Source organism: Streptomyces sp. NPDC048257, assembly GCF_043201855.1.
Classification (GTDB): domain Bacteria; phylum Actinomycetota; class Actinomycetes; order Streptomycetales; family Streptomycetaceae; genus Streptomyces.
Genome location: NZ_JBICZI010000012.1, coordinates 56,148 through 170,865, shown reverse-complemented (window position 1 = coordinate 170,865; position 114,718 = coordinate 56,148). Strand labels below are relative to the sequence as shown.

Annotated in this window: 99 protein-coding genes and 1 riboswitch (1 of these 100 running past the window's edge); of the genes, 30 read left to right on the top strand and 69 right to left on the bottom strand. The window is 71.8% G+C overall.

Annotated elements, in window-relative coordinates; all coding sequences use genetic code 11:
* The 4 genes from ACGFZK_RS23465 to eccD all read right to left on the bottom strand — a co-directional run.
* Positions 1-463 carry the 5' portion of a M16 family metallopeptidase gene (locus ACGFZK_RS23465; protein ID WP_393850803.1) on the bottom strand. Its footprint begins 917 nt before the window's first position, so 463 of the gene's 1,380 nt are visible here — the first part of the coding sequence; the start codon lies at positions 461-463; the stop codon falls past the left edge of the window.
* The gene (locus ACGFZK_RS23460; RefSeq protein WP_393850819.1) at positions 460-2,682 is read right to left on the bottom strand and encodes a polyribonucleotide nucleotidyltransferase; all 2,223 of its coding nucleotides are present in this window, start codon (positions 2,680-2,682) and stop codon (positions 460-462) included. Before ACGFZK_RS23460 ends, ACGFZK_RS23465 begins: the two co-directional genes overlap by 4 nt.
* Before the next feature lie 303 nt (positions 2,683-2,985).
* Complete coding sequence (rpsO, locus tag ACGFZK_RS23455) at positions 2,986-3,273, bottom strand: 30S ribosomal protein S15 (protein WP_030011220.1); 288 nt, start codon at positions 3,271-3,273, stop codon at positions 2,986-2,988.
* Between the two features lie 185 nt (positions 3,274-3,458).
* Positions 3,459-4,979: a type VII secretion integral membrane protein EccD gene (gene eccD / locus ACGFZK_RS23450; RefSeq protein ID WP_393850802.1), complete on the bottom strand. Its 1,521-nt coding sequence runs from the start codon at positions 4,977-4,979 to the stop codon at positions 3,459-3,461.
* A gap of 196 nt (positions 4,980-5,175) precedes the next feature.
* Between eccD and eccCa the strand changes: the two genes are divergently transcribed.
* On the top strand, positions 5,176-9,132 hold the full coding sequence (gene eccCa, locus ACGFZK_RS23445) for a type VII secretion protein EccCa (RefSeq protein WP_393850801.1): 3,957 nt from the start codon (positions 5,176-5,178) through the stop codon (positions 9,130-9,132).
* A 125-nt stretch (positions 9,133-9,257) separates the two neighbouring features.
* Positions 9,258-9,503 (top strand): DUF397 domain-containing protein, encoded by a 246-nt coding sequence (locus ACGFZK_RS23440; protein ID WP_393850800.1) that lies wholly within the window; start codon positions 9,258-9,260, stop codon positions 9,501-9,503.
* Positions 9,504-9,587: 84 nt separating this feature from the next.
* Here ACGFZK_RS23440 and ACGFZK_RS23435 read toward each other — a convergent pair whose 3' ends face one another.
* The 4 genes from ACGFZK_RS23435 to eccB form a co-directional block, all read right to left on the bottom strand.
* Positions 9,588-9,896, bottom strand: coding sequence for a WXG100 family type VII secretion target (locus ACGFZK_RS23435; RefSeq protein ID WP_393850799.1), 309 nt, complete (start codon positions 9,894-9,896; stop codon positions 9,588-9,590).
* A gap of 49 nt (positions 9,897-9,945) precedes the next feature.
* Entirely contained in the window at positions 9,946-10,293 is a 348-nt protein-coding gene (locus tag ACGFZK_RS23430) for a hypothetical protein (RefSeq protein ID WP_393850798.1), read from the bottom strand.
* A gap of 213 nt (positions 10,294-10,506) precedes the next feature.
* On the bottom strand, positions 10,507-11,784 hold the full coding sequence (gene mycP / locus ACGFZK_RS23425) for a type VII secretion-associated serine protease mycosin (protein WP_393850797.1): 1,278 nt from the start codon (positions 11,782-11,784) through the stop codon (positions 10,507-10,509).
* 11 nt (positions 11,785-11,795) lie between these two features.
* Positions 11,796-13,373, bottom strand: a complete 1,578-nt coding sequence (eccB, locus tag ACGFZK_RS23420) for a type VII secretion protein EccB (RefSeq protein WP_393850796.1) — start codon at positions 13,371-13,373, stop codon at positions 11,796-11,798.
* Positions 13,374-13,631: 258 nt separating this feature from the next.
* Between eccB and eccE the strand changes: the two genes are divergently transcribed.
* The 3 genes from eccE (at position 13,632) to ACGFZK_RS23405 (ending at position 18,044) form a co-directional block, all read left to right on the top strand.
* Positions 13,632-14,909, top strand: a complete 1,278-nt coding sequence (gene eccE / locus ACGFZK_RS23415; RefSeq protein WP_393850795.1) for a type VII secretion protein EccE — start codon at positions 13,632-13,634, stop codon at positions 14,907-14,909.
* Positions 14,906-15,604, top strand: coding sequence for a hypothetical protein (locus ACGFZK_RS23410; RefSeq protein WP_393850794.1), 699 nt, complete (start codon positions 14,906-14,908; stop codon positions 15,602-15,604). Before eccE ends, ACGFZK_RS23410 begins: the two co-directional genes overlap by 4 nt.
* A 106-nt stretch (positions 15,605-15,710) precedes the next feature.
* Entirely contained in the window at positions 15,711-18,044 is a 2,334-nt protein-coding gene (locus tag ACGFZK_RS23405; protein WP_393850793.1) for an SCO5717 family growth-regulating ATPase, read from the top strand.
* Positions 18,045-18,108: 64 nt separating this feature from the next.
* Here the strand turns inward: ACGFZK_RS23405 and ACGFZK_RS23400 are convergent, their stop codons facing one another.
* From ACGFZK_RS23400 to rimP, 9 genes are all read right to left on the bottom strand, one after another.
* Entirely contained in the window at positions 18,109-19,065 is a 957-nt protein-coding gene (locus ACGFZK_RS23400) for a bifunctional riboflavin kinase/FAD synthetase (protein ID WP_393850792.1), read from the bottom strand.
* Positions 19,066-19,191: 126 nt separating this feature from the next.
* Complete coding sequence (locus ACGFZK_RS23395) at positions 19,192-23,226, bottom strand: hypothetical protein (protein ID WP_393850791.1); 4,035 nt, start codon at positions 23,224-23,226, stop codon at positions 19,192-19,194.
* 303 nt (positions 23,227-23,529) lie between these two features.
* Positions 23,530-24,465, bottom strand: a complete 936-nt coding sequence (gene truB / locus ACGFZK_RS23390) for a tRNA pseudouridine(55) synthase TruB (protein WP_393850790.1) — start codon at positions 24,463-24,465, stop codon at positions 23,530-23,532.
* Entirely contained in the window at positions 24,462-24,914 is a 453-nt protein-coding gene (gene rbfA / locus ACGFZK_RS23385) for a 30S ribosome-binding factor RbfA (protein WP_215012874.1), read from the bottom strand. The genes truB and rbfA overlap by 4 nt, the downstream gene beginning before the upstream one ends.
* Before the next feature lie 40 nt (positions 24,915-24,954).
* Positions 24,955-25,248, bottom strand: a complete 294-nt coding sequence (locus ACGFZK_RS23380) for a DUF503 domain-containing protein (protein WP_393850789.1) — start codon at positions 25,246-25,248, stop codon at positions 24,955-24,957.
* Between the two features lie 184 nt (positions 25,249-25,432).
* Positions 25,433-28,558, bottom strand: coding sequence for a translation initiation factor IF-2 (gene infB / locus ACGFZK_RS23375; protein ID WP_393850788.1), 3,126 nt, complete (start codon positions 28,556-28,558; stop codon positions 25,433-25,435).
* 149 nt (positions 28,559-28,707) lie between these two features.
* Positions 28,708-28,995, bottom strand: coding sequence for a YlxR family protein (locus ACGFZK_RS23370; RefSeq protein WP_393850787.1), 288 nt, complete (start codon positions 28,993-28,995; stop codon positions 28,708-28,710).
* A 146-nt stretch (positions 28,996-29,141) separates the two neighbouring features.
* Positions 29,142-30,152, bottom strand: a complete 1,011-nt coding sequence (nusA, locus tag ACGFZK_RS23365; protein ID WP_393850786.1) for a transcription termination factor NusA — start codon at positions 30,150-30,152, stop codon at positions 29,142-29,144.
* Between the two features lie 2 nt (positions 30,153-30,154).
* Entirely contained in the window at positions 30,155-30,652 is a 498-nt protein-coding gene (gene rimP / locus ACGFZK_RS23360; RefSeq protein ID WP_030718678.1) for a ribosome maturation factor RimP, read from the bottom strand.
* Positions 30,653-30,807: 155 nt separating this feature from the next.
* On the opposite strand from rimP, the gene ACGFZK_RS23355 reads away from it, so the two are divergent.
* From ACGFZK_RS23355 to ACGFZK_RS23340, 4 genes are read left to right on the top strand one after another with little or no spacing between them, the layout of a single operon-like run.
* Positions 30,808-31,341 (top strand): hypothetical protein, encoded by a 534-nt coding sequence (locus tag ACGFZK_RS23355; protein WP_393850785.1) that lies wholly within the window; start codon positions 30,808-30,810, stop codon positions 31,339-31,341.
* Positions 31,338-31,805, top strand: a complete 468-nt coding sequence (locus ACGFZK_RS23350) for a ferritin-like domain-containing protein (RefSeq protein WP_393850784.1) — start codon at positions 31,338-31,340, stop codon at positions 31,803-31,805. Before ACGFZK_RS23355 ends, ACGFZK_RS23350 begins: the two co-directional genes overlap by 4 nt.
* A 16-nt stretch (positions 31,806-31,821) precedes the next feature.
* Complete coding sequence (locus ACGFZK_RS23345; protein WP_393850783.1) at positions 31,822-32,724, top strand: aminoglycoside phosphotransferase family protein; 903 nt, start codon at positions 31,822-31,824, stop codon at positions 32,722-32,724.
* 42 nt (positions 32,725-32,766) lie between these two features.
* Complete coding sequence (locus ACGFZK_RS23340) at positions 32,767-33,744, top strand: slipin family protein (protein ID WP_393850782.1); 978 nt, start codon at positions 32,767-32,769, stop codon at positions 33,742-33,744.
* Positions 33,745-33,945: 201 nt separating this feature from the next.
* On the opposite strand, the gene ACGFZK_RS23335 is transcribed toward ACGFZK_RS23340, so the two are convergent.
* The 11 genes from ACGFZK_RS23335 to ACGFZK_RS23285 all read right to left on the bottom strand — a co-directional run bounded on the left by ACGFZK_RS23335 (position 33,946) and on the right by ACGFZK_RS23285 (position 50,539).
* Complete coding sequence (locus ACGFZK_RS23335; protein WP_393850781.1) at positions 33,946-35,643, bottom strand: proline--tRNA ligase; 1,698 nt, start codon at positions 35,641-35,643, stop codon at positions 33,946-33,948.
* A gap of 42 nt (positions 35,644-35,685) precedes the next feature.
* Positions 35,686-36,231, bottom strand: a complete 546-nt coding sequence (locus ACGFZK_RS23330; protein WP_393850780.1) for a GNAT family N-acetyltransferase — start codon at positions 36,229-36,231, stop codon at positions 35,686-35,688.
* Positions 36,232-36,333: 102 nt separating this feature from the next.
* Positions 36,334-37,179: a GNAT family N-acetyltransferase gene (locus ACGFZK_RS23325; protein ID WP_393850779.1), complete on the bottom strand. Its 846-nt coding sequence runs from the start codon at positions 37,177-37,179 to the stop codon at positions 36,334-36,336.
* A 166-nt stretch (positions 37,180-37,345) separates the two neighbouring features.
* The gene (ispG, locus tag ACGFZK_RS23320; protein ID WP_393850778.1) at positions 37,346-38,503 is read right to left on the bottom strand and encodes a flavodoxin-dependent (E)-4-hydroxy-3-methylbut-2-enyl-diphosphate synthase; all 1,158 of its coding nucleotides are present in this window, start codon (positions 38,501-38,503) and stop codon (positions 37,346-37,348) included.
* Between the two features lie 174 nt (positions 38,504-38,677).
* On the bottom strand, positions 38,678-39,979 hold the full coding sequence (locus tag ACGFZK_RS23315) for a M50 family metallopeptidase (RefSeq protein WP_393850777.1): 1,302 nt from the start codon (positions 39,977-39,979) through the stop codon (positions 38,678-38,680).
* Complete coding sequence (dxr, locus tag ACGFZK_RS23310) at positions 39,976-41,229, bottom strand: 1-deoxy-D-xylulose-5-phosphate reductoisomerase (RefSeq protein WP_393850776.1); 1,254 nt, start codon at positions 41,227-41,229, stop codon at positions 39,976-39,978. The genes ACGFZK_RS23315 and dxr overlap by 4 nt, the downstream gene beginning before the upstream one ends.
* A 21-nt stretch (positions 41,230-41,250) precedes the next feature.
* Positions 41,251-42,582: a hypothetical protein gene (locus tag ACGFZK_RS23305; RefSeq protein ID WP_393850775.1), complete on the bottom strand. Its 1,332-nt coding sequence runs from the start codon at positions 42,580-42,582 to the stop codon at positions 41,251-41,253.
* 91 nt (positions 42,583-42,673) lie between these two features.
* On the bottom strand, positions 42,674-44,608 hold the full coding sequence (locus tag ACGFZK_RS23300; RefSeq protein ID WP_393850774.1) for an acyl-CoA dehydrogenase family protein: 1,935 nt from the start codon (positions 44,606-44,608) through the stop codon (positions 42,674-42,676).
* 432 nt (positions 44,609-45,040) lie between these two features.
* Positions 45,041-46,486 (bottom strand): aldehyde dehydrogenase family protein, encoded by a 1,446-nt coding sequence (locus ACGFZK_RS23295; RefSeq protein WP_393850773.1) that lies wholly within the window; start codon positions 46,484-46,486, stop codon positions 45,041-45,043.
* A gap of 234 nt (positions 46,487-46,720) precedes the next feature.
* Complete coding sequence (locus ACGFZK_RS23290; protein WP_393850772.1) at positions 46,721-48,301, bottom strand: PucR family transcriptional regulator; 1,581 nt, start codon at positions 48,299-48,301, stop codon at positions 46,721-46,723.
* Positions 48,302-48,433: 132 nt separating this feature from the next.
* Complete coding sequence (locus ACGFZK_RS23285; RefSeq protein ID WP_393850771.1) at positions 48,434-50,539, bottom strand: ATP-binding protein; 2,106 nt, start codon at positions 50,537-50,539, stop codon at positions 48,434-48,436.
* A gap of 251 nt (positions 50,540-50,790) precedes the next feature.
* Between ACGFZK_RS23285 and gabT the strand changes: the two genes are divergently transcribed.
* Both gabT and ACGFZK_RS23275 read left to right on the top strand, forming a co-directional pair.
* Positions 50,791-52,137: a 4-aminobutyrate--2-oxoglutarate transaminase gene (gabT, locus tag ACGFZK_RS23280; protein WP_393850770.1), complete on the top strand. Its 1,347-nt coding sequence runs from the start codon at positions 50,791-50,793 to the stop codon at positions 52,135-52,137.
* A gap of 394 nt (positions 52,138-52,531) precedes the next feature.
* The gene (locus ACGFZK_RS23275) at positions 52,532-53,077 is read left to right on the top strand and encodes a phosphatase PAP2 family protein (RefSeq protein ID WP_393850769.1); all 546 of its coding nucleotides are present in this window, start codon (positions 52,532-52,534) and stop codon (positions 53,075-53,077) included.
* Here the strand turns inward: ACGFZK_RS23275 and ACGFZK_RS23270 are convergent.
* From ACGFZK_RS23270 to ACGFZK_RS23235, 8 genes are all read right to left on the bottom strand, one after another.
* Positions 53,043-54,806, bottom strand: coding sequence for a chitinase (locus ACGFZK_RS23270; RefSeq protein ID WP_393850818.1), 1,764 nt, complete (start codon positions 54,804-54,806; stop codon positions 53,043-53,045). The genes ACGFZK_RS23275 and ACGFZK_RS23270 overlap by 35 nt on opposite strands.
* Positions 54,807-54,918: 112 nt before the next feature.
* Entirely contained in the window at positions 54,919-55,383 is a 465-nt protein-coding gene (locus tag ACGFZK_RS23265; RefSeq protein WP_393850768.1) for a hypothetical protein, read from the bottom strand.
* Positions 55,384-55,580: 197 nt separating this feature from the next.
* A complete protein-coding gene (locus tag ACGFZK_RS23260; protein ID WP_393850767.1) occupies positions 55,581-56,999 on the bottom strand; it encodes an NAD(P)/FAD-dependent oxidoreductase in 1,419 nt (472 codons plus the stop codon).
* Positions 57,000-57,041: 42 nt separating this feature from the next.
* Complete coding sequence (locus ACGFZK_RS23255; protein WP_393850766.1) at positions 57,042-57,848, bottom strand: ABC transporter permease; 807 nt, start codon at positions 57,846-57,848, stop codon at positions 57,042-57,044.
* Positions 57,848-58,786, bottom strand: coding sequence for an ABC transporter permease (locus tag ACGFZK_RS23250; RefSeq protein ID WP_393850765.1), 939 nt, complete (start codon positions 58,784-58,786; stop codon positions 57,848-57,850). Before ACGFZK_RS23250 ends, ACGFZK_RS23255 begins: the two co-directional genes overlap by 1 nt.
* On the bottom strand, positions 58,783-59,955 hold the full coding sequence (locus ACGFZK_RS23245) for an ABC transporter ATP-binding protein (RefSeq protein ID WP_393850764.1): 1,173 nt from the start codon (positions 59,953-59,955) through the stop codon (positions 58,783-58,785). The genes ACGFZK_RS23250 and ACGFZK_RS23245 overlap by 4 nt, the downstream gene beginning before the upstream one ends.
* A 124-nt stretch (positions 59,956-60,079) precedes the next feature.
* Entirely contained in the window at positions 60,080-61,330 is a 1,251-nt protein-coding gene (locus tag ACGFZK_RS23240) for a spermidine/putrescine ABC transporter substrate-binding protein (RefSeq protein ID WP_393850763.1), read from the bottom strand.
* A gap of 70 nt (positions 61,331-61,400) precedes the next feature.
* A complete protein-coding gene (locus ACGFZK_RS23235; RefSeq protein WP_393850817.1) occupies positions 61,401-62,918 on the bottom strand; it encodes a gamma-aminobutyraldehyde dehydrogenase in 1,518 nt (505 codons plus the stop codon).
* 194 nt (positions 62,919-63,112) lie between these two features.
* Here ACGFZK_RS23235 and ACGFZK_RS23230 point away from each other — a divergent pair, with 194 nt between their 5' ends.
* Both ACGFZK_RS23230 and ACGFZK_RS23225 read left to right on the top strand, forming a co-directional pair.
* Positions 63,113-63,667 carry an NADAR family protein gene (locus tag ACGFZK_RS23230; protein ID WP_393850762.1) on the top strand — a complete coding sequence of 185 codons (555 nt, stop codon included), beginning with the start codon at positions 63,113-63,115 and terminating at the stop codon, positions 63,665-63,667.
* Positions 63,668-64,233: 566 nt separating this feature from the next.
* Positions 64,234-65,823 (top strand): TROVE domain-containing protein, encoded by a 1,590-nt coding sequence (locus ACGFZK_RS23225; protein ID WP_393850761.1) that lies wholly within the window; start codon positions 64,234-64,236, stop codon positions 65,821-65,823.
* Between the two features lie 10 nt (positions 65,824-65,833).
* On the opposite strand, the gene ACGFZK_RS23220 is transcribed toward ACGFZK_RS23225, so the two are convergent.
* Entirely contained in the window at positions 65,834-66,508 is a 675-nt protein-coding gene (locus ACGFZK_RS23220; RefSeq protein ID WP_393850760.1) for a DUF4190 domain-containing protein, read from the bottom strand.
* Between the two features lie 110 nt (positions 66,509-66,618).
* Here ACGFZK_RS23220 and ACGFZK_RS23215 point away from each other — a divergent pair, with 110 nt between their 5' ends.
* The 5 genes from ACGFZK_RS23215 to ACGFZK_RS23195 all read left to right on the top strand — a co-directional run bounded on the left by ACGFZK_RS23215 (position 66,619) and on the right by ACGFZK_RS23195 (position 71,587).
* Positions 66,619-67,644: an adenosine deaminase gene (locus ACGFZK_RS23215; RefSeq protein WP_393850759.1), complete on the top strand. Its 1,026-nt coding sequence runs from the start codon at positions 66,619-66,621 to the stop codon at positions 67,642-67,644.
* A 36-nt stretch (positions 67,645-67,680) separates the two neighbouring features.
* A complete protein-coding gene (locus tag ACGFZK_RS23210; RefSeq protein ID WP_393850758.1) occupies positions 67,681-68,370 on the top strand; it encodes a glycerophosphodiester phosphodiesterase in 690 nt (229 codons plus the stop codon).
* Positions 68,371-68,429: 59 nt separating this feature from the next.
* A complete protein-coding gene (locus ACGFZK_RS23205; protein WP_393850757.1) occupies positions 68,430-69,551 on the top strand; it encodes a sensor histidine kinase in 1,122 nt (373 codons plus the stop codon).
* The gene (locus ACGFZK_RS23200) at positions 69,548-70,225 is read left to right on the top strand and encodes a response regulator (RefSeq protein WP_393850756.1); all 678 of its coding nucleotides are present in this window, start codon (positions 69,548-69,550) and stop codon (positions 70,223-70,225) included. The genes ACGFZK_RS23205 and ACGFZK_RS23200 overlap by 4 nt, the downstream gene beginning before the upstream one ends.
* A gap of 150 nt (positions 70,226-70,375) precedes the next feature.
* Positions 70,376-71,587: a serine hydrolase domain-containing protein gene (locus ACGFZK_RS23195; protein WP_393850755.1), complete on the top strand. Its 1,212-nt coding sequence runs from the start codon at positions 70,376-70,378 to the stop codon at positions 71,585-71,587.
* On the opposite strand, the gene ACGFZK_RS23190 is transcribed toward ACGFZK_RS23195, so the two are convergent.
* The 3 genes from ACGFZK_RS23190 to ACGFZK_RS23180 form a co-directional block, all read right to left on the bottom strand.
* The gene (locus tag ACGFZK_RS23190; RefSeq protein ID WP_393850754.1) at positions 71,577-72,089 is read right to left on the bottom strand and encodes a hypothetical protein; all 513 of its coding nucleotides are present in this window, start codon (positions 72,087-72,089) and stop codon (positions 71,577-71,579) included. The two genes, ACGFZK_RS23195 and ACGFZK_RS23190, sit on opposite strands and share 11 nt — an antisense overlap.
* Positions 72,090-72,166: 77 nt before the next feature.
* A complete protein-coding gene (locus ACGFZK_RS23185) occupies positions 72,167-73,345 on the bottom strand; it encodes a spermidine/putrescine ABC transporter substrate-binding protein (protein ID WP_393850753.1) in 1,179 nt (392 codons plus the stop codon).
* 92 nt (positions 73,346-73,437) lie between these two features.
* Positions 73,438-74,877, bottom strand: coding sequence for a gamma-aminobutyraldehyde dehydrogenase (locus tag ACGFZK_RS23180; RefSeq protein ID WP_393850752.1), 1,440 nt, complete (start codon positions 74,875-74,877; stop codon positions 73,438-73,440).
* A 168-nt stretch (positions 74,878-75,045) separates the two neighbouring features.
* Between ACGFZK_RS23180 and ACGFZK_RS23175 the strand changes: the two genes are divergently transcribed.
* The 10 genes from ACGFZK_RS23175 (at position 75,046) to ACGFZK_RS23130 (ending at position 84,876) form a co-directional block, all read left to right on the top strand.
* Positions 75,046-75,549: an Lrp/AsnC family transcriptional regulator gene (locus ACGFZK_RS23175; protein ID WP_007266859.1), complete on the top strand. Its 504-nt coding sequence runs from the start codon at positions 75,046-75,048 to the stop codon at positions 75,547-75,549.
* On the top strand, positions 75,534-76,913 hold the full coding sequence (locus ACGFZK_RS23170) for an aspartate aminotransferase family protein (RefSeq protein WP_393850751.1): 1,380 nt from the start codon (positions 75,534-75,536) through the stop codon (positions 76,911-76,913). The genes ACGFZK_RS23175 and ACGFZK_RS23170 overlap by 16 nt, the downstream gene beginning before the upstream one ends.
* Positions 76,914-77,098: 185 nt before the next feature.
* Positions 77,099-77,857 carry an ABC transporter ATP-binding protein gene (locus ACGFZK_RS23165; RefSeq protein ID WP_393850750.1) on the top strand — a complete coding sequence of 253 codons (759 nt, stop codon included), beginning with the start codon at positions 77,099-77,101 and terminating at the stop codon, positions 77,855-77,857.
* On the top strand, positions 77,839-78,912 hold the full coding sequence (locus tag ACGFZK_RS23160) for a hypothetical protein (RefSeq protein ID WP_393850749.1): 1,074 nt from the start codon (positions 77,839-77,841) through the stop codon (positions 78,910-78,912). The genes ACGFZK_RS23165 and ACGFZK_RS23160 overlap by 19 nt, the downstream gene beginning before the upstream one ends.
* Positions 78,913-78,938: 26 nt before the next feature.
* A complete protein-coding gene (locus tag ACGFZK_RS23155; RefSeq protein ID WP_393850748.1) occupies positions 78,939-80,030 on the top strand; it encodes an LOG family protein in 1,092 nt (363 codons plus the stop codon).
* An 81-nt stretch (positions 80,031-80,111) separates the two neighbouring features.
* Positions 80,112-81,029, top strand: a complete 918-nt coding sequence (locus ACGFZK_RS23150) for a hypothetical protein (protein ID WP_393850747.1) — start codon at positions 80,112-80,114, stop codon at positions 81,027-81,029.
* A gap of 99 nt (positions 81,030-81,128) precedes the next feature.
* Complete coding sequence (locus ACGFZK_RS23145; protein ID WP_393850746.1) at positions 81,129-81,773, top strand: hypothetical protein; 645 nt, start codon at positions 81,129-81,131, stop codon at positions 81,771-81,773.
* A gap of 121 nt (positions 81,774-81,894) precedes the next feature.
* Complete coding sequence (locus ACGFZK_RS23140) at positions 81,895-82,158, top strand: ferredoxin (protein ID WP_393850745.1); 264 nt, start codon at positions 81,895-81,897, stop codon at positions 82,156-82,158.
* On the top strand, positions 82,155-83,558 hold the full coding sequence (locus ACGFZK_RS23135; protein WP_393850744.1) for an NAD(P)/FAD-dependent oxidoreductase: 1,404 nt from the start codon (positions 82,155-82,157) through the stop codon (positions 83,556-83,558). Before ACGFZK_RS23140 ends, ACGFZK_RS23135 begins: the two co-directional genes overlap by 4 nt.
* A 73-nt stretch (positions 83,559-83,631) precedes the next feature.
* Positions 83,632-84,876, top strand: coding sequence for a cytochrome P450 (locus tag ACGFZK_RS23130; RefSeq protein WP_393850743.1), 1,245 nt, complete (start codon positions 83,632-83,634; stop codon positions 84,874-84,876).
* Between the two features lie 72 nt (positions 84,877-84,948).
* Here the strand turns inward: ACGFZK_RS23130 and ACGFZK_RS23125 are convergent, their stop codons facing one another.
* The 9 genes from ACGFZK_RS23125 to rpsB all read right to left on the bottom strand — a co-directional run bounded on the left by ACGFZK_RS23125 (position 84,949) and on the right by rpsB (position 94,813).
* A complete protein-coding gene (locus ACGFZK_RS23125; RefSeq protein ID WP_393850742.1) occupies positions 84,949-85,983 on the bottom strand; it encodes an ABC transporter ATP-binding protein in 1,035 nt (344 codons plus the stop codon).
* Positions 85,983-87,599, bottom strand: coding sequence for an ABC transporter permease (locus ACGFZK_RS23120; RefSeq protein ID WP_393850816.1), 1,617 nt, complete (start codon positions 87,597-87,599; stop codon positions 85,983-85,985). The genes ACGFZK_RS23125 and ACGFZK_RS23120 overlap by 1 nt, the downstream gene beginning before the upstream one ends.
* Before the next feature lie 95 nt (positions 87,600-87,694).
* On the bottom strand, positions 87,695-88,792 hold the full coding sequence (locus ACGFZK_RS23115; RefSeq protein WP_393850741.1) for a thiamine ABC transporter substrate binding subunit: 1,098 nt from the start codon (positions 88,790-88,792) through the stop codon (positions 87,695-87,697).
* An 85-nt stretch (positions 88,793-88,877) separates the two neighbouring features.
* A riboswitch (TPP riboswitch) is annotated at positions 88,878-88,987 on the bottom strand.
* Between the two features lie 58 nt (positions 88,988-89,045).
* Positions 89,046-90,158 carry a 23S rRNA (adenine(2503)-C(2))-methyltransferase RlmN gene (gene rlmN / locus ACGFZK_RS23110; RefSeq protein ID WP_073911009.1) on the bottom strand — a complete coding sequence of 371 codons (1,113 nt, stop codon included), beginning with the start codon at positions 90,156-90,158 and terminating at the stop codon, positions 89,046-89,048.
* A gap of 93 nt (positions 90,159-90,251) precedes the next feature.
* Positions 90,252-91,328 carry a phosphatidate cytidylyltransferase gene (locus tag ACGFZK_RS23105; RefSeq protein WP_393850740.1) on the bottom strand — a complete coding sequence of 359 codons (1,077 nt, stop codon included), beginning with the start codon at positions 91,326-91,328 and terminating at the stop codon, positions 90,252-90,254.
* Positions 91,328-91,885 (bottom strand): ribosome recycling factor, encoded by a 558-nt coding sequence (gene frr, locus ACGFZK_RS23100; RefSeq protein WP_030016386.1) that lies wholly within the window; start codon positions 91,883-91,885, stop codon positions 91,328-91,330. The genes ACGFZK_RS23105 and frr overlap by 1 nt, the downstream gene beginning before the upstream one ends.
* A gap of 93 nt (positions 91,886-91,978) precedes the next feature.
* Entirely contained in the window at positions 91,979-92,758 is a 780-nt protein-coding gene (gene pyrH / locus ACGFZK_RS23095; protein ID WP_393850739.1) for a UMP kinase, read from the bottom strand.
* Between the two features lie 162 nt (positions 92,759-92,920).
* Positions 92,921-93,757, bottom strand: a complete 837-nt coding sequence (gene tsf, locus ACGFZK_RS23090) for a translation elongation factor Ts (RefSeq protein WP_030767128.1) — start codon at positions 93,755-93,757, stop codon at positions 92,921-92,923.
* A 135-nt stretch (positions 93,758-93,892) separates the two neighbouring features.
* Positions 93,893-94,813, bottom strand: coding sequence for a 30S ribosomal protein S2 (gene rpsB, locus ACGFZK_RS23085; RefSeq protein ID WP_393850738.1), 921 nt, complete (start codon positions 94,811-94,813; stop codon positions 93,893-93,895).
* Positions 94,814-95,063: 250 nt separating this feature from the next.
* Here rpsB and ACGFZK_RS23080 point away from each other — a divergent pair, with 250 nt between their 5' ends.
* The gene (locus ACGFZK_RS23080) at positions 95,064-95,534 is read left to right on the top strand and encodes a M23 family metallopeptidase (protein WP_393850737.1); all 471 of its coding nucleotides are present in this window, start codon (positions 95,064-95,066) and stop codon (positions 95,532-95,534) included.
* 30 nt (positions 95,535-95,564) lie between these two features.
* On the opposite strand, the gene ACGFZK_RS23075 is transcribed toward ACGFZK_RS23080, so the two are convergent.
* The 18 genes from ACGFZK_RS23075 to proS form a co-directional block, all read right to left on the bottom strand.
* Positions 95,565-96,122: a TetR/AcrR family transcriptional regulator gene (locus ACGFZK_RS23075; protein ID WP_393850815.1), complete on the bottom strand. Its 558-nt coding sequence runs from the start codon at positions 96,120-96,122 to the stop codon at positions 95,565-95,567.
* 52 nt (positions 96,123-96,174) lie between these two features.
* Positions 96,175-97,011 carry an RNA polymerase sigma factor WhiG gene (gene whiG, locus ACGFZK_RS23070; RefSeq protein ID WP_030386395.1) on the bottom strand — a complete coding sequence of 279 codons (837 nt, stop codon included), beginning with the start codon at positions 97,009-97,011 and terminating at the stop codon, positions 96,175-96,177.
* A gap of 209 nt (positions 97,012-97,220) precedes the next feature.
* Positions 97,221-98,396 (bottom strand): DNA-processing protein DprA, encoded by a 1,176-nt coding sequence (gene dprA, locus ACGFZK_RS23065; protein ID WP_393850736.1) that lies wholly within the window; start codon positions 98,394-98,396, stop codon positions 97,221-97,223.
* Positions 98,393-100,027 carry a YifB family Mg chelatase-like AAA ATPase gene (locus ACGFZK_RS23060; RefSeq protein ID WP_393850735.1) on the bottom strand — a complete coding sequence of 545 codons (1,635 nt, stop codon included), beginning with the start codon at positions 100,025-100,027 and terminating at the stop codon, positions 98,393-98,395. The genes dprA and ACGFZK_RS23060 overlap by 4 nt, the downstream gene beginning before the upstream one ends.
* Positions 100,027-100,398 carry a YraN family protein gene (locus tag ACGFZK_RS23055; protein ID WP_393850734.1) on the bottom strand — a complete coding sequence of 124 codons (372 nt, stop codon included), beginning with the start codon at positions 100,396-100,398 and terminating at the stop codon, positions 100,027-100,029. The genes ACGFZK_RS23060 and ACGFZK_RS23055 overlap by 1 nt, the downstream gene beginning before the upstream one ends.
* Positions 100,399-100,507: 109 nt before the next feature.
* Entirely contained in the window at positions 100,508-100,816 is a 309-nt protein-coding gene (locus ACGFZK_RS23050) for a DUF2469 domain-containing protein (protein ID WP_005311352.1), read from the bottom strand.
* A gap of 55 nt (positions 100,817-100,871) precedes the next feature.
* A complete protein-coding gene (locus tag ACGFZK_RS23045) occupies positions 100,872-101,378 on the bottom strand; it encodes an NUDIX hydrolase (RefSeq protein WP_393850733.1) in 507 nt (168 codons plus the stop codon).
* Positions 101,368-102,150, bottom strand: a complete 783-nt coding sequence (gene lepB, locus ACGFZK_RS23040) for a signal peptidase I (RefSeq protein ID WP_393850732.1) — start codon at positions 102,148-102,150, stop codon at positions 101,368-101,370. Before lepB (ACGFZK_RS23040) ends, ACGFZK_RS23045 begins: the two co-directional genes overlap by 11 nt.
* A gap of 45 nt (positions 102,151-102,195) precedes the next feature.
* On the bottom strand, positions 102,196-103,098 hold the full coding sequence (lepB, locus tag ACGFZK_RS23035; RefSeq protein WP_393850731.1) for a signal peptidase I: 903 nt from the start codon (positions 103,096-103,098) through the stop codon (positions 102,196-102,198).
* Positions 103,099-103,210: 112 nt separating this feature from the next.
* Positions 103,211-104,101 carry a signal peptidase I gene (gene lepB, locus ACGFZK_RS23030; protein ID WP_393850814.1) on the bottom strand — a complete coding sequence of 297 codons (891 nt, stop codon included), beginning with the start codon at positions 104,099-104,101 and terminating at the stop codon, positions 103,211-103,213.
* Positions 104,094-104,831 carry a signal peptidase I gene (lepB, locus tag ACGFZK_RS23025; protein WP_393850730.1) on the bottom strand — a complete coding sequence of 246 codons (738 nt, stop codon included), beginning with the start codon at positions 104,829-104,831 and terminating at the stop codon, positions 104,094-104,096. The genes lepB (ACGFZK_RS23030) and lepB (ACGFZK_RS23025) overlap by 8 nt, the downstream gene beginning before the upstream one ends.
* Before the next feature lie 44 nt (positions 104,832-104,875).
* On the bottom strand, positions 104,876-105,226 hold the full coding sequence (rplS, locus tag ACGFZK_RS23020) for a 50S ribosomal protein L19 (protein ID WP_030386403.1): 351 nt from the start codon (positions 105,224-105,226) through the stop codon (positions 104,876-104,878).
* A gap of 133 nt (positions 105,227-105,359) precedes the next feature.
* Positions 105,360-106,181 carry a tRNA (guanosine(37)-N1)-methyltransferase TrmD gene (gene trmD / locus ACGFZK_RS23015; protein ID WP_393850729.1) on the bottom strand — a complete coding sequence of 274 codons (822 nt, stop codon included), beginning with the start codon at positions 106,179-106,181 and terminating at the stop codon, positions 105,360-105,362.
* Entirely contained in the window at positions 106,181-106,786 is a 606-nt protein-coding gene (gene rimM, locus ACGFZK_RS23010) for a ribosome maturation factor RimM (RefSeq protein WP_393850728.1), read from the bottom strand. The genes trmD and rimM overlap by 1 nt, the downstream gene beginning before the upstream one ends.
* Positions 106,787-106,923: 137 nt before the next feature.
* Positions 106,924-107,163 (bottom strand): RNA-binding protein, encoded by a 240-nt coding sequence (locus tag ACGFZK_RS23005; RefSeq protein WP_007266827.1) that lies wholly within the window; start codon positions 107,161-107,163, stop codon positions 106,924-106,926.
* Positions 107,164-107,165: 2 nt separating this feature from the next.
* Positions 107,166-107,606, bottom strand: coding sequence for a 30S ribosomal protein S16 (gene rpsP / locus ACGFZK_RS23000; protein ID WP_030386406.1), 441 nt, complete (start codon positions 107,604-107,606; stop codon positions 107,166-107,168).
* A gap of 302 nt (positions 107,607-107,908) precedes the next feature.
* Entirely contained in the window at positions 107,909-108,505 is a 597-nt protein-coding gene (locus ACGFZK_RS22995; RefSeq protein WP_030012572.1) for a hypothetical protein, read from the bottom strand.
* A gap of 214 nt (positions 108,506-108,719) precedes the next feature.
* A complete protein-coding gene (proS, locus tag ACGFZK_RS22990) occupies positions 108,720-110,132 on the bottom strand; it encodes a proline--tRNA ligase (RefSeq protein ID WP_393850727.1) in 1,413 nt (470 codons plus the stop codon).
* 131 nt (positions 110,133-110,263) lie between these two features.
* Here proS and ACGFZK_RS22985 point away from each other — a divergent pair, with 131 nt between their 5' ends.
* Positions 110,264-110,950: a class I SAM-dependent methyltransferase gene (locus ACGFZK_RS22985; protein WP_393850726.1), complete on the top strand. Its 687-nt coding sequence runs from the start codon at positions 110,264-110,266 to the stop codon at positions 110,948-110,950.
* A gap of 10 nt (positions 110,951-110,960) precedes the next feature.
* On the opposite strand, the gene ftsH is transcribed toward ACGFZK_RS22985, so the two are convergent.
* Both ftsH and ffh read right to left on the bottom strand, forming a co-directional pair.
* The gene (ftsH, locus tag ACGFZK_RS22980) at positions 110,961-112,898 is read right to left on the bottom strand and encodes an ATP-dependent zinc metalloprotease FtsH (RefSeq protein WP_393850725.1); all 1,938 of its coding nucleotides are present in this window, start codon (positions 112,896-112,898) and stop codon (positions 110,961-110,963) included.
* Positions 112,899-113,027: 129 nt separating this feature from the next.
* On the bottom strand, positions 113,028-114,599 hold the full coding sequence (ffh, locus tag ACGFZK_RS22975; protein WP_393850724.1) for a signal recognition particle protein: 1,572 nt from the start codon (positions 114,597-114,599) through the stop codon (positions 113,028-113,030).
* Positions 114,600-114,718 lie beyond the last annotated feature (119 nt).

Below are 114,718 nucleotides of genomic sequence, written 5' to 3'. Positions count from 1 at the left end.
CCCCGCGCTCGGCGTCGACGTCCTCCTCGCGGATCAGCGAGCCGGTGAGCATGTCGCAGACCACGTCGATGGCCAGCGGCAGGTCGGTGTCGAGCACCCGGGCGTAGTAGCAGGTGTACTCCTTCGCCGTGAAGGCGTTCATCTCGCCGCCGACCGCGTCGATCGCGGAGGAGATGTCGAGGGCGCTGCGCTTGTGCGTGCCCTTGAAGAGGAGGTGCTCCAGGTAGTGCGTGGCGCCGTTGAGCGTGGGCGTCTCGTCACGGGAGCCGACGTGCGCCCAGATGCCGAAGGTGGCGGAGCGGACGGAGGGCAGCGTCTCGGTGACGATGCGCAGTCCGCCGGGCAGGACCGTGCGCCGGACGGTGCCGATGCCGTTGCTGCCCTTGAGGAGGGTTTGGGTACGGGCGACGGCCCGCCCCTCCGAAGAGGGGCGGGCCGTCACACGGGAACTACGCGACATCACTTGTCGGAGTCGTCCTTGTCAGCGTCGTCACCGGCGGCCTCGCCGTCGATCACGGGGATCAGGGAGAGCTTGCCGCGCTGGTCGATCTCGGCGATCTCCACCTGGACCTTGGTGCCGACCGCGAGCACGTCCTCGACGTTCTCCACGCGCTTGCCACCGGCGAGCTTGCGGATCTGCGAGATGTGCAGCAGGCCGTCCTTGCCGGGCATGAGGGAGACGAAGGCACCGAAGGTGGTGGTCTTGACGACCGTACCCAGGTACCGCTCGCCGACCTCCGGCATGGTCGGGTTGGCGATGGCGTTGATCGTGGCGCGGGCGGCCTCGGCGGCCGGACCGTCGGAGGCACCGATGTAGATGGTGCCGTCGTCCTCGATCGTGATCTCGGCGCCGGTGTCCTCCTGGATCTGGTTGATCATCTTGCCCTTGGGCCCGATGACCTCACCGATCTTGTCCACCGGGATCTTGACGGTGATGATCCGGGGGGCGAACGGGGACATGGCGTCCGGCGTGTCGATCGCTTCCATCATCACGTCGAGGATGTGGAGGCGGGCGTCGCGGGCCTGCTTGAGGGCGGCGGCCAGGACGGAGGCCGGGATGCCGTCGAGCTTGGTGTCCAGCTGGAGCGCGGTGACGAACTCCTTGGTGCCGGCGACCTTGAAGTCCATGTCGCCGAAGGCGTCCTCCGCACCGAGGATGTCGGTGAGGGCGACGTAGTGGGTCTTGCCGTCGATCTCCTGGGAGATCAGGCCCATGGCGATGCCGGCGACGGGGGCCTTGAGGGGCACACCGGCGTTCAGCAGCGACATGGTGGAGGCGCAGACCGAGCCCATGGACGTCGAACCGTTGGAGCCGAGGGCCTCGGACACCTGACGGATCGCGTAGGGGAACTCCTCGCGGGTCGGGAGGACCGGCACGATCGCACGCTCGGCGAGCGCGCCGTGGCCGATCTCGCGGCGCTTCGGCGAACCGACGCGGCCGGTCTCGCCGACGGAGTACGGCGGGAAGTTGTAGTTGTGCATGTAGCGCTTGCGGGTCACCGGGGAGAGGGTGTCCAGCTGCTGCTCCATGCGGAGCATGTTGAGGGTGGTGACGCCCAGGATCTGGGTCTCGCCACGCTCGAACAGCGCCGAGCCGTGCACGCGCGGGATGGCCTCGACCTCGGCGGCGAGGGTACGGATGTCCGTGATCCCGCGGCCGTCGATGCGGACCTTGTCCTTGATGACGCGCTCGCGGACCAGGGCCTTGGTCAGGCTGCGGTACGCGGCGGAGATCTCCTTCTCGCGGCCTTCGAAGGCCGGGAGGAGCTTCTCGGCGGCGATCTCCTTGACGCGGTCCAGCTCGGCCTCGCGGTCCTGCTTGCCCGCGATGGTCAGCGCCTGGGAGAGCTCGCCCTTGACGGCGGCCGAGAGGGCCTCGTACACGTCGTCCTGGTAGTCCAGGAAGACCGGGAACTCGCCCTCGGGCTTGGCGGCCTTGGCGGCCAGGTCGGCCTGGGCCTTGCAGAGGACCTTGATGAACGGCTTCGCGGCGTCGAGACCCGCGGCGACGATCTCCTCGGTCGGCGCCTCGGCGCCGCCCTTGACGAGGGCGATGGTCTTCTCGGTGGCCTCGGCCTCGACCATCATGATCGCGACGTCGCCGTCCTCCAGGGCGCGGCCCGCGACGACCATGTCGAAGACGGCGTCCTCGAGCTCGGTGTGCGTCGGGAAGGCCACCCACTGGCCGCGGATCAGCGCGACGCGGACGCCGCCGATCGGGCCGGAGAAGGGCAGGCCGGCCAGCTGGGTGGACGCGGACGCGGCGTTGATCGCGATGACGTCGTACAGGTGGTCCGGGTTGAGCGCCATGATCGTGGCGACGACCTGGATCTCGTTGCGCAGGCCCTTCTTGAAGGACGGGCGCAGCGGGCGGTCGATCAGGCGGCAGGTGAGGATCGCGTCCTCGGAGGGGCGGCCCTCACGGCGGAAGAAGGAGCCGGGGATCTTGCCGGCCGCGTACTGCCGCTCCTCGACGTCCACCGTCAGGGGGAAGAAGTCGAGCTGGTCCTTGGGCTTCTTCGACGCGGTGGTGGCGGACAGCACCATCGTGTCGTCGTCCAGGTAGGCAACGGCGGAGCCGGCGGCCTGGCGGGCCAGACGGCCCGTCTCGAAGCGGATGGTGCGGGTGCCGAAGGAGCCGTTGTCAATGACGGCCTCGGCGTAGTGGGTCTCGTTCTCCACTAGTGTCTTCTCCATTTTCGTCGTCTCCGTCCGCTGCCCGTGTGGCGGCGGACGGTGCGGAGAAGCGCGCCTGGCCTGGGGGCCGGTCTTCGATCGAAGCATCCGGTTCGGTGCCCGCTGGGGCATTCCGGGTGCCACTACCGAGGACCGGCGGCGTAGGGAGGGCGCTCCTCCTCTTCAGTTGTGCCCGTCTCGTCGGACGGGCGCGTGCGTCGATTCCAGACTACAAAGGGTCCGGTCCGTCCCGCACGTACAGCAAAGGGAGCGGCCCCCGGATGTGGGAACCGCTCCCTTCACGGCGTCTTACTTGGCGCCGGCCGCACCGCGGCGGATGCCGAGGCGCTCGACCAGCGTACGGAAGCGCTGGATGTCCTTCTTGGCCAGGTACTGCAGCAGGCGGCGACGCTGGCCGACCAGGATCAGCAGACCACGACGGGAGTGGTGGTCGTGCTTGTGCGTCTTGAGGTGCTCGGTCAGGTCCGAGATGCGGCGGGAGAGCATCGCAACCTGGACCTCGGGGGAGCCGGTGTCGCCCTCCTTGGCACCGAACTCGGTGATGATCTGCTTCTTCGTAGCGGCGTCGAGCGGCACGCGTACTCCTCGTTATAGGTCTTCGTTGCCACCGAGTGCCCCAGGTCTGAGTCTCTGGGGAGCTTCCGTTACTCGGGAGGCGGGGTCCGCTGAGCGCAGTCCACAGATCCTCTTGCCGAGGAGTCCGGGGGACGCGTACACAAACGGCCGTCACACAGCGTACCAGGCTGCCGGGCCCCGGCGTCTCAGCTGGTGAGAGCGCGGGCCCGGGAGTAAACGTCCAGCACGGCCAGGGTCAGGGGGACCAGGCTGAGCAGGACCGCCGCCTCGGTGAGGTCGAGCAGCCTTCCCCAGAAGGGTGACAGACCCTTGCGCGGGATGACAAGCGCAATTCCGGCGAGGAGGGCCGCGCCGGCCGCGACGGCGGCGGTCAGCCAGATCGTACGGAGGTCCAGGCCGCTGCTGTCGTGCTCCAGGACGAGGGCCTCGAGCAGATCGGTCGGCGGGTGCAGGGCCATGCCCAGGATCAGCAGCGCGATGGCGGCGAGGCCCGCGGTCAGGGCGCAGACCACCTGGGAGGTGTAACGGAAGAGGCGGGCGCGCAGCAGCATGGCGAGGCCGGTGGCCAGGGCCAGCAGGCGGCCCCAGGTGTTGTCGGAGAAACCGAGGACGGCGGAGGCTCCGACGGCGACCGCGGCGCAGCCGCCGACCAGGCCGAGGAGCATCTCGTGGCCGCGGCGGGCCTGGGCGGCGATGGCCTCGGCGTCGAGCGGGGTGCTGCCCGGCTCGTGCTGGTCGGAGCCGGGCTGCTCACCGTACGGCTCGGTCTCGTAGCGGTCCGGGGTCTCCGCATAGTCGGTGTACTCGTCCGTGGCGCTCTGCGGGGCGGCGTAGCCGATGGGCAGCCGGGCGAAGCGGGCGGAGAGGCCGGGGAGGAAGGCGACGAGGCCGATGGCCACGGGGGCGCAGACGGCGGCGGTGTAGGTGGCGGAGGCCTCCGTGACGATGGCCGCGAAGGTGGCGAGGGTTCCGGTGACGGCCACGAACGTGGCCGCGACGAAGGGGGCGTCGCCGCTGGGGGTGAGTGCGACCAGGGCGACGGAGGCGATCAGGGCGCAGACGCAGCCGAGCAGGAACTGGAGGCGGCCGGGGCCCTGGCCGACGGCCGGGGCGATGATCCCGGAGCCGGCGATCATCAGGTGCGGGAGGGCGCCGAGGCCGAGCGCGACGGCGGAGAGGCGGTCGCGGTAGACGCGGGCGCGCACTCCGGCCACGGCGGTGAGCAGCACGCCGACGGCGCCCGCGATGATCCCGGGCAGGCCGTGCATGTCGTGGCGCAGCGGATCGGCGTACCAGAGGACGAAGCCCAGCATCACGATCAGCAGGGCGGCGCCGGCCAGGCCCGCGCCGCGCAGCATGTCGTCGCTCCAGCGGTGCCGGTCGCGGACGACGGCGGAGGCGACGGCGTCGGACACGTCGTCGAACACCGCGGGCGGCAGGGACTCGGCGAAGGGGCGCAGGCTCAGCACTTCGCCGTCGAGGACCTGCTGGGCGGCGAGCGTGCGGGCGCCGTCGAGGACGGTGCCGGAACGGCGGACGAGGTGGAAGCCGGTCGGGGCGCCGACGGGCTGCGTCTGGCCGGTGAGGCGCAGCAGCTCGGGGTAGACGTCGGCGACGGCGATGTCCTCGGGGAGGGCGACGTCGATACGACTGTCGGGGGCCACGACGGTGACCCTGCAGAAACCCGTCGTCCCGGCCGTACTCACCTGTGTGACCCCCCTGGTTGGTGCCCGCACCGGCGGACGATTCGCGGATGCGCATGCTGCGCGCGCCACCCTACCGGGCTTATGACCGACTGTCGGCAAGTAGGATCACCGTCGCGTGGGGGAGACCCCCTTCGCGCCCGGGACTTGGGGGCGCCGGTTGCGACGTCCCGTCCGTTTTCGAGGGATTGATGCTCCGGTGAGCCAGATCGTCGTCAAACGCCCGCCGCGGTCCCTGCCGCCCGAGGTTCCCGCGGAGGAGCTGCGGCTGGAAGCTCCGCCCGAACTCCCGCGCGGGCAGCAGGAGGGCATGCTGATGCAGCTCCTGCCGATGCTCGGCATGGGCTCTTCCGTCGTGTTCTTCTTCATGCCGGGTGCGGCTCCGTTCATGCGCATCATGGGTGTGCTGATGCTGGTGTCGACGGTGGCCATGGTCGTCGCGCAGCTGGTGCGCCACCGGCGCGGTGCGCAGGGGCAAATGGCCGATGTGCGCCGGGACTACCTCAAATATCTTGCGCAGACGCGCCGCCAGGTACGCCGGACCGCACGTGCGCAGCGCGACGCGCAGCTGTATCTGCACCCGGCCCCGGAGCAGTTGTGGTCGGTGGTGGCGGAGGGTTCGCGGCTGTGGGAGCGGCGGGTCGGCGACCAGGACTTCGGGCAGGCCCGGCTCGGGCTGGGTGCGCAGCGCCTGGCGACGCCGCTGGTGGCGCCGGAGACCGCGCCGGTGGACGAGCTGGAGCCGCTGACCGCGGGGGCGATGCAGCGGTTCCTGAAGGTGCACTCCTCGCTGGACGGGCTGCCGATGGCGCTGTCGATCCGCGCCTTCTACCACGTGACGGTGTCCGGGGAGCCGGAGGCGGCGCGCAGTACCGCGCGGGCGATGGTGGCGCAGCTGGCGACGCTGCACTCCCCCGAGGACCTGATGGTGGCCGTGGTGGCCGCGCCGGGCGCCGTGCGCTCGTGGGACTGGACGAAGTGGCTGCCGCACACGCAGGTCCCGGGCCAGGTCGACGGGGCCGGTACGAAGCGGCTGTTCGGCGACGACCTCGCCGAGCTGGAGGGGCTGCTGGCGAACCGGCTGGAGGGCCGGCCCCGGTTCAGCCGGGAGGTGTCCCCCGTACTGGACCAGCCGCACCTGGTGGTCGTGCTGGACGGCGGGATGGTGCCGCCGGACTCGGTGTTCGCGGCGGCCGAGGGGCTGCAGGGCGTGACCATCGTCGAGGTGGTCGCGGGCGAGCTGGACGAGCCGCGCGGCGGGCTGTCGGTCGTGGTGCGGCCGGGCCGGCTGCGCCTGGAGTCGGGCGCCGGGGTCGCGTACGAGGGCGTCCCGGACACGCTGTCGCTGCCCGCGGCGGAGGCGCTGGCCCGGCAGTTGGCGCCGATGCGCACGGGCGGCGGGGACGACGACGAGCCGCTGCTGGCGAACCTGGACTTCACGGACCTGCTGAACCTGGGCGACGCGGCGGCGGTCGACGTCGCGCGCACCTGGCGGCCGAGGTCGGCCGGCGAGCGGCTGCGGGTGCCGATCGGCGTCGGCGAGGACGGCGCGCCGGTCATGCTGGACCTGAAGGAGGCCGCGCAGGAGGGCATGGGCCCGCACGGTCTGTGCGTGGGCGCGACCGGTTCCGGCAAGTCGGAGCTGCTGCGCACGCTGGTGCTGGGTCTGGCCGTCACGCACACCTCGGAGACCCTGAACTTCGTACTCGCCGACTTCAAGGGCGGTGCGACCTTCACCGGGATGGGGCAGATGCCGCACGTCGCGGCGGTCATCACCAACCTGGCGGACGACCTCACGCTCGTGGACCGCATGGGCGACTCGATCCGCGGTGAGCTGCAGCGCCGGCAGGAGCTGCTGCGCTCGGCGGGCAACTACGCCAACATCCACGACTACGAGAAGGCCCGTGCGGCCGGCGCCCCGCTGGAGCCGCTGGCCTCGCTGGTGCTGGTCATCGACGAGTTCAGCGAACTGCTGACGGCGAAGCCGGACTTCATCGACATGTTCATCCAGATCGGCCGCATCGGCCGTTCGCTGGGTGTGCACCTGCTGCTGGCCTCGCAGCGTCTGGAGGAGGGCAAGCTGCGCGGCCTGGACACGTACCTGTCGTACCGGATCGGTCTGCGGACCTTCTCGGCGGCGGAGTCGCGGACGGCGATCGGCGTCCCGGACGCCTACCACCTGCCGTCGGTGCCCGGTTCGGGCTATCTGAAGTTCGGTACGGACGAGATGACCCGCTTCAAGGCGGCGTACGTCTCGGGTACCTACCGCTCGGGCGGCCCGGACCTGTCGGTGGGGCAGTTCCCGGTGGAGCGGCGGCCCGCGCTGTTCACGGCGACCCCGGTGCCGGTGGTGTACGCGGCTCCGGACCCGGCGTACCTGGCGTCGCAGCCGGTGCGCGAGGACGACGCGCTCGCGGACACCGTGCTGGACGTGATCGTCAGCCGGCTGGAGGGGCAGGGGGTCCCGGCGCACCAGGTGTGGCTGCCGCCGCTCGACCAGGCGCCGCCGCTCGACCAGCTGCTGCCGGCGCTGGCGCCGAGCGCGGAGCGCGGGCTGCACGCCGACGGGTACACGCGGCCCGGCGGGCTCGTCGTGCCGCTCGGCCTCATCGACAAGCCGTTCGAGCAGCGGCGCGAGGTGCTGTACCGGGACTTCTCGGGTGCGGCGGGCCACATGATGGTGGTCGGCGGTCCGCAGTCGGGCAAGTCGACGCTGATGAGGACGCTGATCTCCTCCTTCGCGCTCACGCACACCCCGCGCGAGGTGCAGTTCTACGGGCTGGACTTCGGTGGTGGCAGCCTGTCGTCGGTCTCCGAGCTGCCGCACGTGGGCGGGATCGCCTCGCGCCTGGACCCGGAGCGGGTCCGGCGTACGGTCGCGGAGGTGGGGGGCATCCTCAACCGCCGCGAGGAGTTCTTCCGCTCGAACAACATCGACTCGATCGGCACCTACCGGCGCCGTCGCGCGGCCGGTGACCTGCCCCACGAGCCGTGGGGCGACGTGTTCCTGGTCATCGACGGCTGGGGCAACTTCCGGGGCGAGTACGAGGGCCTGGAGCAGATCGTCACCGACATCGCCTCGCGCGGTCTGGGCTACGGCATCCACGTGGTGATCACCGCGGCCCGGTACATGGAGGTACGGGCCGCGCTCAAGGACCAGATGCTCAGCCGCCTCGAGCTGCGGCTCGGCGACACCATGGACTCCGAGTTCGACCGGAAGGTCGCGGCGAACGTCCCCACGGGGATGCCCGGCCGCGGTCAGGTCGCGGAGAAGCTGCACTTCCTGGGCGCGCTGCCGCGGATCGACGGCTCGCACGAGGCGGGAGACCTGTCGGAGGCCACGGCGGCCTTCGTGGAAGCGGTGAAGCAGAACTGGGCGGGGCAGGCGGCTCCCGGGGTACGGCTGCTGCCGCGGCTGCTCCACTCCGACCAGCTGCCCAAGGGCGGGGAGCACCCCGGCCGCGGGATCGCGATCGGCATCGACGAGACCGATCTGGAGCCGGTGTTCGTCGACTTCGAGTCCGACCCCTTCCTCCTCGTCTTCGGCGAGAGCGAGTCGGGCAAGACGAACCTGCTGCGGCTCATCGCCAAGCAGATCTCGGAGCGCTACACACCGGACCAGGCACGTCTGGTCGTGGGCGACTACCGGCGGAGCTTGCTCGGGGCGCTGCCGGAGGAGCACCTGCTGGAGTACGCGCCGATGGCGAGCTCCCTGCAGATGCACATGGAGGCGCTGGGCGGGGTGTTCTCGCGCCGGCAGCCGCCGACCGACGTCACTCCGCAGCAGCTGCGCGACCGCAGCTGGTGGACGGGCCCGGACGTGTTCATCATCATCGACGACTTCGACCTGGTCTCCACGAGCCAGGGCAATCCGCTGGCACCGCTGGTGGAGTTCCTGCCCTTCGCCCGGGACACGGGCGTCCGCTTCATCATCGCGCGCAACTCGGCGGGTGCCTCGCGTTCGCTGTACGAGCCGTTCATGCAGCGGATCAAGGAGCTCGGCGCGCAGGGCGTCGTCCTGTCCGGTGACCCGTCCGAGGGCGACCTGGTCGGTACGGTGCGGCCGCGTCCGATGCCGCCGGGCCGGGCCAGCTTCGCCTCGCGCAGGCGCGGTACGTCGCTGATCCAGATCGGTCGGATGCCGGCCCGCATGTGAGCCCCTCCCCCGGTGGCCGGCATCGACGCCGGCCACCGGGGCGATCGGCCGGAAACCTGTCCCGGCCGGTGGCGCAGCACCGATAATCGGCGGTGAAGACCGCGCCACCGAGGGAAAGGCCACCCATGGGCACCCAGCAGGAGAAGGACGAGCTGTACGCGCTCGACATCAGCGGTGTGGAGTGGGAGGGGCCGCCCGGGACCAGCCCGGACGAGGAGCGGGTCGAGATCGCCCGGCTCCCCGAGGGCGCGGTGGCCATGCGGTCCTCGCTGGACCGGGACACGGTGCTGCGCTACACGGCCGCCGAGTGGGAGGCCTTCGTACTCGGGGCCCGGGACGGCGAGTTCGACCTCGAACGCCACCAGCCCTGAGGGGGGCGTAAGCGTACGCGCCGAAGGGGCGCGCCCGGTGCGGGCGCGCCCCTTCGGCGCGTTCGGACTGACGTGGTCCCGGGCTCAGTAGGCCTCGGTGAACAGGCGCGAGGCCCTCACGTCGGTGGCGCGGTAGTCGCCCTTGCCCTGCTCGATGAGGCGGGCGACCTGCTCCAGCGTCTTGTTCATGTGGTCGGCCTTGCCCTTGTACTTCGCCTGGAGCTGGACGTACTGGCCGTGCGCCTCGCCGTCCCAGGTGTCGGTGACGACCTTCACGGCCGCCTCCATCTCGTTCAGGTCCTTGATGATGTTCCCGGAAACGACCCGGATGCGGTCCGCCATCTGCTGGACCGTCTCATACCTGACCTTGGTGTGCCCGTCGGAACCCGACATGCTCTACTCCTTCTCGCTGCGCTGCGGTGACTGGTGAACGACGCTTGCGTCAGATGCCGTTGAGGCCGGAGTTGTTGCCCCCGCCACCAGCGCTCGACTGGACGGCCTTGAACGCGGCACGCACGTCGTCGTCCTGCGCGTTGCTGAGGTTCTTGGTCTGCGCCACCGCGTTGTGCAGGACGCCGAGCAGACGACGGATCTCGTCGTGGTCGTCGTTCACCGTGCTCTGTGCGGAGATGAACCCCGAGGCACCCACACCGGTCCAGCCGGCGCTCACGGTGGCGAGGATGTCGGCGAGCTCGCGGGCCTGCCTGGTGACGGCGTTGGCCGTCTCCTCGATCTTGTTCTTCGCCTGGACGACCGGATCGTCTGCAAGTCCGAAGGTGTTCGTGCTCATCGAAGCTCCTCACTTCTCAATTCGCCGGCAGAACCGGCGGATTGCGCAGCGGAGCGGACGCGCCTGGCGCGGTTGTGAGCCACGCGCCCCGGCTTGTCCCCCTCCGCTTCACGCGATCCCCCGATCACACTCGTGAAGCCTGGTGTCACTCTAGCCAGTTCATCGGCTTGTCCCAACACCGGTAGGGCGCTTCCGTTGATGAACTGTGACTGTTCACTGCAAACGACGTCGGCGGCTGCGGGAGTCCCGGACGACCGTCGCGGTACCCGCGATGACGGCGATCAGGACCGCGCCGATGCCCAGAGCGTACGTGCCGAACCGCTCCTCGCGCTCCTGGGCGGTCTCGGTCAGCTGCAGCGCCGCCGCCTCCGGAGCGGCCGCCGGGGGCGGGCCGGGGTCCGGGACCGGGGCCTTGGGGGCCTGCTGGTCGTGGGCGAGTGCGCGCACCGGGTCGATGACGCCCCAACCGACGTAGTCGTCACGGCCCTTGACCGTGCGTTCGGCGGTGTTCTGGATCTGCCAGACGATCTGCTGCGCCGACCAGTCCCCGTGCTTGGCGCGGAGCAGGGCGGCGACGCCGGCGACGTACGGCGCGGAGAAGCTGGTGCCGTTGTCGATGCACTGGCCGAAGCCGGGGACGGTGGAGACCATGTCGACGCCGGGCGCCGCCACGCCGATGAAGTCGCCGGGCTGGGAGAACGCGGCCCGCTCGTTGTTGCGGTCCGAGGCTCCCACGGCGAGCACGCCGGGGAAGGCGGCCGGGTAGGTCTTGCGCTTCTGGCCGCTCATGCCGTCGTTGCCCGCCGAGGCCACCACCACGACGTTGGCGGCGACGGCCTTCTGGACGGCCTTGCCGAGTTCGGAGTCGGCGGACAGCTGTGCGTCGGTGTCCTGGGAGACGTTGATCACTTGGGCGCCCTTGGCCACCGCGTGGTCGATGGCCTGGGCCAGGGACAGGGCATTGCCCTTGCCCTGCCCGTCGTTCTGCCGGATCGGGATGATCGTGGCTTCCGGGGCCAGGCCGACGAAGCCGGTGCCGTCCTGGGGGCGTGCCGCGATCAGCCCGGCGACCTTGGTGCCGTGGCCGACGGGGTCGACCGTGCCGTCGCCGCCCTTGGGGTCGACGAAGTCCTTGCCCGCGCCGGTGTCGAGGGCCGCGCTGAGCTGCGGGTTCGCCCGGTCCACACCGGTGTCGATGACCGCGACGCGGACACCGTTGCCGTTCTTGTCCTTGCCCTTGGTCTGCGCCCACAGCTCGTCGAGCAGGAGCCGCTGGAGGGCCCAGGGGCGGTCCGCGATCTGCTTCTTCATGGGGAAGGTGCACTCGCCGGCGCCGTCGAGGCGCAACGCGTACGGGGCTCCCTCGTACGGGGCCTGCGGCGCGGCTGCTGTTTCCGCCGCGGCGGCCGTTCCCGCGCCGCCGCCGGCCAGGGTGAGGGCGAAGGCGGCGGCCACAAGCGCCCGCCGGGCCGCGTGGGTGGTCTGGGTCATCGGCGGCTTCCTCACGAACCTTGGGGCTGGCGGGCGGAGTTGGTGTCCAGGCGCGGCCCCTTGGAAAGGAACTCCGACCAGGCGATGGGCACCATGGCCGGGGTGACGCTGCCGTAGCCGAGCCGGACCTGCGCCTGGCTGGCCTCGGGGCGGCCGTCCGTCCCCGTCTTCGACTGGTCGGGCGCGCCGATCTTCGACTGCTCGGCGTCGCTGTCGCCGTTCGCCTGGACGGCGTACCGCAGACCGGTGTCGGTGACCAGGAAGAGGGAGCCGCCGGCGGTGGTCTGCTTGCCCTGGACCTGGGTGTAGAGCAGGCCGGAGCCGGGGGTGACGTACGCGCTGGTGCCGCTGGCGGTGATGTCGATGGGGAAACCGGTGCCGGCCCACGTGCTCAGGGTCTGGTTGCCCTGGCCGTCGACCGAGCGCAGGACGCTGCAGACGGTGTCGCGGTTGTTGGCTCCTCCGGTCTGGGTGCCGGCCGCCGGGGTCGTCTGGTTGATGCGGTCGGTCTTCTTCTGCGGCCACTTGACGTCACCGGCGAACGGGGCGGCGTCCGGGCTGAGCGACTGGAGGTCGACCTCGCGTGGCTTGCCGTGCATGTTGAGGCCGTCCGTCGCGGGAGCCGAGATCAGCAGCCAGGCGACGAAGTCGGAGACCGGCGCGACCTTTCCTGGCAGCACCACGTAGTGCTGGGCGCCGGAGCCGGTCTGCGCCTTGAGCACCATGCCGACCTTGTTGTCGGCGGTGGACAGGCCCTTGACCCCGGCGTCGGAGGCCGCCTTGCCCGGGAGCGCCGGGAAGGTCAGGTCGTCGCCGGAGTTGAGGGTCCCCAGCCATTCCGGGCTGACCTGCTGCGGGGTGGCGCCCGTGCCGACCAGCGCGTTCGTCATCGTTCCGGCGGCCGGGGTGCCCTCCGGGAACTTGTACTTCGTCCCCGACGCGTCGACCAGGTAGCGCTCCTGGCCCGTGCCGGTGCTCTGCACGTACAGCGACTGGGTGTCGGTGAGCCTGCGGGCGTCGTCCGTCTTGGCCGCCTCGCGGTCGGCGAGGACGAAGGTGGCGGTCTGCACGCCGCGGCCGTTGCCGCCCGGCTGCTGGCAGACGGCCCAGCGCTTGGCCTTGCCCGCGTCGTCCTTGGAGGGAAGCCGGTCGGGGGCGTACGGGATGCCGATGATCGGGCCGCGCGGCGGCTTGCCCGCGTCGAGGACCTTGTCCTCGACCTGGATCACCTTGAATTTCGAGGGATCCAGCAGGAGTCGCGCGGAGGCGAGGTTCAGCACCGGGTGCAGCCGGGTCTGGTCCTTGCCGTTGACCTTCGTCGTCAGGACCACGTACCGGGTGGTCGAGTCCTTGCCGACGATGACCCTGGTTCCCGGTTCCGACCAGCCCTTGGGCGCCGTCGGCTTGAACATGCCCCAGGCGCCGAATCCGGCGAGCACGAGCGCGCCGACGATCAGCCCCGGAAGGACCGCGCGCAGCGGGCGCGGAGCGCCCTCCTCGGTCCCCGTGGCGGATGGCTGGAGGAACGCGGCCACCGTGCGCCGCTTCGCAAAGGTGTACGCGTTGAGCTCATCACGTCGTGATGCCATGACCGCCTGCTTCTCCCCGCACGGCCCGGCCGGTGAGTACGGTCCCCGGGCCTCGATTGTCGGACCGGGCACCTACTATGCCTCTTGACGGACGGTATGCAGGGGCCGGGTAGGGTGAGGCTGCCGCTCAGCCCCTTCCGCACCGGGTCAATCAGGGCTTGTTGGGGTGGATTGGGGAGATTCCGGGGGCGTGCGGCAGGTGTCGCACGGCGCCCGGACTCACGGGGTCTGGCCCCGGAAAGGGGAAGTGCGCGAGTGATGGCCACCGCGACGGAGCAGCAGACCGGCGCGCCCGCACCGGCGCGTGGCGGGGTGACGCCGCATCCGAAGTCGAGCCCCGGCCGCTTCGGTCCGTTCCGACTGCAACAGCTCGTGCTGGTTCAAGTTGCGGCAGCCGCCCTGCTGGTGGCGTGGGTGGTCGAACCGCTCCTGCTGGTTCCCACCGGCGTGCTGGCGCTCGTCCTGGTGTTGCTCGCGGTCGTGCGCCGCCACCAGCGCTCCCTGCCGGAGTGGATCGGCGGTGCGCTCGCACTGCGTACCCGTCGGCGCCGGTCCGCGTCCTTCGCCGTGCCAGCGGGCACGGAGCCCGGGCTCGCCCCGCTGGTCGAGGCCGATCCGGCGCTGCGCACCCTCACCTTCGGCGACCGCGACCGGCGTCCGGTCGGGATGATCGGCGACGGGACCTTCCTGACCGCGGTCGTCCAGGTGGACACGGACGCGACGGCGCTGCGGCCCGACCGGGCGGCGCGGCCACTGCCGCTGGCCGTCGTACGGGACATCCTCGAAGTGGACGGCATCCGGCTGGAGTCCGCGCAGCTCGTGCAGCACACCCAGCCGGCGCCCGCCCCGCACCTGCCGGCCCAGTCGATGGCGACGCGCAACTACGCGCCGCTGCAGGCGCGGACGGGTACGCCGGCGGTCCGGCTGACCTGGATCGCGCTCAAACTCGACCCGGAGCTGTGCCCGGAGGCGGTCACCGCACGCGGCGGCGGACTGGCCGGCGCGCAGCGGTGCCTGGTGCGCGCGGCGGACCAGTTGGCGAGCCGGCTGGCCGGGGCCGGGTTCACGGCCACCGTGCTGACCGAGCAGGAGCTGACGGCGGCGCTGGCCACGTCCTCGTGCGCGAACCCGATGGCGATCACCCAGGCCGGGCGGTCGAGCAGCACGGGGCGGCGGACCGAGGAGACCTCGCGGACCTGGCGCTGCGACGACCGGCGGCATACGACGTACTGGATAGGCCGCTGGCCGCAGCTCGGCGGCGGCGCAGGTTCGGCGGCACTGCCGCAGCTCGTGGCGCTGCTGACCTCGCTGCCCGCGCTCGCGACGAACTTCAGCCTGACGATGGCCCCGGCGGAGCGACAGGGCGTCACCCTGACCGGACACGTACGGGTGACGGGGCGGAGCGACGAAGAACTCGTCGCGGCGCGCCGGGAGTTGGAGAGGACGGCGCGGGGCGTGAAGACCGGGCTGGTCCGGCTCGACCGTGAACAGGTGCCGGGGCTGCTGGCTTCGCTGCCGCTGGGAGGGGCGCGATGAAGGGCGGTTTCGGGCTGGTCGGCCCGCGTCGGGAGCGGCACGTGGTGCCCGCTGCGGACCTGGATCTGCTGGCGCTGCCCGTCGGTGACGACGGGGTCGTCATCGGCGTGGACGCCGAGGGGCGGTCGGCGGTGCTCGGGATCAACCGGCCGACGCCGTACGAGGTGACGCTCATCGGCGGTCTGTGGACGGCGCAGGTGCTGGCGCTGCGCGCGGCGGCCACGGGTGCGCGCGTGGCGGTGGAGACCGGACGCGGGCAGGTGTGGTCCGGGCTGGCCCAGGCGGCCGGGGGCGGGCAGCAGTGCGTAACCCTGCACGAGGTGGGCAGGATCCCGCCGCAGGGCGCTTCGGCGGGCAGCCCGGTGCTGGTGATCCGGGACTGCGGGATGCGGCCGCCGCGCGGGCGCGTGGTGGCCGGGCCGTGGCAGTCGGTGCTGACCCTGCTGCCGTACCTGAGCCCGACGGCGCCGCGGCTGTTGCAGCAGTCGTCCCTGGTGGGCGTGCAGCGGGTGTCCCCGGACGAGGCGCAGCAGATCGGCCGCCTGATGAGACTTCCGCGGCAGGCGGTGGATTCGCTGCCGACGCTGGGCGACGGGGTGACCCTGTGGTGCACTCCGCGGGACCGGCAGTTCGTGATGACCCAGGGGACGGACGCGGAGACCGGGCTGCTGGGCGGGGCCCGGCGCATCGACTGACCCGGCCCGCTGAGGGGGGCGGACAGTGACATCGGGCCGCGATTAGGCTGGGTCCGGGCGCGGCGAGGTGGGCGCCGGACCAGTGTTCGACAGACCAGGAGGACCAGTGAGCGGCGATCGGAACGAGAGGCGCGGCGGGACGTGGGACGTCCCGACGGACGATCAGTCCGACGCGGAGCCCGAGGTGACGGGCGAGTTCACCATCGACTACACCCCGCCGGCCTGGTACATGCAGGGCGGGACCCCGGCCGCGCAAGTACCGGGACTCCCCGAGGGCAGCGGTTTCGAGCCGCACCGCCCGTCAGACCTGGAATCGCCGTCGACGATGCGGATCGCTCCGCCCGCTCCGCGGACGCCGTCCGACGGCGCGGGCCTGCCGGCCCCGTTCCCGCCCGCTCCGGCGGCGCCGGTGGACGCGGCCCCGGCGTACCCGGCTCCGGCGCTCCCGTACGTGACTCCGGCTCCGGCGCCGGTCGAGGCGCCGGCTCCGATCGCGCCGCCGGCTCCGGCTCCTGCTCCGGCCGAGTCGGCCCCGCCGTACGTGGTCCCGGCTGCGGCAGAGGCTCCGGCTCCGGTCGAGGCCCCGGCTCCGGCACCGTTCGACGCGGCCCCCTCGTACCCGGCTCCCGCTCCGGCCGCGATCGAGGCTCCGGCTCCGGCCGAGGACGTCCCGCCCGCACTCGAAGCCCCGGCCCCGGTCCCGCCGTTCACGGCCCCGGAGCCGGCCGCCGACGCGCTCGTACCCCTGCCCGCGGCCCCGGCCGAGGAGGTCGCCCCGGAGCCGGCTCCGGAGCCGGCTCCCCTCGACGCCCCGCGCGCGACGGCGTTCCCGCCCCTGCCGCCCGTCGACGAGGTCACGCCGTACCCGGCCCTGCCCCCGGCGCCCGTCGCGGAGGCTCCGCACGCACCCTGGCCCGGACCGCAGGACACTCCCGTCGAGGGAACGCCCGTGCTGCCGCCCGCCGAGCAGGCAGCGGCACCGGCACCGGCACCGGTCAGCCCCGCGGACGCGCCGCCGGCCGTCGGCGAAGTGCCCTCGCCGCCGCCCGCGTTCGGGACCCCGGACGCGTACCCGTTCGCGCCACCGGCGCCCGCGCAGCCGCAGCACCCGCAGCCGCCGCAGCCGCAGCCGCAGCCGCAGCACTACGACCCCCACGCCGCCGGGCAGTGGTCCGCCGGGCCCGGTCAGCAGCAGCCCCCGCAGCAGCACCAGCCGCAACCGCAGCCGCACGACCCGCGCTATTCGGCCGGCCAGACCGGCGGCGGCGCGCCCCTCGGCTACACGGCCGCCGTCGAGCTGTCGTCCGACCGCCTGCTGCGCAACAAGCAGAAGCCCAGGAACAACAACAACGGTGGCGGCGGCCTGTTCCGCTTCGGCGGCAAGGCGGCCGAAGCGGAGCGCCAGCGCAAGCTGGAGCTGATCCGCACCCCGGTCATGTCCTGCTACCGCATCGCCGTCATCAGCCTCAAGGGCGGCGTCGGCAAGACCACGACCACCACCGCCCTCGGCGCCACCCTCGCCACCGAGCGCCAGGACAAGATCCTGGCCATCGACGCGAACCCCGACGCCGGTACCCTCGGGCGCCGGGTCCGCCGTGAGACCGGTGCCACCATCCGGGACCTGGTCCAGGCGATCCCGTACCTGCACTCGTACATGGACATCCGCAGGTTCACCTCCCAGGCGCCCTCCGGTCTGGAGATCATCGCCAACGACGTGGACCCGGCCGTCTCCACGACCTTCAACGACGAGGACTACCGCCGCGTCATCGAGACGCTGGGCCGCCAGTACCCGATCATCCTCACCGACTCGGGTACCGGCCTCCTCTACTCCGCCATGCGCGGCGTCCTGGACCTGGCCGATCAGCTGATCATCATCTCGACCCCGTCCGTGGACGGAGCCAGCAGCGCCAGCACCACTCTCGACTGGCTCTCCGCGCACGGGTACGCCGACCTCGTATCGCGCTCCCTCACCGTCATCTCCGGGGTCCGCGAGACCAGCAAGATGATCAAGATCGAGGACATCGTGCAGCACTTCGAGACCCGTTGCCGGGGTGTCGTCGTGGTGCCCTTCGACGAGCACCTCGCGGCCGGCGCCGAGGTCGATCTCGACATGATGCGGCCCAAGACGCGCGAGGCGTACTTCAACCTCTCCGCGCTCGTGGCCGAGGACTTCCTGCGGGCCCAGCAGCAGGCCCCGCAGGGACACTGGGGCGCGCCGCAGCAGCCCCAGGCCCCTCAGCCGCCCTACCAGCAGCAGCCCCCGCAGCAGCCGCAGCCGCAGCCGTACGGTCAGCCCCCGGGCCAGCCCCCGTACCAGCAGCCGCCGCAGCCCTACGGCCAGCCGTACCCGCAGCCCGGCCAGCCCTGGCAGCAGCCCCAGGCCCCGCACCAGCAGCCGCCCCAGCCCCAGCAGCCCCCGCGCGACCCGCGCCTGGGCTGACCACGGCCAAGAGGAAAGGGCCCGTACCACCCCGGGGTGGTACGGGCCCTTCCTGTTCGTTCGTCTAGCGCTTCACGTCGTACGCGTCCGTCAGCACCCGCGCCCGCTTCACGTCGTCCGCGATCGCTTCCAGCAGCCCGTCCAGCGACTCGAACTTCGCCATCCCCCGCACGTACGCGAGGAAGTCGACGGCCACGTGCATCCCGTACAGGTCCAGCCCCACGCGGTCGATCGCGTACGCCTCCACGGTCCGCTCGGTGGCGTCGAACTGCACGTTCGTCCCCACCGAGATCGCCGCGGGCATCCGCTCTCCGTCGGCCGTCAGCCAGCCCGCGTAGACCCCGTCCGCCGGGATCGCGGTGTGCGGCTGCGTCTCGACGTTCGCCGTCGGGTAGCCGAGTTCGCGCCCGCGCTGCGCACCGCGCACCACCACGCCCTCGACCCGGTGCGGACGCCCCAGGATCTCCGCCGCGCCGTCCATGTCCCCCTCGGCGACCAGCCTGCGCGCCAGCGTCGAGGAGAAGGGCACCCCGCCGCCCGCCTCGCCGCGCTCGACCAGGTCCACGACGTCGACCTCGTAGTCGTACGTGGAGCCCAGCTCGCGCAGGAAGTCGACGTTCCCGGCGGCCCGGTGGCCGAAGCGGAAGTTCGGGCCCTCGATGACGGCCCGCGCGTGCAGCTTGTCGACGAGGACCTTCACGATGAAGTCGGCCGGGGACAGCTGGGAGAACTCGGCCGTGAACGGCAGGATCAGCAGCGCGTCCACGCCCAGCCCGGACATCAGCTCGGCGCGCCGGTCGTAGGGGGCCAGGATCGGCGGGTGGCTGCCGGGGCGGACCACCTCGCTCGGGTGCGGGTCGAAGGTGACGACGACGGACGGGACGCCGAGCTCACGTGCCGTGGCGACCGCCCGTCCGATGATCAGCTGATGTCCCCGGTGCACGCCGTCGTAGGAGCCGATGGTGACGACGCTGCGTCCCCAGTCCTGGGGGATGTCCTCCAAGCCACGCCAGCGCTGCACTGTGACCGCTCCTCGCCCGAACCCGTTTAGTCCTTGAACTGATTGCCGATTGCAGGTCTAAGACTGCCATGCCGGTGGCCGGGGCCCCGCATCGGCATCTGACTGGATCGGCCGCCGTGTCTGTCGTCACGTCACATCCGGCGCCGCCCTGCCGAGGGTCTCCACCGTGCGCCGGGCGCTCGGCCCCAGCAGGGCCGCGGCCTCGGCCGCCGCCGTCGCCAGCCAGCGGGCCACCAGGGCCCCGAAGGCCGGTTCGGCCCGGGCCAGCTCCACCGTCCGGCGTTCGAAGACCGCCGGACCGCCGGGGGTCCGCAGCAGCTGCCGTCCGGTGCGCCGCAGCAGCTCTCGCGTACGGTCCTCCGGGCGCCCGGCGGCCTTCGCCGCGAGGGTCCCGAGGAAGGCGTCGAGCACGTTCGGATCGGCCTCCTCGCGCAGCAGGGTGTCGGCCAGATCCCCGCGCAGCGGGTACGAGGTCTCCCCGCCGGGCGCGGCCAGTACGGCGGCCAGCTCGGCCCGTACCCCGGCGGGGGCGCTGCGCAGCAGGTCCAGCACCAGCGGCCGCACCACCGAGGCGGCGGCCGGGCCCTGGTCGAGCCGCCGGTCCACGAAGAAGGCGGCGTGCGGAGCGTCCGCGGGGCACCGCGCGAGGTGTTCCCGTACGAGGTCGGCCGCGCGCCGGGCCAGCCCCGGTGTGGTCAGCGTGGCCAGGGCCCGGACCACCTCCCCGTCGGCCCGGGCGCGCAGTGCGGCGAACACCTCGTCCGGGTCGGGCAGTACGGGCAGCGCCGCGACCAGCGCCGCCGCGGGCAGCCGGGAGCCGAGCTCGGGATCGCGGAAGCAGGTGAGGGCGTCGGGCAGGTAGCGGCCGCGCACCTGCGGGTCGCGGAGCAGGATCGCGAGGGCGCTGCCGTGCAGGGTGGAGTCGGCGGGGCGGGCGAGCAGCGCCTGGGCGGCGTAGCGCAGCAGCTCGCGGTCGGCGGGGGTGCGCGCGTGCGGGGCGGTGGCGAGCCCGTAGGCGGCGGCCGCGACCCGGCGCCCGGGCCGTTCGTCGTGCGCCCAGCGGTCGACGGCGCGGCACAGGGCGGAGGGCTCCTCCTCGGCGAGTACGGCGAGCAGCTCGTCGGCGCGCGGGTGCGCGGCGGTGACGAGCGCCTCGGTGAGGTCGTCCACGGCGAGGCTGCGGTGGGTGTGCAGCAGGGCCTGGGCGGCGGTGGCGACGGTCGCCCCGGGGCGGCCGCGCAGCCGGCGGCCGTCGCCGAACCAGGCGCAGAGCAGCGGCTGCGCGCGCTGCGGGTCCCGGGCGAGGCGGCGGGCCGCGGCGTCGAGGTAGCGGTCGCCGGGGACCGCCTCGGCGGGGTCGGCGGGCAGCAGGCGGCGCAGCAGGTCGAGGCGGTCGGGCTCGGGCAGCCGGAGCCGGGTCCAGAACCAGCCGCCGAACTCCCCCGGTCCGGCCCGGGTCACGTGCTCGGCGAGGGCGTGCAGGACGGGGAGGTGGGGCCGCGCGTCGGGGGCCCGGAGCAGGGTCTCGCGCAGCAGCCGGGCGGCCCACCAGGCGCTGTCCCGGGTGGCTCGCTCCGGTTCCTCGGCCAGGCGGTTGAGGCGGTGGACGAGCCCGGTGAGCTCCGTGCGCAGCTGGTCGGGGGCGAGTCTGCGCAGGGCCTCCAGGACGGGCCCGATCCGGTGCCGGGGCACGGGCAGTCCGGGCCCGGCGGGGCCGTGGACGAGGAGGCCGAGGGCCGTCGGCACGTCGAGGTGACCGGCCTGGATCCAGTCGGACAGCTCCTCGTGGGCGAAGCGGTAGCCGGGCCCGGCGGGTACCAGCAGTCCCTCGGTGAGCACGGCGGAGGCCCAGCCGGTGCGCCACGGGAAGAGTTCCTCGAAGGAGGCCCGGTCCACCTGCCCCTGCCCGGGGCCCAGGCAGCGGCGTGCGGCCTCGTGCACCCGGCCGGCCACGCGCGCCGCGAGCCGCCGGACGCCGGGGCCGTGCACCTTCACGCCCCCAGCGTCGGCGCAGGCGGCGGCGATGCGGACGGCGGCGCGCAGGCAGAGCAGGTCCAGGTGCGCGGCGAAGACCTCGTCGCGGCCGGGGCGACCGGCGGTGACCTCGGCGGCACGGATCCCGGCGAGCAGGCGCAGGGTCAGCGGGTGCCGGGCGTCGGCCTCGCGGACGGCGTCGGCGGGGATGCCGAGGCGGGCCCGGGCGGCCTCGGCCTCGGCGGCGGTGAGGTCCGCGAGCGGGAGGGCGGGCGGCAGCCGCCGGGCCGGGCGGGCCGGGGAGTGCAGTGCCCCGGGCGGGTAGAGGGCGCCGGCCCGCTCCCAGTACTCGGGCCGGGCGGCGACGACCAGCCGGGCCCCGGTCGCCCGCAGCCACCCGGCGGTGGCTTCGGTCCAGGGGCCGAGCCGGTGGGTGAGTTCCGGCGGCATCTCCTCGGGAGCGTCGAGCACGACGAGCAACCCCCGCCCGGCCCCCGCGGCCAACCGCGCGACCTGCTCGGCGATCCCGTCGGCGTGGATGCCGATGCCGAAGCCCGGACCGGTGCCGTGAGTGCCGGCGGCCGGGCCGGCACCCGAGCCGGTGCCCGTACCGTGGCCCGGCTCGGCGCCGTGGCCCAAGCCGGTGCCGCCGCCCGGCCCCGGGACGATACCCACACCGGGGCCGTGGTGGGGGCCAGTGCCGTGGCCGGTCCACGCGCCCGGCGCCGTGCTCTGGGGGCGGACCCCGCTGCCCCCGATACCGGAGCCCCGGTCGTTGCCCGCGTCCGGGTCCCGGCCCGTGCCGGGCTGCTGCTCGCTGTCCCCGGCCGCTGCGCCCGCCCCGCGACCGCCGGTCCACGTGCCCGGCGCCGTGCCCTGGGGGTGGACCTCGCTGCCCCCGATACCGGTGTCCCGGTCGGTGGCCGCATCCAGGTCCCGGCCCGTGCCGGGCTGCTGCTCGCTGTCCCCGGCCGCTGCGCCCGCCCGGGGGCCGGCAGGCCCCCGGTCCGGCCCCGTCCGCTGGGAGTCGATCGCGCTGGCCCCGATGCCGGTGTCCCGGTCGGTGCCCGCGTCCGGGTCCCGGGCCGTGCCGGGTTGGCGCCCCTCGCCCGCCGCCTCCGTACCCGCCCTGCGGCCGCCGGCCCCTGCGCCCGGCACCCCCCGCTGGTCGTCGATCCCGCAGTCCCCGACACCCGTACCCCGGTCGGTGGCCGCTGCCGTACCCGCCCCGAGGCCGTCGGGCCACGGGCCCGGCGGCGTCGGGGCGGTGGACGTGGAGACGATTCGGGCCGCCGTCACCAGTGCCCGCGTCGCCGCGTCGGCCAGGGAGGTGTCCCCTGCGCGCAGGTCCGCGCCGCGCAGCCAGAGCGTCGGCGCCGGGCGGGCGCCCCGTGCGCGGCGTACGGCCAGGGCCGCGAGCGCCGTCGTGCGGCCCGTGCCCGGCTCCCCCACGAGGCCGAGCACCGGGCGGTCCCCCTCGGTGAAGGCGGCCAATTCGGCGGCGGTGCCCGGGCGTTCCACGGGTTGCGGCCCCTCCGGCGGGATGGAGGCTCCGAGCGTGGTCGCGGTCAGCTCCAGTGCCCCGGCGAGGTTCAGGTCGGCGCCGTGGCCGGGGACGGTCGCGGCGTTGCGTTCCAGCAGCGCGGCCAGCGGGCCGTCCGGGTCGGCCCCGGCCGCCGCCCGCAGTGCGGTGCCCAGTACCGCGAGCACCGCTCCGGTTCCGGCGTCCAGGACCGGGCCCCCGCAGGCCTCCCCGCCCCAGCGCAGCGCGTCCCGCCCGTCCGTGCCGATCGCCAGCTCGACGGCCACGCCCGCGGGCACCGGGTGGAACCGGTCCGTCGCCGGGTACGTGACCTCCGCGCCACCCAGCACCCGCGCCTGCCGCCATCCCCGCGCGGGCAGCCGTACGTACGTCCCGGGTTCGATCACCTCGCGCAGTGCCACCGGCAGCGGCCGCATCCCGAGCCCGTCGGTCCGTACGAGCGCCAGCGCGAGCCCCGGCAGGGCGGTCACGTCCGCCGCCTCGGCCAGCCAGGTCCGCCCGGCCGGTCCCGGCGCGTGCAGCACCACCCGGGTCAGCCCCTCGACGGCCTCGTGGCTGGTGACCACCGTCCCGCGGTCGTCGGCGACGAATCCGCTGCCGCGCGCCCGACCGGCGGGATCGCAGATTTTGACGAGCTCCGCCATGGCCGCACCACTCCCCGCACCGCTCCCCCGCAACGCCCCCGTGCTCACGACGGTAGGCAGGTGAAGATCAGCAGGAAAAGCACGCGAGGCGAAAGCGCCCCCTTACGCTCCCTCCATTCACTCCGAGCGCCTGCTCGGACGGGTGAATACAGGGGTCCGGGTGGATAGAGACCTACCCGAGGGGGGTCGTGGAGCGGTGAGCGGCAGACCATGTGCGCTCACCGCTCCACGTCAACACCACACCCGGTGACCGGGTGGAGGGGTCCGGACCCCTGAAGGATCCGGACCGGTGGAAGATCCGGGTCAGACGAAGACCGCGAGGGACTTCGCCTTTCCGTTCTTGTTCTCGACGAGCCCGAGCAGGTGCCCCTGCGGCCCGAAGACCGCGATCGTGCGGCCGGCCTCGTACTCCTGCGGCATGTCGATCCGCACGCCGTTGGCGAGCAGCGAGGCCCGTCGGGCGTCCAGGTCCCAGCGCGGGAAGGCCGCGGCGGCCGCCTCGCCGATGGGCATGACGGTGAGCTCCTCCTGGAGCTGGTCCAGGGTGCGCGCCTTGTCGAGCTTGTACGGGCCCACCCGCGTGCGGCGCAGCGCGGTGAGGTGCCCGCCGACGCCGAGGTCGGCGCCCAGGTCACGGGCGAGGGCCCGGATGTACGTACCGCTGGAGCAGACGACGGAGACGACGAGGTCGACGACCTTGGTGCCGTCCTCGGCCTCCGCCTCGCGCATGTCGTACACCTGGAACGACGAGATGGTCACCGGACGGGCCGGGATCTCGAAGTCCTCGCCGTCACGGGCGCGCTTGTAGGAGCGCACGCCCTTGATCTTGATGGCGCTGACCTTGGACGGGACCTGCATGATCTCGCCGGACAGCTTGGCGATGCCCGCGTCCACGGCCTCCCCGGTGACCCCGGTGGCGTCCGTGGAGGAGGTGATCTCGCCCTCGGCGTCGTCGGTCAGGGTGTTCTGGCCCAGCCGGATCGTGCCGAGGTACTCCTTCTCCGTGAGCGCGAGGTGGCCGAGGAGCTTCGTGGCCTTCTCCACGCCCAGGACCAGCACGCCGGTCGCCATCGGGTCGAGCGTGCCGGCGTGGCCGACGCGGCGGGTCTTGGCGATCCCGCGCATCTTGGCGACCACGTCGTGCGAGGTGAAGCCGGACGGCTTGTCGACGATGACAAGACCGTCCAGGGGGCCCCTCCCGGCGTGAGCCGGGGGGGTCTGACCTGCGTTGGTGCTCATTCCGCGGCTGCGTCCTCGTCGTCGTCCTCGCCCGGCTTCTTGTACGGGTCGGCCTCGCCGGCGTACTGCGCACCGGAGGAGACCTCGCGCACCTGGGCGTCGGAGGAACGCGCCTTGTCGAGGAGGTCCTCGATGGTCTTGGCGTTCTCCGGGAGGGCGTCCGCCACGAAGGTCAGGGTGGGCGTGAACTTGGTTCCCGCCGCCCGGCCGACCGCGGAACGCAGGACGCCCTTGGCGCTCTCCAGGCCCGCTGCCGCGCTGGCCCGGTCCTCGTCGTCGCCGTAGACCGTGTAGAAGACCGTGGCCTCCCGCAGGTCGCCGGTGACGCGGGTGTCCGTGATGGTCACGTGCGTACCGAGGCGGGGGTCCTTGACTCCGCGCAGCAGCTTCTCGGCCACCACCTCCCGGATGAGGTCCGCCAGCTTCTTCGCCCGCGCATTGTCGGCCACTGGTCCGTCTCCTTCTTCTGTCTTGCAGACAAGCTATAAGTCAGTCTTCATCACCGTGGAAGCGCCGTCGTACGGACAGCAGCTCCACTTCCGGACGCGCCGCGACCAGCCGCTCGCAGCGGTCCAGTACGTCCGAGAGGAACCCCGCGTCCCCGCTGACCAGAGCGACTCCGACCCGCGCCCGGCGGTGGAGGTCCTGGTCGCCCACCTCGGCCGCGCTCACGGAGAACTTCCTCTGGAGCTCGGCGACGATGGGTCGGACGACGGAGCGTTTCTCCTTCAGCGAGTGGACGTCGCCGAGGAGCAGGTCGAAGGACAGAGTCCCCACGTACATGCAGTTCCGGATATCCCGCCGGTGCGGGTTCGGTGGCCTGCCGGGCCGTCGCCCGGCAGGTTCACCCGGCGCTCGCGCGGCCGGGTCACCAGAACCGTACACGCAACGGCCGGGGCCGATCGACGGATATTCCGCCGACCGGCCCCGGTGCTACGAGCTACGACACGTGCGATGTGCTTCGCGCTTACGCGCGGGGCTTCTCGCGCATCTCGTACGTCGCGATGACGTCGTCGATCTTGATGTCGTTGAAGGAACCGAGGTTGATACCACCCTCGAAGCCCTCGCGGATCTCGGTGACGTCGTCCTTGAAGCGGCGCAGACCGGAGATGGTGAGGTTCTCGGCGACGACCTTGCCGTCGCGCAGGAGCCGCGCCTTGGTGTTGCGCTTGACCTCGCCGGACCGGATGAGAACACCGGCGATGTTGCCCAGCTTGGACGAGCGGAAGATCTCGCGGACCTCCGCCGTACCGAGCTCGACCTCTTCGTACTCCGGCTTGAGGAGACCCTTCAGGGCCGCCTCGATCTCCTCGATGGCCTGGTAGATCACCGAGTAGTAGCGGACGTCGACGCCCTCGCGGTCCGCCATCTGCGCGGCACGGCCGGCCGCACGGACGTTGTAACCGATGACGATGGCGTCGGAGCCCATCGCCAGCGAGATGTCGGACTCGGTGACCGCACCCACACCGCGGTGCAGGACCCGGATGTCGACCTCTTCACCGACGTCGAGCTGGAGCAGCGAGGACTCGAGAGCCTCGACCGCACCGGACGCGTCGCCCTTGATGATGAGGTTGAGTTCCTGGACCAGACCGGCCTTGAGCACGGAGTCGAGGTCCTCGAGGGACACACGACGGACGCGCTTGGCGAAGTTGGCGTTGCGCTCACGCGCAGCACGCTTCTCGGCGATCTGACGGGCCGTACGGTCCTCGTCGACGACGAGGAAGTTGTCGCCGGCGCCGGGGACGTTGGTGAGACCCAGGACCAGGACGGGGGTCGACGGACCCGCTTCCTCGACGTTGTTGCCCTTGTCGTCGAGCATGGCGCGCACGCGGCCGTAGGCGTCGCCCACGACCATCGTGTCGCCGACGCGGAGGGTACCGCGCTGGACGAGGACGGTGGCGACGGCACCGCGGCCGCGGTCGAGGTGGGACTCGATCGCAATACCCTGAGCGTCCTGCTCCGGGTTGGCCCGCAGGTCGAGCGAGGCGTCGGCGGTGAGGACGACGGCCTCGAGCAGGGAGTCGATGTGCAGACCCTGCTTGGCGGAGATGTCGACGAACATCGTGTCGCCGCCGTACTCCTCGGCGACCAGACCGAACTCGGTGAGCTGACCGCGCACCTTGACCGGGTCGGCACCTTCGACGTCGATCTTGTTGACCGCGACGACGATCGGGACGCCGGCGGCCTTGGCGTGGTTGAGCGCCTCGATCGTCTGCGGCATGACGCCGTCGTTGGCCGCGACCACGAGGATCGCGATGTCGGTCGACTTGGCACCACGGGCACGCATGGCGGTGAACGCCTCGTGACCCGGGGTGTCGATGAAGGTGATCTTGCGCTCTTCACCGTTGACCTCGGTACCGACCTGGTACGCACCGATGTGCTGCGTGATGCCACCGGCCTCGCCCGCAACGACGTTCGTCTTGCGGATGGCGTCGAGCAGTCGGGTCTTACCGTGGTCGACGTGACCCATGACGGTCACGACCGGCGGACGCGGCATGAGGTATTCCTCGCCGCCCTCGTCCTCGCCGAACTCGATGTCGAAGCCCTCGAGGAGCTCGCGGTCCTCTTCCTCCGGGCTGACGATCTGGACGACGTAGTTCATCTCGCCGGCCAGCATCTCGAGCGTCTCGTCGGAGACGGACTGCGTGGCAGTGACCATCTCGCCGAGGTTCATCATCACGGCGACGAGCGACGCCGGGTTGGCGTTGATCTTCTCCGCGAAGTCGGTGAGGGAGGCACCGCGCGACAGGCGAACGGTCTCGCCGCCACCGCGCGGCAGCATCACGCCGCCGACGGACGGGGCCTGCATGGCCTCGTACTCCTGGCGCCTCTGACGCTTGGACTTGCGACCACGACGGGCCGGACCACCGGGACGGCCGAAGGCGCCCTGCGTGCCACCACGGGCACCGGGACCACCGGGACGACCACCGAAGCCGGGACGACCGCCGCCACCGGCACCGGCCGGACCGCCGCCGAAGCCGCCACCACCGGGACGGGGGCCACCGAAGCCGCCACCGCCGCCGGGACGCGAGCCCGGACCGGCCGGACGACCGGCGAAGCCGCCGCCCGCGGGACGACCGGCACCGCCGGGACGACCTGCGCCACCCGCACCGGGGCCACGGCCACCAGGGCCGCCACCGGGACGCGGACCGGGACCACCGGCAGCGGGACGCTGCGGCATCATGCCCGGGTTCGGACGGTTACCACCGGGAGCACCACCGGGACGCGGGGCGCCGCCCTGCGGACGCGGCATGCCGCCCGGGGTCGGACGACCGGCACCGGCGCCCTGCGGACGCGGAGCGCCACCGGGACCACCCTGCGGGCGCGGAGCACCCTGGCCGCCACCGGCGCCGGGGGCACCGGGACGGGGCGCACCGGCCGGACGGGGCGCCTGCGGGCGCGCCATGCCGGTGGAGCCGCCGGAGGTGAAGGGGTTGTTGCCCGGACGGGGACCCGCCGGACGAGCGCCCTGGGGACGCGGGGCCGAGGAGCCGGGGCCCGCGGGCCGCTGCGCCTGGGCGCCGGGAGCGGCGCCGGCCGGACGCGGGGCGCCGGGACGGGCACCGCCCTGGCCACCCTGGCCCTGGGCCGGACGCTGCTGCGCCGGACGGGGGCCGGGAGCCGCGGCGGGACGCTCGGTGCGCGCCGGGGCGGCCGGAGCCGCCGGAGGCGCGGAGAACTCGGTCGCCACGGGCGCCGCCGGAGCGGGCTTCGGGGCGGCCGGAGCCTTCGGGCCGGGACGCGGGCCGGAGGCGGCCGGAGTCACCGGGGTGCTGGCGGCCGGAGCCTCGGCGACGACCGGCTTGGGGGCCGGCGCTCCGGGCTTCGGGGCAGCAGGACGTGCCGCAGCGGCCGGGGAGGGCGCTGCGGGCTTGGCGGGCGCGGCCTTGCGGGGCGCGCCGGGCTTTGCAGCGGACTTGCCGGCGTTGCCGCCGGGCCCCTGCAGTGCGTCAGTCAACTTGCGTACAACCGGCGCCTCGATCGTCGAGGACGCCGAACGGACGAATTCACCGAGTTCTTGGAGCTTGGCCATGACGACCTTGCTCTCCACCCCGAACTCCTTGGCGAGTTCGTATACCCGGACCTTAGCCACTTCGCTCCTTTTAGGTCCGGGTTACGCCGGACCGTCGCTACTTCATGGGCGTACTCATCGCGTACTCATCGAGTGCTCATCGCAATCTCGACCTACTTCCAACTCGCGAGGTACCTGACCGCACGGGGTATCCGTGCCGTACTACTTCTTTACGGTGTGGCCTCGGCCTCACCGGCCACGGCTTTGCGCAGGTTCTCCGTGTCGAGCGCTCCGGCGGACCGAAGGGCCCGGGGAAACGCACGACGGCGAATCGCCTGGTCGAGGCAGACCACGGCGGGGTGCACGTAAGCACCCCGGCCCGGCCGCGTACCGCGTGGATCGGGGACGCATGCGTCTCCGTCCGCCACGACGCGCAGCAGTTCGTTCTTGGCCGCTCGCTCCCGACACCCCACACAGGTGCGTTCGGGGCATGCGCGGGCTTGCGTCCGGCCAGACACGCCTAAGTCTACCTCCCCGCACCGACCTCTCTCCCGACAAGTGGCGGAGGAAAGATCGAACGGCTGTCGTGTTGTCTTGATATCCGCTGCCGGAACAGCGGACCTGCACCCTGTCTACCGTCCCGGGAAGCCCGGACGGTACCGGTTTATTCCCCGTCCCGGTCCCGGTCGGCGTCCGGGGACGCCTCGGTGTCGGGACGGATGTCGATGCGCCAGCCGGTGAGCCGCGCGGCGAGGCGGGCGTTCTGGCCCTCCTTGCCGATGGCCAGCGACAGCTGGTAGTCCGGCACGGTCACCCGCGCGGACCGGGAGTCCCAGTCGACGACCTCGACCTCGCTCACCCGGGCGGGTGACAGTGCGTTCGCGACCATCTCCGCCGGGTCGTCCGACCAGTCGACGATGTCGATCTTCTCGCCGTGCAGTTCGGCCATCACGTTGCGCACGCGGCTGCCCATCGGGCCGATGCAGGCGCCCTTCGGGTTGAGGCCCGAACGGGTGGACCGGACGGCGATCTTGGTGCGGTGACCGGCCTCACGGGCGATCGCCGAGATCTCGACGCTGCCGTCGGCGATCTCCGGGACCTCCAGCGAGAAGAGCTTCTTCACGAGGTTGGGGTGGGTGCGCGAGAGGGTCACGGACGGACCCCGGACACCCTTCGCGACGCGCACGACGTACGCCTTCAGGCGCAGCCCGTGCGTGTAGTCCTCACCGGGGACCTGCTCCTGCACCGGCAGGATGGCCTCCAGCTTGCCGATGTCGACGAGGACGTTCTTCGGGTCCTTGCCCTGCTGGACGACGCCGGTGATGACGTCGCCCTCACGGCCGGCGAACTCGCCGAAGGTCAGGTCGTCCTCGGCGTCGCGCAGACGCTGCAGGATCACCTGCTTGGCGGTCGTCGCGGCGATCCGGCCGAAGTCCGACGGGGTGTCGTCGAACTCCTTGGGCTCCTGGCCCTCTTCGAGATCCCTCGGGTCTTCCGTCGCCCACACGACCACGTGACCGTTGGTGCGGTCCAGCACGACGCGAGCGCGGCGGAAGCTCCCCTCGGTCCGGTGGTACGCGATGAGGAGGGCCGACTCGATCGCCTCGACGAGCAGGTCGAAGGAGATCTCCTTCTCCCGGACCAGACCCCGCAGGGCACTCATGTCGATGTCCACGGCTACGCCTCCTCTTCCTTCTTGTCCTTGCGGTTGAACTCGATCTCGACACGCGCCTTGGCGATGTCGGTGAATGCGATGCGGCGGGCGGTCGCCTTGCGGCCCTTCACGCCCGGGACTTCGAGGTCCAGGCCCTCGTCGTCGGCTTCGAGAATGCGGGCGATCAGTTCCCCGCCCTCTGCCAGCTGGAACTTCACGAGACGGCCGATCGCCCGTACGTAGTGACGGTGCTCGGTCAGCGGGCGGTCGGCGCCCGGCGAGCTCACTTCGAGGACGTACTCGTCCTCACCCATCACATCGGTTTCGTCGAGCTTGTCGGAGACCTCGCGACTCAGCTCGGCACACGCGTCCAGCTCCACGCCCTCGTCGGAGTCCACGATGATCCGCAGCATCCGGCGCTTGCCCGCCCGGGACATCTCGATCTCCTCGAGGTCCAGGCCCTTGGCGGCGACGAGCGGCTCCAGCAGTCCGCGCAGCCTGTCGCTCTGGGTGGTGCTCATCCGGGTGACTCCTCGGCCGCGTGTGCTGTTGTGATTTCCGTCGTGTGTCAGGTCAAAGGGTATCCGGTGTCAGGGGGTGTTGCCGTCCGCCCTGTGGACAGGGCCCCGGGTACCGTGATCACACCCTGCCCCGCCATCACCCGGAGGACGTCGCCGTGCCCTGGACTCTGCCTTCGAGACCCTCGCGCAGGACCGTGCTCGCCGGTGCGGCCGGCGCCGTGCTGCTGACCGGGTGCTCCGACGACCGCCCCACCGACGCCGACGTCACGATTCCACTCGAACGGCGGATGCGGGAGGCAGCCTTCCGTGACAGTACGCGACTGCTGGAACGTTACGACGCCACCTCGGCGGCCCACCCGGCCCTGGCCGGGCGGCTCGCGCCCCTGCGTGCCGCCGTCGCCGCGCACGCCGCGGCCCTCTCGCTCACCCCTTCGGCCTCGCCGTCCCCCGCCCCGTCCCGGTCCGGCGGTACGGGTGCCGCCGCGCCCTCGGCGAGCGGTGAGCCGGTGCCGCCGAAGCCCGCCGAGGCCCTGACCGAGCTCGCGGACGCCGAGCGCAGCCTGTCCGAGTCCCGGACCATCGACCTGGCCGGGGCCCCCGGGGAGCTGGCCCGGCTGCTGGCCTCGGTGGCCGCCTGCGGCGCCGTACACGCGTACCTGCTGACCTCGACCCCCGGAGCCACGTCGTGAAGCCCGAACCCTCCCCCGCCGGCCGGGCCCTGGAGGCGGCCCAGGCCGCACTCGCCGCCGAGCACGCGGCCGCCTACGGCTACGGGGTGATCGGCGCCCGGTCCTCCGGCGCCCGCGCGACGCAGGCCCGGGAATCCTACGGCGGCCACCTCGCGCGGCGTGACGCGCTCGCCCGGACGGTACGGCAGCTGGGCGGCTCGCCGCGGCCCGCGGAGGCCGCGTACGCCCTGCCGTTCCAGGTCCGCAGCCCGGCCGACGCCGAGCGGCTGGCCGCCGAGATCGAGGACCGGGTGGCCGGCGCGTACTCCGATCTGGTGCGCGCGGCGGCGGGCCCGCTGCGCCGCGAGGCGGCCGACGCGCTGAGCGCGGCGGCAGTGCGCGCGGCACGCTGGCGCGGTGTCGGCGTAGCCTTCCCTGGGCTCTCGGAACGCGCTGACGAGGCGCAACGGGCCCAGCACAGCTGAAAGGGACCACGCACGCATGGCTTTCGAACCGCCGCAGCGGCTTGTACGGGCGCTCGGCGAGATGCCGGAAACGGCGCAGGACACGGACTGGCTGGGGCAGTTGCCCCGACTCACCGAGGCCGCGCTGTCCCGGCGCGGGGTTGAGGCCCGGCGGGTGCAGGCCCCGGGCGGCCGCAGCAGCCTGGTGGTCCTCGTGGCGTACGCCGACGGGACGCCGGCCGCACTGAAGCTGGCGCCCCCGCACGCCCGGCCCGACCGGGAGTTGGCCGCGCTGGCCCACTGGGGCGGCTTCGGGGCCGTACGGGTCCTCGACACCCGGCATCACGAGGACGACGGGGCGCTGCTGCTGGAGCGGCTGCACCCGGAGGTGTCGCTGCGGTCGCTGCCGGAGGCGAAGGCCCTGCTGGAGGCCAGCGGCACGCTGCGCAGGCTGTGGGTGGCGCCGCCGGCCGGGCACGGGTGGGAGACGGTGGCGCAGCGCACGGAGCAGCAGTCGGCGGCCCTGCGGGACGCCCCGGCCGAGACCCGGGCCCTGGCCGACACGGCGCTGGCGATGCGCGGGGAAATGGTGGCGGCCCCTCCGGAGGAACTGCTGCTGCACGGGAACTTCCGGCAGGGCAAGGTGCTGGCGGGCGAGCGGGCTCCGTGGCTGACGGTGGGACCCGATCCGCTGGTCGGCGAGCGGGCGTACGACCTGGCGCGGCTGGTCCGGGACCGGCTGGAGGACCAGGTGGCCTCCTCGGCGGGGGCGGCGGGCGCCCGGCGCCGGGTGAACAAGCTGGCCGACGCGCTGGAGGTGGACCGGGAGCGGCTGCGGGGCTGGACCCTGTTCCGGGCGGTGGAGTCGGGCAACCGCGCGCTGGCCGCCGGGCGGCGCCGGGACGCGGAGCTGCTGCTGGAGTTCGCGACCTGGCTGTAGGGCATACCGTAGGTAGGAAGGTATGTCCGGCAGGGGGCCGTCATGGTCGAAGAACTGCTGACAGCGGTGATCGCCGCGGGTGTGGGCGTCGTGGTCTACATGGGCGCCGCGGCCCGGGTGGTGAAACAGTACGAGCGGGGCCTGGTCTTTCGCTTCGGCAGGCTGCGGGAGGAGATCCGCAACCCCGGATTCACGGTGATCGTTCCCGTGGTCGAACGGCTCCACAAGGTGAACATGCAGATCGTGACGCTGCCGGTGCCCGCGCAGGAGGGCATCACCCGGGACAACGTCACGGTGCGGGTGGACGCGGTCGTGTACTTCAAGGTCGTCGACCCGGCGAACGCGATCGTGGCGGTGGAGGACTACCGCTTCGCCGTCTCGCAGATGGCGCAGACCTCGCTCAGGTCGATCATCGGAAAGTCCGACCTGGACGATCTGCTGTCCAACCGGGAGATGCTCAACCAGGGCCTGGAGCTGATGATCGACAGCCCGGCGGTGGGCTGGGGCGTGCAGATCGACCGGGTCGAGATCAAGGACGTCTCGCTGCCGGAGACGATGAAGCGGTCGATGGCACGGCAGGCGGAGGCGGACCGTGAGCGGCGGGCGCGGGTGATCAACGCGGACGCGGAGCTGCAGGCCTCGCACAAGCTCGCCGAGGCGGCGGAGGTCATGTCGGAACAGCCGGCGGCGTTGCAGCTGAGGCTGCTGCACACGATCGTGGCGGTCGCCGCCGAGAAGAACTCCACGCTGGTGCTGCCGTTCCCGGTGGAGCTGCTGCGCTTCCTCGAGCGCTCGGCCCCTCCGCCGGCGGCGGCGCCCGTGCGGGAGAAAACGGCCCCGGCCGGCCCGGCTTCCGAAGGCCCCGGGCCGGCCGAGGTCACGGACGCGGATGCGGACGCTGACGCTGACGCTGGTGCGCTCGACGGAGCTCCGGTTCCGGACGCGCTCGGCGGGCCGGTGGACGGGCTGATGCTGGACGCGCCCCCGCCGGAGGAGGAGCGGGAGGGGCTGCGCGAGTAGCGGCTGCGCGGAGCCTTCTCCCCGCCCCTTCTCCGTTTCCCGGGCGCTGCCCGGACCCGCGCCTCGCCGGCGAGGCTGAAATTGCGCTCCGCGCAATCCGGTCGGCCGGCTCCGCGCCAGTCCGGCCGGACACATCCAGCCTCGCCGGCGATTGAGGCGCGGGGTCGGGGCGGAGCCCCGGGAGCCCGGCCGCGGCCGGCGTTACGACGTCAGGCGGGCCAGGGCCTCGGCCAGGGGGAGTTCCTCGCGGGTGCCGGACGCACGGTCCTGGAGTTCGACCACCGCGTCGGCGGAGCGGCGGCCCGCGACCAGGATCCAGGGCACGCCGATGAGTTCCGCGTCCGTGAGCTTCACGCCGGGCGACAGCCCGGGGCGGTCGTCCAGCAGGACCCGCAGGCCCGCCGCGGCCAGCGCCGTCGCCGCCTCCTCCGCCAGCGCGAGCGGCACCGCCTTGCCCGCCGCCACCACGTGGACGTCGGCCGGGGCCACCGCCGCCGGCCAGCACAGGCCGCGCTCGTCCGCCGTCTGCTCGGCCAGCGCCGCCACCGCGCGGGAGACGCCGATGCCGTACGAGCCCATCGTGACCCGCACCGGCTTGCCCTCGCGGCCCAGGACGTCCAGCCCGAAGGCGTCCGCGTACTTGCGGCCCAGCTGGAAGATGTGCCCGATCTCGATCGCCCGGTCGAGCTTGAGCCCCGCCCCGCAGGACGGGCAGGGGTCGCCCGGCTCCACGACCACCACGTCGAGGTACCGGTCCACCTCGAAGTCGCGCCCGCAGACCACGTTACGGGCGTGCGTGTCCGCCCGGTTGGCGCCCGTCACCCACGAAGTGCCGGGCGCGACACGGGGGTCGGCCAGGTAGCGGACCTTCTCCAGGCCCTGCGGGCCCACGTAGCCGCGTACCAGGTCCGGGCGGCCCGTGAAGTCCTCGGCCGTCACCAACTCCACGACGGCCGGGGCCAGGTGCTCGCCGAGCTTGCCGAGGTCCACCTCGCGGTCCCCCGGCACGCCCACGGCCACGATCTCGCCGTCGACCTTGACCAGGAGGTTCTTCAGCGTCGCCGAGGCGGGTACCCCCAGGTGCGCGGCCAGGGTCTCGATCGTCGGGGTGTCCGGGGTGTCCACCTCCTCCAGCGCGAGGTGCTCGGCCGGCACCGGAGCGAGGGCGAAGGTCACGGCCTCCGTGTTCGCCGCGTAGTCGCACGACGGGCAGTCCACGAAGGTGTCCTCGCCCGCCCCGGCCGGGGCCAGGAACTCCTCGGACGCCGAGCCGCCCATCGCGCCCGACACCGCGGACACGATCCGGTGGTCCAGGCCGAGCCGCTCGAAGATGCGCACGTACGCCTCGCGGTGGAGCCGGTAGGACTCCGCCAGCCCCTCGTCGGAGACGTCGAAGGAGTACGAGTCCTTCATCTGGAACTCGCGCCCGCGCAGCACGCCGGAGCGGGGCCGTGCCTCGTCGCGGTACTTGGTCTGGATCTGGTACAGCATGACCGGCAGGTCCTTGTACGAGGTGCACTGGTCCTTCACCAGCAGGGTGAAGATCTCCTCGTGCGTGGGGCCGAGCAGGTAGTCCGCGCCCTTGCGGTCCTTGAGCCGGAACAGCAGGTCCCCGTACTCCGACCAGCGGCCGCTTACCTCGTACGGCTCCTTCGGCAGCAGGGCCGGCAGCAGCACCTCCTGGGCCCCGATGGCGTCCATCTCCTCGCGGACGATGCGCGAGACGTTGTCCAGGACCCGCTTGCCGAGCGGCAGCCACGTCCACACCCCGGCCGAGCTGCGGCGGACGTAGCCGGCGCGGACCAGGAGCCGGTGGCTGAGGGTTTCGGCGTCGGCCGGGTCCTCGCGGAGGGTCTTGGCCATGAGGCGGGACATGCGCTGCACGTGTTGCGTAGACATGCCGGGAGGTTACCGGGGCCGTCGCCGCCCGTGGTAACCGTTTCAGGGCCTGGTCAGCGGCAGGGCGGCGCCCATGACGGCGTACGGGAGGCTCGCGCTCGGGAAGTGGACCTGGCGGGCGAGGTCGGTGTAGCCGAGGGCCCGGTAGAGGCCGCGGGCGGGGCTCTCGGTGTCGATGGCGGAGAGGATCGAGCACGGCTCGTCGGCGTCGTCGGTGATGCCGGTGATGAGCGCGCGGCCGATGCCGTGGCCCTGGAAGCCGGGGTGGACGTGCAGCTCGGTGATCACGAAGGAGCCGTCGAGCCAGTGCTCGTGTCCGCCGGCCCGCAGGTACGGCTCGACGATGGTGGACCACCAGTGGCTGCGGTCGTTCGGCATCCCGTACACGAATCCGCTGAGCGCCCCGTCCTCGGCGAACGCTCCGAGGGCGCGGGCGCCTGGGCAGGTCATGTGGCGCTGCACGATGTAGCGCCGGATGCCGACCTCCTCCTCGCTGAGGCCGAAGGCGACGGCCTGCACGCGCAGGGCCTCGTCCACGCGGGCGGCGAGGTCGAGGGGACCGATTCGGACTCCGGAAGGCAGCGACATGCGGCGACCTTACTTCGCGGTACCGGGGCGCCGGAATGCCATGGCCGGGGTCGGTGGCCCGCCTTGTGGATCAGCCCCGGCCGGGCCGGGCAGAGCGGGCGGTCAGAACAGCACGCTCATGAACGCGCCGACCTCACGGAAGCCCACGCGCCGGTACGCCGCCCGCGCGGCGGTGTTGAAATCGTTCACGTAGAGGCTGACCACGGGGGCCACGTCCCGCAGCGCGTACGCGACGACGGCGGCCATCCCGGTCTCCGAGTGGCCGAGGCCGCGGAACTCGGGGTCCACCCACACGCCCTGGATCTGGCAGGCGCGGGTGGTGGCGGCGCCGATCTCGGCCTTGAAGACGACCTTGCCGTCCGCGACGTGGCCGAAGGACCGGCCGCCGGCGACGAGTTCGGCGACGCGGGCCTGGTAGAGCAGTCCGCCATCACCGGCCATCGGCGAGATGCCGACCTCCTCGGTGAACATGGCCACGCAGGCGGGCATGATCAGGTCCATCTCGTCCTTGCGGATCCTGCGGACCTGCGGGTCGGCCTCGACCGTGGTGGACGGGCGCTCGATGACCATGAGCGGCTGGTGGGCGCGGACGTCGCGGGCGGGGCCCCAGCTGGGCTCCAGGAGCTGCCACAGCAGCCGGGTGGCCTCGGCGGGGCCGACGATGGAGGAGCAGCGGCGTCCGGTGCGGCGGGCACGGTCGGCGAAGGCGCGGACGGCGTCGGGTCCTGCGCAGACGGGGACCAGGTTGGCGCCGGCGTAGCAGAGGGACCGGAGCTCGCCGTCGGCGTACCAGCCCCACATCTCGCCGCCCAGGCGCCAAGGGTCGAGTCCGGCGACCTGGACCCGGGAGGTGACGAAAGCGTTCTCGACCGGCTCGCGTCCGAGGATTTCGAGCGCGGCGTCGAGATCACTGGGTTCAAGGACCCGGGTGGTGGTCTGCGTCAACACTGGGGCCTCACCATGCAAGTCTGCTGATCTCCGCACTGTACCCGGCGGCACCCGGGGATGCCTCGTCCGAGGTAGCGAAACAGCCCCGGACCGCCCCCGAGCTGCGGGAACGGTGCCGGGGCCGGGTGCGGGGCCGGCTGGGGGCGAGCTCGCCCCCGAAGAGATGTCAGACGCCGATGGCGACGGTCGGCTCGCCGCTCATGACGCCGTCCTTCTCCATCTGCTCGGCGATCTTCATCGCCTCTTCGATGAGGGTCTCCACGATCTTCGACTCGGGGACGGTCTTGATGACCTCGCCCTTCACGAAGATCTGGCCCTTGCCGTTGCCGGAGGCGACGCCGAGGTCGGCCTCGCGGGCCTCGCCCGGGCCGTTGACGACGCAGCCCATGACCGCGACGCGCAGCGGGACCTCCATGCCCTCCAGGCCCGCCGTGACCTCCTCGGCCAGCTTGTAGACGTCGACCTGGGCGCGGCCGCAGGAGGGGCAGGAGACGATCTCCAGGCGGCGGGGCTTGAGGTTCAGCGACTCCAGGATCTGGTTGCCGACCTTGACCTCCTCGACCGGCGGCGCGGACAGGGAGACGCGGATGGTGTCGCCGATGCCCTCGGACAGCAGCGCGCCGAAGGCCACGGCGGACTTGATGGTGCCCTGGAAGGCGGGGCCGGCCTCGGTGACGCCGAGGTGCAGCGGGTAGTCGCAGGCTGCGGCGAGCTGGCGGTAGGCGTTGACCATGACGACGGGGTCGTTGTGCTTGACCGAGATCTTGATGTCGCCGAAGCCGTGCTCCTCGAAGAGGGAGGCCTCCCACAGCGCGGACTCGACCAGCGCCTCGGGGGTGGCCTTGCCGTACTTCTTCAGCAGGCGCGCGTCGAGGGAGCCGGCGTTGACGCCGATGCGGATCGGGGTGCCGGTGTCCTTGGCGGCCCGCGCGATCTCCTTGACCTTGTCGTCGAACTGCTTGATGTTGCCGGGGTTCACGCGGACGGCGGCGCAGCCGGCGTCGATCGCGGCGAACACGTACTTCGGCTGGAAGTGGATGTCGGCGATGACCGGGATCTGCGACTTCTTCGCGATGACGGCCAGTGCGTCGGCGTCGTCCTGGGTCGGGCAGGCGACGCGGACGATGTTGCAGCCGGCGGCGGTCAGCTCGGCGATCTGCTGGAGCGTGGCGCCGATGTCGGAGGTCCGGGTGGTGGTCATCGACTGCACGGAGATCTGTGCGTCGCCACCGACGGCCACGGAGCCGACCTGGATCTTGCGGCTGACCCTGCGGTCGGCAAGCTTCGTCGGCACGGACGGCATTCCGAGAGAGATGGCAGTCATCTGCTGTGCAACCCCAAGGTGTGGATCAAGGTCCCGAGATCGGCGGGCTCCAGGCTTCGAGATTACGCCAACCAAGGAGCGGCCCGTGCATCCGCGGGGGTGCGCCACCCGAACGTAGGGAGCCGGGCACGATCCGTGCCCGGCTCCCGTACGGCTGGGGTAGACCCCCGTACATCAGGTGATCTTGATCGGGTTCACCACGTCGGCCACCATCACCAGCAGGGTGAAGCAGATGAACAGGCCCGCGACCACGTACGCGACGGGCATCAGCTTCGCCACGTCGAACGGGCCGGGGTCGGGACGCCGGAAGACGCGCGCCACGGTGCGCCGGACCGATTCCCACAGGGCGCCGGCGATGTGCCCGCCGTCGAGCGGGAGCAGCGGCAGCATGTTGAACAGGAACAGCGAGAGGTTGAAGCCGGCCAGCAGGTTGAGGAAGAAGACCAGCTGGTGCTGGGCGGGGATGTCGAGGGTGAAGATCTCACCGCTGACCCGTGCCGCGCCGACGACGCCCATCGGGCTGTCCTGCTTGCGCTCGGCCCCGTTGAAGGCCGCGTTCCACAGGTCCGGGACCTTGGACGGGAGCTCGACCAGCGACTGCACGCCGGCCTGCATCATCTCGCCCATCCGGTCGACGGACTGGCCGAAGGACTGCGGGACGTATCCGGAGGCGGGGGCGAAGCCGAGGAAGCCCGCGGTGACGTATTCGTCCTTGACGTACCGGCCGCTGCCGTCCGTCTTGGCGACCTTGTTCTCGATCAGGGTGGCCGTGAGGTCCACGCGCTGACCCGCCCGCTCCACCGTGATCGTGGCGGGGCCGACGGTGGCGCGGATGTCCTTCTGCAGGGCGGACCAGTCGCCGACCGTGCGTCCGTCGAAGGCGACGATCTTGTCGCCCGCCTTCAGGCCCGCCGCCTTGGCGGGGGCGGCCGGGTCGCCGGGGGCGCACTTGTCGCGCTTCTCGCTCTGCTGGATGACGCAGTCCGAGACGGTGGCGACCGAGGTGGTCTGGGTGTTGAGCCCGAAGGTCATCAGCGTGGTGAGGAAGATCGCCACGGCCAGGATCAGGTTCATGAACGGTCCGGCGAACATCACGATCACGCGCTTCCACGGCTTGCGCGTGTAGAAGAGCCTGCTCTCGTCGCCGGGCTGGAGCTCCTCGTACGCGGCCGAGCGCGCGTCCTCGATCATCGACCGGAACGGCGAGGTGGAGCGGGCGGTGACCTTGCCGTCCTCGCCGGGCGGGAACATCCCGATCATGCGGATGTAGCCGCCCATGGGGATGGCCTTGATCCCGTACTCGGTCTCGCCCTTCCTCCGCGACCAGACGGTCGGCCCGAAGCCCACCATGTACTGCGGCACGCGGATGCCGAAGAGCTTGGCCGTGGAGAGGTGCCCCAGCTCGTGCCAGGCGATGGAGACCAGCAGGCCGACCGCGAAGACCACGACCCCGAGCACCGTCATCAGTAGTGTCATGCGCGCGCCTCCGCGGCGGCCCGCGCCGCCATCTCCCGCGCCCGGGCCCTGGCCCAGGCCTCCGCTTCTAGGACGTCCTGGACCGTCAGGGAGGTTCCCGACTCAGGTGTCCCGTGCTCATCGACCACGGCAGAGACCGTATCCATGATTGCTGTGAACGGCAGCCGACCTGCCAGGAATGCCTCGACGCACTCCTCGTTGGCCGCGTTGAACACGGCCGGGGCGGTGCCGCCGAGGGTGCCCACGTGCCGGGCCAGACCCACCGACGGGAAGGCCTCCGTGTCCAGCGGGAAGAACTCCCAGGTGGAGGCCTTGGTCCAGTCGAAGGCGGGGGCCGCGTCCGGGATCCGCTCGGGCCAGCCGAGGCCGATCGCGATGGGGCCGCGCATGTCCGGCGGGGTGGCCTGGGCGATCGTGGAGCCGTCCGTGAACTCCACCATCGAGTGCACGTAGGACTGCGGGTGGACCACGACCTCGATGCGGTCGAAGGGGATGTCGTAGAGCAGGTGCGCCTCGATGACCTCGAGCCCCTTGTTGACCAGGGTCGAGGAGTTGACGGTGATCACCGGGCCCATGGCCCAGGTGGGGTGCGCGAGGGCGTCCTGCACGGTCACGTGTCCCAGCTCGGCGCGGGTGCGGCCGCGGAAGGGGCCGCCGGAGGCGGTGACCACGAGCTTGCGGACGTCGGCGCGGGTGCCGGCGGCGAGCGCCTGGAAGAGGGCGGCGTGCTCGGAGTCCACCGGGATGATCTGGCCGGGCTTCGCCAGGGCCTTGACCAGCGGGCCGCCGACGATCAGCGACTCCTTGTTGGCCAGGGCCAGGGTCCGGCCCGCCCGCAGTGCGGCGAGGGTCGGCGCGAGGCCGATGGAACCGGTGATGCCGTTGAGGACGGTGTGGCACTCGGAGGCGGCGAGTTCGGCCGCGGCGTCCGGACCGGCCAGGATCTCGGGCAGCTGCTCGGAGGAACCGTACCGGGCGCTCAGCGCCTCTTTCAGGGCCGGTACGGCGTCCTCGCGGGCGACGGCCACCGTCTTGACCTGCAGCTTCCGGGCCTGCTCGGCCAGCAGCTCCACCCGTCCGCCGGCGGCGGACAGCGCGGTGACCCGGAACCGGTCCGGGTGGCGCAGGGCGAGGTCGATGGCCTGGGTCCCGATGGACCCGGTGGACCCGAGGATGACGATGTCCCGGAGGCCGGCCGCGGGGTCGAAGAGGAGGTGCGGATCGGCGAGGGGGGCTGGGCGGTCGCTCATGCCCCCCATTGTTGCCGGAAGTCAGGAGCGGCCGGACACGGAGCCCCCTTCCGTGACCCGCAGAAGCAGGTGCGGGAGCGTTCCGGCGAATTCCGGGAGCGTGCGCGCGGCGCGCCACCAGGCCTCCGGGTCCTCCCCGAGGGCCGCGGTGAACAGCCGGTCCGCCTCGGCGCGGGCGGCCAGGACGGCGCCCGGACGGTCGTGCCGGTCGGGGTGGTCCACGTCGCCGAGCCAGTGGTCCTCGTCGAGGGCCCAGCAGGCCGGCAGCTTGTGCCGGACCACGTCGATGCCGGTGAGCAGGCCGCGGTCCAGGCAGTCGCGCACCCAGCGGATGTCCTCCTCGACGCTGTCCATCGGCACGGCGAGGCTGGCGAGGGCCAGCTCGCGCTCCACCTCCCCGGTCGGCTCGGCGGCCGTCGGGGCGAGGTGGCGTACCGCCCGCGTCAGCTCGGGACCGGGTCCGGCCGCCCCGGCGGCGGGCTCGGGCATCCTTCCGTCGGCCACGGCCGCCACCAGCTCGGGCAGCGGGCCCGGATGACCGGGCGCGTGCCGCAGCAGCTCGGCCCACAGGCGGGGATCGTCCCCCAGCGGACGCAGGGCCCGTTGTACGGCCGTCTGCATGCCCGCCTGCTCGGGCAGGGTCCAGCGCAGGGACTCCCGCACGGGGAGATGGCCGAGGAGCAGGGTGTGGTGGGCGGGGGTGACGTGGGTGACGAGTTCCTCGTGGGTGACCCGTCCCATCCGGACGGCCCGGACGGCGGGCCGGTGCCAGGAACGCCCGCTCGCGGGCGCCGCCCCGGTGCCCAGCAGGGCGTGGACGCTCGCCGGGGGCAGGTCCGCGACGAGCAGCAGGGCCTCGACGGAGCCGGCGGGCAGCGGCCGGCGGGTGTGCTCGGCGCGCAGCAGCTCCGGGTCCGCCTCGTACGGCAGCGCCAGGATGTCCAGCGGGACCCGCGGCCCGCGCCGTCCGTGCCGGCGCAGCAGGCCGATCAGCTCCGGGGCGGTGAGCGGCCCGTCGTCGGGGTCCCGGCCGAGCTCGGCGCGGAGCACGGGCAGGAGTTCGGGGGGTGTCCGGCGGCGGGCGTACCGCGCGGGGCCGGGCAGGCCGGGCAGCGGCCGTCCGACGACGCGGGGGTTGCGGGCGATGTAGTGCCGGTCCGCATCGTCGCCGTGGCGCAGCAGCAGGGTGACGGCCGCGGCCGGCAGCCACTCGTCCCGGCACAGGTATTTGCGGGTGGGCTGGTCCAGCCTGCCGGTGATGTCGGTGACGACGTGGTCCGGTGCGTGGCGCAGCAGGTGCGCCACGCACCAGGCCAGCCGTCGGCTGGTGCGGTCTTCCTCGGCCGTCGGCATCGTTCTCGTCCGCCTCGCGCTGTGCTCGTACGGGTACGGGTACTCGTACTCATCCTCGTACGTCTGTCCGACGTGCGGCGATGATCGCAGGTCAGCGCAGGGGGCGGTGCACGTTTTTCTGTGTTGACGGTCCGGGGGTGGCGTCCGCGATCCAGGGACCCTCACCGGAGGGGTCGAGGACGCCCTCCTCCAGCCAGGTGTAGGTGCCGGACAGGACGCCGGCGACCACCTTGCGGTCGAGGTCGTCGGTGTTGGACCAGAGCCGGCCGAAGAGCTCCTCGACGCGGAGCCGGGACTGTTCGCAGAAGGCGTCGGCCAGCTGGTACGCCTCGCGGCCGTGCTCGCCGGCGGCGCGCAGGTGCTCGGCGCGGACGCAGGCCGCGCTCATGGCGAAGAGCTCGGCGCCGATGTCGACGATCCGGCCGAGGAAGCCCTGTTTGGTCTCCATCCGGCCCTGCCAGCGGGACATGGCGTAGAAGGTGGAGCGGGCGAGTTTGCGGGCGCTGCGCTCCACGTAGCGCAGGTGGGTGGCGAGGTCGGGGTGGCCGGCGGGGTGGAAGGCCCGGTAGGTGCCGGGGACCTGGCCGGGGCCGGTGGCGAGTTTGGGCAGCCAGCGGGCGTAGAAGCCGGCGGCCCGGGCTCCGGCCTTGGCCTTGTCGCCGAGCGCCTTGTCCGGGTCGATGAGGTCGCCCGCGACCGAGAGGTGGGCGTCGACGGCTTCGCGGGCGATCAGCAGGTGCATGATCTCGGTGGAGCCCTCGAAGATCCGGTTGATCCGCAGGTCGCGGAGCATCTGCTCGGCGGGGACGGCGCGTTCGCCGCGGGCGGCGAGGGACTCGGCGGTCTCGAAGCCGCGGCCGCCGCGGATCTGGACCAGTTCGTCGGCCATCAGGCAGGCCATTTCGGAGCCGTAGAGCTTGGCGAGGGCGGCCTCGATGCGGATGTCGTTGCGGTCCTCGTCGGCCATCTGGGAGGCGAGGTCGACGACCGCTTCGAGGGCGAAGGTGGTGGCGGCGATGAAGGAGATCTTCGCGCCGACCGCCTCGTGCCCCGCGACCGGCCGGCCCCACTGCTCGCGTACGCCGGACCACTCGCGAGCGATCTTCAGGCACCACTTGCCGGCGCCGACGCACATGGCCGGCAGGGACAGCCGGCCGGTGTTGAGCGTGGTCAGGGCGATCTTGAGGCCGGAGCCCTCGGCGCCGATGCGCTGGGCGGCGGGGACCCGTACCCGGTGGAAGCGGGTCACCCCGTTCTCCAGGCCGCGCAGGCCCATGAAGGCGTTGCGGTGCTCGACGGTGATCCCCGGCGAGTCCGCCTCCACGACGAAGGCGGTGATCCCGCCGCGGTGGTTCTCGGACTTCGGGACGCGGGCCATCACGACGAGCAGGTCCGCGACGACCCCGTTGGTCGTCCACAGCTTCACGCCGTCGAGCACGTACGCGTCGTCCCCGTCCGGGACGGCGGTGGTCGCCAGGCGCGCCGGGTCGGACCCCACGTCGGGTTCGGTGAGCAGGAAGGCGCTGATGGCGGTGGTGGCGCAGCGGGGCAGGTAGGCGTCCTTCTGCTCCTGGGTGCCGAACATCTTCAGCGGCTGGGGTACGCCGATCGACTGGTGGGCGGAGAGCAGGGCCCCGATGGCCGGGCTCACCGAGCCGACGAGGGCGAGCGCCTTGTTGTAGTAGACCTGGGTGAGACCGAGGCCGCCGTACTTGGGGTCGATCTTCATGCCGAGGGCGCCGAGCTCCTTGAGCCCGCGCACGGTCTCGTCGGGGATCTTCGCCTCGCGCTCGATGCGGGCCCCGTCGATGTGGGTCTCGCAGAACTCCCGGAGCCGGGCCAGGAAGGCCTCGCCGCGCCGGACGTCCTCGTCGGCCGGGAGCGGGTGGGGGTGGATCAGGTCGAGCCGGAAGCGCCCGAGGAAGAGTTCCTTGGCGAAACTGGGTTTGCGCCAGTCCTGTTCCCGGGCCGCCTCTGCGACCTGCCGTGCCTCGCGCTCGGTCACCTTGGGCTGTGTTGCGGACATGAGGGGACTCACCTCGCCGCCGGAGTCGGGGGTCCACCGGCGTTACCGACCGGTGCTACCTGTGAGTCGTACCCCGTCCGGCTCCACCGGAAAAGCCGGGCCGGTCCAGTCGGGGGAATCGGCAGCCGGGGGCCGGGGAACGGGGCGGCCGGCGGCATCCTCCGGGATGCCGCCGGCCGCGTGGTCCGCCGCCTCAGATCCGCTGCACGGCATCAGATGGCGTTCCGCCCCCCGATCAGGACCGCCCGAGCATCCAGTCACGCCAATCCGACGAGTCCTCCACCTGACGCGCGACCGGGCCACCGCGCTCCCCCGTCGGCCGATGACCTCGGGAGTCGGGCGGGGCACGGAAAAAGGCGGGGCACGGAAAAAGGGGACGGCCGGAGCCCCCGCACAGTGGGCTCCGGCCGTCGGCTTGTGGGCCGTACGAGATCAGATGTCGAGGCCGGTCAGGACCAGGACTCGCTCGTACGTGTAGTCGTCCATCGCGTAGCGGACGCCCTCGCGGCCCACACCGGACTGCTTGACGCCGCCGTACGGCATCTGGTCGGCGCGGTAGGACGGCGCGTCGCCGATGATCACACCGCCGACTTCGAGCTCGCGGTGGGCCCGGAACGCGGTCTGCACGTTGCGGGTGAAGACGCCGGTCTGCAGACCGAACTTCGAGTCGTTGACGGCGGCGAAGGCCTCGTCGGTGTTCTCGACCTTCTTCAGCGTGAGGACCGGGCCGAAGACCTCCTCGGTGGCGAGCTTGACGCCGTCCGGGACGTGGGCCAGGACGGTCGGCTCGTACGAGGCGCCCGCGCGCTTGCCACCGGTGAGCAGCTTGGCTCCGCCGGCCACGGCCTCGTCGACCCAGGACTCGACACGCTGGGCGGCGGCCTCGGAGACGAGGGGGCCGACGTCGGTGGCGGAGTCGGACGGGTCGCCGGTGACCTGGGCCTGGACCTTCTCGACGACCTTCTCGACGAGGCGGTCGTAGACGGAGGCGTCGGCGATCACGCGCTGCACGGAGATGCAGGACTGGCCGGCCTGGTAGTTCGAGAAGGTCGCGATACGGGTCGCGGCCCAGTCGAGGTCGGCCTCGGAGGACCAGTCGTCCAGGACGACGGCCGCGGCGTTGCCGCCGAGCTCCAGGGTGCAGTGCTTGTGGGGCACCGACTGCTGGATCGCGTAGCCGACGGTGTCCGAGCCGGTGAAGGAGATCACGGGCAGACGCTCGTCCTTGACCAGGGCGGGCATCTTGTCGTTGGCGACCGGCAGGACCGACCAGGAACCGGCCGGGAGGTCGGTCTCGGCGAGCAGCTCACCCAGGATCAGCCCGGAGAGGGGCGTGGCCGGGGCGGGCTTGAGGATGATCGGCGCGCCGACGGCGATGGCCGGGGCCACCTTGTGGGCGCACAGGTTCAGCGGGAAGTTGAACGGCGCGATACCGAGGACCGGACCCTTGACGAAGCGGCGGGTCAGCGCGAGCCGGCCGACACCACCGGCGTCGGTGTCCAGGCGCTGGGCCTCACCGCCGTTGAAGCGGCGGGCCTCTTCGGCGGCGAAACGGAACACGGACACCGCACGGCCGACCTCACCGCGGGCCCACTTGACGGGCTTGCCGTTCTCCGCGGAGATCAGCTGGGCGATCTCCTCGGTGCGCTCGGCGAGCCGCTTGGACACGTGGTCCAGGGCCGCGGCCCGTACGTGGGCGGGCGTCGCGGAGAACTCCGCCGTCACGGCGTACGCCGCGGCCACGGCCTCTTCGACCTGCTCGTCGGTGGGCACGCTGACCGTGCCGACCACTCGGCCGTCCCACGGGGAGTGGACGTCGAAGCTGTCCTCGCCGGTGGCCTGGCGGCCGGCGAGCCAGAAGGCGTGGGTGGAAGTCATGCGAATCCCGGCCCTTCGGATGTGTGCGGGGGTACCGCCCAGCGGTGGCTGGGGGGTGGGTCCTTGTCCCCTCCACCGTAGAACTCCGTCGGCGTTTCGGCGTTTGTCCCTCATGGAGCGGCGGGTCGTCGCGGTTCGCCGGTTTGGCACTGTCCCTCGCGGCGCCCGGGCGTGCGGCGGTGGCGGGGCGGAGGGGCGGGGGGGGGGGGGGGGGGGGGGCGGCGGGCGCGGGCGCTACGACGCGGTCGAGGTGGCCTTGAGGGCGAGCCACAGCTCCATGCGGACGTCCGGGTCCTCCAGGGAGCGGCCGAGGATCTCCTCGACCCGCTTCATCCGGTAGCGCAGGGTGTGCCGGTGCACGCCGAGGTCGGCGGCGGCCGCGTCCCACTGCCCGTGGCGGGAGAGCCAGGCCTGGAGCGAGGCGACCAGGTCGCCGCGCCCGGTCGCGTCGTGCTCCCGCAGGGCGCGCAGGGTGCCGTCCGCGAAGGCCCGTACCGCGTCGTCGGCCAGCAGCGGCAGGACCGAGCCCACCGCCATGTCCTCGTGCTCCACGATCGGCCGGCCGCGCCGCCTGGCCACGGCCAGGGCCTGGTCGGCCTGCTTGAGGGCGGCGGCCACGCCGCCCGGTCCGGCCGGCGCGGACATGCCGACCACGAGTTCGTCCGGCTCCGGCCCGGTCGCGTCCCGGCCGCGCCGCGCCTCCAGCACCTCCGCGTGGTCCACGCACGCCTGGACGGCCGAGCCCCCGTCGCAGGCCAGGACGACGAGCCGGTCCGCCTCCGGGACGGCCAGCAGCGCCTCCCCCGTCCGGGCGGCCGCCGACTCCACCGTGTCGGACAGCAGCGCCAGCCCCTCCGGCTGCGCGGTCCCGGCCAGGGCCGGCTCGGCCACGATCAGCCGGAACGGTGCCTCCAGCAGAGTCCCGTACAGGTCCCCGGCCACGGACCGCGCGTGGTCCGCCTCGCCCGCCAGCAGCATCCGCAGCACCGCCGCCCCCAGCCGGGACTCGGCGTCGTGCAGCGAGCGCGAGCGCTCGGTGGTGAGGGTGAGCAGGGCGACCGCGGAGTGGACGGCGTACCGCTCGGCCGTGCCCAGCGGGGCCGCGGTACCGACGGCGAGGGCGCCGCGCGCCCGCCGGCCCGTGCCCAGGGACTGGAGTTCCACGCGGTCCTCGGAGCCGCCGACCACGGCGCTCGCGGGCGCCGGGCGCTCCCGCAGCCGTTCCACGTCGGGGGTCAGCCGGGCGGCGCGCCGCGCGGCCCACTCGGGGGCGGCCGCGACGACCGCGCCCGAGGTGTCGTACAGGGCGGCCCAGCCGTGCACGTGCGCCGCGAGCCGGGCCAGCAGCTCGGCGGGACCGTCGACGGAGAGCGCGGCGCGCGTCAGCTCCCGCTGGGCCTCGAAACCGGCGGTGACGGCCCGGTACTGGTCCGCGGCGAGGGCCGCGGAGACGGCCTTGCTGATCGCCAGGAAGGGGGTCCGCCGCGGTACCTCGAGCAGCGGCATGTCCTCGGTCCGCGCGGCCTCGATGAGCGCCTCGGGGATCTCCTCGTAGTTCACGCCGATGGCGAAGCCGATGCCGACGACCCCGGCCGCGGCGAGGCGGCGTACGTAGGCCCCCATCTCCTGCGGGTCCCCCGCGTCCAGCTTCATCGCGGTGATCAGGAGCAGCTCTCCGCCCTCCATGTACGGGACGGGGTCGGCGAGCTCGCTGACGTGGGCCCAGCGCACCGGGGTGTCGAGGCGGCCCTCCCCCGCCCGGACGCTGAGCTTGAGCGCCGAGTGCTGGACGAGTGAGGCGAGGGTGAGCGGCATCGGTTACCAGTGGCCTTAGCGGGAGGGGGCGGCGGAGGACCGGCGGAAGCGGCAGTGACCGCCGATGGTTTTCGCCGTGTCGTATGAACGACTCTCCTCGATTCTGCCACCTCGTACGGTTCGGGGTGCGGGTCAGGCCGTTCCGGCCAGGCGGACCAGCAGCGGAGCCGCCCGTTCCCCGCGCACCGAGGTCAGCGACAGCACCGCGTGTCCCGGCGGCACGGCGTGCGCCAGGTCGGAGGCGGACCAGCGCTCCCGCTCCACCTGCCGCACGGTCACCGCGTCCGTGGTGACCGCCTTGCCGGTGACGAGCTTGCGGAAGGCGTGCATCAGCCGGGTCAGCGGCTGGTCGGCGAAGACGGTGCGGTGGGTGACGTCCCGGGCCTCCACCCACTCGGTGCCCCAGGCCTCGGCGAAGCGCTTGCCGTCCCAGGTGGTGACGCCGGAGAAGGCCATGCGGCAGCCGACCGCGCCGAGCAGCGGCGTCCGCAGCGCCTCCGGTACGTCGTCCAGCGTGCGCAGCGTGAGCAGGACGCCCGCGTGCGCCGAGCGCAGCCGCTGGACGCCCCGCACGGTCTGGGGGGTCAGGGTGTGCGAGGCGTCGTCGAAGGCGAGGAAGGCGAAGAGGGAACGGTCGGTACGGGCGGCAGCAGCGGCGTTGAACTGGGCGAGCAGCAGCCGGGCCAGCATCCGGGAGGCGTCGGCGTGTCCGCGCTCGGGCAGGTCCACGCGGACGCGGATCGGGTGCTCCAGCGCGCGCAGCGAGAAGGGCCGGCCCTGGCCGGTGGTGTCGAAGAAACCGGCGAAGGCGGGCCGGTCCAGCAGGGCCACCCGGTCGGCGAGCGCGGGTCCGGGGTCCGCGGGGGCGCCCTGCTGGCGGGCCCGGGCGTCGAGCTCGCGCAGCATCGCCTGCTGCCCGGCGAGGTCGCGGCGCAGCGCGTCGAGGGCGGCCGGCACCTGGTCGAGCAGTTCGCGCAGCTCGGGCACGGCCGGGAAGCGGTCGTACGCCGCCCGGAACGGCCCGAGGAGCTGGGCGAGGGCGGTCGCGGCCCGGCGTACGTCGATCCCGGGGACGTCCCCGACGAAGCCCTCGGCGAGCAGGGTGGCGGCCTCGTCGGGGTCGGTGGCGCCGCCGTAGAGGTCGAGGTCGTAGACGGAGGCGGGGTCGCCGACCCGGACCACGACGTCGAAGGCGGCGTCGGGCCCGAGCTGGGCTCCGGCGGCCCCGACGGCGACGACGGCGGCCTGGCCGGCGAGCGCCTGGAGCGCGAGCGACTCGACGACGGGCCGCACCAGCTGCTGGGTCTTGCCGGTGCCGGAGGGCCCGACGGCGAGCAGGGAGGTACCGAGCACGTCGGGGTCGAGGGCGAGGGCGGTGCCGCGGCGGGAGTAGGGGTTGCGCGCGCCGTCCTCGACGGTGCCGAGCAGCACCTGCCGGGCCAGCAGGTCGTGCCGGGCGGCCCGCACGGGCAGGTCCCGCGCCCCGGAGGGGTGCGCGCAGGCCCCGGCGCCCTTGTCGCGCACGGCGTCGGCGAAGGCCCGCATGCGTGAGGGGTCGACCCGCACGGAGTCCCACGCCCGCCGGATCCGGGCGTAGTCCACGTCGTTCATCCGCCCACCCCCGGCCTCGGCCTCCAACCGCTCGGCCACCTCCCCCAGCCCGGCCCCCCGCAACTGCGGCCACCGTGCGGGATCGTCCGGGCCGCCCGCCTCGGGACGGGCGGAGTCGGCGGGGAGCGCGGGCTGCACAGCTCGCAGGGCGCGGCTGCGGAGCACCCGGCGGCCCAGTTCGGGCCAGCGGCCGAGGCGCCCGAAGCCGATCACCAGGACGGTGGCGACCACGGCATACCAGATGTAGGAGGCCACGACGGCCGGGAGCGTGCCGGCCCAGGAGTCGGGAGTGAACATGTAGAGGGGCCAGAGCCAGAACCCGCCGAGGTAGCCGTTCCACAGCAGGGACCAGAGCAGCAGCCCCGCGAGCAGGGAGATCAGGGCTCCGCTGACCAGTTGGCGGGTGGGGGTCTCCTCGGGCTCTTCGGCGGCCCGCGGCACGTGCCCGTACGTCCATACGCCCGGCCCGTCCGAGGAGCGGGGGAAGCGCAGCCAGTCGGCCAGGGTCGGGCCGGCCGTCGGCGCGTGCGAGGGCTTCGGGGGAAGGCTCTGCGGCGGCGGGGCGGCCGGTCTCGGGACGTGCCCGACCCGGGGCTGGCGCGTCTCGTGCGTGCCGTCGGTGTCCATGAACCCCTGCCCCCTGCCCGTGCCTGCGCTGCGTCGCTCAATGTAGTTGCCCGGCGTCGGCCATGGGCCCGTACCCGCGCTCCCGATTCGCCGCGCCGTCCACAAGAGGCGTGCCCGCGGCCTTCCTATGGCCGCCGCGGACAAGGACACGCGGTGATCACTACCGAACGGAGCATGCAGGACCGCCGCTCCCGGGCCTAGCCTGCGGACAAAGAGACAAGTGCGTCCGAAAACACCCCCAGGAGCCCTCTATGACCGCTGTCCCGCAGGAGCGCAAGATCGTCACCGCGATCCCCGGCCCCAAGTCGCAGGAGCTGCAGGCCCGCCGCCTCCAGACGGTGGCCGGTGGCGTGGGCTCCGTACTGCCCGTCTTCACGGCCCGCGCGGGCGGCGGCATCATCGAGGACGTCGACGGCAACCGCCTGATCGACTTCGGCTCCGGCATCGCCGTGACCTCGGTCGGCGCCTCCGCCGAGGCCGTCGTGCGCCGCGCCTCCGCGCAGCTCGCCGACTTCACCCACACCTGTTTCATGGTCACCCCCTACGAGGGCTACGTCGAGGTCTGCGAGGCCCTCGCCGAGCTGACCCCGGGCACCCACGCCAAGAAGTCGGCCCTGTTCAACTCCGGCGCCGAGGCCGTCGAGAACGCCGTCAAGATCGCCCGTTCGTACACCAAGCGCCAGGCCGTCGTCGTCTTCGACCACGGCTACCACGGCCGTACGAACCTCACCATGGCGCTGACCGCGAAGAACATGCCGTACAAGCAGGGCTTCGGTCCGTTCGCCCCCGAGGTCTACCGCGTCCCGGTCGCCTACGGCTACCGCTGGCCCACCGGCGCCGAGAACTGCGGCCCCGAGGCCGCCGCCCAGGCGATCGACCAGATCACCAAGCAGATCGGCGCCGACAACGTCGCCGCGATCATCATCGAGCCGGTCCTCGGCGAGGGCGGCTTCATCGAGCCGGCCAAGGGCTTCCTCCCCGCGATCGTGAAGTTCGCCAACGACAACGGCATCGTCTTCGTCGCCGACGAGATCCAGTCCGGCTTCTGCCGCACCGGCCAGTGGTTCGCGTGCGAGGACGAGGGCATCGTCCCGGACCTCATCACCACCGCCAAGGGCATCGCGGGCGGTCTGCCGCTCGCCGCCGTGACCGGCCGCGCCGAGATCATGGACGCCGCCCACGCGGGTGGCCTGGGTGGCACCTACGGCGGTAACCCGGTGGCCTGCGCCGGTGCGCTGGGCTCCATCGCGACCATGAAGGAGCTCGACCTCAACGCCGCGGCGAAGAAGATCGAGTCCGTCATGAAGGCCCGCCTGACGGCCATGCAGGAGAAGTACGACATCATCGGCGACATCCGCGGCCGCGGCGCCATGATCGCGATCGAGCTGGTCAAGGACCCGGTGTCCAAGACCCCGTTCCCGGAGGCGGCCGGCGCGCTCGCCAAGGCCTGCCACGCCGAGGGCCTGCTCGTCCTCACCTGTGGCACTTACGGCAACGTGCTCCGCTTCCTCCCGCCGATCGTCATCGGCGAGGACCTGCTGAACGAGGGCCTGGACCTCATCGAGGCCGCGTTCGCGGCCATCGGCACGGCCATCTGATCGAACGTCTAGAACGTTCGCACGCTGCGACCGGTTCCTACCGGCGGTAACGGGCGGACGCTGTGAAGAAGCTGTGGGGGGCCGATGGCGGGAGCGCGATCCTGCTGTCGGTCCCCCTTCCGCTGCCGTACGGTTTCTGCAGATGAGTGAGACAGCCCGCTCACGGGAAACCGGGGGCGATACCAGTACTGGGCTTCCCCAGCACCGTACTGGACATGCGTTCGCGCACACTCCTCACCGATCGGACAGCCGTTCGCCCCAAACCCCCCGGGGCGGCCGGCAACCCGATCCGGGCGGCCGTCCCGGAACCATCCCCCCTGTTCCGGGACGGCCGGCCACTCCTCTCCTGATCGCCGCGGTCTGCGGCCTCCTCTTCTCCCTGGTCACCTGGCAGGTGCTGGTCTCCGGCCCGCTGCTGACCCCGGATCACGCTCTGAGCCGCGCCCTCGTGCGCACCGCCCCGGACTCCGTCACCGAGCGCCTCTCGGACCTCGGCAACATTCCCGTCGCCGTTCCCGTCCTCGCCCTGGCCATGGCCTACGCGGCGTGGCGCGGGCGCCTCCGCGCCGCCGGGGCCGCGGGCCTGGCCATGGCGCTGGTGCCGGCCCTGGTCATCCCCTTCAAGGAGTGGACCGCCCGGCCGGGCCCGCTGGAGCCCTGGGCCGCCGGCTACTTCCCGTCGGGCCACACCGCCACCGCGGCCGTCGCCTACCTCGGCGCGGCCCTGCTCGTGCGCCCGTACACCCGCCGGGCCTGGCCGACGGCCGTCGCCCTGGTCCTCACGGGGGCGACGGCCGCCGGGCTGATCCTGCGGGGGTGGCACTGGCCGCTGGACGTGGTGGCCAGCCTGCTGATGTGCACTCCCCTGCTGCTCTGCGTGGCGTGGGCCGACCGGGCCGGCCGGATCAGCCGCCGAAGTATCCGTCGAAGTTCCGGCTGAACTCCCAGCCGCCGAAGCGGTCCCAGTTGATCGACCAGGTCATCAGGCCGCGCAGTCCCGGCCAGGTGCCGTGGGTCTGGTAGGTCCCGCAGTCGGTCTTCTTCGTCAGGCAGTTCAGCGCCTTGTTCACCTCGGCCGGCGGGGTGTGTCCGTTGCCCGCGTTGGTCGTGGCCGGGAGGCCGATGGCGACCTGGTCGGGGCGCAGGGCCGGGAAGACCCGGGCGGTGTTCCCGGCGACCGGAAAGCCGGTGAGCAGCATGTCGGTCATGGCGATGTGGAAGTCCGCGCCGCCCATCGAGTGGTACTGGTTGTCGAGGCCCATGATCGAGCCCGAGTTGTAGTCCTGGACGTGGAGCAGCGTGAGGTCGTCGCGCAGTGCGTGGATGACCGGGAGGTACGCGCCGGCGCGCGGGTCCTGGCCGCCCCAGGGGCCGGAGCCGTAGTACTGGTAGCCGAGCTGGACGAAGAAGGTCTCCGGGGCCATGGTCAGGACGAAGTCCGGGCCGTACTTGGCCTTCAGGCTCTTCACGGCCGAGATCAGGTTGACGACCACCGGGGTGATCGGGGCCCGGAAGTCGGTGTCCCCGGTGGCCAGGGACAGGGAGTGACCCTCGAAGTCGATGTCCAGGCCGTTGAGGCCGTACTCATCGATGATCTTGCTGACGGAGGAGACGAAGGTGTCCCGGGCGGCCGTGCTCGCGAGCTGGACCTGGCCGTTCTGGCCGCCGATCGAGATCAGCACCTTCTTGCCGGCCGCCTGCTTGGCCTTGATCGCCGCCTTGAACTCCGCCGGGGATTCGGCGTTCGGGCACTCCGCGACCGGGCAGAGCCGGAAGCGGATGTCGCCCGAGGTCACCGAAGTCGGTTCGCCGAAGGCGAGGTTGACGACGTCCCAGGAGGCGGGTACGTCGGCCATCCGGACGTACCCGGAGCCGTTGGCGAAGCTCGCGTGGAGGTAGCCGACCAGTGCGTGCGCGGGAAGGCCTCCGCCGCCTCCCCCGCCGCCGCCGGGTGTGGTCGCGGAGGCGGGCGCGCTCTGCGGGGACTCGCCCGCCGCGTTCACCGCGCTGACCCGGAAGGTGTAGGTGGTGGCCGGGGCGAGTCCGGTCACGGCCGCCGAGGCCGAGGTGACGGTCAGGGCCGCGGCGCCGTCGCGGCGGACGGTGTACGAGGTCGCGCCCGGTACCGCCGACCAGGAGAGCGCGACCGAGCTCGACGAGGTGGCGGAGGCGGTCAGGCCCGTGGGGGCGGCCGGGAGCTGGGGCTGGCCGGGACCGCCGGGGTCCGGGCCGACCAGGGTGAGGTCGTCGGTGACGTGGGCGGGCTGGCCGTACCAGCCGTGGGTGTGGACCGTTACCGAGGTCGTGGCGGGGCCGGTGCGGAAGGTGGTGGTGAGCTGCTTCCACGCTCCCGGGGACTGCGTCCAGGTGGACACGTCGGTGGTGCCGGTCCCGGTCGCGCCGAGGTAGACGTACGCCCCCTGCACCCAGGCACCGAGCGTGTACGTCGAGTCGGGCTTGACGGCGACGGTCTGGGCGCAGCGGGCGTTGTCCTGGCCGGCCGGGGTGGCTCTGAGGGCGGAACTTCCGCCGTGGACGGGCGTGGTGACGACGCCTCCGCTGCCGCCCGAGCAACTCCAGCCGTCGAGTCCGGCCTCGAAACCGCCGTTGCGCACGAGGTCGGCGTCGGCCGCCGCGGCGGGCGGCCCCGCGGCGAGGAAGCCGGCCACCGCGAGGGCGGTGGCCGTGAGGAAGGGGAGGGCTCTGCGCACAACTGCCTCCGGTGCATGGGGGGATGGAGGGGGTCAGCGGCGCTTAAGATGGTCCAGACCAATGCCCTTGTCAAGACTTCCGGCCCTCCTTCGCCAGCACGCGCGCGGCCGCCTCGTGCATCGCGAGCTCCAGGAGGACCGGGTCGGTGAGCGTCCCCTCGCCGTCCGGGAGCACCAGCCAGCGCACCCCGCCGGTCGCCCGCCCGGGATAGGGGACCACGATCCAGGTCCCGCGCCCCGCGCCCCGTACGCCCGTGCCGAGCCAGCGGGACGCCGTGCCCTGGGGCACGAAGAAGCCCAGCCGGGAGTCACCGAAGTCGGTGAGCACCGGGCCGGGCCGGTCGAGGAGCAGGCGGAGCACGTCGAAGGTGGGCCGCCCGAGCTCCCCGGGCAGGATCAGCACGTCCCAGCGCCGGCCGGCGGGCAGGAGGGCGACCCCGAGGGGGTTGCGCTCCCACTCCCACCGGCAGGCGTCCGGATCCGGCGCCACCGATACAAGCCATTCCACTGCCGTCTTGGTCCCCGGGATCGCCATCGCCCGGCCTCCGTTCCTGTAGGTGAGTGGTCCTCACCTGGAGAGAGCGGGGCCGGGCGCGGGTATGACGCGGGTTTCGTTACTCCATGGTAGTGAATCGGGTCACACGGTGACGGCACCCTGCGCCGGAGCGCACGGCTGCCGTGCGCACGGCGGCGGACTCCCCGGAAGGGAGCGGTCCACCGGAAGGGAGCGGTCTAGCTGTCGAAGCCGAGGCCGAACCGGTCCAGCGTCTTGAGCCACAGGTTCCGGTGTCCCCCGCGGGCGTCCGCACGGGCCAGCGACCACTTGGTGAGCGCGATCCCGGTCCAGGCGAAGGGCTCGGGCGGGAACGGCATGGGCTTGGACTTCACCATCTCGAGCCGAGTGCGCTCCGTGGTGAGCCCGTCCAGCAGGTCCAGCATCACGTCGGCGCCGAACCGGGTGGCCCCCACGCCGAGGCCGGTGTAACCGGCCGCGTAGGCCACCTTCCCCGAGTGCGCGGTGCCGAAGAAGGCGGAGAAGCGCGAGCAGGTGTCGATGGCGCCGCCCCAGGCATGGCTGAACCTCAGTCCCTCCAGCTGCGGGAAGGCGGTGAAGAAGTGCTCCGCGAGCCGCAGGTACGTCTCGGGGCGGTGGTCGTACTCGGAGTCGAGCTTGCCCCGGTAGGGGTAGATCGCGTCGTAGCCGCCCCACAGGATCCGGTTGTCGCGGGTGATCCGGAAGTAGTGGAACTGGTTGGCGCTGTCGCCGAGCCCCTGCCGCCGCTTCCAGCCGACCGCGGCCAGCTGGGCCTCGTCGAGCGGCTCGCTCATCAGCGCGTAGTCGTAGACGGGGACGGTGAACGGGCGCACCCGCCGGACCAGCGAGGGGAAGATGTTGGTGCCGAGGGCGACCCGGCGCGCGAGGATCGTGCCGTAGGGGGTCGTCACGGTCATCCCGGCGCCGGCCGCGGCCAGCTTGAGGCCCCGGGTGTTCTCGTAGATCCGCACCCCGAGCTCCAGGCAGGCCCGCTTGAGGCCCCAGGCCAGCTTCGCCGGATTGAGCATGGCGACGCCGTCGCGGTCCCAGAGTCCTGCGAGGAAGGTCGGGGAGTCGACCTCGGCACGCACCGCGTCGCCGTCCAGCCATTCGGAGCCGTCGGCGAGACCGAGGCGCAGCGCCTCCTCGTGCAGTTCGCGCAGCTCCTCGACCTGGTGCGGCTCGGTGGCGACGTCGATCTCGCCGGTCCGCTCGAACTCGCAGTCGATGCCGTACCGGGCGACGGCCTCCTCGATGGCATCGAGGTTGCGGGCGCCCAGCTCCTCCAGCTTGGCCAGCTCGTCCGGCCAGCGGGCCAGCCCGTTGCTCAGGCCGTGGGTGAGGGAGGCGGCGCAGAATCCGCCGTTGCGGCCGGAGGCGGCCCAGCCCGCCTCCTTGCTCTCGATCAGTACGACGTCCCGCCCGGGGTCGCGCTCCTTGGCGAGCAGCGCGGTCCACAGCCCGCTGTAGCCGCCGCCGATGACCAGCAGGTCGCATCGCTCGTCGGAGGTGAGCGCCGGCTCGGCGGCGGGCTTGCCGGGGTCGTCCAGCCAGTACGAGACCGGCTTCGCTTCGGAAAGGGATTTCGCAACACTACGCATGGCGACTGGGGCCATGGCTTCCAACTCCCTACGGAACTGATGACGTGCTTTTCCGAACTACTTCGGTTGTGCCTTCTTGCGGCGGTTGCCGACCATCTGGCCGGCGAGGACCACCAGGACCGCGATGACGAACATCGCCGTGCCGATGACGTTGATCTGCACGGGCGTACCGCGCTGGGCCGATCCCCACACGAACATGGGGAAGGTGACGGTGTTGCCCGAGTTGAAGTTGGTGATGATGAAGTCGTCGAAGGAGAGCGCGAAGGAGAGCAGCGCTCCCGCCGCGATACCGGGGGCCGCGATCGGCAGGGTGACCCGTACGAAGGTCTGCACCGGCCCGGCGTAGAGGTCGCGGGCGGCCTCCTCCAGCCGCGGGTCCATGGACAGGACACGTGCCTTGACCGCGGCGACGACGAAGCTGAGGCAGAACATGATGTGCGCGATCAGGATCGTCCAGAAGCCCAGCTGGATGCCCATGTTGAGGAAGAGCGCGAGCAGCGAGGCCGCCATCACGATCTCGGGCATGGCCATGGGCAGGAAGATCAGCGAGTTGACCGCCCCGCGCCCCCGGAAGCGGTAGCGGACCATCGCGAAGGCGATGGCGGTGCCCAGCGCGGTGGCGACGAGCGTGGCCCACAGCGCGATCTGGAGCGAGAGGGACAGCGAGCCGCACAGGTCGGCGACCCCGCACGGGTCCTTCCACGCGTCGAGGGAGAACTCCTGCCAGGCGTAGTTGAAGCGCCCGGTGGGGTTGTTGAAGGAGAAGACGGTGACGACGACGTTCGGCAGGATCATGTACGCGAGCGTGCCGAGGCCCGCGATGACGACCAGATTGCGCCGGAGCCAGGCAAGGGAATTGCGCATCAGACCAGGTCCTCCGTCCCCGCTCGGCGGATGTAGATGGTGACCATGATCAGCACGATGGCCATGAGAATGAAGGACAGCGCGGCCGCCGTCGGGTAGTCGAGGATCCGCAGGTACTGCGACTGGATGACGTTGCCGATCATCCGGGTGTCCGTGGACCCGAGCAGCTCGGCGTTCACGTAGTCGCCGCTCGCCGGGATGAAGGTGAGCAGGGTCCCGGAGACCACGCCCGGCATGGAGAGCGGGAAGGTCACCTTCCGGAAGACCGTGGCGGGGCGGGCGTACAGGTCCCCGGCCGCCTCGTGGAGGCGGGTGTCGATGCGCTCCAGCGAGGAGTACAGCGGCAGGATCATGAAGGGGAGGAAGTTGTACGTCAGACCGCAGACCACCGCGAGCGGCGTGGCCAGCACCCGGTCCCCCTCGGTCATGCCGAGCCAGCTGGTGACGTCGAGGAAGCCGATGTTGTTGAGGACGGCGACCACCGGACCGCCGTCGGCCAGGATCGTCTTCCAGGCCAGCGTGCGGATCAGGAAGCTGGTGAAGAACGGGGCGATGACCAGGACGAGGAGCAGGTTGCGCCAGCGGCCCGCCTTGAAGGCGATCAGGTAGGCCAGCGGATACCCGAGCAGCAGGCACAGCACGGTCGCGGTGCCGGCGTAGAGCAGGGAGCGCAGGAACTGCGGGTAGTACTCGGTGAAGGCGTCCCAGTAGGTCTGGAAGTGCCAGGTGACCTGGAAGCCCTCCTCGAGGGAGCCGGTCTGCACCGAGGTGGAGGCCTGGTAGACCATCGGCAGCACGAAGAACACCAGCAGCCACAGGATGCCGGGGAGCAGCAGCCAGTACGGGATCAGCCGCTTGCGCAGGGACGCCTTGTGCACCGGGGGTTCGGCGGGGGCGGGCGCCTTTGGCGGCGCTGTATCCGTAGCGGGGCTGGTCATGCGCTCTCCTCCACCGTCTCGATGCCCGCGTCGATGTCCTGGGCCGCATCCAGGCCGAAGGTGTGCTCCGGGTTCCAGTGCAGGATCACCTCGGCGCCCGGCACCAGGCGGCTGTCCCGCTCAATGTTCTGGGCGTACACCTCCAGCTCCGGACAGACCTGGCTGTCGATGACGTACTGCGTGGAGACGCCGATGAAGGAGGAGTCGGCTATCCGACCGGTGATCTTGTTGCGGCCGGTCGCGATGGTGTGTTCCTCGTCCGCGTGGACCAGGGAGATCTTCTCGGGACGCACCCCGACCAGGAGCTTGCCGCCCGTACGGGGGGTGGTCGCGCAGCGGGCGGCGGGCAGCCGCAGGACGGCGCCGGAGGCGGATACGACGATCTCGGATCCCGAGCCGGCGGCCGCGCCGGTGCCGGCGGTCTCCACGGTGGCCTCGATGAGGTTGGAGGTGCCGAGGAAGTTGGCGACGAAGGTGGTGCCCGGGTTCTCGTACAGGTCGGCGGGGGCTCCGAGCTGCTCGACGCGGCCGCCGTTCATCACGGCGACCGTGTCGGCCATGGTCATGGCCTCCTCCTGGTCGTGCGTGACGTGCACGAAGGTGATGCCGACCTCGGTCTGGATCCGCTTGAGCTCCAGTTGCATCTGGCGGCGCAGCTTGAGGTCGAGGGCGCCGAGCGGCTCGTCGAGGAGCAGCACCTGCGGGTGGTTGATCAGCGCCCGGGCGACGGCGACGCGCTGCTGCTGGCCGCCGGAGAGCTGGTGCGGCTTGCGCTGGGCGAACTGGCCGAGCTGGACCAGCTCCAGCATGTCGTCGACCTGTTTCTTGACCGACTTGATGCCGCGGCGGCGCAGCCCGAAGGCGACGTTCTCGAAGATGTTCAGGTGCGGGAAGAGCGCGTAGCTCTGGAAGACCGTGTTGACCGGGCGCTTGTACGGCTGCAGGTCGGTGACCTCCCGGTCGCCGAGGTGGACCGTGCCGGTGGAGGGCTCCTCCAGGCCGGCGATCATGCGCAGGGTGGTGGTCTTCCCGCAGCCCGAGGCGCCGAGCAGGGCGAAGAAGGAGCCCTGGGGGATGGTGAGATCCAGCGGGTGCACGGCGGTGAAGGTGCCGTAGTGCTTGCTGATCCCGGAGAGGCGGACGTCGCCGCCCGCGGTCTTGTCAGTCATGGATGGTCCCGGGGTTGGGTGGGGCAAGGGGTCGAAGGCTCGGCGGAGCCGGCCGGGCCGCGCCGCCGCCGAAGGGGTCCGGCGGTCGGCGCCCCGGTCCGGCGGGCTCGCCGCGAGGCGTGCGTCAGGCGCCGATGAGCTTGGCGAACTTCTCCTCGTACGCCGTCTCTTCCTCGCTGGAGAGGGAGCGGAAGGCGCGGGCCTTGGCGGCCATCGCCTTGTCCGGGACGATCAGGGGGTTGTCCGCGAGCTCGGGATCGATCTTGGCCAGCTCGTCCTTGACGCCCTCGACCGGGCAGACGTAGCTGATGTACGCGGCCAGCTGGGCGGCGACCGGCGGCTCGTAGTAGAAGTCGATGAGCTTCTCCGCGTTGGCCTTGTGCCGGGCGTTGGCGGGGACCAGGAGGTTGTCGCTGGAGGTGATGTATCCGGGGGCGGGGATGGCGTACTTGATGTCCGGGTTGCCGGCCTGGAGCTGGATGATGTCCCCGGCCCAGGCGAGGCAGGCGGCGAGGTCGCCCTTGTCGAGGTCGGAGGTGTAGTCGTTGCCGGTGAAGCGGCGGATCTGGTTCTTGTCCACGCCCTTCTGGAGCCGGCCGACGGCCTCGTCGAAGTCGGCGGTGGTGAAGGTCGCCGGGTCCTTGCCCTGGTCGAGCAGGGTCATGCCGACGGTGTCGCGCATCTCCGTGAGGAACCCGACGCGGCCCTTGAGGGAGGGGTCGTCGAGCATCTGGGTGACGGAGTCGACCTTCTTGCCGCCGGTCGCCTTCTCGTTGTAGGCGATGACCGTGTCGATGCCGGTCCAGGGGTAGCTGTAGGCGCGTCCCGGGTCCCAGTCGGGGGTGCGGAACTGCGGGATCAGGTTGGCGTAGGCGTGCGGGAGGTGCGAGGGGTCCAGCTTCTGGGCCCAGCCGAGCCGGATGATGCGGGCGGCGAGCCAGTCGGTGACGACGATCAGGTCGCGGCCGGTGTCCTGGCCGGCCGCGAGCTGGGGGCGGATCTTGCCGAAGAACTCGACGTTGTCGTTGATGTCCTCGGTGTACTTGACCTTGATCCCGGTCCGCTTGGTGAACTCCTCCAGCGTGGGACGGGTCTTCTCGTCCTCGCTGGTGTCCATGTACTCGGTCCAGTTGGAGAAGTTGATCTCCTTCTCCCCGGCCGAGTGGTCATCGGAGGCCACCGCCGCGTCGCCCGCGCGTTTGGCGGGCGGAATCCCGCACCCGGTGAGGGCGGACAGCCCTCCGAGGGTGAGCGCTCCGACGCCGGAGGCGCGCAGCAGCGAGCGGCGGGTGAGGGCGCCGCGCCCGCTGGTGATGCTGCGCCGCATCGCGGCGAGTTGCGCCGCCGAGAGGCGGTCGGGCTCGAACTGCTCCATGCGCTGTGCCCTTTCGGGAGGTGTACCGCTGGTCAGGCGGTGGGCCCACGCGGCGATGAGCCGCAGATGGTTACGGACGGTCCCCGAAGATCGTGCGGTGCCAGTCCTTCGCGGCTACCGCGGTGTTGTCGTACATCACGTGCTTGACCTGCGTGTACTCCTCGAAGGAGTAGGCCGACATGTCCTTTCCGAAGCCGCTGGCCTTGTAGCCCCCGTGGGGCATCTCGCTGATGATCGGGATGTGGTCGTTGACCCAGACACAGCCCGCCTTGATCTCGCGGGTGGCCCGGTTCGCCCGGTAGAGGTCACGGCTCCAGGCGGAGGCCGCGAGTCCGTACGGGGTGTCGTTGGCCAGCGCGATGCCCTCGTCGTCGGTGTCGAAGGGCAGGACGACGAGGACCGGGCCGAAGATCTCGGACTGGACCACCTCGCTGTCCTGTGCGGCGCCGGCGATGAGGGTGGGCCGGTAGTACGCACCCTGCGCCAGGTCCCCCGCCGGGATCTCGCCGCCGGTGACGACGGTGGCGTAGGCGCGGGCGCGCTCGACGAACCCGGCGACCCGGTCGCGCTGGGCGTGCGAGACCAGCGGGCCCAGGTCGGTGGTGGGCGCGAAGGGGTCGCCGAGGCGGACGGTCTCCATCAGCTCGGCCACCCGGGCGACGAAGGCGTCGTGCAGGGGGCGCTGGACGTAGGCACGGGTGGCGGCCGTGCAGTCCTGGCCGGTGTTGATGAGGGAGGCGGCGACGGCGCCGTGCGCGGCGGCCTCCAGGTCGGCGTCGTCGAAGACGAGGAAGGGGGCCTTGCCGCCGAGCTCCAGGTGGAGCCGCTTGACGGTGGCGGTGGCGATCTCGGCGACCCGCTTGCCGACGGCGGTGGAGCCGGTGAAGGAGGTCATCACCACGTCGGGGTGGCCCACCAGGTGTTCTCCGGCCTCGCGGCCGGCGCCGGTGACGATGTTGATCACGCCGTCGGGCAGGCCCGCGTCCTTGGCCGCCTGCGCGAACATCAACGAGGTCAGCGGGGTGAGCTCGGCGGGCTTGAGGACGATGGTGTTGCCCGCGGCGATCGCCGGGAGGATCTTCCAGGCGGCCATCTGGAGCGGATAGTTCCAGGGCGCGATCGAGCCGACGACCCCGATGGCCTCACGGCGTACGCAGGAGGTGTGGTCGCCCGAGTACTCGGCGGCCGCCTGCCCCTGGAGGTGGCGGGCCGCGCCCGCGAAGAAGGCGGTGTTGTCGATGGTCCCCGGCACGTCGAACTCCGTGGACAGCTTGATCGGCTTGCCGCACTGGAGGGACTCGGCGTACGCGAAGTCATCGGCCTGCTCGGCCAGGACGGCGGCCAGCCGGTGCAGGGCGTCCGAACGCTCGCCCGGGGTGGCCCCGGACCAGCCCGGGAAGGCCCTCTTGGCGGCGGCGACGGCCTCGTCGACGTCCGCGGTGCTCGCGAGCGCGTAGGTGAGGACCTCGTCGCCGGTCGCCGGGTCGATCACCGTGTGTGACCGACCCGAGGTGCCGGACCTCAGCTGCCCGTCGATGTACTGCGCGCCGTCTGCGAAGCGGTCTTTGACCTGGAAGCGGTTGCCCATCACGCTCTCACGCTCTCCGTAGCTACAGTTCGAGCTACAGCTCGAATTGAGTGCCGATCCTGACAGAGGTGGTGCCCTCGGCCAAGTGATTCCGTTGTTGCCTTTTGATTACGCGACGGAATCGGTCGACCATGTGTCGAGGCACACCGAAAATCCCGTACGAAGTGTCAGTGGCGACTGCCAGACTCGCGTGCATGGAGATGATCGACGATCTGATCAAGCAGGTCAGCCGTGGTGAACGGGTGAAGTACCTGCCGTTCTGGGGGCACCGGCCGCAGCCGGACGGCAGGCTCGGCCCGAGCTGTCTGAGCCAGTGGTGGCCTGCTGACTTCACTGTCGGTGACGTCCGGTATGCGACCGCGGAACACTGGATGATGGCGGGCAAGGCCCGGCTGTTCGGGGACGCCGGGGCGGAGCGCGCCGCGCTGGAGGCGAAGAGCCCGGCGGCCGCGAAGAAGGTCGGGCGCCTCGTGCGGGGCTTCGACGACGCGATATGGAAGCGCGAGCGGTTCGCCCTGGTGGTGGAGGGCAGCGTGCACAAGTTCGGGTCCGACCCGGCGCTGCGCGGGTACCTGCTGGGCACCGGAAACCGGGTGCTGGTGGAGGCGAGCCCGATGGACCGGATCTGGGGCATCGGGCTGGCGGCCGACGACGAGCGCGCCCTGGACCCGGCACGCTGGCGCGGGCTGAATCTGCTGGGCTTCGCCCTCATGGAGGCCCGGGAGCAGCTGCGCGGGGCCGGCGCGTAACGGAGCGGCGCCGGGTCCCCGTGGCCGGGCTGATCCGGGTCCCGCCGGCGCGGGGCGCCGCCGCGGGCCGGGTCATGGTCGCGACGCTGCTGTCGGCGGCGGGCGTCCGAGCGGGAAGTATTGCGTGGCGGGCACCGGACGGGGTGTTCTAACGTGATCCTCGTCCAGGTGCGCAGGCGAGACTTCCTTCGAGTGTCGCGGGTTCGACTCCCGTCACCGGCTCCGGCCGGTGTAGCTCAGTGGGTAGAGCACCGCATGGTTTCGCCGACGTTGTTCTCTGGACACTTGACGTCACGCACCTCCCGGTGCGCGGGCTGCGGCTCCTTCCTTTCAGAGAATCCAAGCCGCCGCCACCTTGATCTCGGGAGGCACGCGTGCGGGATGCCCGGTGCGCAGGCAACGGTTACTTCTCCTAACCAGCGGGTCGCGGGTTCGAGTCCCGCCCGGCTCCGGCCGGTAGCTCAGATGGTGAGAGCAGCTGGCACAAGTCCGTCGCCGACTTCCGATCTCGGGCATTCCGCACGTCACGCCTCTCCCCAGTTGTCTTTGAATTCGGGGGGATTCACATGGCCCGCTTCAACCTGCGCCCGTCCCGGCCGGCGACCGCCCGGCCCACGTCGCCCGTCCGCTCGGCCGGACCCGCCCGCACCCACCAGGGCGGGCCGGGCCACCTGCGCGACCCGCGCTCGGAGCTGTTCCTGCTCGCGGTCGCCAACTTCGTGACGCAGCAGACGGCGTACGAGAGCGGCGAGGCGCGCGACGACCGCTTCGCGGCGCTCGTGCGCACCCTCGCCGTCGAGGATCCCGTCTGGACGGCCGGCCTGCTGGGCTGGCTCCGCGGGGACGCGAACATGCGGACCGCCTCGCTCGTCGGCGCCGCCGAGTACGTGAAGGCGCGGCTCGACGCGGGCGCCACCGACGGGCCTTCGAACCGCCAGGTCGTGGACTCCGTTCTGCGGCGCGCGGACGAGCCCGGTGAGCTGCTGGCCTACTGGACGGCGACGCACGGGCGCAACGTGCCCAAGCCCGTCAAGCGCGGCATCGCCGACGCCGTGCGCCGGCTCTACTCCGGCACCTCGCTGCTGAAGTACGACACCGACTCCAGGGCCTTCCGCTTCGGTGACGTCCTCAACCTCGTCCACGCCTCCCCCGACCCGGCCAAGCCCTGGCAGGGCGAGCTGTTCCGCTACGCCCTCGACCGCCGGCACAACCCGGAGAGCGCGCAGGCGCCGGCGGGCAACCGCACCCTCACGGCCCACCGGGCACTCATGGAGCTGCCGGTGGAGGAGCGCCGGGCGCAGGTCACCGCCCCGGACGCCGCCGAGCGGCTCGCGGAGGCGGGCATGACCTGGGAGGCGCTGGCCGGTTGGCTGCAGGGGCCGATGGACGCGGCCGCCTGGGAGGCGGTCATCCCGTCCATGGGTGCGATGGCGCTGCTGCGCAACCTGCGCAACTTCGACCAGGCCGGGGTCTCGGACACGGTGGCCGCCCAGGTCGCGGCGAAGATCTCCGACCCGGAGGTCGTCGCCCGGTCCCGGCAGTTCCCCTTCCGCTACCTGGCCGCCCATCAGCACGCGCCCTCGCTGCGCTGGGCGTACCCGCTGGAGCAGGCGCTCGGCCACTCGCTGGCCAACGTACCGGCGCTGCCCGGCCGGACCCTGGTCCTCGTGGACCGGTCCGGGTCGATGTGGTCCCCGCTGTCGGACCGCTCCCAGCTCAACCGGGCGGACGCCGCGGCCATTTTCGGTGCGGCGCTGGCGCTGCGGGCCGAGCGGGCCGACCTGGTGCAGTTCGGTACGACCAGCCAGGCGGTCCGGTGCCGCCGGGGCGAGTCCGTACTGAAGGTGCTGGAGCGGTTCGGGGAGCTCGGGGGGACCTACACGGCCAAGGCCGTGAAGAAGCACTACCGGGACCACGACCGGGTGTTGATCGTCACCGACGAGCAGGCCGCCTCGTACGGCCACGGCGGCGATCCGACGGTCGAGGTGCCGTCCACGGTGCCGGTCTACACCTGGAACCTGGCCGGCTACCGGGTGGGGCACGCGCCCTCCGGCGGCGCGAACCGGCACGCCTTCGGCGGGCTCACGGACGGGGCCTTCCGGATGGTCTCCCTGATCGAGGCCGGCCGTGACGCCCACTGGCCGTGGGTGTCGTGAGGCGGCCCGGTCAGACCTTCTCGCGCACCTGCGAGTTGTCGTAGGGGCTGTCGTAGTGCGAGTCGCGGGCCGGACCCTGGTCCGTGAAATCGGCGAACATGACCGCGATCATCACGGCGCCCAGCGCGATGCCGATCGCGCCCAGGATGATGCCGGCGAGCGCCATCCCGCCGTTGTCGGCCTCGCCGCGGCTCGCCTTGCCGCGGCCCAGGGCGCCGAAGACGACCGCGGCTATGCCGAGGCCGATCGCCACGAAGCTGGTGATGCAGCCGACGACCGCCAGGATGCCGAGCACGAGCGCGGTCACGCCGAAGCCGTTGCTGCGCGGGGCCCCGTAGGGCGGGTACGGGCCCTGGCCCGGGTATCCCGGATACCCGGCGTATCCGGGATACCCGGGGTAGCCCGCGTCGCCGGGGTACCCGTAGCCGGGCTGGGCCGGGTACCCGTACGCCGGCGGTGCGGGCGGCCCGGTCATCGGCATCGGGGTCAGGGTGGGTATCGGAGCCGTGATCGAGGTCGGCACGGACGAAGGGAACTGGTCGCCCGGCATCCCGGCGAGCGTCGGCTGGTCGTGCACGGACGGCGGGCCCGGCGCGGCCGGGGTGTCCTGCGATGTGCCCAGCTCGACCGCCGGCCGCTCCAGCGGCGCCCACGGGTCTCGCGACTCGGGACTCCTGTCGGTCATACGGCGCCCCCCTCTCGTACAGCCATGCTAAGCGCTGCCACCGACAGTCACGGGCGTGCCTACGATGATTCCCGACCTGCCCGCACCCGCGTCCTCCCGGAGGCACCCCCATGACCGACCTGCACCCCTTCATCGCGGGGCTGCCCAAGGCCGAACTCCACGTCCACCACGTCGGCTCGGCATCCCCGCGCATCGTGGCCGAGCTCGCCTCCCGGCACCCCGACTCGAAGGTCCCCACCGATCCCGAGGCCCTCGCCGACTACTTCACCTTCACCGACTTCGCGCACTTCATCGAGGTCTACCTGTCGGTGGTCGACCTGGTCCGCACCCCGGACGACGTCCGCACCCTCACCTTCGAAGTCGCCCGCGACATGGCCCGGCAGAACATCCGCTACGCCGAGCTGACCATCACCCCGTACTCCTCCACCCGCCGCGGCATCGACGAGAAGGCCTTCATGCAGGCCATCGAGGACGCCCGCAGGGACGCCGAGCGCGACCTCGGCGTCATCCTGCGCTGGTGCTTCGACATCCCGGGCGAGGCCGGCCTGGAGGCCGCCGCCGAGACCGCCCGGCTCGCCGTCGACCTGCACCCCGAGGGCCTGGTCTCCTTCGGCCTCGGCGGCCCCGAGATCGGCGTCCCGCGCCCGCAGTTCAAGCCGTACTTCGACGCGGCCCGCGCCGCCGGCCTGCGCAGCGTCCCGCACGCCGGAGAGACCACCGGCCCGGAGACGATCTGGGACGCCATCCGCGAGCTGGGCGCCGAGCGCATCGGCCACGGCACCAGCGCCACCCAGGACCCGGAGCTGCTCGCGTACCTCGCCGAGCACCGGATCGCGCTGGAGGTCTGTCCGACCTCCAACATCGCCACCCGCGCGGTGACCGACCTCGACCTTCACCCGGTCAAGGAGATGGTGGCCGCGGGCGTCCTCGTCACCATCAACAGCGACGACCCGCCGATGTTCGGATCCGACCTCAACAACGAGTACGCGGTGGCCGCCCGCCTCCTCGATCTCGACGAGCACGGGCTCGCACAGCTCGCCAAGAACGCCGTCGAGGCCTCCTTCCTGGACCCGGCCGGCAAGGCGAAGATCAACGCGGAGATCGACACGTACACCGCCGAATGGCTCGCGCGCTGACCTCGTCCCGGCAACTGCGCCCCCGACAATGGGGACATGAGCACTCTGACTGCCGTCGGCCACCGCGGCGATCCCTACCGTGTCCGTGAGAACACCCTCGGCTCGATCCGCTCCGCGTTCGCGCGCGGGGCGGACGCCGTCGAGATCGACGTCCGGCTGACCCGTGACGGGGTGCCGGTCCTGCTCCACGACGCGACGCTCGAACGGCTGTGGGGTTACGACGTCCGCCTCGACGACGTCACGGCCCCACAGCTCAGGGAGCTGACGCAGGGCGGGGTTCCGACGCTGCGCGACGCCCTGATGACCGCCGGGGCGGGCCGGCTGATGCTCGACCTCCCCGGGGCCACGCCCGAGGCGGTACGCACCGTCGTGGGCCAGGTCCGCGAGTGCGGGGCGCGCGAGCGCACGTACTACTGCGCGGGCCCGCGCACGATGCTGGCGGTCCGCGCCGCCGATCCGGGCGCGGAGATCGCGCTGACCTGGACCACGCTGTCGCCGCCGCGGCGGGTGCTGATCGATGCCGTGACGCCGCGCTGGCTCAACTACCGCTTCGGGCTGGTGAGCCGGGAGCTGGTGGACGCGCTCCGCCGGGACGGCCTGCTGGTGTCGGCCTGGACCGCGGACACCAAGCGGACGATGAAGGGCCTGGTCGCGTCCGGGGTCGACTCGATCACCACGAACCGCCTGGACGTGCTGACGGCCGTACGAGCCGGACTCGGGCGGTGATACGGGCCCTCGGAGAGCGCATCCGCAGCTCCGATCCCCGTCGGCAGGACCTGGGGCTGATGCTGCTGGTACAGGGGGCGACGACGATCCCGTTCGTCGTGCCGCGGGACCCGGTCGAATCGCCGGCGAGTTGGCCGGCGTATCTGCTGACCACGCTGATCAACGTGCCGCTGGTCTGGCGCCGGCGGGCTCCGGTGCCGGTGATGTTCGGCGTCATCGCGGCCGGTTCGGCGTACCGGCTCGCACTGGACGGTCCCGGGCAGCCGCTGCCGTACGCGGCGCTGATCGCCGTCTACACGATCGCGCTGATCTGTTCGCCGCGGGTGCGGCTCGTGATGTGGGTGGTCGTGACGGTGGCCATCGTGGGCTCCGTGGCCCTCAACACCACGACGGTCAAGGAGCTGCTGTTCGCGCTGTTCGTCTTCGGGGCGGCGGTCGCGCTGGGCCGGCTGCAGGCGACCCGGCAGGCGTACACGGCAGCCGTGGAGGACCGGGCGGCGCAGCTGGAGCGGGCGAACCGGATCGAGGCGGAACAGGCGGCGGCGCGCGAACGGGCCCGGATCGCACGGGAGATGCACGACATCCTTTCGCACGCCGTCAGCATCATGATCGTGCAGGCCGAGGCCGGTCCGGTCGCGGTGCGCGGGGCGCCGGCCCGGGCCGAGGCCGCCTTCGAGGCGATCGCCGATACGGGCCGGGAGGCGATGGCGCAGCTGCGGACGATGCTGGGGGTGCTCCGGACGGAGGAGGTGGCGCAACCACGTGCGCCGCAGCCCGGGATCGGGGAGCTGCCGGCGCTCCTGGACCGGGTGCGGACCGGCGGCCCCCGGGTGTCGTACGAGCGGTCGGGCGAGGTGCGCGAGCTGCCGGCGGCGCTCGAGGCGACGGTGCACCGGGTGGTGCAGGAGGCGCTGACGAACGTGGTGAGGCACGCCGGGGCCTCGGTGGTGGACGTCCGGCTGGACTACGGGCCGCGGGAGCTCACGGTGACGGTGACGGACGACGGCAGGGGGCCCGGCGGGGAGCGGGTTCGGGAGCCCGCCGGCGGGCACGGGCTGATCGGGATCCGGGAGCGGGCGGCGGCACACGGCGGGACGGCGTGGACCGGTCCGGGGCCGGACGGGCGGGGCTTCTCGGTACGGGTGGTCCTTGTAGCCTCGCCGCAGGAGGTGGGGAGTTGACGATCCGTGTGGTGGTGGCCGACGACCAGGAGCTGGTGCGCAGCGGGTTCGCGATGATCCTGGACGCCCAGGAGGACATCGAGGTCGTGGCGGAGGCGGGTGACGGCGCCGCGGCGGTGGAGGCGGTGGCCCGGCTGGCTCCGGACGTGGCGCTGCTGGACATCCGGATGCCGGTACTGGACGGGATCGAGGCGTGCCGGACGATCTCGGCGCGGAGCGCCTGCCGGACGGTGATGCTGACGACCTTCGACTCGGACGAGTACGTGTACGAGGCCCTGCACGCGGGGGCGAGCGGGTTCCTGCTGAAGGACGTCCGGCGGGACGACCTGGTGCACGCGGTACGGGTGGTGGCGGCGGGCGAGTCCCTGCTGGCGCCGTCGGTGGCGCGTCGGCTGATCGAGGAGTACACGGCGGTGACGGGGGCGGCCGCGCGGCCCGGACTGCGTGCGGAGGTGCTGGAAGCGCTGACCGCGCGGGAGCGGGAGACGCTGCTGCATCTGGGGCGGGGGTTGTCGAACGCGGAGATCGCGGCTGTGCTGGTGGTGAGCGAACACACGGTGAAGTCGCACGTGGGGAACGTGTTGGCGAAGCTGGGACTGCGGGACCGGGTCCAGGCGGTGATCTGTGCGTACGAGACGGGCCTGATCGCGGTGGGTACTCCCTCCGGGGAGTGAGGTGCGGCGTGTCGCCTCCCTCGCACCGGCGATTTGTCGTACCGGTGAAGATCCCTCTTGTCGGGGATCCGCGACTACCCCTGTGAGCAGGAGCATTGAGGTCATCGGGGCAGTCGGGCCCCGGGTCTCGCAGGGGGAGCACACACCATCATGAACGCCACGACACGCACGCTGATCGCCGCCGCTCTGGTTCTGGGAATCGCTTCCGGTCCGGCCGTCGCGCACGCCGCGCCCACGCCGGCGTGGGCGCCGGCTCCGGCTCCGGTCTCGAAGGAGGTCGTCGAACCGGTGTTCTTGACGCCGCCGAACGCGGCGGCGCTGGAGAGCGCGATCGCCGGACTCGGCCCCGGGCACGCGGACGCGACGGCCGCGCTGGTCCGCGTGGGCGGTACGAGCGGCAGCTGGCAGGGGCATTCCGGGGTCGCCGATGTCCGTACGGGACGGCCGGCGCTGGATCGGGCCCGCTTCCGGGCGGGGTCGGTGACCAAGACGTTCACCGCGGCGGTGGTGCTCCAGCTGGCCGCCGAGGGACGCGTGGAGCTGGACCGCCCGGTGCAGGAGTACCTGCCGGGCCTGCTGCCGAACACTTTCAAGCCCGTCTCGGTACGGCAATTGCTGAACTACACGAGCGGTATCCGCCCGGCTGACGGCCCGGGCGACACGTTCGAGGACGCCTACGCCCACCGGTTCGACCGGGACGACCCGCGGGCACTGATCGCCAACGCGGTGGCCAAGGGGCCCGAGTTCGACCCGGGGGCCCGGCAGCACTATCTCAACATCGACTACACGATCCTGGGTGTGCTGATCGAGAAGGTGACGGGCAGGTCCTACGAACAGGCCCTGACCACACGGATATTCAAGCCCCTCGGCCTGCGTGACACCTCGCTGCCGAGCAGCACGCAGACGCGGATACCGGGACCGCACCACCGCGGGTACCAGGCGGTGACACGGGCCGACGGCACGCCGGAGCTGGTGGACGTGACCGAGTGGAACTCCTGGTCCAACTGGGCCGCGGGGGACCTGATATCCACCACGGCCGACCTGGAGCGCTTCACGGTGGCCCTGTTCGGCGGCCGGCTGGTGCCGACGGCGCAGCTGGAGGAGATGTTCACGGTGCCGCAGGTGAAGGACTTCGAGACCGGAGAGGACGCGGCGCAGACGGCGGGGCTGAAGCAGCTGGTCCTGCCGGACGGCACGGTGGCCTTCGGCAAGACGGGCTCGCGCCACGGCTACAGCACCGCGATCGGCGGCACCCGCGACCTCTCGCGCACCCTCGTCTATTCGGTCAACTCCACGGACGCCAAGGGCCGGGACATGAACAAGGTGGCCTTTGACATCGTGATGGCGGCCTTCACGAAGTAGGCGGCACCGGCGCTGCCATCGACCCCGGCTCCGGCGCGGGGGCCGGCATGGCCTCCAGGCGCTTGATCATGCGGTGGAGCACCAGCAGGGGGATCACCCCGAAGACGCCGAACGACATGTCGATGACGCTCCACCAGATGGGGATGCCCCGGATCGGGCCGCATATCAACGCCAGCGGAATCACTCCGGCGCAGGCGATCACGCCGGCTTCGACGATCCAGATGTTGCGGACCGGGTCGCGGTGGACCCCGTAGAAGAAGAGGGCGATGACCAGGTGGGCGAAGGCGAGCCAGTCGGTTCCGTAGAGGAGGAAGGGGTAGTCGGCGTCGGCCCGTTCCAGCCCGTCGCCCACGCGCCGGAGCCACTCGTTGTCGATCAGGGCGTTCGCCCAGCGGAGCTCGCTGACCAGAGGAAAGGCCGTGAGACCGCTGAGCACGAGGCAGATCAGGAACAGGGTCAACCAGGCACGGATCCGCCGCTGAAGGGCGCTTCTCTCGCTCATGGGAGGAAGCCTACGCCTATTTCTGAACGCGTTCAGCCATATTGCTGAACGTGTTCAGAAGATGGTTCGGCGATCGGTCAGAGCCCGACGATCGCGTTCCAGCGCTTGGCGAGGGACCGGCGCTCGGCCGAGGAGATGTCCCGGGCCACGACCAGCCGCTTGCGCATCTCCTCGTCCGGGAAGATCAGCGGGTTCTCGGCGAGTCCGGCGGTCTCCTCGTCGTCGGAGGCGGCCAGGACCTCCCGGGCGGCCGGGACCGGGCAGACGTAGTTGACGGAGGCGGCGAGCGAGGCGGCCACCTCCGGGGCGTAGTAGTAGTCGATGAGGGCCTCGGCGTTGGCCTTGTGCCGGGCCAGGTTGGGAACGAGCAGGCTCTCCGCCCAGAGTTCGGCCCCTTCCTCGGGGACGACGAACTCGATGTCCGGGTTGTCGGCCTGCAGCTGGATGGCATCACCGGAGTAGGCCTGGCAGGCGAGGACATCGCCCTTGCTCAGATCGGAGGTGTAGTCGTTGCCGGTGAAGCGGCGGATGTGCCTCTTCTTCACCATGTTCTCGACCTGGTCGCACATCCGGTGGAAGTCGGACTCGGTCCAGCGGGTGACGTCGACGCCGTTTCCCTGCATCAGCAGGGCGAAGGACTCGTCGAGGCCTGAGAAGAGGGTGACCTTGCCCGCCAGGTCCGGGTGCCACAGGTCCTCGACCGACTTGATCTCCCGGCCCAGGGCCCGGCGGTTGTAGGCGATGCCCGTGATCCCGGACTGCCAGGGGACGGTGTGCAGCCGGCCCTCGTCGAAGGCGGGGGACCGCAGCTGCGGGTCGAGGTGCCTGGTCACGTTGGGCTGAACCGACCGGTCCAGCTTCTGCGCCCAGCCCAGGTGGACGAAGCGGGCGGCCATCCAGTCGCTGACGACGATCAGGTCGTGGCCGGTCTCCTGGCGGTTCATCAGGGCCGGACTGACCTTGCCGAAGAACTCGTCGTTGTCGTTGATCTCCTCGGTGTACCGGACCTCGATGCCCGTCTGCTCCGTGAAGGCCTCCAGCGTCGGACGGCGCTCCTCGTCCTCCTCGTCGGTGTCGATGTACAGCGGCCAGTTGGAGAAGACGACGCTCCGGTCCCCCTCGGAGCGGTCGGGGCCCTCGCGCCGCTCCTCGGGAACGTAGGCGGCGGGCACGCCGCAGCCGGCGAGGGCGGCCGTCAGGCCGGCGGCCCCGAGACCGTACAGCGCAGAACGGCGGGAGAAGGCGAGTTCAGGCATGGGCACAGCCTCGGCGAACGCGGAAGGGCGGGCAATAGACATGTTGTCTACTGCCCGCCCCGTCAACGCTGTGCTGTGATCGATGCGGCCGATCAGCCGTCGAGCGAGGTCATCACGTGCTTGATGCGCGTGTAGTCCTCGAAGCCGTACGCGGAGAGGTCCTTGCCGTAGCCGGACTTCTTGAATCCGCCGTGCGGCATCTCGGCGACGAGCGGGATGTGGGTGTTGATCCACACGCAGCCGAAGTCGAGGTTCTTGGACATCCGCATCGCGCGGCCGTGGTCCTTGGTCCACACCGAGGAGGCGAGGGCGAACTCGACGCCGTTCGCGTACTCCAGGGCCTGACCCTCGTCCGTGAAGGACTGGACGGTGATGACGGGGCCGAAGACCTCGTTCTGGATGATCTCGTCGTCCTGTTTGAGGCCGGAGACCACGGTCGGGGCGTAGAAGTAGCCCTTCTCGCCGACCTGGTGGCCGCCCGCCTCGACCTTGGCATGGGCGGGGAGGCGCTCGATGAAGCCCGCGACCTGCTTGAGCTGGTTCGGGTTGTTCAGCGGGCCGTAGAGCACGTCCTCGTCGTCCGGCTGGCCGGTCTTGGTGTCGGCGGCGGCCTTGGCGAGCGCAGCCACGAACTCGTCGTGGATCGACTGGTGCACGAGCACGCGGGTGGCGGCGGTGCAGTCCTGACCGGCGTTGAAGTAGCCGGCGACGGCGATGTCCTCGACCGCCTTGGCGATGTCGGCGTCCTCGAAGACCACGACCGGGGCCTTGCCGCCGAGCTCCAGGTGGACGCGCTTGACGTCCTTGGAGGCGCTCTCGGCGACCTGCATGCCCGCACGCACCGAGCCGGTGATGGAGGCCATCGCCGGGGTGGGGTGCTCGACCATGGCCTTGCCGGTCTCACGGTCACCGCAGATGACGTTGAAGACACCCTTGGGCAGCACCGAGTCGATGATCTCCGCCATCAGGACGGTGGAGGCCGGGGTGGTGTCCGAGGGCTTGAGCACGACGGTGTTGCCCGCCGCGATGGCCGGGGCGAACTTCCACACGGCCATCATCATCGGGTAGTTCCACGGCGCGACCTGCGCGCAGACGCCGACCGGCTCACGGCGGATGATCGAGGTCATCCCCTCCATGTACTCGCCGGCCGAGCGGCCCTCCAGGAGCCGTGCGGCACCCGCGAAGAAGCGGATCTGGTCCACCATCGGCGGCACCTCCTCGCTGGCCGTGAGGGCCAGCGGCTTGCCGGTGTTCTCCGACTCGGCGGCGACGAGCTCGTCCGCGCGCGCCTCGAAGGCGTCCGCGATCTTCAGCAGGGCCTTCTGGCGCTCCGCGGGGGTGGTGTCACGCCAGCCCGGGAAGGCGGCCGCGGCAGCGGCCATGGCGGCGTCGACATCGGCCTGGCCCGAGAGCGGGGCGGTGGCGTACACCTCGCCGGTGGCCGGGTTGACCACCTCGGTGGTCCGCCCGTCGGCGGCGTCCTTGAACTCCCCGCCGATGTAGTTGCGCAGACGACGCAGTTCGGTGGTCACTACAGCCACACTCCTGATCACATGTCCAACGATTGAGACGATTACCAAGCCTAGCCTCTCGGCGGAGGCTTTCGACAGACCCGGAGGCCACCAACTGCGAAATCAGTGAGATCCCGGTCGTCAAACAACGGATTTCATCGATTCCGTCTTGCGGAACAGACGACCCTCGTGCACAGTGAGGTCGTGGTCAGTCGAAGCGCAGATTCCAGGAACAGACAACCGTCCCCTTCGGTCGATGCTGTGTCCCTGGCGATCATCGAGCAACTGCAGGAGGACGGTCGCCGTCCCTATGCGTCGATCGGCAAAGCCGTCGGCCTGTCCGAAGCGGCCGTGCGCCAGCGCGTACAGAAGCTGCTCGATCAGGGCGTCATGCAGATCGTCGCCGTCACGGACCCACTCACAGTGGGCCTGCGACGCCAGGCCATGGTCGGCATCAACGTCGAGGGTGACCTCGACCCCGTGGCCGATGCACTGACCGCCATGGCCGAGTGCGAGTACGTGGTCATGACCGCCGGGTCGTTCGACCTGATGGTGGAGATCGTCTGCGAGGACGACGACCACCTGCTGGAAACGATCAACAAGAAGATCCGCACGCTCCCCGGCGTGCGATCAACCGAAAGCTTCGTTTACCTGAAGCTGAAGAAGCAGACCTACATGTGGGGAACCCGATAACCGTGAGCCAGGACCTCTCCAAGACCGCGTACGACCACCTGTGGATGCACTTCACCCGCATGTCGTCCTACGAGAACTCCCCCGTCCCCACCATCGTCCGGGGCGAGGGCACCTACATCTGGGACGACAAGGGCAGGCGCTACCTCGACGGTCTTGCCGGACTCTTCGTGGTCAACGCCGGTCACGGCCGCAAGGAGCTGGCCGAGGTCGCGTACAAGCAGGCTCAGGAACTCGCGTTCTTCCCCATCTGGTCGTACGCGCACCCCAAGGCCGTCGAGCTCGCCGAGCGCCTCGCCCACTACGCCCCGGGTGACCTGAACAAGGTCTTCTTCACCACCGGTGGCGGCGAGGCCGTCGAGACCGCCTGGAAGCTCGCCAAGCAGTACTTCAAGCTGCAGGGCAAGCACACCAAGTACAAGGTCATCTCGCGTGCGGTCGCCTACCACGGCACCCCGCAGGGAGCCCTGTCCATCACCGGCCTGCCGGCCCTCAAGGCCCCCTTCGAGCCGCTGGTCCCCGGCGCGCACAAGGTGCCGAACACCAACATCTACCGCGCCCCGATCTTCGGCGACGACCCCGAGGCCTACGGCCGCTGGTGCGCCGACCAGATCGAGCAGGAGATCCTCTTCGAGGGCGCCGACACCGTCGCCGCCGTCTTCCTGGAGCCGGTACAGAACGCCGGTGGCTGCTTCCCGCCGCCGCCCGGGTACTTCCAGCGGGTCCGCGAGATCTGCGACGAGTACGACGTGCTCCTCGTCTCCGACGAGACGATCTGCGCGTTCGGCCGCCTCGGCACGATGTTCGCCTGCGACAAGTTCGACTACGTGCCGGACATGATCACCTGCGCCAAGGGCATGACCTCGGGCTACTCCCCGATCGGCGCCTGCATCATCTCCGACCGTCTCGCCGAGCCGTTCTACAAGGGCGACAACACCTTCCTGCACGGCTACACCTTCGGTGGCCACCCCGTCTCCTCGGCGGTCGCGCTGGCCAACCTCGACATCTTCGACAAGGAAGGCCTCAATCAGCACGTGCTGAACAACGAGGACGCCTTCCGCTCCACGCTGGAGAAGCTGCACGACCTGCCGATCGTCGGCGACGTCCGCGGCAACGGCTACTTCTACGGCATCGAGCTCGTCAAGGACAAGGTCACGAAGGAGTCCTTCACGGACGAGGAGACGGAGCGCGTGCTCTACGGCTTCCTCTCCAAGGCGCTCTTCGAGAACGGCCTGTACTGCCGGGCCGACGACCGCGGTGACCCGGTCATCCAGCTCGCGCCGCCGCTGATCGCGGACCAGGGCACCTTCGACGAGATCGAAGGCATCCTGCGCTCGGTGCTCACCGAGGCCTGGACCAAGCTGTGACCGGTCGGTAGATCGCCCGGGCCCCACTGGTCCGACCACACGGCCCGGATCCTCCGTTCGAGTGAGAACGCGGGGGTCCGGGCCGTGTGCTGTCACCATCCAAGACGTTCATCTCTTTACATCTCAGTGCGGCGCCAGTGACTTCGACCGGCTCCGCTTCGTTCCCTCGGACGGAGGTGTACGCCATGGTGGCTCCACCGGACAATGCCCCGCCTGACAATGACGTCCTGTGGGCTCGGTCCCTTCACTACTCCCACGACGGTTCCCCGGCCCTCGTCGAGGTCTCCGTCGGAGTCCGCCAGGGTGAGATCGTCGCCCTGACCGGTCCCCGCGGCAGCGGCAAGACCACCTTGCTCCGCTGCCTGTCCGGGCAGCTGCGCCCCCAGCAGGGCGAGGTCTGGTTCAACAGCGTCCCCGTGCACACCATGGGCACGCTCATCCGCGAACGGCTGCGCCGCGACCGGTTCGGCTGGATCGGCCCCGAGCCCCAGCTGCTGCCCGAACTGAAGGTCTGGGAGAACGCGGCCCTGCCGCTGCTGCTCGCCGGCGCCTCCAGCCGCAGCGCCCGCAGCGCCGCCTGCGAATGGCTCGACCGCCTCGACATCGGCGGCTTCGCCCGCAAGCGCCCCGGCGCCCTGAGCCGCGCCGAGTCCCAGCGCGTCGCCCTCGCCCGGGCCCTGGTCAACGAGCCCGCGGTGATCTTCGCCGACGAGCCCACGGCCCCACTGCACCGGACCGAGCGGGCGCTATTGCTCCGTACGCTGACCACCGCGGCCCGCTCCCACGAGATCACCGTGCTGCTGGCCACCCACGACGAGGCCACCGCGGCCGTCGCGGACCGCCGGATCGCCCTGCTCGACGGCCGCCTCGCGGGGGCAGCGGCCGCCGGCACCCCCGTCGCCGACACCACGGAGGACCAGGCCGCGTGCTCGCTCTCCGCCTAGCCCGCGGTTCCCGGCCGCTCGTCCAGCTGCGGCGGCTCCTCGTCGCCGCAGCCGCGGCCGGGGCCGGCTTCCTGCTGCTCTACGTACTCGCCGGGGCCGTGGCCCAGCCCGCCGGATCGTTCCCTCGCCTGCTGTGGGCCCTGATCCCGCTGGCCGTCGCCGTCCACTTCGCCGTCGTCGTGGCCCGGGCCGACCCCGCGACCCAGCCCCGCGAGGGACTGGACGCCGCCGGGCTGGGACCCGTCCGGCTCATGCTCGTCGCCGCGATCTCCACCGCCGTCGCCTGCGCCCTGGGCAGCGCCCTGGCCCTGGCCGTCTTCCTCCACCTGCGCGGGGACGTGGCCGGGCTGCCCTTCGACGGGGCCGGGGCGAAACTGCTCCACGCCGACCAGCCGCTGCCCGTGGCGGGCGCCCTCACCCTGCTGGCCCTGATCCCGCTGACGGCCTCGGCCGCCACCGCCCTCGCGCTGCGCCCGCACGCGCCGCTGGCGCCGCAGACCGGACTGCCCTGGGGCATCGCGCTGACCGCCTGCGGGCTCGCGGCCCTGGCCTACACGGGCCGGGGCGGCGCCGGGGTGCTCATCGGCTGGTCGCTGACCGCGGTCGGGCTCGCCCTCGCCGGACCGGGGCTCGCCTACGCCTGCGGGAGCCTGGTCCAGGCCGTGCGCCCGGGCGCGCTGCGGCTGCTGGCCGGGCGGATCCTCCAGGAGGAGGCCCCCCGGATCGGCCCGCCGCTGGGAGTGCTGTGCGCGGTGGCCGCGGCGGCCCTGACCGCCCTCGCCCTGCGCGACCGGGGCGGGCTGCCCGTCCCGCTGGGCCCGCTGACCGGGCCGGCCGCCGCGCTGGTGATCGTGTGCGCCGCCGCGACCCTTCTCACATCCGTGGTGGAGGCCCGCCGCGGCCGGGAGCCCGGCCGCACGGCCCTGCTCGACCTCGGCGCCCCGTCCAACGTCCTGCGTTCGGCCGCGAGTCTGCGGGCCACCGCGCTCCTGGCCGTGTGCGTACCGCTCAGCTGGGGTGTGGCGCAGCTGACGTCGCTGGCACTGACCCGCTGACGCGGGCAGCCCTTAGGGTGGGCCGAATGGTCAACCCAGACATCGAGATCGAGACGCTCGCCGAATTCGACCAGGTCGCGGCCCGCGGGTCGCTCAGCGGCTACCGGATCCAGTCGGTCAACCTGCTGGAGCGGACGTTCGCGCTGCTGGCCGCCGACACCTCGGCGGCGGTGTTCCTGGGCTGCCCGATGGAGCCCGATGCGGCGGAGAAGGTCCGCGCCGAGGGCGCGCTGGTCTTCCCGCCGATACCGGACCTTCCGTTCGATCCGTACCGGGGTCTGCTCTACACGGCCGAGGAGCTCTTCACCGGGCTGCCCGACGGGTACGAGGCCACCCCGGACGCGGAGGCCTACGCCTGGTTCCAGGAGACGAAGTCCGACGGCGACATCTACTCCTCGATGCTCCGCTCCATCCACGACGACGCCATCTCCGACGCCCTCGACGAGCACCTCGCCGGCGCCCGGGTCGTGGGTGTGATGGGCGGCCACGCCATGGCCCGCGGCGGTCCGCACTACCGCGGCGCGGCGGAGCTGGGCCGGGCACTGACCCGGTCCGGGCTGATGGTGGCGACCGGCGGTGGCCCCGGCGCGATGGAGGCCGCCAACCTGGGCGCCTACCTGGCCCCGGCCCCGGACGAGGCCCTCCCGGAGGCCTTGGAGATGCTGGCCAAGGCCCCCTCCTTCACGCCGTCGGTGTCCGAGTGGGCGCACGCGGCCCTCGCCGTGCGCGAGCGCTTCCCCGCGGGCGGCGATTCGGTGGGCATCCCGACCTGGTTCTACGGGCACGAGCCGCCGAACGCCTTCGCCGGGCACATCGCGAAGTACTTCGCGAACGCCACCCGTGAGGACGGCCTGCTGGCCCGTTCCAACGCGGGCGTGGTCTTCCTGCCCGGCGCGGCGGGCACGGTCCAGGAGATCTTCGACAACGGGACGCCGAACTACTACGAATCCCGGGGCGAGCCGGCACCGATGATCCTGGTGGGCCGTACCCACTGGACCGAGCACCTTCCGGCGTGGCCCCTGCTCCAGGCGCTGGCCCGCGGCCGTGCGATGGAGTCCCGGATCGCGCTCGTCGACTCGGTGGACGAGGTCCCGGACGTCCTCGCGTCAATGAGCTGACCTCCGGAAGCAACTTACCGGTCGGTTCTCACGTCTCAGGAGAGGTACCGCAAACCCTGCCAGACGTGAACGGAGCCCTTCGTGCTCATAGGCCTGCTGACCGCCATCGCGGCGTCCATCTGCTACGGCACAGGATCCGTGCTGCAAGCTGTCGGTTCGCGCCGCGCCGCACGGATGTCCCCGTCCGCCGCCGGGACGACCGCCCACGGCGGCCCCAACCTGTCGTCCACCGCGAAGGCGGCGATGACCTGGGAATTCATCGTCGGCACGATCCTGGACTTCGTGGGCTTCGGGCTCGGTGCGCTGGCGGCCCGTCTCCTTCCCCTCTTCCTCTCCCAGACGGTGATCAGCGCCAACCTGGTGATCACGGCCGTGCTCAGCGTGAAGCTGCTGGGCATCCGGCTGAGCCGTAAGGAGTGGACCTCGATCGGGGTCGTCTGCACCGCGCTGGTGCTGCTGGCGACGGCCGCGGGCCATGAGGGCGGCCACCACGCGCCGATGTCCACGCACTGGTGGCTGCTGGGGATCACCCTGCTGCTGATGGTGGGCGGCACGGTGGCCGTACGCCTCCTCGGCGGCGGGGCGGCGATCCTGGCGGGCCTGCTCTCGGGCCTGGGATTCGGCGCGCTCGGCGTCGGCGTCCGGATCCTGAACGGTGTCGACCCGTTCGACCTGGGCACCTTCCTCACCGACCCGGCCCTCTACGCCATCCTGGTGGCGGGCATCGGCGGCATGTACCTGCACACGGTCGCCCTCCAGATCGGCTCGGTGAACGGCGCCACGGCGGCCCTGGTCGTCGGCGAGACGGTCCTCCCGGGCGCGATCGGCGTCCTGTGGCTCGGCGACGCCTCCCGCCCCGGCCTGGCCTGGCTCGCGGTCCTCGGCTTCGTCCTGGCCGTCGCCGGAGCTGTGGCGGTGGCCTGGTATGGCAAGCACGAAGGATCCGACGCGGGGTCCGACGAGGGCGCCGCCCGGCCGGTGCCGGAACCGGTCGGCTGACCCACCGGCCGGCGCGGGCTCCTCACCCGGTCGGCCGCCCCCGGTGGTGGCGCGGCGGTGGCTGCCGCTTGCTGGACCGGGGGAGAGAGTGAGGGGTTCGTGAGTCCCACGACCGATCGGCTCAATACGCCGCGCGCGGCCGGGATGGCCGGAATCGCCTTCGCCCTGCTGCTGGCGGCGGCGATCGTCCTGATGCGGATCGCAGTCCCCTCGGGCGAGGCCGCCGACGCGGAGATCGACCCGGACAAGCGCTGGGCGATCCAGGTGGCACTGGAGATCGTGCCCTTCGCGGGCATCTTCTTCCTCTGGTTCATGGGCGCGCTGCGTGCGCACACGGGTGACGCCGAGGACCGCTTCGTCGCCACCGTGTTCCTCGGCAGCGGATTCGTTTTCGTGGCCACCCTGTTCGCCTCCGCCGCGGCGGCGGGCACGGTGCTCGCCGAGGGCACCCCCTCCGACTTCGGCCGCCACTACGCCTACACCCTCCTCGCGACGTACGCCATGCGGATGGCGGCCGTCTTCGTCTTCGCGACCTCGACCATCGGGCGGATGCTCGGCGTCTTCCCCAAGCCGCTGGCCCTGCTGGGCACCGTCGTCGGCCTGGTCCTGCTCGTGGTCGCCGTCGGACTGCCGTGGGCCGAGCTGGTGTTCCCGGCCTGGGCGCTGGTCATCAGCCTGTACATCCTGCGCGCCCGGCGCGGCGCCGCCCGACGGGCCGCTCCGAACCACATCGACCCGCTCTGACCTGGGGATCCGTACTCCCGCAGGCGCCCTCCGGGTGCCACGTGCATGCTGGTGGGAAGGGGCGGAACCGGGGGTTTCGGGGGTGGCGGGGAAGAACGGCCGAGGGAAAGGCAGAACCGTCATGAGGCTTGTCGTCGACCTCAACCGCTGCCAGGGATACGCCCAGTGCGCATTCCTCGCTCCCGATGTCTTCGCCATGCACGGCGACGAGTCGCTGCTCTACAACCCGGAGGCGGATCCCGCGCAGCGCGAGAACGTCCTGCGCGCCGTGGCCGCCTGTCCGGTCCAGGCCATCCTCCTGGAGATCACGGACGCCGACATGGCGAACGTGGTGGCCCCGGACGCCGTGGCCGGAGCCGGATCTCCTTCCGGAGGCGCACGGTGACCGCCGAGGGTACTCGCGACGGATCCCTGGAGCACCTCAAGCGCCAGGGCCGCATCGTCGTCGTCGGCGCGTCGCTGGCCGGCCTGCGGGCCGCCGAGACCATGCGCGAGAAGGGCTTCGCCGGGTCGCTCACGATGATCGGCGACGAACCGTACGAGCCGTACGACCGGCCCCCGCTGTCCAAGCAGGTCCTGCTCGGCAACGCGGTCGCCGACCACACGGCGCTCCCCCGCCGCCGGGCGATCGACGCCGACTGGCGCCTCGGGGTCCCGGCCACGGGCCTGGACATGGCCGCCCGAAGGGTCCGGCTCGGCAACGGCGACGAGGTCGAGTACGACCGGCTGCTGATCGCCACCGGGGTACGCGCCCGGCCCTGGCCCAACGCCGAGGAGGGCGCCCTCCAGGGTGTCTTCGTGCTGCGCACCCGTGACGACGGAGAAGGACTGCAACGGGCCCTCGCCGCCGGTCCCCGCCGGGTCCTGGTCATCGGGGCCGGCTTCACCGGGTCCGAGATCGCCTCCGCCTGCCGGGAGCGCGGCCTGGACGTCACCGTCGCCGAACGCGGCGCGGCGCCCCTGGTCGGTGCGCTGGGCGGGGTCATCGGCGAGGTGGCGGCCGAGATGCACCGGGAGAACGGCGTCGACCTGCGCACCGGGGTCATGGTGACCTCGCTGGAGGGCGACCCCTCCGGGCGGGTGTGCGCCGCGCACCTCTCGGACGGGTCCACCGTGGAGGCGGACGTCGTGGTCGTCTCCCTGGGCGCGCAGCGCAACACCGAATGGCTCGCCGGCTCCGGGCTGGGCGCGGGTCCGCGGGGCATCGCCTGCGACGCGGGCTGCCGGGCCTTCGACGTACGCGGCATCGTCACCGACGACATCTACGTGGCGGGTGACGTGGCACGTTCCCCGCACGCCCTGTTCGGCTACCAGTTCCTGTCGCTGGAGCACTGGGGCAACGCGGTCGCACAGGCCGACACCGCCGCGCACAACATGCTCAGCGAGAGCGCCGACCGCCGCCCCCACCTGTGGGTCCCGGCGTTCTGGTCCTCCCAGTTCGGCGTGAACATCAAGTCGGTCGGGGTCCCGCCGATGGGTACCGAGATCCTCGTCACGCAGGGCTCGCTCGCCGAGCGCCGCTTCGCGGCCGTGTACGGGTACCAGGGACGCACGATCGCCGCGGTCACCTTCGACAACTGCCGGTGGCTGCCGTTCTACGAGCAGCAGATCGAGACCACCGCGCCGTTCCCCCCGCCGTTCGCCACGGTGGACCGCAGGCCCGAGGGGCACAAGCCGCAGCCGGCCGACTTCCCCGACCCCTCGGTCCCCACCCACGGGCCGACCATCACGCTGAGCGGCTATTCGCCGGCCGACCGGAAGCTGACGTTCACCCCCGGAAGATGACCTTCGCCCCCGCGCACCACTGGCCGCGCCGCGACCGCACCGCGCCCTCCCCCGAGGATCACGAGGACCCGTCATGACACAAGCCATCCTGCGGGAGATCATCGACTACGCGAACCGCGCGAATCCGTACCCGCTGTACGAGGAACTGCGCAAGAACCCGGTCTCCCAGGACGGGGACGGCCCGTACGTCGTCAGTACGTACTACGAGATCCACAGCCTCCTGCACGATCCGCGGATCAGCTCCGACGCCAAGAACCTGAAGTCGACCGGGGACGACCCGCTGGGCCCGTCCGGCGAGGAGGGGGCGACCCTGCCCCCGTCCTTCCTCAAGCTCGACCCGCCCGACCACGACCGCCTGCGCCGGATGACGAACCGGCCGTTCGGGCCGCCGCACGCCCCCCACCGGGTGCACGACATGCGGGACGAACTCGGCGGCCTCGTCTCCGGGCTGATCGACGGCATCGTCGAGACCGGGCAGCCGGACCGGATCGACCTCGTCGACCAGTTCGCGTACCCGTTCCCGGTCACCGTCATCTGCCGGCTGCTGGGCGTGCCCCGCGAGGACGAGCCGCGCTTCCACGTCTGGGCGGAGACCCTGGCGGCCAGCCTGGACCCGGACCCGGACGCGGACCCCACCCAGCACGGGAAGGGCGCGATGGACGCCCGCATGGAGCTGGGCATGTACCTGGCCGGGTTGATCGAGGAACGGCGCAAGAAGCCGGGCGACGACATGCTGTCCCAGCTGGCCACGGCGGACGGCCCGGACGGTGCGATGACCACCATGGAGGCGCTCAGCACCTCCGCGCTGCTGCTGATCGCGGGCCACGAGACCACGGTCAACCTCATCACCAACGGCATGCTGACGCTGCTGCGCCACCCGGAGCTCCTCGAGCGGCTGCGCAACGACCCGGGCCTGGTCGTCCCGATCGTCGAGGAACTGCTGCGCTACGAGCCCCCCGTGCAGCTGCTGCCCCAGCGCAGCACCCTGTCCGACATCGAGGTCGCCGGTGTCACCATCCCCAAGGGCGCGTCCCTGTGGCTGATGCTGGCCTCCGGGAACCGCGACCCGAAGCGGTTCGAGGACCCGGACCGCTTCGACCCCGACCGCAAGGACATCCAGCACCTCGGCCTCGGCAGCGGGATCCACAGCTGCTTCGGTGCGCCGCTGGCCCGGCAGGAGGCCCAGCTGGCGCTGAGCGAACTGGCCCGCCGACTGGAGAATCCGCGGCTCCTGGAGGACCCGCCCGAATACCGCCAGAACGCGGTCCTGCGCGGCCCCCGCCACCTGCCGATCGCCTGCGACGGCATCCGCTCCTAGGGGGCGTCTCTTTCGGTCGTTCGGTGCGGGGCCTGCCCCGCGAGGCGCAGGGGCGCCCGTGTACGAGACGGCCTAAGCGCCGTCCGGCAGCACGACCACCTCGGCGGGGGTGAAGCCCACCTCGACCCGGTCCCCCACGGCCGGCGCCCCCGCCAGATCGCACTCCGCCTCCAGTACCGGGGCCGCCTGCGGCCGCAGCAGCAGCGCGACGTGCGTGCCGCGGAAGGTGCGGGACACCACCTCGCACCGCAGTCCCTCCGCGCCGAGCACGACCCCCGCGGGGCGGATCAGCAGTCGCTGGTCGCCCTCGGGGGATCCGGCCGGTACGGGGATCGCGCCCCATACGGTGGCGGCCTCCGTGCCGGAGACCACGGCCGGGACCACGTTCTCGAAGCCGAGGAACCGCGCCACGAACTCCGACGCGGGCCGCTGCCACACCTCCAGCGGGGTCCCGGCCTGCGCGATCCGGCCGTCCCGCATCACCACCACCCGGTCGGCCAGGGCGAAGGCCTCGCCCTGGTCGTGCGTGACGGCCAGTACGGTCGTGCCCAGCCGGGAGAACAGCCCCCGCAGCTCCACCACGAGCCGTTCGCGCAGGCCCCGGTCCAGCTGCCCCAGCGGTTCGTCCAGCATCAGCAGCCGTGGCGACGGCGCCAGCGCCCGGGCCAGCGCCACCCGCTGCTGCTCACCGCCCGACAGCGAGTCCACCGCCCGGCCCTCGGCCCCGGGCAGCCCGACCAGTTCCAGTAGTTGCGCGACCCGGTCCGTGCACGAGGCCCGGCCGGTCCCCCGCATCCGCAGTCCGAAGGAGACGTTCGCACCGACGTCGCGGTGCGGGAAGAGCTGGTGGTCCTGGAACATCAGGCCCACGCCCCGCCGGTGCACGGGTACGCCGGCCTGGTCGGCCCCGCCCAGCAGCACCCGGCCGCCGGACACCTGCTGGAGCCCGGCGACGACCCGCAGCAGCGTGGACTTCCCGCTTCCGCTCGGTCCCAGCACGCACACGACCTCGTGTTCGGCGACCGCGAGGTCCACACCGTCCAGGGCGTACTGGGCCGCTCGCTCACCGAAGCGGACCGACACCCCTTCCAGCTGAAGCAGTGTCATCAGAACTCTCCGGAGGTCTTGTCGGGTCGCAGTCGCTCCAGCACCAGCAGGGACACCGCGCACACCAGCATCAGAATCGTGCTCAGGGCCATCGCCTGCCCGTAGTTCAGCTCCCCGGCCCGGCCCAGCAGCCGCGCCACGGCCACCGGCAAGGTCGGCTGGTCCGCCCGTGCGATGAACACGGTCGCGCCGAACTCCCCCAGTGACACCGCGAAGGCGAACCCGGCCGCGATCAGCAGCGCCCGCCGCACCAGCGGAAGGTCCACCTCCCGCCAGGCCCGCCACGGCGACGCGCCGAGCACCGCGGCGGCCTCCCGCAGCCGCCCGTCCACCGCGCGCAGCACCGGCAGCATGGTCCGTACGACGAAGGGCACGCCCACCAGCGCCTGTGCCAGCGGCACCAGGATCCACGAGGTCCGCAGGTCCAGCGGCGGCTCGTCCAGGGTGATCAGGAAGCCGAAGCCCACGGTCACGGCGGACACCCCGAGCGGGAGCATCAGCAGCGCGTCGAAGCCGCGTACGAAGCGGCCTGCGCGCCGGGTCAGGGCCGCGGCCGCGAGTCCCCCGATGAACAGGGCGATCGCGGTGGCGGCCAGCGCGTACCGCAGGGAGTTCCAGACCGCCTCCAGCGGCGCCACCAGGAAGGTCCCGCCACCGGCGCCCGCGTCCTGCAGCGCCCGGTAGAAGCCGAGGCCGTAACCGCCGGGGGCGTCGAAGGAGCGCTCGACCAGCACGCCCAGCGGCAGCACGATCAGCAGCGCGACGGTCAGCAGGACCCCGCCCAGCAGCGTGCGCTGCGCCCAGCCGCGCGGCCGGTGCGTGGTGCGGCCCGGATCGACCAGCCGCAGCGCGGTCTCGCGCCTGCGCACGGCCCGGGCGTGCACGGCGAGGATCCCGCCGATCGCGGCGAACTGCACCATCGTCAGTACGGCGGCCGTCGGCAGGTCCAGGAGCTGCGCGGTCTGCCGGTAGACCTCCACCTCCAGGGTGGAGTACGAGGGCCCGCCCAGGATCAGTACGACGCCGAAGGAGCTGAAGGTGAACAGGAACACCATCAGCGAGGCGGCGGCCACCGCCGGGGCCAGCGCGGGCAGGGTCACCCGCCGCCAGGCGGTGAACCGCCCGGCGCCCAGCACCCGGGCGGCCTCCTCCTGGCGCGGATCCAGCTGGGCCCACAGCCCGCCGACCGTGCGGACGACGACGGCGTAGTTGAAGAAGACGTGCGCGAGCAGGATCGCCCAGACGGTGGTGTCGAGCCGGACGCCGATCAGTTCGTCCGTCAGCCCGCCCCGCCCCAGCAACGCGAGGAAGGCGGTGCCGACCACCACGGTCGGCAGCACGAAGGGAACGGTCACCACGGCCCGCAGCACCTTCTTGCCGGTGAACTCGAAGCGCGCGAAGACGTACGCGCCGGGGAGTGCGATCACCAGCGTGAGCGCGGTGGAGGCGAGCGCCTGCCAGGTGGTGAACCACAGCACGTCGGCGATGTCGGGCCGGGTCAGCACCTCCGCGAAGCGGCCGAACTGCCACCCCTCGTCGGTCTTGAGGCCGCGCCCGACGATCGCGGCGACGGGGTAGGCGAAGAACAGCCCGAAGAAGGCGAGGGGCACGGCCATCAGCGCGAGCCGCACGGCGGTGGCCCGCGCCCCCTCGCGGGGGCCGGGGCCCGGCGCGGCGCCCCCCGACGCCGCGCCCGGCTCCTTGGGACCGCCTACTTCACGACGGTCGAGGTCCATGCCTTGACCCACTGCTCACGGTTCTTGGCGATGGTCTCGGGAGCCACGTTCTCGGGCTTCTCGATCACCACACCGTGCTTGGTGAACAGCTCCGGCAGGGCGGCGTCCTTCGTCACGGGGTTCACGAACATCTGGAGCGGCATGTCCTCCTGGAACTTCTTGCTGACCAGGAAGTCCACGAGGGCCTTGCCGCCCTCCTCGTTCTCGGCGCCCTTGAGCAGGCCCGCGAACTCGATCTGGCGGAAGCAGGTGCCGGTGGAGACGCCCGTGGGGGCCTCGGCCGGCTGCGGCTCGCCGTACAGCACCTCGACCGGCGGGCTGGAGGCGTAGGAGACGACCAGTGGACGGTCGCCCTTGGCCTTCTTGCCGCCCGCGGAGCCGGAGAAGCGCTCGTTGTAGGCCTGCTCCCAGCCGTCGACGACCTCGACGCCGTTGGCCTTCAGCTTGCTCCAGTAGTCCTTCCAGCCCTCCTCGCCGTACTTGCCGACGGAGGCGAGCAGGAAGCCGAGGCCGGGCGAGGAGGTCGCGGCGTTCTCGGTGACCAGCAGGTTCTTGTACTCCGGCTTGATCAGGTCGTCCAGCGTCTGCGGCGGGGCGATCTTCTTCTCGGCGAAGTAGGCCTTGTCGTAGTTGACGCAGATGTCACCGGAGTCGATCGGGGTGACCCGGTGCCCCTTGTCGAGCACGTACTCGGGCTTCACCTCGGCGAGGCCCTTGGCCTCGTACGGCGTGAAGATGCCGTTGTCGAGGGCGCGCGAGAGGAGGGTGTTGTCCACGCCGAAGAAGACGTCGCCGCGCGGGGACCCCTTGGTGAGGATCTCCTGGTTCAGCGCCGCGCCCGCGTCCCCGGACTTCAGCACCTTGACCGTGTAGCCGCTCTGCTGCTCGAACTCCTTGAGGACCGTGTCGGTCACGTTGAAGGAGTCGTGGGTGACGAGCGTGACGGTCTTGGACTTCGGGGCGTCGCTCGCGCCGGTCTTGTCCTGGGCGTCTCCGCCGCCGCAGGCGCTGAGCGTGGTGACGCCGAGGGCGGCCGCGAGCACGGTGCCCGCGATCTTCCTGGTGGTGCTCATTGGTGAATTCCTCCTGGGATGTCCAGGAGAAGACGCGGCCCTGCCCGGCGCTCTGCGAGAGCGGACGCCGGGCAGGGCGCAACAGCAAGAGTGGTGACCGAACTTCCTACCCCGAATGACCGGGGCGAGGTTCAGAGGGTCTGCGGATGACGGATACCGCACTCTCAGCGCTGTGGCGCTCCCCTGTCGGAATATGAAATTGGTTCGGCCACAGGGTACCCCGTGGCCGAATTACGTCGAACAGAAGCGGAATCTAGCGCTCCGAGGCCGCCAGCTGGCCGCACGCGCCGTCGATCTCCTGGCCCCGGGTGTCCCGTACGGTCACGGGCACGCCGTGGCGGGCGATGGCCTCCACGAAGGCCTTCTCGTCCTCGGGGCGCGAGGCGGTCCACTTGGAGCCCGGCGTCGGGTTCAGCGGGATCAGGTTGACGTGTACACGCTTGCCCTTGAGCAGCTTGCCCAGGAGGTCACCGCGCCAGGCCTGGTCGTTGATGTCGCGGATCAGGGCGTACTCGATCGAGATCCGGCGGCCGGACTTCTCCGCGTACTCCCAGGCCGCGCCGAGCACCTCACGGACGTTCCAGCGGGTGTTCACGGGGACGAGGGTGTCGCGCAGCTCGTCGTCGGGCGCGTGCAGCGAGACGGCGAGGCGGCACTTGAAGCCCTCGTCGGCGAAGCGCAGCATGGCCGGGACCAGGCCGACGGTGGAGACGGTGATACCGCGCTGCGACAGGCCCAGGCCGTCGGGCTCCGGGTCGGTGAGCCGACGGATGGCGCCGACCACGCGGTTGTAGTTGGCCAGGGGCTCGCCCATGCCCATGAAGACGATGTTCGACAGCCGCGCCGGGCCGCCGGGAACCTCTCCGTCGCGCAGCGCGCGCATGCCGTCGACGATCTGGTGCACGATCTCGGCGGTGGACAGGTTGCGGTCCAGGCCGGCCTGGCCGGTGGCGCAGAACGGGCAGTTCATGCCGCAGCCGGCCTGCGAGGAGATGCACATGGTGACCCGGTCGGGGTAGCGCATCAGCACGGACTCGACGAGCGTGCCGTCGTGCAGCTTCCACAGGGTCTTGCGGGTGGTGTCGTCGTCGCAGGAGATGTGCCGGATGACGTTCATCAGGTCCGGCAGCAGCTCCTGCTGGAGCTTCTCCCGCGAGCCCGCCGGGATGTCGGTCCACTCGGCCGGGTCGTGCGCGTACCGCGCGAAGTAGTGCTGGGAGAGCTGCTTGGCCCGGAACGGCTTCTCGCCGATCGCGGCGACCGCCTCACGGCGCTCGGCCGGGGTCATGTCGGCGAGGTGCCGGGGCGGCTTCTTGGCCCCGCGAGGGGCGACGAAGGTGAGCTCTCCCGGAACGGGGCGGGCCATGGCAGGTACTCCTTGTAAGACGAAAGGCGCGCCGCAGAAGCAGCGCGCCTTCCAAGAGTAACCGCCCGGCGTCCTGCGACGCCTTTTCGCAGGTCAGCCGGTGCCGACGAAGGCCGCCAGGAGCAGCCACACCACCGGAGCCGTCGGAAGCAGGGAGTCCAGCCGGTCCATGATGCCGCCGTGTCCCGGCAGCAGGGTGCCCATGTCCTTGATGCCGAGGTCCCTCTTGATCATCGACTCGCCCAGGTCACCCAGGGTGGCGCTGACCGCGACCACGAGGCCGAGCAGCAGGCCCTGCCACCAGGCGCCGCCGTCGATCAGGAACTCCATGCACAGCGCGCCGGCCGCCATCGCGAAGGCCACCGCGCCGAACAGTCCCTCGCGGGTCTTGCCGGGGCTGATGCGCGGCGCGAGCTTGGTCTTGCCGAAGCGCCAGCCGACCGCGTAGGCGCCGGTGTCGCTGACCACGGTCAGGAGCAGGAAGGTGATCACGCGCTGGGGGCCGTCGTCGGCGGTGAGCAGCATCGCGACGAAGGTGGCCAGGAAGGGGACGTAGAACGCCGCGAAGGCGCCCGCCGTGACGTCCTTGAGGTAGTCCTCGGGCGGTTCGGTCATCCGCCACACCAGGACCGCGAGCACGGTCAGGGCCATGGCGACCCAGGCGCCCTCGGCCCCCCGGACGTATCCGGCGATGACCATGGCGGCGCCGCCGACCGCGAGCGGGACCAGCGGGGCCTTGATGCCCTTCTTCTCCTGCAGCCGGGAGGTGAGCTCCCACAGGCCGACGACGACCGCGACGACGATGACGCCGACGAACACGGCCTTGACGATCAGCAGCGAAGCGAAGATCACCGCGCCGAGACCGACGCCGACCCCTATGGCCGCACGCAGGTCCCGGCCCGCGCGCTTCTTCGGCGGCGGGGGTGAGGCGTCCTGCGGCTGCTGGGCATGCGGAGGAGGGGGGCTGGGCATGGGCTCCTGCGGCGGCGTCTCGGCGCGGAAGAGGGGGCCGCCGTCGGCGGCGACCCCCCGATCGCGTGCTTCCCGGTCGTCGAAGTCACGGCCGGCGGCATCGGGCACGATGGGCATGGGCCGAGTGTGCGGGCCCACCTGCGCATCGTATGCGGGACCCGCCGGAACCGGCTCCGGCTGCCAGGAAGAGTCGTTCATCAGACTTCGAGGAGCTCGGCTTCCTTGTGCTTGAGGAGCTCGTCCACCTGCGCGACGTACTTCGCGGTGGTGTCGTCGAGCTCCTTCTCCGCGCGGCGCACCTCGTCCTCGCCGGCCTCCTTGTCCTTGACCAGCTTGTCAAGGGCGTCCTTGGCCTTGCGGCGGACGGCGCGGAGCGAGATCTTCGAGTCCTCGGCCTTGGTGCGCGCGACCTTGATGTACTCCTTGCGGCGGTCCTGCGTCAGCTCGGGGAAGGTCACCCGGATGATGCTGCCGTCGTTGCTCGGGTTGACACCGAGGTCGGAGTCGCGGATGGCCTGCTCGATGTTGCGCAGGGCGCTCTTGTCGAACGGGGTCACGATCGCCATGCGCGGCTCGGGCACCGAGAAGGAGGCGAGCTGGTTGATGGGCGTGATGGCGCCGTAGTACTCCGCCACGATCTTGTTGAACATCGCCGGGTGCGCACGCCCGGTGCGAATCGCGGCGAAGTCTTCCTTGGCGACGACGACGGCCTTTTCCATCTTCTCCTCGGCCTCGAGGAGGATCTCTTCGGTCACCACGTGCTCCTGCATGTCAGATTTGGATGGTTCAGGCGGGCGGGCGGGACCGGCGGGCCGGTACGGGGCCCGCTCGGTCCGGCAGCGGACTGCTCAGACCCGGGTTTCCTGGTCGCTCACGAGCGTGCCGATCTTCTCACCCTTGACGGCGCGGGCGATATTGCCCTCGGCGAGCAGCTCGAACACGAGGATCGGAAGCTTGTTGTCGCGGCAGAGCGTGATCGCGGTGGCATCGGCGACCTTGAGGTCGCGGGAGAGGACCTCGCTGTACTCCAGCGCGTCGAACTTCACCGCGTCCGGGTTCTTCTTCGGGTCGGAGTCGTAGACCCCGTCGACACCGTTCTTGCCCATGAGCAGGGCCTCGGCGTCGATCTCCAGGGCCCGCTGGGCGGCCGTGGTGTCGGTGGAGAAGTAGGGCATGCCCATGCCGGCGCCGAAGATGACGACGCGGCCCTTCTCCAGGTGCCGCACGGCACGCAGCGGGATGTACGGCTCCGCGACCTGGCCCATGGTGATGGCGGTCTGCACGCGGGAGTCGATGCCCTCCTTCTCCAGGAAGTCCTGGAGTGCGAGGCAGTTCATGACGGTACCGAGCATGCCCATGTAGTCGGACCGGGCCCGGTCCATGCCGCGCTGCTGGAGTTCGGCGCCGCGGAAGAAGTTGCCGCCGCCGATCACGACGGCGATCTCCGCGCCGTCGCGGACCACCGCGGCGATCTCACGCGCGATGGCGTGGACGACGTCGGGGTCGACGCCCAGTCCTCCACCACCGGAGAAGGCCTCGCCCGACAGCTTCAGCATGAAGCGGCGGCCCTTCTTGTTCTGGTCGCTCTTGTCGTCGGATGCGGTGTGGGGGTCCACGCCCTGATTCATGGAGATCTCCTCGTGCACATACGAAGAAGGCCATTGCCGGTGGGTCCTTGCGGTTCCCTCTACGGCAATGGCCTCCTCGTCAGATCTGCGGTCGCCTCGCGCGAGCGCGGACGACTGCCTCAGACCCTACCGGGGTCCGGTGTCCGTCGCGTACGGACGGACTCAGATGCCGACCTTGATGCGCGAGAAGCGCACCAGGGTGACGCCGGCCTCGTCCAGGACCTTCTGGACCGACTTCTTGTTGTCCAGCGCGTACGCCTGGCCAAGGAGGGTGTTCTCCTTGAAGAAGCCGTTGACACGGCCCTCGACGATCTTCGCGATGGCAGCCTCGGGCTTGCCCTCGGCGCGGGTGACCTCTTCGGCCACACGACGCTCGGACTCGACCTTCTCGGCCGGAACGTCCTCGGCGGACAGCCACTGCGGGGAGAACGCGGCGATGTGCTGCGCGATGCCGCGGGCGACCTCGGCGTTCTCCTTGTCCAGCTCGACCAGGACGCCGATCTGGAACGGCAGGTCGGGCATGGTGCGGTGCATGTACGCCGAGACGTAACCGCCGGTGAACTGCGCGAAGCGGTCCAGGACGATCTTCTCGCCGAGGTTGGCGTTGGCCTCGTCCACGAACGCCTGGACGGTCTTGCCGGGCTCGATCTCGGACGCCAGCAGCGCCTCGATGTCGGCCGGGGAGGTCGCGGCGATGTGCGCGGCGATCTCGTTGGTGACCGCCTGGAACTTGTCACCCTTGGCGACGAAGTCCGTCTCGCACTTCAGCTCGACGAGAACACCGGAGGTGTTGTCGTCGGAGATGAGGGAGGCAACCGCACCGTTCTCGGCAGAACGGCCCTCGCGCTTGGCGACGCCCTTCTGACCCTTGATACGGAGGGCCTCGATGGCCTTGTCGACGTCGCCGTCGGACTCGACCAGCGCGTTCTTGCAGTCCATCATGCCGACGCCGGTGAGCTCGCGGAGCTTCTTGACGTCAGCGGCGGTGTAGTTCGCCATGAGTCTGGGATTCTCTCTCGAAGTCGTAGATCTACGGGTGAACGGCGGAGGCGCCGCGCCCCAGGCGCGGCTCCCCCGCCGTCATCGTCCGTGCTGCGAGTGCCCGGCGCGTGAACGCCGGGCGCTCTCAGTGGGTCAGGCCTGCTCGGCGTCGGCGTCGGCGGCCGGGGCCTCGACAGCCTCGGTGGCCTCGGCGGCCGGAGCCTCGGTGGCCTCGGCGGCCGGAGCCTCGACGACGGCCTCGGCAGCCGGGGCGGCCTCGGTCTCGTCGGCCTTCTTGTCACCCTCGAGCAGGTCGCGCTCCCACTCGGCGAGCGGCTCGGCGGCGGCCTTCTCGCCCGGCTTCGAGTCGCCGGTCGCAGCGCCGGAGCGGGCGATGAGGCCCTCGGCGACGGCGTCGGCGATCACGCGGGTGAGCAGGGTGACGGAACGGATCGCGTCGTCGTTGCCCGGGATCTTGTAGTCGACCTCGTCGGGGTCGCAGTTGGTGTCGAGGATCGCGACGACCGGGATGTGGAGCTTGCGCGCCTCACCGACGGCGATGTGCTCCTTCTTGGTGTCGACGATCCAGACGGCGCTGGGGACCTTCGACATCTCGCGGATACCACCGAGGGTCTTCTCCAGCTTGGTCTTCTCGCGGGAGAGGACCAGGAGCTCCTTCTTGGTGAGACCCGAGGCGGCGACGTCCTCGAAGTCGATCGCCTCAAGCTCCTTCAGACGCTGAAGGCGCTTGTAGACGGTGGAGAAGTTGGTGAGCATGCCACCCAGCCACCGCTGGTTGACGTACGGCATGCCAACGCGCGTCGCCTGCTCGGCGATGGCCTCCTGGGCCTGCTTCTTGGTACCGATGAACATGATGGAGCCACCGTGCGCGACGGTCTCCTTCACGAACTCGTAGGCGCGGTCGATGTACGACAGCGACTGCAGCAGGTCGATGATGTAGATGCCGTTGCGCTCCGTGAAGATGAAGCGCTTCATCTTCGGGTTCCAACGGCGGGTCTGGTGACCGAAGTGGACGCCGCTTTCCAGCAGCTCCCGCATCGTGACGACGGCCATGGCCATCTCCTTGGTTTCTCGGTTTGGTTCCTGACGCCCCACCGCGCCCTGCCCCCATGAGGGACCGAGAGACGCTGTCACCTGGCTGTATAAGCCTGGCGCCGGGGCGTGCGAAGTCGACCCGGTGACCCGGATCGCCACAAGAAGTGTACGGGACCCGCCGGTATGCCGGGTGACGCCGTTGTCCACAGCGCCCCGGCCGTCCACAGGCCGGGGCACGGGTCCGGACGGGCGCGGGACGCTGTGGTCCATGACGACCTTGCTGCTCAGCCTGCTCCTGGCCCTGGCCCAGTCGGCCCTTCCCGGGATCCGCCCGCTGCCCGCGCCGCTGGCGGTGGCCCGCTGGTGGGACCCGCCGCCGACCCCGTACGCGGCCGGCCACCGCGGGGTGGACCTGTCCGCCCCGGTGGGCGCGGAGATCCGGGCGGTCGCGGCCGGCCGGGTCCACCACGCCGGCCCCGTCGCCGGCCGCGGGGTGCTCTCGCTCGCCCTGCCGAACGGGCTGCGGACGACCTACGAGCCGGTCCGGCCCCTGGTCGCGGAGGGCGAGCAGGTCAGGGCGGGCCAGGTGGTGGCGGTCCTGACGGACGGCTCGCACTGCCCGGGGCCGTGCCTGCACTGGGGTCTGCTGGCGGGCGAGGTGTACCTCAACCCGCTCGGCCTGCTCCCGCGCCCGACACCCCGGCTGCTGCCTGCCGACCCCCACCCGGCCGACGGCTGAGGCGTGTTTCGGGGCGGAGCCCCGGGGGCCTCAGCCCCGGACGCCCCGCAGGGCCATGTTGACGGCAGCCTCCGTCACGACGACGGGATCCTCCGCCGCGCCGAGCTCGATCCTCCGCACGGCCGCGTCCACGACCCCTTGCAACAGCATCGCGGCGAGCCTCGGCTCCGTCTGCCCCAGGCTGCTCAGCGCCTCGACGATCATCGCCACCAGCCCACCGTGGGCCGCACGGATCTTCTCCCGCGCGCCCGCGTCGAGCTCGCTCGCCGAGATGGCCACCACCGCGCGGTGGCGCCGGTCACCCACCAGCCCCAACTGGCTGCGCACGTACGCCTCGATCTTCGCCTCCGGCGACTGCGCCTGCTCCATCGCCGCCTCGATCTCGGCGGCCCACACGGGGAAGTCCACTGCGCACAGCTCTTCGACCACGGCGGCGCGGGAGCGGAAGTACTCGTACACGGAGGACCGGGCGAGCCCGGTCCGCTCCGCGAGGGCGGGGAAGGTCAGCGCCTCCGTCCCGCCTTCGGACAGCAGGGAACGCGCGGCGTCCAAGAGGGCGCCGCGCTGCATCGACCGGTGCTCGGCCACGGAGGCCGCTCGAATCCTGGGCACACGTCCACTCTACGGAGGTACCGCAAGCTCACCTCCCCACATCCGCCAACTTCGCGCGCAGTTGCAGCACGGACTTGGTGTGGATCTGGCTGACCCGGCTCTCGGTGACGCCCAGGACGTTGCCAATCTCGGCCAGCGTGAGGCCCTCGTAGTAGTAGAGGGTCACCACGGTCTTCTCCCGCTCGGGCAGGGTGTTGATGGCCCGGGCCAGCAGGCGCCGCAGCTCGCGGTCCTCGGCGACCGCCACCGGGTTGTCGGCGGCGGTGTCCTCCAGGGTGTCCATCAGCGAGAGGCGGTCGCCGCCCTCCCCGCCGACGTGCAGCAGCTCCTCCAGGGCGACCACGTTGGCCAGCGACAACTGGCTGAAGACGGTGTGGAGATCCTCCACCCCGATCCCCATCTCGCCGGCGACCTCGCTCTCCGTCGGAGTGCGCCGCAGCTGGGCCTCCAGCGTGGCGTAGGCCCGCTCCACGGCGCGGGCCTTCTGCCGGACCGAGCGGGGGATCCAGTCCAGCGCCCGCAGCTCGTCGATCATCGCGCCGCGGATCCGGGTGATCGCGTAGGTCTCGAACTTGATCGACCGGTCGATGTCGAACTTCTCGATGGCGTCGATCAGCCCGAAGACCCCGGAGGAGACGAAGTCGGCCTGCTCCACATTGGGCGGCAGGCCGACGCTGACGCGGCCGGCGACGTACTTGACCAGGGGCGAGTAGTGCAGGATCAGCTGCTCCCGCAGCCGCTCGTCACCCGATTCCTTGTACGAGCGCCACAGCACCTCCAGGGACGAGGGCGCGGTGGACCGCACGCCGCCGCGGGCAGCGGGGGGCACCGCAGCGCGGTCGGACCCTGAGGTGTGCTGGGGCATGCTTCGCCTTTGCCGGAGCCGGATTCCTTGGGAGCGTAGCGTGACGAGATTGTCGCGGTGCGCGAAGAGTACGGGATGGCGCGGGGGCCCATCGGCGCCCCGACTCGCGCGGACGACCCGGGACCGGCGCCTGGCGCTCGGTCCCGGCGACCGCCACCGGGAAGACCGCGTCTCTCATCGCTTTCACTCTTTCACCGGAACACCCCAGGTCAACGACCGCCTCGCCGGGCGGCGCCGGTTTGTGTGCCTCCTCCAGCCGTTTGTCTGCTCAACTGCCAGCCGTCGCCCTGCCGTTCGACGAACCCCAGAGAGTGAAGTTCGTACAGTCTGCCGATGACTTCATCGGCGCCGGTGCCGGAGGCAAGTGCCAGCTCGGCCACGTCCGCCGGCCGGCCGGCCGGGAGCGCTTCGAGCACGCGGGCGGTGTCCCGGTCCAGCAGGTCCCGGGCGAGCACCGGTCCGCGCCGCTCGGGAGCCAGCTCGCCCATGGCTCCGACCAGCTCCACCACCTCGGCCGCGTCGGTGACGAGCGCGCCCTCGCCCCGCAGCAGCTCGTGCACCCCGGCGGAGAGTCCGCTGGTGGCGGGCCCGGGGACACCCATCGTGAACCGCCCGAGGCCCTGCGCCCGCCGGGCCGTGACCAGGGATCCGCTGCGGTGCGCCGCCTCCACGACGACCGTGCCCCGGGTGAGGGCGGCGATGACCCGGTTGCGCAGGACGAAGCGGCTGGGGGTCGGGTGGCTGCCCGGTGGCAGCTCTCCGAGGATCAGCCCCTGCCCGGCGATCCGGGCGAGCAGCCCGGCGTGTCCCCGCGGATAGGCCACGTCCACTCCGCAGGCCAGCACCGCCGCGGTCGCGCCACCGGAGGCGAGGGCGCCCCGGTGGGCGGCGCCGTCGATGCCGAACGCGGCGCCGGACACCACGACCCAGCCCCGCTCGGCGAGTCCGGCGGCCAGGGTCTGGGCCATGTGCGCGCCGTACGGGGTGCAGGCGCGGGCCCCGACCACGGAGACCGAACGCAGTGCCCAGGTACGGAGGTTGGGACGGCCCCGCAGCCACAGCCCGACGGGCCGTTCGTCGCCGAGGTCGTCGAGCTGGGTCGGCCACTCCGCCGACCCGGGGAACACGAACCGGCCGCCCGACTCCGCGGCCAGCGCGAGGTCACGCTCGGGGTCGGCCAGCGCCGCCCTTCTGCGGTACCCGGCGAGCCGCTCCGGCCCCACCCCGGACGGCGTGTCCGGCTCCGCCCCCGGGGCGGTCAGCAGCCCTATCAGCCCCACGGCCCCGAACTCCCGCAGCCACCGCCCTCCGTGCGCGTCCCCGGGCTCGAGCACCCGGGTGAGCGCCGCCCGCGCCAGGAGTTCCCCCTCCCCGGCGCCGGTCATGTCCCGGCCCCCGCCACCGCCATCGCTCCGCGGGCGATCCCGGTCCGCAGCTCCAGCGCCACGGCCACGTCCAGCGCCTCGGGCCGGTCCCGCCCCCGCAGGTCGGCGACGGTCCAGGCGACCCGCAGCACCCGGTCCAGCCCGCGCGCGGTGAGCAGTCCCCGTTCCAGATCGTGCTCGGCGCAGGCCAGTGCCCCCGGTCCCGCCCGCCAGCGGGTGCGCAGTTCCTGCCCGGGCACTTCGGAGTTGAGCCGCCACGGCGAACCGGCGAGCCGGGCCGCGGCGCGCTCCCGGGCCTCCCGCACCCGGCCCGCGACCACCGCGGTGGACTCCCCGCGCCCGCCCTGCCCCAGCAGGTCGCAGCGGGTCACGGGCTCGACCTCCACCCGCAGGTCCACCCGGTCGAGCAACGGCCCGGACAGCCGGGCCTGGTAACGCCGGATCACCGAGGGCGGGCATTCGCACCCGGCTCCGTGCAGGGTGTGACGCCCGCACGGGCACGGGTTCGCGGCGAGCACCATCAGGAACCTGGCCGGCAGCCTTACCACTCCGGCGGCGCGGGCGATGACCACGTGCCCCGACTCCAGGGGCTGCCTTAGCGCGTCCAGCGCCCGGCTGTGGAACTCCGCTGCCTCGTCCAGGAAGAGCACGCCCCGGTGTGCCAGGGAGACCGCCCCGGGCCTCGGGATCCCGGACCCGCCGCCCACCAGGGACTGCATGGTCGCCGAGTGGTGCGGTGCGCAGTAGGGCGGCCTCGCGACGAGCGGTTCGCCGGGCGGGAGGATTCCCGCGACCGAGTGGACGGCCGTGACCTCCAAGGAGTCCTGACGGGTGAGCGGCGGCAGCAGCCAGGGCAGCCGCTCGGCCAGCATGGTCTTGCCCGCTCCGGGCGGCCCGCTGAGGAAGAGGTGGTGCCCTCCGGCGGCCGCCACCTCCAGGGCGCGGCGCGCCGTGTGCTGCCCGGCCACGTCCGCGAGCTCGGGGAAGTCGGCGCCGTCCTCCCGGTCGGGGCGGCCGCGGGCGAGTCCCGTACCGAGTCCCGCCCCCGGGACGAGCAGTCCGGCCAGTATCGGGTCGGGCCGGCCCGGCGGCTCGCACGGCTCCTCCTCGGGTACCTCCCCGCCGGTCAGGACCGCGATCAGCTGGCGCAGGCTGCGGACGCCGAGCACCGAGACGTCGGGGACGAGCGCGGCCTCGGCCGCGCACTGCTGGGGCACGACCACCTGCCGGTAGCCGGCCTCCGCCGCGGCGAGGACCGCGGGCAGGATCCCGCGGACCGGACGCACCCGGCCGTCCAGCCCCAGCTCCCCGATGAGGACGAGGTCGGCGATCGCGCCCGGGTCGACCACCTCGGCGGCCCCGAGCACCGCCGCCGCGACGGCCAGGTCGAATCCCGCGCCGGATTTCGGTACGGAGGCCGGGCTCAGCCCGACCGTGAGCTTCTTCTGCGGCCAGGCCGCACCTGAGTTGACCACGGCCGCCCGCACCCGATCCCGGCTCTCGACCAGGGTCTTGTCCGGCAGCCCCACCAGGGTGAAGGCCGCCACCCCGGGCTCCAGATCGGCCTGTACCTCGACCACCACGCCGTCGACGCCGACCAGGGCCACCGAGCAGGCGCGCGCGAACCCCATCAGGCCACCCCCCTGACGTGTTCCACGAGGGGTGCTCCGCGCCGCGGCAGCAGCACCCCGACGAGGTCGATGCGCACTCCGCCCGGGGGTGGCCCGCCGTGGTCGGCGAGCCAGCGCCCGGCGAGGCCGCGCAGCCGCTCGACCTTGGCGGTCCGTACGGCGGCCATGGGGTGCTCGAACTCAGCCGCCCGGCGGGTCTTGACCTCGCACACGACGAGGGCGTCCCCGTCCCGGGCGACGATGTCGATCTCCCCGCCGCGGCACCGCCAGTTCCGCGCGATCACGGTCATCCCGGCCTCGGTGAGCCGCCGTGCCGCGAGCTCCTCGCCGTACCGCCCCAATGCCTGCTGTGCCACGCCCTTCGCGTTCATCCGGCACCACCTCCGGTACCGACGGTCCCGCGCCCCCGCCCACCTTGTGGATCTTGGTGGACAATCCGGCCGTTGTGGACAACCGCCTCACCCTTGCGGGTGAGGCGGCTCAGCTGCCGGGCAGTTCGAGATCGCTCTTGTTGAGCTCCTCGATGTTCACGTCCTTGAAGGTCAGCACCCGCACCTGCTTCACGAAGCGGGCCGGCCGGTACATGTCCCAGACCCACGCGTCGGCCATCGAGACCTCGAAGAACACCTCCCCCTGAACCGAATGCACCTGCATCTCGTAGTCGTTCGTGAGGTAGAAACGGCGTTCCGTCTCGATCACGTACTTGAACAGCCCGACGACGTCGCGGTACTCCCGATAGAGCTTCAGCTCCATCTCGGTCTCGTACTTTTCGAGGTCCTCGGCACTCATGGCATGTTCCCCTTCAGCCGTGCGTCCCCCTATTGTGCGCCAGGCCCATGTGCCCCTAAACGATTTCCGGGGCCAGGACCACCGGCTCACCCGGAGGGCCGTCGTCGAGCAGCGTACGGAGCAGCTCGGCGAGTCTGGTCGGGTACACCGTCTCATGTGCCGCGAGAAGTTCCTCGGAGGTCCACCACCTCGCTCCGGTGACGCTGCGCCGCTCCAGCTCGGTGAGGCCGCCCATCTCGGTGGCCGTCTGGGTGGTACGGGCCAGGAAGTACCACTCGTCCTGCTGCCAGCGCCGCCCGTCGAAGGGGAAGGAGCAGTACCGGTGCCACAGCACCGGACCCAGCTCCACCTCGGTGATCCCGGTCTCCTCCGCCAGCTCGCGCAGTGCGGCCTGCTCCCGGCTCTCCGCCCCCTCCAGCCCGCCGCCGGGGGTGAACCACCAGTCGTCCGAGGGGTCGGCCGGTTCGAAGCCGTGCAGCAACAGGATCCGGTCCGCCGGGTCCAGCAGGATCACCCGCGACACCCTCCGGTGGCCGGGCTCCCCGGCCGGGTCAGCGGCCACCGGCCCGCTCCCGCCGCCGCCCGCGCCCCAGGACCCGTACGACCGGCCCGTACGCGGCCCCCAGCACCACCAGGGCGGCCCCGGCGAGCACCGCCACCAGCTGGAGCCGCAGCGGCCCGGGCCGGGAGGTCCCGCCGGGCAGGGCGGCGTAGGTGACCGGCCGCTCCAGCATCGTCATGGAGGGCCAGGCCAGGGCGTCGACACGGGCGCTGACGGCCGACCGGGGCACGGTCCCCTGCCCGGCCTCCTGGAGGTGCGCGCGGGAGTCCAGGGAGGCGGCCCGCCGGTCGCCCAGCAGGAAGAGGTTGCCCTCGGGGACGGTCACCTCGAAGGGGGTCCCCGAGGGCGCGGTCTGTCCGGGCGGCATGGCCAGGCCCGTGTCGGGCCTGGTGGTGTCGGCGTAGGGCTCGTCGAGCGGGGTGCCGTTCACCGTCAGCTCGCCGGCCGCGCCGCAGCACTTCACGGTGTCGCCGCCGATGCCGACGACCCGCTTGACCATGGGCGAATCGCTCCACATGGAATCAGTAAAGATGACCACGTCCCCGCGGCGCACCTCACCGCCGTCGATGCGCTGCGCCAGCACCCGGTCCCCGGGCCGCACCGTGGGCATCATCGAGTCGGTGGGCACCGTGTAGGGCCGGTACAGGACCGCCCCCCACACGAAGCCGCCGAGGAAGAGCGCAAAGCCGATGGCCACGGCGAGTCCCGACAGCACGTTGCCGAGACCGCCGCGGCCATCCTTGCCACTGCGTATCGCTTCTGTTCCGCCCATTCCAGCGCCCCCACACACTTCGGGATCGTCGACCTGGGCGGCACCCTACCCGTCGGTACGGCCGCTGGTCAGCTTCCGCCTGCGCCACATGACGAGCGGGACCGCTCCCACGAGTCCCACAGCGGCCGGGCCGAGCCCGACCGGAGCCAGCCCGGCGGCCCCGAGGCCGAGCGCGGTGGCCGCGGCCTGGTTGCCGATGCCCGGCTGGTCGAAGGTCTCCGGGACGGGCAGGGTGGACCAGCGGGTGAGCGGCCACGCGACCACGACGGCGCGTCCGACGACCTTGTCGACCGGTACGAAGCCCTGGGTGGAGTCCTGCATGTGGTAGCGGGAGTCCTGGGAGTTCTGCCGGTGGTCGCCCATCACCCAGATCTTGCCCTTGGGCACGGTGATCGGGCCGAACGGGGCGTCGTCACACGGGGTGTTGCCGGGGTAGATGTACGGCTCGTCCAGCGCCTTGCCGTTGACGACGACCGGTCCCCCCTTCTTGCACTCGACCGTGTCCCCGCCGATGGCGATGGTCCGCTTGATCAGGTCCTTCTCGGCGGCGTCCGGCATCAGGCCGATCTTGCTGAGCACCGTCTGGAAGAGGTTCGGCTCGGGGGTGGGCTCCCCGGACAGCCAGTTCGCGGGGTCGTGGAAGACGACGACCTCGCCGCGCTCCGGCTCGGAGCCGAACCACGGGGTCAGCTTGTCCACCAGCACCCGGTCGCCCCGCTGCAGGGTGTTCTGCATCGAGTCGGACGGGATCGAGAACGCCTGGACCAGGAAGGTCTTGATCAGCAGGGCCAGCAGCAGGGCGATACCGATGAGGAGCGGGAGCTCCTTCCAGAAGGAACGGTGCGCCTTCTCCTGGGCAGCGCCGTCCTCCCCGGCCTCTCGCTCGACGGCGTCGTCGTCCGGACGCTCCTCGCCCTCGTCGCGTCCGGACCGTGCGCCTACCGCCACGTCCCCCACATCCACTCCTCACTCGCGATTGCCGCCCGCGCCGAATCCGGCAGGGGCCCTCCCCTCCCTTAACGAGCGGGAGTTCCCTAAGGCGCGGGAGACCGAGGACACACTATGCGAACGGCACGCCCCGACGGCGCCGTCGACGCCCACGTCCCTCGCGCCGTGCCTGATCGGGCACCATGCGGAAGGTCGCGGGCTGCTCCAGCCGGGTCCAGTGCCCGAAGGGCCAGGCGATCACGACGGCCTCCCCCACGACCCCGCTCTCGGCGATCGTGCCCTGGAAGCCCTCGTCGAGGTGGAAGCGGGAATCGGCCGAGTTCGCGCGGTGATCACCCATCACGAAGAGCCGGCCCTCCGGCACCTGTACCTCGAACGGGATGTCCGAAGGGGCGTTGCCCGGGTTCACGTACGGCTCATCGAGCGGCGAGCCGTTGACGGTGACCCGGCCCCTGCCGTCGCAGCACTTGACGGTGTCCCCGCCGACGCCGATGACCCGCTTGATCAGGTCCTGCTCGTCGGCGGAGGGCAGCAGGCCGATGAAGGTCAGCGTCTGCTTGATCTGCTTGATCCCGACCGGGTCCGGGGCCGGCCGGGCCGCCTCGCCCTTCAGCCAGCCGCCGGGGTCCTTGAACACGACGATGTCGCCGCGCTCGATCCTGGAGCCGAACCACGGGGTCAGCTTGTCCACGAGGACCCGGTCGCCGATCCGGATGGTCTGCTCCATCGAGCCCGACGGGATGAAGAAGGCCTGCACCAGGAAGGTCTTGAGGAGCAGGGCTATGCACAGCGCCACGACCACCAGCAGCGGCAGCTCGCCGGCCCGGCGCGTGCGGCGCCGCCGCCGCACCTTGCGGGCCGTCCGGCGCCGTTCGGCCCGGCCGCCCTCCACCCGGCCGCCCCCCACCACCGGCGCCGGGGCGGGCTCCGGCTCGGGCTCGGGCTCCGGCTCCGGCTCGAAGTCCCAGTCCCGTCCGCCCTTCGGCCGCCCGCGGCTACCCATGACCACCGCCGGCGGAATCCCAGCGCGAGAGCGGCCAGCCGATCCAGTCGGCCCGCCCGATCACCTTCTCCACCGGCACCATCCCCCCGCCCGGCTCCCCCAGGTGGTCCCGTGAGTCCCGGGACTGGGAACGATGATCGCCCATGACCCACAGGGTCCCAAGCGGTACGACGATCCGGAAGGGCACCGCCGAGGGGGCGTCACCGGGGTACAGGTACGGCTCCTCCAGCGGCACGCCGTTGACCGCCACCCGCCCGCCGGTGTCGCAGCACACCACGTCGTCACCGCCCACGCCCACGACCCGCTTCACGAAATCGGTGTCGGACGGCTCCGCCAGCCCGAGCGCCGAGGCCGCGCCGTGCAGCACCGTGCCGACCGGATTGCCGTCGGGGCGTTCCGGTACGAAGGAGCCCGTGCCGTCGAAGACCACCAGGTCCCCGCGGCGCGGCTGCTCGCCGAAGCGGTACGCCAGCTTGTTGACCAGTACCCGGTCCCCGACCTGGAGCGTCGGCTCCATCGAGCGGCTGGGGATCAGGAAGGGCTGGATCACGAAATTGCTGAGCAGCAGCAGGAACACGGTGCCGACCACACCGAGCACTCCGGCGCGGCGCCACGTCAGGGGACGCCCGCCGGCGGTCCGCCCGGCCCGGGAGAACGCAAAACGCGGCCGCTCGTCCCCCTCGACGGGGGAAGAGTGGCCGCGCTGCGTGTGAGGTGCTTCGGTGTCCATCGGGGGCGAGCCTATCCGGCCGCCCCCGGACTCCGGGTGTGACCTCAGCGGTCGCGCTTCTCCTTGATCTTCGCGGCCTTGCCGCGGAGCTCACGGAGGTAGTACAGCTTGGCGCGGCGAACGTCACCGCGGGTGACGAGCTCGATCTTCTCGAAGATCGGGGAGTGGACCGGGAAGGTACGCTCCACGCCGACGCTGAAGGAGACCTTGCGCACGGTGAAGGTCTCGGAGACACCGGCGCCCTGGCGGCGGATGACTACGCCCTTGAACTGCTGGATGCGGGAGCGGTTGCCCTCGATCACGCGGACGTGCACGTTGATCGTGTCACCCGGGCGGAAGGCCGGGACGTCCGAGCGGAGCGCGGCGGCGTTGACGCCATCGAGCAGGTGAGACATGTTCTTCGTCTGCTTTCTTCGCATGACGCCACAGGTCGCCAGTGCGGGTTTCCGTAGAGAATTCGGGAGCCGTGGGTCCCGGCGGACGACGGTCCCCCTGTGGCAGGGGCGCCCGCGAGCACACAGCAGCCGCCTATTCTTCCACGGCCTGCGGCCTGCGCCAAAATCGGCCGTCGGCGGACGGCTGCCAGCCCAGGACGGAGAGGGTCTCCCGGTCCTTCTTGTCGAAGCCGGCCGCCTCGCAGCGCTCGATCAGGTCGGGGCGGTTCTGCGCGGTCCGGCGGAAGGCCTCGTCCCGGCGCCACCGGGCGATCTTTCCGTGGTGCCCGCTGAGCAGCACCTCGGGGATGTCCCGGCCGCGCCACACGGGGGGCTTGGTGTAGACGGGCCCCTCCAGCAGGTTCGCCATCTCGCCCGGTGCGAACGAGTCGTCGCGGTGCGATTCGGCGTTGCCGAGCACTCCGGGCAGCAGCCGGGCCACGGCTTCGGTGACCACCAGGACGGCGGCCTCGCCACCCGCCAGGACGTAGTCGCCGATGGAGACCTCGTAGACCGGCAGGCGCGTGGCGTACTCGTCCATGACCCGGCGGTCGATGCCCTCGTACCGGGCCGGGGTGAAGATCAGCCAGGGCCGCTCGGAGAGTTCGACGGCCAGTTCCTGGGTGAACGGCCGGCCGCTGGGCGTGGGGACGACCATGACGGGCCCGTGCGCGCCCGCCTCGTAGCCGTCGGCCAGCGCGGAGTCCAGCGCCTCACCCCACGGCTCGGTCTTCATGACCATGCCGGGGCCCCCGCCGTACGGGGTGTCGTCGACCGTGTTGTGCCGGTCGTACGTCCAGTCCCGAAGGTCGTGCACGTGTACGTCGAGCTGCCCGCGGGCGCGTGCCTTGCCGACGAGCGAGACGTTCAGCGGCTCCAGGTACTCGGGGAAGATCGTGACGACGTCGAGTCGCATCAGGCCTTGTCCCCGGAGTCCGCCGAATCCGCCGCGTCCGCCGAATCCGCCGCTTCCGCCGCTTCCTCGTCACGGGCCGAGACGACGACCGCGTCGCGCTCGTCGATCAGCCCGGGCGGCGGGGTGATGACACACCGCTGCTCTTCCAGGTCGATCTCGGCGACGATCTCCTCCACGAAGGGGATCATCACCTCGGAGCCGTCCGGCCGCTCGACGATGAAGAGGTCCTGCGAGGGCAGGTGGGAGATCTCGGTGATCCGGCCGATCTCGGTGCCGTCCTCCAGCACCACGTCCAGGTCCATCAGCTGGTGGTCGTAGTACTCGTCGGGCTCCTCCGGCAGCTCCGCCGGGTCCACCTCGGCGATCAGGAGGGTGTTGCGCAGCGCCTCGGCGCCGGTGCGGTCCTTGACGCCCTCGAAGCGGAGCAGCAGCCGCCCGCTGTGCACGCGGCCGGTCTCGATCGTCAGCGGTCCGACCGTCGCGGGCTCCGTCCCCAGCACGGCGCCGGGACTGAGCCGCAGTTCCGGCTCGTCGGTGCGCACCTCGACGGTGACCTCACCCTTGATGCCGTGGGCGCGGCCGATCCGCGCGACTACCAACTCCACTGTGCTCTTCCCTTACTGCGGCGTGTACTGCGGCGTGGTTGCTCACATCAATGGTCGATCCTGCCCGGGGGCAGAAACGACACGGGCCGGGGCGGGCTGCCTACGCCCTCCCCGGCCCGTGCCGGTGATTCAACTGCTCAGCGGACCTGGTCCACGTCGACAAGGTCGACGCGGATCCCCCGGCCGCCGATGGCGCCCACGACGGTACGCAGAGCACGTGCGGTGCGGCCGTTGCGGCCGATCACCTTGCCGAGGTCGTCGGGGTGAACCCGGACCTCGAGCACCTGCCCGCGGCGCAGGTTGCGCGAGGCGACCTGCACGTCGTCGGGGTTGTCCACAATGCCCTTCACGAGGTGCTCAAGAGCCTCCTCGAGCATGATCAGGCCTCGGTCGACTCGGCGGCGGCCTCAGCCTCGTCCGCCTTCTTGTCGGCCTTCTTGGCCTTCTGCGTGATGGCTTCGCCCTTGCCCTCGCCGATGCCCTCGAGGGCCTTGGCGAACTCGTCGAAGGAGCGACGCTTGCTCTCCTTCGTCTCCGGCTGCAGGAGCGGCGCGGGGGCGGGGAGGCCCTTGTGGGCCTGCCAGTCACCGGTCAGCTTCAGGATGGCGAGCACAGCCTCGGTGGGCTGGGCGCCGACGGACAGCCAGTACTGCGCACGCTCGGCGTTGACCTCGATGCGCGACGGGTTGTAGGTCGGGTGGTAGATACCGATCTCCTCGATCGCGCGACCATCCCGGCGGGTGCGGGCGTCGGCGACGACGATGCGGTAGTGCGGCTGGCGAATCTTGCCGAGGCGCTTGAGCTTGATCTTGACTGCCACTGGAGTGGTGTCTCCTGAACTTGACGTGGTTGGGCACATGAGATGCCACGTGGGGTTGCGGTACTCGGGTGCCCGATGGACGCGTCAGCCGGAGGAGAGAGGGGTCCTATGCGACTGTCGAGTACAGCTAGCCATTGTGCCATACGCCTGCGGCGCGCTCCGCCGGGCGGGCAGGACCGGTTCCGGGCGGTGGCCCGTGCCCGTTCCCGCGCGTGCGCCGCGGGCGGCCGCCCCGGTGGGGGCGAGGGCCCGGCGGCCGGTGCGCCGTGGGGCGGTGGCCCCGGCGGCGACGGGGACGGCGGTCAGGAGGCCGCCGCGATGGCCACGTCGGGGATGCGGAAGGGCTTCATACAGCCACCGCACACGATCGGTGCCTGGGCCAGCACGGAGGGGACCACCCGTACGTTGCGCCCGCAGTCGCAGACCGCCTTGACGCGCACACCACCGCCGGAGGAGCCGTGCCGGGCCGCCGGCCCGCGGAAGCTGCGCTTGGTGTCGGCCGCCGTGGCGGCCGTGTGCGCCTTCAGCGCGCGCTGAAGGCGCTCGATGGTGGGCCGGTAGCGCCGCTTCGCCTCGGGATTGAGCGTGACCAGCGAGAAGCCGCTGCTGGCGTGCGGCTCTTCGGAGTGGTCCAGCCCCATCTCCTCGGCGATCGCGAGGAATCTGCGGTTGTGGTAGCGGCCGGCGCGCGAGGTGTCACGGACACCGCGGGCGGCGGCGATGCCGTGGACTGCCTCGTGCAGCAGTCGCTCGAAGGAGAGCTCGGCGCCACAGGCGGACGAGGACTCTCCGATCAGGGACTCGGGCGCGGCAAGGTCAGGCAGCTCGGGGTGGTACCGCTGAATATCGGCCCACGCCTGCGCCAGCTCTGCGGCAAGGACAGGTGGTGTCGTGCTCACGTCGTGACAACGAGCCGAGGTGCCCGGGTGTTCCGATTCCGGGCCATTCCAAATTTTTTGCACGTACCAGTCAGTTCAGTCTCATGCGTCCTGACGAGGACGGGTGCGCCGATCTCAGGAGGAGTCGGTACGTAACGCCGACCAAGACGAACCGGCCCCGGAGCGCGGCACGAGCCGCACGCCGGGGCCGAGGAGCCCGTCGTCCCGGTCGGGATCAGTACGAGCGCGCGACGATCGCGAGGGTGCCGGGGGCGTCGTCCGTCTCCGGGACCGACCCGTCCTCGGCGATCAGGCAGCGCACGGAGACGGCCTGCTCGGCCAGCTTCGCCTCGCCCTCCGGACCGAGGTCGGCCCACGGGATCCGCGCCCAGCCGCCGGCGATGGCGGCCTCGGCGGCCTCCTCGATGGTCGAGACGTCGGACGTACGGGCCACCCGGCGCTCGCGGGACTCGCGCAGCAGCTGCGCCTGGTCCTCCTCCAGCACCTTGGGCAGCAGGTCGGCGAGGGCGTCGATCTGCACGGGGGTCTTCCCGCCCGGGATCCGGCGGGCCAGCATCGCGGTGCCGGCCTCCAGGTCGCGGGGGCCGATCTCGATGCGGACCGGTACGCCCTTGAGCTCCCAGTCCACGGCGCGGCGGCCGAAGGGGGTGTCGACGCGGTCGTCGACCTGCACGCGCAGACCGGCGGCCTTGAGCTGGGCACCCAGCTCGCGGACCTTCGCGACGGCCTCGTCGCCCTTGATCGCCATGACGACGACCTGGACGTGCGCGAGGCGCGGCGGGACCCGGAGGCCGTTGTCGTCGCCGTGGGACATGATCAGGCCGCCGACCATGCGGGTCGAGACGCCCCACGAGGTCTGCCAGACGAGCTCCTGCTTGCCTTCCTTCGACAGGTACTGGGTGTTGAAGGCCTTGGCGAAGTTGGTGCCGAGCTCGTGGCTCGTGCCCAGCTGCAGGGCCTTGCCGTCGCCCATCATGCCCTCGAGGGTGAGGGTGTTGATGGCGCCGGCGAAGCGCTCCTTGGCGGTCTTGCGGCCGAGCACGACGTCGATGCCGAGCACGTTCGTCATGAAGTCGCCGTAGACGTCCGTGTGGATGCGGGCCGCGTAGTCGCGGGCGTCCTCGTAGGTGGCGTGGGCGGTGTGGCCCTCCTGCCAGAGGAACTCGCTCGTACGGAGGAACACGCGCGGGCGCATCTCCCAGCGGACCACGTTGGCCCACTGGTTGATCAGCAGGGGCAGGTCGCGGTAGCTCTGGACCCACTTGGAGAAGTAGTCGTTGATGATCGTCTCGGACGTGGGCCGGACGACGACCGGCTCCTCCAGCTCCTTGCCGCCGCCGTGCGTGACGACCGCGAGCTCGGGGGCGAAGCCCTCGACGTGCTCCGCCTCCTTCGTCAGGTACGACTGCGGAATGAAGAGCGGGAAGTACGCGTTCTGGGCGCCCGCGTCCTTGATGCGCGCGTCCATCTCCTGCTGCATCCGCTCCCACAGGCCGTAGCCGTACGGCCGGATGACCATGGTGCCGCGGACCGGACCGTTGTCGGCCAGCTCGGCCTTGTTGATCAGATCCTGGTACCAGCGGGGGAAATCCTCCGCCTGCGGGGTGAGAACGGGTGCCTTTGCCATGCCGCGAATCGTACGGCGCCCGGCACTCGATACGTGAATCGGGTGCCGCGCTCCTCTGGACGCGGGCGCGAATGGGGAGTTCTCTGGCAACGGGGGCAAGGGGGCGAGACGGAATCAGGAGCGCTCTTTCGATGACACCGACGCCGACGGCGACGCTCGTCGCCCGGGACTGGGCGGAGATCCAGGAACGGATGCTTGTACCGCTGTACGAAGCGGTCTACGACCGGCTGGAGGTCGGGCCGGGTGACCGGCTGCTCGGCCTGGAGTGCGGGGCCGGCCTGCCCCTGCTGCTGGCGGCCGGGCGGGGAGCCGTGGCCACGGGCGTGGAGGCGGATCCGGCTCGGCGGGCCCTGGCCCGTGAGCGGCTGCTGGAGGTGCTGGCGGCGCCGCCGGAGCCTGCCCCGCCGCCGCGCCCGTACGACGCCCTGTTCGCCTTCTCCCCGGCCCCGGCGGCCCTGGCGGCGGCGCTGCCCGCGGTCCGCCGCGGCGGGGCGGTGGTGCTGGCCGACTGGGGCCCCGCGGAGCGCTGCACGGCACCCTCGGTCCTGGGCGGCGGGCCCTCGCCCCGGGACCTGGACGTACTCGTGGAGCGGGCCGGGCTCCGGCCGGACGGTTCCGGGCGGGTGTTCTGCCCGTTCGGGTACGCGGATGTGGACAGCGCGGTACGCGGCCTGCTGTCGACCGGTCTCTACGACGGCACGGCCGATCCCGTGCTCGCGGAGAAGGAGCTGGCCGAGGCGCTTCACCCGTTCGAGCGGTCCGACGGCGCCGTCTGGCTGCCGAACATCTTCCGCTACGTGATCGCCCGGGTGGACTGAACGGCCGCCCTCAGTCGGTGCCGTGCGCCTTCGTCATCCGGGTGATGCCCGCGGCGGCGTAGGCGGCCGGTTCGTCCAGGGTCTCGTTGGCGAGGAGGGCCTCCGCGAGGGCGTCCAGCTGGGAGCGGTGCTCGCGCAGCAGGCGGCATGCCTCCACGTAGCACTCGTCGACGATGCGGCGCATCTCGTGGTCGACGGCGTCGAGGGTGGCGGGGGCCGCTGAGAGGCCGTAGGGACTCTGCCCGTCCGCGGGGATCGCGGTGAGGCGGCCGATGCGCTCGCTCATGCCCCAGCGGCCGACCATGCCGCGGACGATGTTGGTCACCTGCTCCAGGTCGTTCTCGGCGCCGGTGGTGATGACCTCGTAGACGACCTGCTCGGCGGCCATGCCGCCCAGTGCGCCGATGATGCGGCCGCGCAGGTACTCCTCGGTGTACGCGTACCGGTCCGCGTCGGGGGTCGAGAGGGTGACGCCGAGCGCGCGGCCGCGGGGCACGATCGTGATCTTGCGGACCGGGTCGGCGCCCGGCTGGAGCATGCCCAGCAGGGCGTGGCCGCTCTCGTGGTAGGCGGTCCGCCGGCGCTCCTCCTCCGGCATGACCAGCGGCCGCTCGGCACCGAGCTGCACCTTCTCCAGGGCGTCGGACAGGTCCGACTGGGTGACCTGCGTCTGCTGGCGTTTGACGGCCAGCAGTGCGGCCTCGTTGGCCAGGTTGGCCAGGTCCGCCCCGGTCATGCCGGGGGTGGTACGGGCCACCTGTGCCAGGTTCACGCCCCCGTCGAGCGGGATGTCCCGGGTGTGGATGCGCAGGATGGCCTCGCGGCCGGCCCGGTCGGGCGGGGAGACGACCACCATGCGGTCGAAGCGGCCGGGGCGGGTGAGCGCCGGGTCGAGCACGTCCGCGCGGTTGGTGGCCGCCAGGACGATCACGCCCTCGGAGCCGGAGAAACCGTCCATCTCGGTGAGGATCTGGTTGAGGGTCTGTTCGCGTTCGTCGTGGCCGCCCATGGCGCTGCCGCCGCCGCGGGCCCGTCCGATGGTGTCGATCTCGTCGATGAAGATGATGGCGGGAGCCACCTTGCGCGCCTCGGTGAACAGTTCGCGCACCCGGGAGGCGCCGACGCCGACGATCATCTCGATGAACTCGGAGGCGGAGGCGGAGAAGAAGGGCACCCCGGCCTCGCCCGCCACCGCCCGCGCCAGCAGGGTCTTGCCGGTGCCGGGCGGGCCGGAGAGCAGGACCCCGCCGGGCATCCGGGCGCCCATCTTCCGGTACTCCTGCGGGTTCTTGAGGAAGTCGACGACGTCGTTGAGCTCGCCCTCGACCTCGTCGATCCCGGCCACGTCCTCGAAGGTGGTGCGTTTGGCGCCCGTCTCCAGCTCCACCGGCTTGGGCGGGGCCTTGCGGCCCAGACCGCCCACGCCGCCCATCCCGGAGCCCATCCGGCGGGCGATGACCACCCACAGCAGGACGAGCAGCAGCATCGGGGCGAGCGAGATCAGCAGGTTGGCGAGGAAGCTGCGCTGCACGACGACCGGGGAGGCGGTCACGGTCACGTTCTGCTGGGTGAGGTCGGCCCACAGCGCGTCGTCGGCGAAGGCCGGGCGCTGGGTGACGAATTTGGTGTAGTCGCCCTCGTCCCCGTCGGGCAGGGGCTGCTTGGCCTTCAGCTGGCCCTGGATGGCGTCGCCCTTGGAGTAGATCTTGGAGACGTTGCCGTCGGCGACCTGCTTGCTGAACTCCGTGTACGAGATCGTCGGCTCGTCCCCCTCGTTGAAGAAGGACAGCACCAGGTTGGTCACCAGGTAGACGATCAGGGCGGCGAGGATCAGCCCCCGCCAGCCGCCCGGCATCCTCTTCTTCGGCGGAGGGGTGGGCGGGGCGCCTTCCGAGCGCCAGGGCGTGTCGGCCCTCTCGCGCGGAGGTACGGGGGTGGGGCTGGGCACGGGGCGCCTCCTTCTGCCATCCTCCCGGCCGACCATAAGGGATAAATCAGGCCATCGCCCCAGCAGAAAAGAGGAGGGCCCCGACCGTGTGGACACGGTCGGGGCCCTCATCGCCCAGCTGCGCGGGTGTTACTTCATGAACTTCTTGAACTCGTCCGGAAGGTCGAAGTCCTGGCCGTCCTGGCCGCCCGCAGGAAGGCCGAAGGGGTTGCCGGCGGCCGCGGGCTCGCCCGCCTGCGGACCCTGCTCCCGGCGGGCCGCGGCTGCGGCCTCCTCTTCCTTGCGCTTCATCGGGTTACCGCTCTTGCGCTTGCCCTTGGCCTGCTTGATCTGCTTCTTCTGCCGGCCGGGGCCGCCACCCATCCCGGGCATGCCGGGCATGCCCGGCATGCCGCCGCCCTGGGCCATGCGGGACATCATCTTGCGGGCGTCGAAGAACCGCTCGACCAGCGACTTGACGGCGCTGACCTCGGTGCCGGAACCCTTGGCGATACGGGCACGGCGCGAGCCGTTGATGATCGTCGGGTCCTGGCGCTCGGCCGGGGTCATCGACTTGATGATCGCGGCGGTGCGGTCGACGTCACGCTCGTCGATGTTGTTGATCTGGTCCTTGATCTGCCCCATGCCGGGCAGCATGCCGAGCAGCTTGGAGATGGAGCCCATCTTGCGGACCTGCTCCATCTGGGCCAGGAAGTCGTCGAGCGTGAACTCCTTGGGGCCCTTGGCGAGCTTGGCCGCCATCTTCTCGGCCTCGGCCTGCGAGAAGGTCTTCTCGGCCTGCTCGATGAGGGTGAGCATGTCACCCATGTCGAGGATCCGGCCCGCCATGCGGTCGGGGTGGAACGCGTCGAACTCGTCGAGCTTCTCGCCGTTCGAGGCGAACATGATCTGCTTGCCGGTGACGTGCGCGATGGAGAGCGCGGCACCGCCCCGGGCGTCGCCGTCGAGCTTGGAGAGCACGACGCCGTCGAAGCCGACGCCGTCGCGGAAGGCCTCGGCCGTGTTGACCGCGTCCTGACCGATCATGGCGTCGACGACGAAGAGGATCTCGTCGGGGCTGACGGCGTCGCGGATGTCCGCGGCCTGCTGCATCAGCTCGGCGTCGATGCCGAGGCGGCCGGCGGTGTCGACGATGACGATGTCGTACTGCTTGGTCCGCGCGTACTCGACGGAGTCCTTCGCGACCTGGACCGGGTCGCCGACGCCGTTGCCGGGCTGGGGCGCGTACACGGCGACGCCCGCGCGCTCGGCGACGACGCTCAGCTGGTTGACGGCGTTGGGGCGCTGGAGGTCGCAGGCGACGAGGAGCGGGGCGTGGCCCTGCCCCTTCAGCCAGAGGCCGAGCTTTCCGGCGAGGGTGGTCTTACCCGCACCCTGCAGACCGGCCAGCATGATCACGGTGGGGGCGGTCTTGGCGAAGCGCAGCCGCCGGGTCTCGCCGCCGAGGATGGTGACGAGCTCGTCGTTGACGATCTTCAGGACCTGCTGGCCCGGGTTCAGGGCCTTGCTGACCTCTTCACCGCGCGCGCGTTCCTTGACGTTCGCGATGAAGGAGCGGACGACCGGGAGGGCGACGTCGGCCTCGAGGAGCGCGATACGGATTTCCCGGGCCGCGGAGTCGATGTCAGCCTCGGACAGCCGGCCTTTGCCGCGCAGGCCCTTGAAGGTATTCGCCAAGCGGTCGGAGAGCGTATCGAACACGGTGGTCGCGATTCCTCGGGTCGGGGGCGTTGTGGTCGTCCCCCAGGGTATCCGGCCCGGCCGCCCATCCGGCCCTGCGGTCGTCTTTCCCTGGGGAACGGTGGAAGGGCGGGTGGAGG

Excerpts from the sequence above, each read along its gene's own strand:
- tsf (WP_030767128.1), bottom strand. The coding sequence starts at position 93,757 with ATGGCGAACTACACCGCCGCTGACGTCAAGAAGCTCCGCGAGCTCACC.
- ACGFZK_RS23120 (WP_393850816.1), bottom strand. The coding sequence starts at position 87,599 with ATGGCCGTGCCCCTCGCCTTCTTCGGGCTGTTCTTCGCCTACCCCGTC.
- ACGFZK_RS23205 (WP_393850757.1), top strand. The coding sequence starts at position 68,430 with ATGCTGCTGGTACAGGGGGCGACGACGATCCCGTTCGTCGTGCCGCGG.
- eccE (WP_393850795.1), top strand. The coding sequence starts at position 13,632 with ATGGCCACCGCGACGGAGCAGCAGACCGGCGCGCCCGCACCGGCGCGT.
- ACGFZK_RS23240 (WP_393850763.1), bottom strand. The coding sequence starts at position 61,330 with ATGGAGCAGTTCGAGCCCGACCGCCTCTCGGCGGCGCAACTCGCCGCG.
- dxr (WP_393850776.1), bottom strand. The coding sequence starts at position 41,229 with ATGAGCGACCGCCCAGCCCCCCTCGCCGATCCGCACCTCCTCTTCGAC.
- ACGFZK_RS23140 (WP_393850745.1), top strand. The coding sequence starts at position 81,895 with ATGAGGCTTGTCGTCGACCTCAACCGCTGCCAGGGATACGCCCAGTGC.
- ACGFZK_RS23050 (WP_005311352.1), bottom strand. The coding sequence starts at position 100,816 with ATGAGTGCCGAGGACCTCGAAAAGTACGAGACCGAGATGGAGCTGAAG.
- ACGFZK_RS23225 (WP_393850761.1), top strand. The coding sequence starts at position 64,234 with ATGGCCCGCTTCAACCTGCGCCCGTCCCGGCCGGCGACCGCCCGGCCC.
- rplS (WP_030386403.1), bottom strand. The coding sequence starts at position 105,226 with ATGTCTCACCTGCTCGATGGCGTCAACGCCGCCGCGCTCCGCTCGGAC.
- ACGFZK_RS23235 (WP_393850817.1), bottom strand. The coding sequence starts at position 62,918 with ATGGGCAACCGCTTCCAGGTCAAAGACCGCTTCGCAGACGGCGCGCAG.
- ACGFZK_RS23215 (WP_393850759.1), top strand. The coding sequence starts at position 66,619 with ATGACCGACCTGCACCCCTTCATCGCGGGGCTGCCCAAGGCCGAACTC.
- ACGFZK_RS23105 (WP_393850740.1), bottom strand. The coding sequence starts at position 91,328 with ATGAACGACTCTTCCTGGCAGCCGGAGCCGGTTCCGGCGGGTCCCGCA.
- ACGFZK_RS23410 (WP_393850794.1), top strand. The coding sequence starts at position 14,906 with ATGAAGGGCGGTTTCGGGCTGGTCGGCCCGCGTCGGGAGCGGCACGTG.
- proS (WP_393850727.1), bottom strand. The coding sequence starts at position 110,132 with ATGGCAAAGGCACCCGTTCTCACCCCGCAGGCGGAGGATTTCCCCCGC.
- ACGFZK_RS23330 (WP_393850780.1), bottom strand. The coding sequence starts at position 36,231 with ATGTCGCTGCCTTCCGGAGTCCGAATCGGTCCCCTCGACCTCGCCGCC.
- ACGFZK_RS23290 (WP_393850772.1), bottom strand. The coding sequence starts at position 48,301 with ATGCCGCTCACCCTCGCCTCACTCGTCCAGCACTCGGCGCTCAAGCTC.
- ACGFZK_RS23125 (WP_393850742.1), bottom strand. The coding sequence starts at position 85,983 with ATGACACTGCTTCAGCTGGAAGGGGTGTCGGTCCGCTTCGGTGAGCGA.
- ACGFZK_RS23190 (WP_393850754.1), bottom strand. The coding sequence starts at position 72,089 with ATGAGCGAGAGAAGCGCCCTTCAGCGGCGGATCCGTGCCTGGTTGACC.
- ACGFZK_RS23115 (WP_393850741.1), bottom strand. The coding sequence starts at position 88,792 with ATGAGCACCACCAGGAAGATCGCGGGCACCGTGCTCGCGGCCGCCCTC.
- ACGFZK_RS23230 (WP_393850762.1), top strand. The coding sequence starts at position 63,113 with ATGGAGATGATCGACGATCTGATCAAGCAGGTCAGCCGTGGTGAACGG.
- ACGFZK_RS23345 (WP_393850783.1), top strand. The coding sequence starts at position 31,822 with ATGGCTTTCGAACCGCCGCAGCGGCTTGTACGGGCGCTCGGCGAGATG.
- ACGFZK_RS23155 (WP_393850748.1), top strand. The coding sequence starts at position 78,939 with ATGGTCAACCCAGACATCGAGATCGAGACGCTCGCCGAATTCGACCAG.
- lepB (WP_393850732.1), bottom strand. The coding sequence starts at position 102,150 with ATGGGCGGAACAGAAGCGATACGCAGTGGCAAGGATGGCCGCGGCGGT.
- ACGFZK_RS23315 (WP_393850777.1), bottom strand. The coding sequence starts at position 39,979 with ATGACACTACTGATGACGGTGCTCGGGGTCGTGGTCTTCGCGGTCGGC.
- ACGFZK_RS23165 (WP_393850750.1), top strand. The coding sequence starts at position 77,099 with ATGGTGGCTCCACCGGACAATGCCCCGCCTGACAATGACGTCCTGTGG.
- lepB (WP_393850730.1), bottom strand. The coding sequence starts at position 104,831 with ATGGACACCGAAGCACCTCACACGCAGCGCGGCCACTCTTCCCCCGTC.
- lepB (WP_393850814.1), bottom strand. The coding sequence starts at position 104,101 with ATGGGTAGCCGCGGGCGGCCGAAGGGCGGACGGGACTGGGACTTCGAG.
- ACGFZK_RS23005 (WP_007266827.1), bottom strand. The coding sequence starts at position 107,163 with ATGCTCGAGGAGGCTCTTGAGCACCTCGTGAAGGGCATTGTGGACAAC.
- ACGFZK_RS23080 (WP_393850737.1), top strand. The coding sequence starts at position 95,064 with ATGACGACCTTGCTGCTCAGCCTGCTCCTGGCCCTGGCCCAGTCGGCC.
- ACGFZK_RS23185 (WP_393850753.1), bottom strand. The coding sequence starts at position 73,345 with ATGCCTGAACTCGCCTTCTCCCGCCGTTCTGCGCTGTACGGTCTCGGG.
- ACGFZK_RS23055 (WP_393850734.1), bottom strand. The coding sequence starts at position 100,398 with ATGAACGCGAAGGGCGTGGCACAGCAGGCATTGGGGCGGTACGGCGAG.
- ACGFZK_RS23265 (WP_393850768.1), bottom strand. The coding sequence starts at position 55,383 with ATGGCGATCCCGGGGACCAAGACGGCAGTGGAATGGCTTGTATCGGTG.
- ACGFZK_RS23210 (WP_393850758.1), top strand. The coding sequence starts at position 67,681 with ATGAGCACTCTGACTGCCGTCGGCCACCGCGGCGATCCCTACCGTGTC.
- ACGFZK_RS23435 (WP_393850799.1), bottom strand. The coding sequence starts at position 9,896 with ATGTCGGGTTCCGACGGGCACACCAAGGTCAGGTATGAGACGGTCCAG.
- ACGFZK_RS23395 (WP_393850791.1), bottom strand. The coding sequence starts at position 23,226 with ATGGCGGAGCTCGTCAAAATCTGCGATCCCGCCGGTCGGGCGCGCGGC.
- ACGFZK_RS23295 (WP_393850773.1), bottom strand. The coding sequence starts at position 46,486 with ATGACTTCCACCCACGCCTTCTGGCTCGCCGGCCGCCAGGCCACCGGC.
- ACGFZK_RS23250 (WP_393850765.1), bottom strand. The coding sequence starts at position 58,786 with ATGACCAGCCCCGCTACGGATACAGCGCCGCCAAAGGCGCCCGCCCCC.
- ACGFZK_RS23195 (WP_393850755.1), top strand. The coding sequence starts at position 70,376 with ATGAACGCCACGACACGCACGCTGATCGCCGCCGCTCTGGTTCTGGGA.
- pyrH (WP_393850739.1), bottom strand. The coding sequence starts at position 92,758 with ATGAATCAGGGCGTGGACCCCCACACCGCATCCGACGACAAGAGCGAC.
- rimP (WP_030718678.1), bottom strand. The coding sequence starts at position 30,652 with ATGAGCACCACCCAGAGCGACAGGCTGCGCGGACTGCTGGAGCCGCTC.
- ACGFZK_RS23285 (WP_393850771.1), bottom strand. The coding sequence starts at position 50,539 with ATGGACACCGACGGCACGCACGAGACGCGCCAGCCCCGGGTCGGGCAC.
- trmD (WP_393850729.1), bottom strand. The coding sequence starts at position 106,181 with ATGCGACTCGACGTCGTCACGATCTTCCCCGAGTACCTGGAGCCGCTG.
- whiG (WP_030386395.1), bottom strand. The coding sequence starts at position 97,011 with ATGCCCCAGCACACCTCAGGGTCCGACCGCGCTGCGGTGCCCCCCGCT.
- truB (WP_393850790.1), bottom strand. The coding sequence starts at position 24,465 with ATGAGCACCAACGCAGGTCAGACCCCCCCGGCTCACGCCGGGAGGGGC.
- ACGFZK_RS23430 (WP_393850798.1), bottom strand. The coding sequence starts at position 10,293 with ATGAGCACGAACACCTTCGGACTTGCAGACGATCCGGTCGTCCAGGCG.
- ACGFZK_RS23060 (WP_393850735.1), bottom strand. The coding sequence starts at position 100,027 with ATGGGGTTCGCGCGCGCCTGCTCGGTGGCCCTGGTCGGCGTCGACGGC.
- ACGFZK_RS23335 (WP_393850781.1), bottom strand. The coding sequence starts at position 35,643 with ATGTCTACGCAACACGTGCAGCGCATGTCCCGCCTCATGGCCAAGACC.
- ACGFZK_RS23300 (WP_393850774.1), bottom strand. The coding sequence starts at position 44,608 with ATGTCCGCAACACAGCCCAAGGTGACCGAGCGCGAGGCACGGCAGGTC.
- ACGFZK_RS23305 (WP_393850775.1), bottom strand. The coding sequence starts at position 42,582 with ATGCCGACGGCCGAGGAAGACCGCACCAGCCGACGGCTGGCCTGGTGC.
- ACGFZK_RS23220 (WP_393850760.1), bottom strand. The coding sequence starts at position 66,508 with ATGACCGACAGGAGTCCCGAGTCGCGAGACCCGTGGGCGCCGCTGGAG.
- ACGFZK_RS23130 (WP_393850743.1), top strand. The coding sequence starts at position 83,632 with ATGACACAAGCCATCCTGCGGGAGATCATCGACTACGCGAACCGCGCG.
- ACGFZK_RS23245 (WP_393850764.1), bottom strand. The coding sequence starts at position 59,955 with ATGACTGACAAGACCGCGGGCGGCGACGTCCGCCTCTCCGGGATCAGC.
- ACGFZK_RS23260 (WP_393850767.1), bottom strand. The coding sequence starts at position 56,999 with ATGGCCCCAGTCGCCATGCGTAGTGTTGCGAAATCCCTTTCCGAAGCG.
- mycP (WP_393850797.1), bottom strand. The coding sequence starts at position 11,784 with ATGACCCAGACCACCCACGCGGCCCGGCGGGCGCTTGTGGCCGCCGCC.
- ACGFZK_RS22985 (WP_393850726.1), top strand. The coding sequence starts at position 110,264 with ATGACACCGACGCCGACGGCGACGCTCGTCGCCCGGGACTGGGCGGAG.
- rpsB (WP_393850738.1), bottom strand. The coding sequence starts at position 94,813 with ATGGCCGTCGTCACGATGCGGGAGCTGCTGGAAAGCGGCGTCCACTTC.
- eccB (WP_393850796.1), bottom strand. The coding sequence starts at position 13,373 with ATGGCATCACGACGTGATGAGCTCAACGCGTACACCTTTGCGAAGCGG.
- dprA (WP_393850736.1), bottom strand. The coding sequence starts at position 98,396 with ATGACCGGCGCCGGGGAGGGGGAACTCCTGGCGCGGGCGGCGCTCACC.
- ACGFZK_RS23255 (WP_393850766.1), bottom strand. The coding sequence starts at position 57,848 with ATGCGCAATTCCCTTGCCTGGCTCCGGCGCAATCTGGTCGTCATCGCG.
- ispG (WP_393850778.1), bottom strand. The coding sequence starts at position 38,503 with ATGACTGCCATCTCTCTCGGAATGCCGTCCGTGCCGACGAAGCTTGCC.
- ACGFZK_RS23440 (WP_393850800.1), top strand. The coding sequence starts at position 9,258 with ATGGGCACCCAGCAGGAGAAGGACGAGCTGTACGCGCTCGACATCAGC.
- gabT (WP_393850770.1), top strand. The coding sequence starts at position 50,791 with ATGACCGCTGTCCCGCAGGAGCGCAAGATCGTCACCGCGATCCCCGGC.
- rlmN (WP_073911009.1), bottom strand. The coding sequence starts at position 90,158 with ATGGCCCGCCCCGTTCCGGGAGAGCTCACCTTCGTCGCCCCTCGCGGG.
- ACGFZK_RS23380 (WP_393850789.1), bottom strand. The coding sequence starts at position 25,248 with ATGTACGTGGGGACTCTGTCCTTCGACCTGCTCCTCGGCGACGTCCAC.
- ACGFZK_RS23340 (WP_393850782.1), top strand. The coding sequence starts at position 32,767 with ATGGTCGAAGAACTGCTGACAGCGGTGATCGCCGCGGGTGTGGGCGTC.